The 84,977-nt window shown below is 69.5% G+C and carries 79 protein-coding genes, 2 pseudogenes and 2 riboswitches (1 of these 83 only partly in view); of the genes and pseudogenes, 54 read left to right on the forward strand and 27 right to left on the reverse strand.

Going from position 1 to position 84,977, the window contains the following annotated elements; all coding sequences use genetic code 11:
* Positions 1–475, reverse strand: partial view of a cytochrome P450 gene (locus AU194_RS28120; RefSeq protein WP_059092535.1) — the 5' end (the start) only. It extends 731 nt beyond the left edge of the window; only the first 475 of its 1,206 coding nucleotides appear in the window; it begins with the start codon at positions 473–475; its stop codon lies beyond the left edge, outside the window.
* Between the two features lie 106 nt (positions 476–581).
* Positions 582–2,606, reverse strand: coding sequence for an MMPL family transporter (locus AU194_RS28125; protein ID WP_059092536.1), 2,025 nt, complete (start codon positions 2,604–2,606; stop codon positions 582–584).
* A gap of 60 nt (positions 2,607–2,666) precedes the next feature.
* On the opposite strand from AU194_RS28125, the gene AU194_RS28130 reads away from it, so the two are divergent.
* Complete coding sequence (locus AU194_RS28130) at positions 2,667–3,140, forward strand: MarR family winged helix-turn-helix transcriptional regulator (RefSeq protein WP_059092537.1); 474 nt, start codon at positions 2,667–2,669, stop codon at positions 3,138–3,140.
* On the opposite strand, the gene AU194_RS28135 is transcribed toward AU194_RS28130, so the two are convergent.
* Positions 3,137–4,738, reverse strand: coding sequence for a Na+/H+ antiporter (locus AU194_RS28135; protein ID WP_059092538.1), 1,602 nt, complete (start codon positions 4,736–4,738; stop codon positions 3,137–3,139). The genes AU194_RS28130 and AU194_RS28135 overlap by 4 nt on opposite strands.
* Positions 4,739–4,783: 45 nt before the next feature.
* On the opposite strand from AU194_RS28135, the gene AU194_RS28140 reads away from it, so the two are divergent.
* The 6 genes from AU194_RS28140 to AU194_RS28165 are packed head-to-tail and all read left to right on the forward strand — an operon-like array spanning position 4,784 to position 8,822.
* Entirely contained in the window at positions 4,784–5,107 is a 324-nt protein-coding gene (locus tag AU194_RS28140) for a UBP-type zinc finger domain-containing protein (RefSeq protein ID WP_059092539.1), read from the forward strand.
* A gap of 22 nt (positions 5,108–5,129) precedes the next feature.
* Positions 5,130–6,359 (forward strand): formate-dependent phosphoribosylglycinamide formyltransferase, encoded by a 1,230-nt coding sequence (gene purT, locus AU194_RS28145; protein ID WP_059092540.1) that lies wholly within the window; start codon positions 5,130–5,132, stop codon positions 6,357–6,359.
* Positions 6,360–6,362: 3 nt separating this feature from the next.
* Positions 6,363–6,800, forward strand: a complete 438-nt coding sequence (locus tag AU194_RS28150; protein ID WP_059092541.1) for a hypothetical protein — start codon at positions 6,363–6,365, stop codon at positions 6,798–6,800.
* A 19-nt stretch (positions 6,801–6,819) separates the two neighbouring features.
* A complete protein-coding gene (locus tag AU194_RS28155; RefSeq protein WP_059092542.1) occupies positions 6,820–7,233 on the forward strand; it encodes a rhodanese-like domain-containing protein in 414 nt (137 codons plus the stop codon).
* Entirely contained in the window at positions 7,230–8,441 is a 1,212-nt protein-coding gene (locus AU194_RS28160) for an O-succinylhomoserine sulfhydrylase (RefSeq protein WP_059092543.1), read from the forward strand. Before AU194_RS28155 ends, AU194_RS28160 begins: the two co-directional genes overlap by 4 nt.
* Positions 8,442–8,822 (forward strand): hypothetical protein, encoded by a 381-nt coding sequence (locus AU194_RS28165; RefSeq protein WP_059092544.1) that lies wholly within the window; start codon positions 8,442–8,444, stop codon positions 8,820–8,822.
* Between the two features lie 147 nt (positions 8,823–8,969).
* On the opposite strand, the gene AU194_RS28170 is transcribed toward AU194_RS28165, so the two are convergent.
* Entirely contained in the window at positions 8,970–9,833 is an 864-nt protein-coding gene (locus AU194_RS28170) for an SDR family oxidoreductase (RefSeq protein WP_059092545.1), read from the reverse strand.
* Between the two features lie 116 nt (positions 9,834–9,949).
* Between AU194_RS28170 and AU194_RS28175 the strand changes: the two genes are divergently transcribed.
* Both AU194_RS28175 and AU194_RS28180 read left to right on the forward strand, forming a co-directional pair.
* Positions 9,950–10,447 (forward strand): GNAT family N-acetyltransferase, encoded by a 498-nt coding sequence (locus tag AU194_RS28175; protein ID WP_059092614.1) that lies wholly within the window; start codon positions 9,950–9,952, stop codon positions 10,445–10,447.
* Positions 10,448–10,457: 10 nt separating this feature from the next.
* Positions 10,458–10,748, forward strand: coding sequence for a hypothetical protein (locus AU194_RS28180; RefSeq protein WP_059092546.1), 291 nt, complete (start codon positions 10,458–10,460; stop codon positions 10,746–10,748).
* On the opposite strand, the gene AU194_RS28185 is transcribed toward AU194_RS28180, so the two are convergent.
* The gene (locus AU194_RS28185) at positions 10,730–11,476 is read right to left on the reverse strand and encodes an MBL fold metallo-hydrolase (protein ID WP_059092547.1); all 747 of its coding nucleotides are present in this window, start codon (positions 11,474–11,476) and stop codon (positions 10,730–10,732) included. The two genes, AU194_RS28180 and AU194_RS28185, sit on opposite strands and share 19 nt — an antisense overlap.
* A gap of 35 nt (positions 11,477–11,511) precedes the next feature.
* Here AU194_RS28185 and fgd point away from each other — a divergent pair, with 35 nt between their 5' ends.
* Positions 11,512–12,522: a glucose-6-phosphate dehydrogenase (coenzyme-F420) gene (gene fgd / locus AU194_RS32775; RefSeq protein WP_059092548.1), complete on the forward strand. Its 1,011-nt coding sequence runs from the start codon at positions 11,512–11,514 to the stop codon at positions 12,520–12,522.
* Positions 12,523–13,480: 958 nt separating this feature from the next.
* Here the strand turns inward: fgd and AU194_RS33110 are convergent.
* The 4 genes and pseudogenes from AU194_RS33110 to AU194_RS28210 all read right to left on the reverse strand — a co-directional run.
* Positions 13,481–14,068, reverse strand: a pseudogene (locus AU194_RS33110) (glycosyltransferase family 39 protein); the annotation flags it as partial.
* A gap of 98 nt (positions 14,069–14,166) precedes the next feature.
* Entirely contained in the window at positions 14,167–16,092 is a 1,926-nt protein-coding gene (locus AU194_RS28200; protein ID WP_059092549.1) for a hypothetical protein, read from the reverse strand.
* Positions 16,093–16,118: 26 nt separating this feature from the next.
* Positions 16,119–17,513, reverse strand: a complete 1,395-nt coding sequence (locus tag AU194_RS28205; RefSeq protein ID WP_059092550.1) for a glycosyltransferase — start codon at positions 17,511–17,513, stop codon at positions 16,119–16,121.
* The gene (locus AU194_RS28210) at positions 17,506–18,885 is read right to left on the reverse strand and encodes a hypothetical protein (RefSeq protein ID WP_231743602.1); all 1,380 of its coding nucleotides are present in this window, start codon (positions 18,883–18,885) and stop codon (positions 17,506–17,508) included. Before AU194_RS28210 ends, AU194_RS28205 begins: the two co-directional genes overlap by 8 nt.
* A 293-nt stretch (positions 18,886–19,178) precedes the next feature.
* Between AU194_RS28210 and pta the strand changes: the two genes are divergently transcribed.
* Both pta and AU194_RS28220 read left to right on the forward strand, forming a co-directional pair.
* Positions 19,179–21,266, forward strand: a complete 2,088-nt coding sequence (pta, locus tag AU194_RS28215; protein ID WP_231743607.1) for a phosphate acetyltransferase — start codon at positions 19,179–19,181, stop codon at positions 21,264–21,266.
* Entirely contained in the window at positions 21,263–22,450 is a 1,188-nt protein-coding gene (locus AU194_RS28220) for an acetate kinase (RefSeq protein ID WP_059092553.1), read from the forward strand. Before pta ends, AU194_RS28220 begins: the two co-directional genes overlap by 4 nt.
* On the opposite strand, the gene AU194_RS28225 is transcribed toward AU194_RS28220, so the two are convergent.
* Positions 22,447–23,532, reverse strand: a complete 1,086-nt coding sequence (locus AU194_RS28225; protein ID WP_059092554.1) for an ROK family transcriptional regulator — start codon at positions 23,530–23,532, stop codon at positions 22,447–22,449. The genes AU194_RS28220 and AU194_RS28225 overlap by 4 nt on opposite strands.
* 84 nt (positions 23,533–23,616) lie before the next feature.
* Between AU194_RS28225 and xylA the strand changes: the two genes are divergently transcribed.
* The 5 genes from xylA (at position 23,617) to AU194_RS28250 (ending at position 29,269) form a co-directional block, all read left to right on the forward strand.
* Entirely contained in the window at positions 23,617–24,840 is a 1,224-nt protein-coding gene (gene xylA, locus AU194_RS28230) for a xylose isomerase (RefSeq protein WP_059092555.1), read from the forward strand.
* A gap of 97 nt (positions 24,841–24,937) precedes the next feature.
* Positions 24,938–26,020 carry a sugar ABC transporter substrate-binding protein gene (locus tag AU194_RS28235; protein ID WP_059092556.1) on the forward strand — a complete coding sequence of 361 codons (1,083 nt, stop codon included), beginning with the start codon at positions 24,938–24,940 and terminating at the stop codon, positions 26,018–26,020.
* A gap of 1 nt (position 26,021) precedes the next feature.
* Positions 26,022–26,798 carry an ATP-binding cassette domain-containing protein gene (locus AU194_RS28240; protein WP_059092557.1) on the forward strand — a complete coding sequence of 259 codons (777 nt, stop codon included), beginning with the start codon at positions 26,022–26,024 and terminating at the stop codon, positions 26,796–26,798.
* 11 nt (positions 26,799–26,809) lie between these two features.
* The gene (locus AU194_RS28245) at positions 26,810–28,075 is read left to right on the forward strand and encodes a sugar ABC transporter permease (protein ID WP_059092615.1); all 1,266 of its coding nucleotides are present in this window, start codon (positions 26,810–26,812) and stop codon (positions 28,073–28,075) included.
* The gene (locus AU194_RS28250) at positions 28,076–29,269 is read left to right on the forward strand and encodes an ROK family protein (RefSeq protein WP_059092558.1); all 1,194 of its coding nucleotides are present in this window, start codon (positions 28,076–28,078) and stop codon (positions 29,267–29,269) included.
* 3 nt (positions 29,270–29,272) lie between these two features.
* Here AU194_RS28250 and AU194_RS28255 read toward each other — a convergent pair whose 3' ends face one another.
* Genes AU194_RS28255 through glnX form a run of 3 tightly spaced genes read right to left on the reverse strand, consistent with a single transcriptional unit; the run spans position 29,273 to position 33,851 of the window.
* A complete protein-coding gene (locus tag AU194_RS28255) occupies positions 29,273–31,567 on the reverse strand; it encodes a serine/threonine-protein kinase PknG (protein ID WP_059092616.1) in 2,295 nt (764 codons plus the stop codon).
* Positions 31,567–32,532, reverse strand: coding sequence for a glutamate ABC transporter substrate-binding protein (locus tag AU194_RS28260; protein ID WP_059092559.1), 966 nt, complete (start codon positions 32,530–32,532; stop codon positions 31,567–31,569). The genes AU194_RS28255 and AU194_RS28260 overlap by 1 nt, the downstream gene beginning before the upstream one ends.
* Complete coding sequence (glnX, locus tag AU194_RS28265) at positions 32,532–33,851, reverse strand: protein kinase G-activating protein GlnX (protein ID WP_059092560.1); 1,320 nt, start codon at positions 33,849–33,851, stop codon at positions 32,532–32,534. Before glnX ends, AU194_RS28260 begins: the two co-directional genes overlap by 1 nt.
* A 133-nt stretch (positions 33,852–33,984) precedes the next feature.
* On the opposite strand from glnX, the gene AU194_RS28270 reads away from it, so the two are divergent.
* On the forward strand, positions 33,985–34,485 hold the full coding sequence (locus AU194_RS28270; RefSeq protein WP_059092561.1) for an NUDIX hydrolase: 501 nt from the start codon (positions 33,985–33,987) through the stop codon (positions 34,483–34,485).
* Here AU194_RS28270 and thiE read toward each other — a convergent pair.
* A complete protein-coding gene (gene thiE / locus AU194_RS28275) occupies positions 34,475–35,143 on the reverse strand; it encodes a thiamine phosphate synthase (RefSeq protein WP_059092562.1) in 669 nt (222 codons plus the stop codon). The two genes, AU194_RS28270 and thiE, sit on opposite strands and share 11 nt — an antisense overlap.
* A gap of 47 nt (positions 35,144–35,190) precedes the next feature.
* A riboswitch (TPP riboswitch) is annotated at positions 35,191–35,302 on the forward strand.
* Here thiE and thiO point away from each other — a divergent pair.
* The 10 genes and pseudogenes from thiO (at position 35,293) to AU194_RS28325 (ending at position 43,671) form a co-directional block, all read left to right on the forward strand.
* Complete coding sequence (thiO, locus tag AU194_RS28280) at positions 35,293–36,300, forward strand: glycine oxidase ThiO (RefSeq protein WP_059092617.1); 1,008 nt, start codon at positions 35,293–35,295, stop codon at positions 36,298–36,300. It overlaps the preceding riboswitch by 10 nt.
* Positions 36,291–36,488 (forward strand): sulfur carrier protein ThiS, encoded by a 198-nt coding sequence (gene thiS, locus AU194_RS28285; RefSeq protein WP_059092563.1) that lies wholly within the window; start codon positions 36,291–36,293, stop codon positions 36,486–36,488. Before thiO ends, thiS begins: the two co-directional genes overlap by 10 nt.
* Positions 36,481–37,239 carry a thiazole synthase gene (locus AU194_RS28290; RefSeq protein WP_059092564.1) on the forward strand — a complete coding sequence of 253 codons (759 nt, stop codon included), beginning with the start codon at positions 36,481–36,483 and terminating at the stop codon, positions 37,237–37,239. The genes thiS and AU194_RS28290 overlap by 8 nt, the downstream gene beginning before the upstream one ends.
* Positions 37,236–37,987 (forward strand): annotated as a pseudogene (locus AU194_RS28295) (SGNH/GDSL hydrolase family protein). Before AU194_RS28290 ends, AU194_RS28295 begins: the two are co-directional and overlap by 4 nt.
* Positions 37,980–38,882, forward strand: a complete 903-nt coding sequence (locus AU194_RS28300; RefSeq protein WP_059092565.1) for an ABC transporter ATP-binding protein — start codon at positions 37,980–37,982, stop codon at positions 38,880–38,882. Before AU194_RS28295 ends, AU194_RS28300 begins: the two are co-directional and overlap by 8 nt.
* Positions 38,883–39,623, forward strand: a complete 741-nt coding sequence (locus AU194_RS28305) for an ABC transporter permease (protein WP_059092566.1) — start codon at positions 38,883–38,885, stop codon at positions 39,621–39,623.
* A gap of 78 nt (positions 39,624–39,701) precedes the next feature.
* On the forward strand, positions 39,702–40,856 hold the full coding sequence (locus AU194_RS28310; RefSeq protein WP_059092567.1) for an acyl-CoA dehydrogenase family protein: 1,155 nt from the start codon (positions 39,702–39,704) through the stop codon (positions 40,854–40,856).
* A 1-nt stretch (position 40,857) separates the two neighbouring features.
* Positions 40,858–42,009, forward strand: coding sequence for a CaiB/BaiF CoA-transferase family protein (locus AU194_RS28315; protein ID WP_157576574.1), 1,152 nt, complete (start codon positions 40,858–40,860; stop codon positions 42,007–42,009).
* Between the two features lies 1 nt (position 42,010).
* A complete protein-coding gene (locus AU194_RS28320; protein WP_059092568.1) occupies positions 42,011–42,853 on the forward strand; it encodes a MaoC family dehydratase N-terminal domain-containing protein in 843 nt (280 codons plus the stop codon).
* A complete protein-coding gene (locus tag AU194_RS28325) occupies positions 42,850–43,671 on the forward strand; it encodes a CoA ester lyase (RefSeq protein WP_059092569.1) in 822 nt (273 codons plus the stop codon). Before AU194_RS28320 ends, AU194_RS28325 begins: the two co-directional genes overlap by 4 nt.
* A 17-nt stretch (positions 43,672–43,688) precedes the next feature.
* On the opposite strand, the gene AU194_RS28330 is transcribed toward AU194_RS28325, so the two are convergent.
* Complete coding sequence (locus AU194_RS28330; RefSeq protein ID WP_059092570.1) at positions 43,689–44,372, reverse strand: GntR family transcriptional regulator; 684 nt, start codon at positions 44,370–44,372, stop codon at positions 43,689–43,691.
* Positions 44,373–44,578: 206 nt separating this feature from the next.
* Here AU194_RS28330 and AU194_RS28335 point away from each other — a divergent pair, with 206 nt between their 5' ends.
* From AU194_RS28335 to AU194_RS28410, 16 genes are all read left to right on the forward strand, one after another.
* Entirely contained in the window at positions 44,579–45,319 is a 741-nt protein-coding gene (locus AU194_RS28335) for a GntR family transcriptional regulator (RefSeq protein WP_059092571.1), read from the forward strand.
* Positions 45,320–45,336: 17 nt separating this feature from the next.
* The gene (locus AU194_RS28340; protein WP_059092572.1) at positions 45,337–46,146 is read left to right on the forward strand and encodes an IclR family transcriptional regulator; all 810 of its coding nucleotides are present in this window, start codon (positions 45,337–45,339) and stop codon (positions 46,144–46,146) included.
* A 314-nt stretch (positions 46,147–46,460) separates the two neighbouring features.
* A complete protein-coding gene (locus AU194_RS28345; RefSeq protein ID WP_197417769.1) occupies positions 46,461–47,441 on the forward strand; it encodes a tripartite tricarboxylate transporter substrate binding protein in 981 nt (326 codons plus the stop codon).
* A gap of 4 nt (positions 47,442–47,445) precedes the next feature.
* A complete protein-coding gene (locus AU194_RS28350; protein WP_197417770.1) occupies positions 47,446–47,919 on the forward strand; it encodes a tripartite tricarboxylate transporter TctB family protein in 474 nt (157 codons plus the stop codon).
* A complete protein-coding gene (locus AU194_RS28355) occupies positions 47,919–49,463 on the forward strand; it encodes a tripartite tricarboxylate transporter permease (protein ID WP_059092575.1) in 1,545 nt (514 codons plus the stop codon). The genes AU194_RS28350 and AU194_RS28355 overlap by 1 nt, the downstream gene beginning before the upstream one ends.
* 23 nt (positions 49,464–49,486) lie before the next feature.
* Positions 49,487–50,239, forward strand: coding sequence for an SDR family NAD(P)-dependent oxidoreductase (locus AU194_RS28360; protein ID WP_059092576.1), 753 nt, complete (start codon positions 49,487–49,489; stop codon positions 50,237–50,239).
* A 53-nt stretch (positions 50,240–50,292) separates the two neighbouring features.
* The gene (locus AU194_RS28365) at positions 50,293–51,672 is read left to right on the forward strand and encodes an MmgE/PrpD family protein (RefSeq protein ID WP_059092577.1); all 1,380 of its coding nucleotides are present in this window, start codon (positions 50,293–50,295) and stop codon (positions 51,670–51,672) included.
* Positions 51,669–52,901, forward strand: coding sequence for an MmgE/PrpD family protein (locus tag AU194_RS28370; protein WP_059092578.1), 1,233 nt, complete (start codon positions 51,669–51,671; stop codon positions 52,899–52,901). The genes AU194_RS28365 and AU194_RS28370 overlap by 4 nt, the downstream gene beginning before the upstream one ends.
* Positions 52,898–54,253 carry an MmgE/PrpD family protein gene (locus AU194_RS28375; RefSeq protein WP_059092579.1) on the forward strand — a complete coding sequence of 452 codons (1,356 nt, stop codon included), beginning with the start codon at positions 52,898–52,900 and terminating at the stop codon, positions 54,251–54,253. Before AU194_RS28370 ends, AU194_RS28375 begins: the two co-directional genes overlap by 4 nt.
* Positions 54,250–55,572: an MmgE/PrpD family protein gene (locus tag AU194_RS28380; RefSeq protein WP_059092580.1), complete on the forward strand. Its 1,323-nt coding sequence runs from the start codon at positions 54,250–54,252 to the stop codon at positions 55,570–55,572. The genes AU194_RS28375 and AU194_RS28380 overlap by 4 nt, the downstream gene beginning before the upstream one ends.
* 8 nt (positions 55,573–55,580) lie before the next feature.
* Complete coding sequence (locus AU194_RS28385; protein WP_059092581.1) at positions 55,581–56,624, forward strand: AbrB family transcriptional regulator; 1,044 nt, start codon at positions 55,581–55,583, stop codon at positions 56,622–56,624.
* Positions 56,625–57,099: 475 nt separating this feature from the next.
* Complete coding sequence (locus tag AU194_RS32040) at positions 57,100–58,158, forward strand: hypothetical protein (RefSeq protein ID WP_059092582.1); 1,059 nt, start codon at positions 57,100–57,102, stop codon at positions 58,156–58,158.
* A gap of 6 nt (positions 58,159–58,164) precedes the next feature.
* A complete protein-coding gene (locus AU194_RS32045) occupies positions 58,165–58,692 on the forward strand; it encodes a hypothetical protein (protein ID WP_059092583.1) in 528 nt (175 codons plus the stop codon).
* Positions 58,689–59,648 carry an HTTM domain-containing protein gene (locus AU194_RS28400; RefSeq protein ID WP_059092584.1) on the forward strand — a complete coding sequence of 320 codons (960 nt, stop codon included), beginning with the start codon at positions 58,689–58,691 and terminating at the stop codon, positions 59,646–59,648. Before AU194_RS32045 ends, AU194_RS28400 begins: the two co-directional genes overlap by 4 nt.
* A gap of 36 nt (positions 59,649–59,684) precedes the next feature.
* On the forward strand, positions 59,685–61,196 hold the full coding sequence (locus tag AU194_RS28405) for a M28 family metallopeptidase (RefSeq protein ID WP_059092585.1): 1,512 nt from the start codon (positions 59,685–59,687) through the stop codon (positions 61,194–61,196).
* Positions 61,196–62,632, forward strand: coding sequence for a M28 family peptidase (locus tag AU194_RS28410; protein WP_059092586.1), 1,437 nt, complete (start codon positions 61,196–61,198; stop codon positions 62,630–62,632). The genes AU194_RS28405 and AU194_RS28410 overlap by 1 nt, the downstream gene beginning before the upstream one ends.
* On the opposite strand, the gene AU194_RS28415 is transcribed toward AU194_RS28410, so the two are convergent.
* From AU194_RS28415 to AU194_RS28425, 3 genes are read right to left on the reverse strand one after another with little or no spacing between them, the layout of a single operon-like run.
* The gene (locus tag AU194_RS28415; RefSeq protein WP_059092587.1) at positions 62,592–63,887 is read right to left on the reverse strand and encodes a uracil-xanthine permease family protein; all 1,296 of its coding nucleotides are present in this window, start codon (positions 63,885–63,887) and stop codon (positions 62,592–62,594) included. The genes AU194_RS28410 and AU194_RS28415 overlap by 41 nt on opposite strands.
* 6 nt (positions 63,888–63,893) lie before the next feature.
* Complete coding sequence (locus AU194_RS28420; RefSeq protein WP_059092588.1) at positions 63,894–65,135, reverse strand: APC family permease; 1,242 nt, start codon at positions 65,133–65,135, stop codon at positions 63,894–63,896.
* A 9-nt stretch (positions 65,136–65,144) separates the two neighbouring features.
* The gene (locus AU194_RS28425) at positions 65,145–65,480 is read right to left on the reverse strand and encodes a hypothetical protein (RefSeq protein WP_059092619.1); all 336 of its coding nucleotides are present in this window, start codon (positions 65,478–65,480) and stop codon (positions 65,145–65,147) included.
* 97 nt (positions 65,481–65,577) lie between these two features.
* Here AU194_RS28425 and AU194_RS28430 point away from each other — a divergent pair, with 97 nt between their 5' ends.
* Complete coding sequence (locus AU194_RS28430; protein WP_231743603.1) at positions 65,578–66,810, forward strand: TetR/AcrR family transcriptional regulator; 1,233 nt, start codon at positions 65,578–65,580, stop codon at positions 66,808–66,810.
* On the opposite strand, the gene AU194_RS28435 is transcribed toward AU194_RS28430, so the two are convergent.
* The 6 genes from AU194_RS28435 to thiC form a co-directional block, all read right to left on the reverse strand.
* Complete coding sequence (locus AU194_RS28435) at positions 66,777–67,043, reverse strand: hypothetical protein (protein WP_059092590.1); 267 nt, start codon at positions 67,041–67,043, stop codon at positions 66,777–66,779. The genes AU194_RS28430 and AU194_RS28435 overlap by 34 nt on opposite strands.
* Positions 67,044–67,054: 11 nt before the next feature.
* On the reverse strand, positions 67,055–68,545 hold the full coding sequence (locus AU194_RS28440; RefSeq protein WP_059092591.1) for an NAD(P)/FAD-dependent oxidoreductase: 1,491 nt from the start codon (positions 68,543–68,545) through the stop codon (positions 67,055–67,057).
* A 45-nt stretch (positions 68,546–68,590) separates the two neighbouring features.
* The gene (locus AU194_RS28445) at positions 68,591–69,178 is read right to left on the reverse strand and encodes a septum formation family protein (protein ID WP_059092592.1); all 588 of its coding nucleotides are present in this window, start codon (positions 69,176–69,178) and stop codon (positions 68,591–68,593) included.
* Positions 69,179–69,196: 18 nt separating this feature from the next.
* Positions 69,197–69,820 carry an alpha/beta family hydrolase gene (locus tag AU194_RS28450; RefSeq protein WP_157576570.1) on the reverse strand — a complete coding sequence of 208 codons (624 nt, stop codon included), beginning with the start codon at positions 69,818–69,820 and terminating at the stop codon, positions 69,197–69,199.
* The gene (thiD, locus tag AU194_RS28455; protein WP_059092594.1) at positions 69,817–70,653 is read right to left on the reverse strand and encodes a bifunctional hydroxymethylpyrimidine kinase/phosphomethylpyrimidine kinase; all 837 of its coding nucleotides are present in this window, start codon (positions 70,651–70,653) and stop codon (positions 69,817–69,819) included. The genes AU194_RS28450 and thiD overlap by 4 nt, the downstream gene beginning before the upstream one ends.
* Positions 70,650–72,242, reverse strand: coding sequence for a phosphomethylpyrimidine synthase ThiC (thiC, locus tag AU194_RS28460; protein WP_059092595.1), 1,593 nt, complete (start codon positions 72,240–72,242; stop codon positions 70,650–70,652). Before thiC ends, thiD begins: the two co-directional genes overlap by 4 nt.
* Positions 72,233–72,341, reverse strand: a riboswitch (TPP riboswitch). (Overlaps the previous gene by 10 nt.)
* A gap of 159 nt (positions 72,342–72,500) precedes the next feature.
* Here thiC and AU194_RS28465 point away from each other — a divergent pair.
* The 3 genes from AU194_RS28465 (at position 72,501) to AU194_RS28475 (ending at position 78,707) form a co-directional block, all read left to right on the forward strand.
* Positions 72,501–74,282 (forward strand): MFS transporter, encoded by a 1,782-nt coding sequence (locus AU194_RS28465; RefSeq protein WP_059092596.1) that lies wholly within the window; start codon positions 72,501–72,503, stop codon positions 74,280–74,282.
* A 157-nt stretch (positions 74,283–74,439) separates the two neighbouring features.
* On the forward strand, positions 74,440–75,855 hold the full coding sequence (gene gjpA / locus AU194_RS28470) for an outer membrane porin GjpA (protein ID WP_157576571.1): 1,416 nt from the start codon (positions 74,440–74,442) through the stop codon (positions 75,853–75,855).
* A 107-nt stretch (positions 75,856–75,962) separates the two neighbouring features.
* Positions 75,963–78,707, forward strand: coding sequence for an AAA family ATPase (locus AU194_RS28475; protein WP_059092598.1), 2,745 nt, complete (start codon positions 75,963–75,965; stop codon positions 78,705–78,707).
* Here AU194_RS28475 and AU194_RS28480 read toward each other — a convergent pair.
* The 3 genes from AU194_RS28480 to AU194_RS28490 are packed head-to-tail and all read right to left on the reverse strand — an operon-like array spanning position 78,691 to position 80,998.
* Positions 78,691–79,500, reverse strand: coding sequence for an exodeoxyribonuclease III (locus AU194_RS28480; RefSeq protein ID WP_059092599.1), 810 nt, complete (start codon positions 79,498–79,500; stop codon positions 78,691–78,693). The genes AU194_RS28475 and AU194_RS28480 overlap by 17 nt on opposite strands.
* 3 nt (positions 79,501–79,503) lie before the next feature.
* A complete protein-coding gene (locus AU194_RS28485) occupies positions 79,504–80,397 on the reverse strand; it encodes a GNAT family N-acetyltransferase (RefSeq protein WP_059092600.1) in 894 nt (297 codons plus the stop codon).
* Positions 80,398–80,404: 7 nt separating this feature from the next.
* Entirely contained in the window at positions 80,405–80,998 is a 594-nt protein-coding gene (locus AU194_RS28490) for a peptide deformylase (protein ID WP_059092601.1), read from the reverse strand.
* Positions 80,999–81,136: 138 nt separating this feature from the next.
* Here AU194_RS28490 and AU194_RS28495 point away from each other — a divergent pair, with 138 nt between their 5' ends.
* From AU194_RS28495 to AU194_RS28520, 6 genes are all read left to right on the forward strand, one after another.
* Positions 81,137–81,445 carry a DUF3263 domain-containing protein gene (locus AU194_RS28495; RefSeq protein WP_011557996.1) on the forward strand — a complete coding sequence of 103 codons (309 nt, stop codon included), beginning with the start codon at positions 81,137–81,139 and terminating at the stop codon, positions 81,443–81,445.
* Positions 81,446–81,473: 28 nt separating this feature from the next.
* Positions 81,474–81,932 carry a LytR C-terminal domain-containing protein gene (locus AU194_RS28500; protein WP_059092602.1) on the forward strand — a complete coding sequence of 153 codons (459 nt, stop codon included), beginning with the start codon at positions 81,474–81,476 and terminating at the stop codon, positions 81,930–81,932.
* A gap of 10 nt (positions 81,933–81,942) precedes the next feature.
* Positions 81,943–82,662 (forward strand): superoxide dismutase family protein, encoded by a 720-nt coding sequence (locus AU194_RS28505; protein WP_059092603.1) that lies wholly within the window; start codon positions 81,943–81,945, stop codon positions 82,660–82,662.
* Positions 82,640–83,770 (forward strand): glutamate--cysteine ligase, encoded by a 1,131-nt coding sequence (locus AU194_RS28510; protein ID WP_059092620.1) that lies wholly within the window; start codon positions 82,640–82,642, stop codon positions 83,768–83,770. Before AU194_RS28505 ends, AU194_RS28510 begins: the two co-directional genes overlap by 23 nt.
* 9 nt (positions 83,771–83,779) lie before the next feature.
* Positions 83,780–84,187 carry a hypothetical protein gene (locus AU194_RS28515; RefSeq protein ID WP_231743604.1) on the forward strand — a complete coding sequence of 136 codons (408 nt, stop codon included), beginning with the start codon at positions 83,780–83,782 and terminating at the stop codon, positions 84,185–84,187.
* An 81-nt stretch (positions 84,188–84,268) separates the two neighbouring features.
* Entirely contained in the window at positions 84,269–84,898 is a 630-nt protein-coding gene (locus AU194_RS28520; RefSeq protein ID WP_231743605.1) for an LON peptidase substrate-binding domain-containing protein, read from the forward strand.
* Positions 84,899–84,977: the final 79 nt, after the last annotated feature.

An 84,977-nucleotide genomic window follows, 5' to 3' on the forward strand; every position in this document is an offset into this window, starting at 1 on the left:
GCAGTTCGCAGATCACCAGCGACGGGATGGGCAGCGCGAACCCGTTGACCAGATCCGTTGGCGGCCCGCTCTTTTCGAGTGCGTCGAGGTGCTCGTCGACGATCGCGACGATGCGGGGTTCGAGCCGGTTGATGCGGCGCAGCGTGAACTCCGAGGTGAGCATCCGCCGCAGCCGCTGGTGTTCGGGCGGATCGTTGGCCAGCAGGTTGCCCGCCTGGGCCCTGGCCTGCTCGGCGTCGGTGATCGGACCGGCCGCGCCGACGAACCCGGGCGGGCGGGTGTTCGAGAACCGTTCGTGGTCGGCGAGTACGGCCTTGACGTCCTCGTGGCGCGTGACCAGGAAGACGTCCATGTCGAACGCGTTCTTGACCATGCGGACACCGGTGGACTCCCGGATCTCGCGCAGCGCGGGGGTCGGGTCGAACCCGTTGCGGCGCATATGCAGAGGGGGGAGGGCGGGGGCCTCGGACGTCATGCCAACCGAACGTACGCCTGTCGGCGCGGCTCGCGCATCGCCGAAACTGCGGTGAGATCGCGAAATCGCGCGCGAACGCGATCTGGCAGCAGTCTCGGCGGAAGATCTACGGCTTCGCGCGCAGCGCAGGCCACCAGATCTTCGGACCGATCAGCGTGAACAGGGCCGGGATGATGACCGTGCGCACCAGGAACGTGTCCAACAGGATGCCGAGGCCGACGATGATGCCCAGCTGGGTGAGCACGATCAGCGGCAGCACGCCGAGCACGCAGAACACCGCGGCCAGCACGATGCCCGCGCTGGTGATGACGGCGCCGGTCGCCGACACCGCGCGCACGATGCCCAGCCGGGTGCCGTACTCCGGTGTCTCCTCACGGGCCCGGGTGACCAGGAAGATCGTGTAGTCCACCCCGAGCGCGACCAGGAACAGGAACGCGAACAGCGGCGTCGTGTCGTCCAGTGCGGGGAAGCCGAACAGGTGCACGCTGGCCCAACCGCCGAGACCCAGCGCCGCCAGCGCGCTGAGCACCGTCACCCCCACCAGGATCAGCGGCGCGAGCGCCGACCGCAGCAGCACGTACAGCACCACCAGGACGACGGCGAGGATGGCCGGGATGACGACCATGCGGTCACGTCCGGCGGCGGTGCTGACGTCACGGGCCTGCGCGTCGGATCCGCCGACCAGCGCCGAGGAGTCCACGGTGCGCACGTTCTCGCGCAGCGCGTCGACGGTCGAGAACGCCTCCTCGGAGGCGGGTTCGGCCGACAGCACCACCGACCACTGCGTCAGCCCGGTCGGCGAGGTGCCCGCCGGGTTCGCCGACACCACACCGTCGGTGTCGGTGATCGCCTTCTGCAGTTCGGCGGTCTTGTCGGAGGCCCCGATGACACGGGTCGGGTCGGTCAGCCCGCTCGGGAAGTGGTCGGCCAGCGTCTCGTACCCGGTCACCGACTCGGCCTGCACCCGGAACTGTTCGGTCTGCGTCAACCCGATCGGGGTGAACAGCAGACCGGTGCACAGCAGCACCAGTGCGCCGATCGTCGGTACCGCCACCCGCACCGGACGACGGGCGACCGAGGCGGCGATGCGGTGCCAGATCCCGCTGTCGGTCAGCGGTGCGGCGCCCTCCTTCGGGATCAGCGGCCAGAACAGCTTCTTGCCGAACAGGCGCAGCAGCGCGGGCAGTACCAGCAGCACGAACACCGCGGCGACCACCAGACCGGACGCGGCCTGCACACCCAGGCTGCGGGTGCTCGGCGCTGAGGCGAACACCAGCGTGAGCAGTGCCAGCACCACGGTGGCGTTGCTGGCCAGGATCGCCGGGCCCGCGGCGCGCACCGCGACGCTCAGCGCCGCCTTGTGGTCGCCATTGCGGGTCAGTTCCTCGCGGTAGCGCGAGATCAGCAGCAGCGCGTAGTTGGTGCCCGCACCGAACACCAGCACGCTGGTGATGCCGGAGGTGGAGCCGTCGGGCGTCATCCCGACCGCCTCGGCGATCGCGCTGCCCACCACGGCGGCCACCCGATCGGCGAACCCGATCACCGCCAGCGGCACCAGGAACAGCACGGGTGAGCGGTAGGTGACGATCAGCAGCAAGGCGACCACGGCGGCCGTCACGGCGAGCAGGGTGAAGTTGGCGCCGGAGAACGAGTTCGCGATGTCGGCGCCGAACGCCGGTCCGCCGGTCACCTCGGCCTTCAGGTCGCCGGGCAGCCCGTCTTTGGCGGAGTCGCGGACCTGTTTGACCGCGTCGTTGAGGTCGAAACCGGACAGGTCGGCGGCCAGCGGGACGGTGGCGATCGCGGCTTTGGCGTCCTCGGAGACCACGACGGGCGGGCCCGCCGGGGTGCTCTGGGCGGCGTCGAGCATGCGCTGGCGGGCGGCCTCGGTGGCCTCGACGTCAGCAGGGGAGAGCGTGGCGCCGTCGGTGCGGGTGACGACGAGGATCGCCGGAGCCTCATCACCGCCAGGGAACTCGCCGCGCAGCGCGTTGACCTGGGCCGATTCGGCGTCGCTGGGGACCGACACCGGTGACTGCGAACTCGACTCGCCGCCACCGAGGACGCCCATCAGGCCCCCGCCGACGAGGACCACCAGCAACGCAACGATCCAGGAGAAACGACCCGACATGCCCTCTCCTATTCCCGATATTTCAGAAACTTAACATCTAGCCGAACTATCCTCGTTCGGATGGCTGACGCCGACCGCGCCGCGCTCGAAGCGCAGATCGCCGCGGACATCCGGGCGCTGTCGGCCGAGTCCGAACACATCGGACGGGTCTTCGCCGCGCAGCATGCACTGACCGCCAACGATTTTCGCGCCCTGCTGCACATCACGGTCGCCGAGACGGCGGGCCGGCCACTCACCGCGGGCGAACTGCGCAGGCAGATGGGCATGTCGGGGGCGGCGATCACCTACCTCGTCGAGCGGATGATCGCCTCCGGACACGTGCGGCGCGAATCCGATCCCGCCGACCGGCGCAAGGTGATCCTGCGGGTCGCCGAGCACGGGATGGGCGTGGCGGGTCAGTTCTTCGCCCCGCTGGCCGAGCACACCTCCAGGGCGATGGCCGAGCTACCCGATGCCGACCTCGCCGTCGCGCATCGGGCCTTCGCCGCGCTGCTCGACGCCATGGCCGCGTTCCGCAACGACCTCGGCGACTAGCGCCGGTTGAGCGTCGCCTCCTCGAGGTCGAGGCCGTAGAGCACCGACCGCAGCACCTCGTCGTCGATGCGTCCGCTGTCGCGTTCGGCGATCAGCGTCGCGCGTTCGGCGGCCAGCATCTCCAGCCGCAGCCGCCGGAACGCCGCGGCCGGGCTCTCGCCGATGTCGTCCTCGTCGCGGCCCAACTGCTCCCACGCAGAATTCCGTCGTCGGGTGTTCCACCCGCGCAGCACCTCCGCCGCGCGCTCGTGCACGTCGTCGAGGCCGCCGCCGTCGCGCTGTTCGGCGAGCACTTGGTCGAGGCGTTCGGCGGCCGCCCTGGCCGCCCGGTCCTGGGCGGCGGCCGCGGCCACCGCATCGGTGTGGGCCTCGTCGCCCTGTACGTGCAGGGTGCGGATCAGCCACGGCAGCGTCAGACCGTGTAGCAGCAGGGTGCCGACCACGACGACGAAGGTGAGGAACAGCAGCTGCGGACGGCCCGGGAACTCCGCACCGGTCAGCGTCGTCGCGGGCACGCCGAACGCCGCCGCCAGCGACACCACACCGCGCATCCCCGCCCACGCCACCACGAACACCTGCGCGGGGCGGGGCCGGGGTTCTCGGTCGCGCAGTCCGGGGGACAGCGCCCGCGGCAGGTAGGCGAACAGGTACACCCACAGGATCCGCACCCCGATGACCGTGGCGAGCACCGCCAGCGACGACACCAACAGCACCATCGCCGAGATCCCGGCGAGCTCCGAGACGATCTGCGGCAGCTGCAGGCCGATCAGCAGGAACGCGAACGACTCCAGCAGCAACTGCACCGCCTTCCACACCGCGTTGTCCTGCAACCGGGTCGCGTAGCTCGCCTGCGTCGAGTGCTGTCCGAGGATCAGCGCCGCGACCACCACCGCGATCACCCCTGAGCCGTGCGCCTCCTCGGCGATCAGGTAGATCCCGAACGGTGCGATGAGACCCAGCGCGCTCTCGACGATCGGGTCCCGCAGCCGCGATCGCACATAGACGATCAACGCGCCGAGCACACCGCCCACCACGACGCCGCCGACCGCGGCCAGAGCGAACGTCGTCAGCCCGCCGGTCCAACTCGCGGTGCCGCCGATCGCGAGGCCAAGCGCCACCTTGTAGGCGGTCAGCGCGGTCGCGTCGTTGAGCAGGCTCTCGCCGCCGAGCAGCGTCATCAGCCGGCGGGGCAGCCCGAGCCTGCGGCCGACGGCGGTCGCGGACACGGCATCCGGCGGCGCGACGATCGCGCCCAGCGTCAGCGCGGCCGCGACGGTGAGCTCGGGCACCGCCCAGTACGCCACGACCCCGACCGCGAACGTCGTCGCCAGCGGCAGCCCGACCGCGAGCATCCCGATCGCGCTGACGTTGCGCCGCAATGCCACGTAGCTGCTCTCCAGCCCGGCCGACCACAGCAGCGGCGGCAGCACCACGTAGAGCACCAGGTCGGGTTCGAGCTGGATGTCGGGCATGCCGGGGATCAGCCCCGCGGCCAGTCCGGCGACCACGAGCAGCAGCGGCGCCGACAGGTCGGCGCGGCGGGCCACGGCGGCCAATAACACCGCGGCGACCAGGACGGCCAGCAGTGAGGCACTCACCTCGGGAGTCCTCCTTCCCTCATCGCATCCGTATCCTCGGTCACCATGCGCAGCAGAGCACGTCGAGCCACCCGGCGGGCGCAGGATCCGGCGGCGCCTGCCACGTGTGAGCACCTGGCCGCATCCGAGGCCCCTAACGTCTTACCGGAGCCGAGAACTCCCGGCCGCTGCGAGGGCTGCGCCGAACTCGGCGAGGAGACGTGGGCGCACCTGCGGGTGTGCCTGGTGTGCGGACACCTCGGATGCTGTGATTCCAGCCCGCACCAGCACGCCACCGAACACTTCCGCCGGACCGGCCACCCCGTCATGCGCTCGGCCGAACCGGGGGAGTCGTGGCGGTGGTGCTACATCGACCACCTCGTGGGTTGACCATCTGGCAGGCTGGCGGACGATGACTGAACCAACCGACCCCGAAGTCGCGGTGACCCCGGCCGGAACCAGGAGCACGGTGCTGCTGCTCGGCGGCGGGGAGTCCAGCCGCGAACTCGCGCTGGCCTTCCAGCGGCTCGGCGCGGTGGTGGTGGCCGTCGACCATTACGCCGACGCGCCCGCGCACGGCGTGGCCGACCGGTCGGACGTGGTGGAGCTGACCGACACCGAGGCCGTCACCGCGCTGATCGAGCGGGAGAAGCCGCGCTACGTCGTCGCGCAGTCCGGTGCGATCGCCGCCGACGCGCTGATCGGGATCGCCGAACGCGACGACGTCGACGTGTTCCCCACCCCGCGCGGCATCCGGCTCGGACAGGACCGCGAAGGGATGCGGCGGCTGGCCTCCGACGAACTCGGGCTGCCGACCGCACCGTTCTGGTTCGCCGGCTCCGCCGAGGAACTGGGCGTCGTGGCCCAGCACGCCGGGTTCCCGCTCGTCGTGAAACCGATCTCCGGCGCCCCCGGCGAGGGACAGTCGGTGCTGCTGCGCGACGAGGACGTCGAACCGGCCTGGCGGCGCGCCGTCGCCGCGGGCCGAATCACCCACAACCGGGTGATGGCCGAGACCGTCGTCGAGGTGGATTTCGAGGTCACGCTGCTGACGGTGCGCAGCACCGGTGCCACCGGCCCCACGCTGACCTTCAGCGAACCGATCGGGCACCGGCCGGGCGACGGTGACGCGCTGGAGTGCTGGCAGCCCCAGCAGATGACGCCCGCCGCGCTGGACGCGGCGAAGTCGATCGCCGCGCGCATCGTGAACTCGTTGGGCGGGCGCGGGGTGTTCGCGGTCGAACTGCTGGTCCGCGGCGACGAGGTGTACTTCTCCGACGTGCGGGCCCGGCCGCAGGACACCGGCCTGGTGACGCTGCGATCGCAGCGGCTGTCCCAGTTCGAACTGCACGCCCGCGCGATCCTCGGCCTCACCGTCGACACGATCATGATCTCCCCCGGTGCGGCCGAGGTCCGGTACGCCGGCGCCGAGACGTCGGTGGCGCAACCGTCGGGTGCCGAGATCGCCGCGGTGATCGCCGAGGCGCTGGCCACCCAGGAGAGCGACGTGCGGTTGTTCGGCCGCCCGGACGAGACCGACGGCAGGCGCAGGCTCGGGGTGGCGCTGGCGACTGCGCCGGATGTGATCATCGCGCGCGACCGGGCGCGCCGGGTCGGCGCGGCGCTGCGCAGGCTGTGGTGACCGGTGGCTGACTCCGACGCCGACCGGCCCACCGCGACGCCGTTCCTGCTGGCGCTCGTCATCATTGTCCTCGTCGTGATCGGTATCTGGCTGGTCAACCTCGTCGAGGGTGACGACCCCACGCCCGAACAGCTCATCGGCCAGGCCGCGGTGGCCCAGAACGACGCGCTGCAACGGGAGAGCTACCCGGATTTCACCGCCTACACCTGCCGAGCCGAACACGGCACAGAGGCCGAAGTGCTTCGGCAGCAACGGGATTCGAAGGTCGAACACGGTGCCAGGTACATCGACGGGGTGAGCGATGTGTCCGTCGACGGCGACCGCGCCACCGCCACGGTCACCTACCACTTCGAGAACACCGAGGACGACAAGTTCGGCGTGCCGACGACCTTCGTCCAGGAGGACGGGGCCTGGAAGGTGTGTTCGACCGCGTCCAGCTAGGTGTGGGACACTCACGGCCGTGAGTTACGCGGGAGACATCACACCGGAGGAGGCCTGGCGGCTGCTCGACGACAACCCCGATGCAGTACTGGTGGACTGTCGTACCGACGCCGAGTGGCGCTTCGTCGGCGTGCCCGATCTGGCCCCGCTGTCCCGCGACGTCGTGTTCATCGAGTGGAACCGCACCGACGGCAGCCACAACGACGGTTTTGTCGAGGAGTTGAAGGCCGCGGGCATCACACCCGGTGAGCGTCCGGTGGCGTTCCTGTGCCGCTCCGGCAACCGGTCGATCGGCGCCGCCGAGGCCGCGACCGCGGCGGGTATCGGCCCCTCCTACAACATCCTCGACGGGTTCGAGGGCCACCTCGACGAGTCGAAGCATCGCGGCGGCAGCGGCTGGAAGGCCGTCGGCCTGCCCTGGAAGCAGTCATGAGCGACGAGATCCCTTCGGTTCGCCGGCCGGCCGAACTGCCCGACGGGGTCAGCCAGGCCACGATCGGGGTGCGCGGGGGTCTGCTGCGCTCGGGGTTCGAGGAGACGGCCGAGGCCATGTACCTCACCTCGGGTTACGTGTACGCCTCGGCCGCCGAGGCGGAGAAGGCGTTCACCGGCGAGATCGACCGGTATGTGTACTCGCGCTACGGCAACCCGACGATCTCGATGTTCGAGGAGCGGCTGCGGCTGATCGAGGGCGCCGAGGCCTGCTTCGCGACGGCGACGGGGATGGCGGCGGTGTTCACCTCGCTGGGCGCGCTGCTCGGCGCCGGGGACCGGTTGGTCGCGGCGCGGTCGCTGTTCGGATCGTGTTTCGTGGTGTGCAACGAGATCCTGCCCCGGTGGGGGGTGGAGACCGTGTTCGTCGACGGCGACGACCTCTCCCAGTGGGAGGAGGCGCTGTCGGTACCCACGCAGGCGGTCTTCTTCGAGACGCCGTCGAATCCGATGCAGTCGCTGGTCGACATCGCCGCGGTCTGCGACATGGCCCACGCCGCGGGCGCAAAGGTGGTGCTGGACAACGTCTTCGCGACCCCGCTGCTGCAGCAAGGGCTGCCGCTCGGCGCGGACGTCGTCGTGTATTCGGGCACCAAGCACATCGACGGTCAGGGCCGTGTGCTCGGCGGGGCAATCCTCGGCTCGAAGGAGTACATCGACGGTCCGGTGCAAAAGCTGATGCGCCACACCGGCCCGGCGCTCAGCGCGTTCAACGCGTGGACGCTGCTCAAGGGGCTGGAGACGATGGCGGTGCGCGTCGACTACTCGAACCGGTCGGCCCAACGGATCGCGGAGTTCCTCGAGGAGCAGTCGTCGGTGAGATGGGTGAAATACCCGTTCCTGCAGTCACATCCGCAGCACGACCTGGCCAAGCGGCAGATGCGCGGCGGCGGCACGGTGGTGACGTTCGAACTGTCCGGCGGTAAGGAGCGGGCGTTCGAGGTGCTGGACAAGCTGCAGGTCATCGACATCTCCAACAACCTCGGCGACGCCAAGTCGCTGATCACCCACCCCGCGACCACGACGCACCGCGCGATGGGGCCGGAGGGGCGGGCGGCGATCGGCCTGGGCGACGGCGTGGTGCGGATCTCCGTCGGGCTCGAGGGCACCGACGACCTGATCGCCGACCTCGACCGGGCGTTGAGCTGAGTGTCGCGCAAATCCGAGGCCAAGAAGGCGCGCAGGCGAAAGCGGTTGGCCGCGCGCGGACCGCGCTGGGCGCCGGGGGCCGAAGACGACGGTCTGCTCGTCGACGACGTGATCACGTCCCGCGGTTGGGAGTTCGACGTCGACAACTCGAACGACGAGATGGTGACGTGGTACTTCCCGCCGTCGCTGTTCGACACCGACGACGAGACCGTCGAGACGGTGACGCGGATCTGGCTGACTGAGGATGAACAGTGGCACGTCATCCTGGTCGGGGCGGCTCCCGACGGGGTCGACTACATGTTCTCCGCGGAGTCGCTGCTGGAGAATCTCGAGGCGGTCGAGGCCTACCGCGCGGGGGATGCGACGCCCCATTTCGCGTAGCGCGACCGAAGCTACGCAGGCCCGTTCTCGCACTTTTGCTGCGCCACTTCAGGCTCGCGAGGGGCCATACGGGGTTGCCCGCGCCGAACGTGCGCCCACTGCGAAAATCAGCCCCGTTTTTCGCAGTGAGTGCACGTTCGACGAGCCCTACTCCTTCGTGTCGCCCTCGACCACGCCCAGCGCCGCCCGCGCGCGGTCCTCGTAGCTCTTGCGCTCGGCGGCGTCGAATTCGAGGAACACCGTGTCCAGTCCGAGCTTGCCGTTCAGCCAGCGCCGGCCCCGCGGACCGAGCAACTGGGCGGCCTGCGCGGTGAACCGCAGAGCCGGCGGCACCGACACGTGTGTCTTCGGCTTGTACAGCGTCTTGACCACCGCCGCCGCGATCTCCTCCGGTTCCACCGGCTTGATCGCCCCGGATTCCTTGGTCCCCGAGATCAGCTCGGTCTTGGTGAACGGCGGCATCACCACCGATACGTGCACACCGTGCGGGGCGACCTCGTCGGCCAGCGCCGCCGACAGCCCGACCACACCGAACTTGGCGCCGACGTAGACCACCTGGCCCGGGACCGGGATCAGCCCGGACAGCGAAGCGATGTTGATGATGTGCCCGCGCCGACGGGCGATCATGTCCGGCAGTGCCAGCTGGCAGCCGGTGATCACGCCGTAGAGGTTCACCTCGATCGACGACCGGATCGCCTGTTCGGACTGGTCGAGGAACGGTCCGATCGGCATCACGCCCGCGTTGTTGATCAGCACGTCGATGTGCCCGCCGCCGTCGGTGCGGGCCTTGTCGAGGAACGTGGCGAACGACTCTCGGTCGGTGACGTCGAGCGGATACCCCGAGACCGGCCCCAGCTTGGTCAGCTGGGCGACCGCCGACTCCTGCAGCGCCACGTCGCGGTCGCCGATCACGACGCGGGCGCCCCGTGCCAGTAGTGCCTTGGCGGTGGCGTAACCGATCCCGCGGGCGGCGCCGGTGATCGCGATCGTCTTGCCGCTGATGTTGTCCATGCCGCGAACTTTACAGGTGTCAAGTTTTGATCGGAAGAGCATTCGTCCGCCTCGAACAGTGGGCCAAGGAATGCACTGCGGCGTGCGACGTGTTCAGTGGGGTGATGAGCGTGCCGATGACTGACGACGTGCGGTTCGTGACCGTGACGCAAACCGATCCGCGGGCCGAACCGCTGTTGGCTGAACTCGCGGTCGAATACGCCGACCGGTACGACGGGCGCGCCGAGGCGGTCCTGGCGTGGTTGCGTCGCTATCCGGCCGAGGAGTTCGCCGGGCCGGACGGCGCCATGCTGATCGGCCTGCTCGGCGAGACTCCCGTCACCGGTGGCGCGTTCCGCCGTTTCGATGCCGAAACCGCTGAGCTGAAACGCATCTGGACCGACAGCGGACACCGGCGCCGCGGCTACGCCCGCGCGCTGCTGACCGCGTTGGAGACCGAGATCGCCGCGCGCGGCTACGGCCGGATCTACCTGACGACGGGCGACCGCCAACCCGAAGCCGAAGCCCTCTACCTCGCGACCGGCTACCGCCGGCTACCCGAACCCCTGCCCGCCGAAGGCGAGGTCTATCCCGTCGCCTTCGTCAAGCACCTGCGGGAGCACCTCGGTTTGTAAGCTGGCGCAAATGTCACAGGCGACCGTGGGGTGGCTGATCCTGCTGACCGCGGGCGTCATCGCCGCGGCCGGGGTGTCGCTGCGGGGGTTCGTCGGCCGCCGCGCCGACCGGCATCCGCTCGGCCGGCTCACCCGCCGGTTCCGGGAGACGAAGCTCGCCAGGCGAGTGTTCGGGCCTGTGCACCGCGATGCGCTCGACCCCGACGAACTCGATCAGGTGATCCTGATGCCCACCCTCGTCGTCGCGTGCGGGCTGTGCCTGACCGCGGTGTTCCTGCTCGGCTACCGCGTCCTGAGCTGACGGGCCGCCGCCAGCGCGGCATCGCGGATCGGTCCGCGCCACAACGGTCCGTGCCCCGGCAACAGGGTCTCGGCGTCGACGAGCGCGAGCGCGTCCAGGGTCTGCACACAGCGGGCCTGATCGTGGTTGAACACCTCCGGCAGCAGCTGCGGGCGGGTGTCGGCGAGCAGCGGGTGACCGGTCACCAGTGCGTCGCCGCCGACCAGGACGCCGTCGACCAGATACGAGCAGTGCCCGCCGGTGTGGCCGGGGCTCGGGATCGCCCGCGGGGTACCCGGCAGCGTCGCGGCGACTTCGTCGGTGAGCGCCGCGGCAGTCGGGATTCCGCCGCGCGTCAGACCGCCCTTGCGGCTGATCGTCACCGTCCACTTCAGCCACCGCGGCTGCCACACGTGTTTCGCGACCTCGACCGGGGACACCTGCTCGAGGTACTCCCGACGGGCGTGCCCGACCTCGTCGGCGTGGGCGTAGACGGGGATGCCGTGGTGGGCGGCGAACCAGATCGCCGAACCGAAGTGGTCGACGTGCGCGTGGGTCAACAGGATCGCCCGCACATCACCCAGCCCGAAACCCAAGCGGCGCAACGAATCCACCACATCGTCGCGGTGGCCGGGGAACCCGGTGTCGATCAGCACGACCCCACGGTCGTCGGCCACCACCGTCCAGTTCACCAGGTCGGTCTGGGCGAGGTGGACACGGTCGGTGACGGCCGTCAGCGCTGCTGGCATGCCGCGAGTGTAGGCAGAGGAGTAGAAACGAGATCGTGGCTGAACTCAAACTCGGATACAAGGCGTCGGCGGAGCAGTTCGCGCCGCGGGAACTGGTGGAGCTCGCGGTGGCGGCCGAAGAGCACGGGATGGACAGTGCGACGGTCAGTGACCACTTCCAGCCGTGGCGTCATGAGGGCGGGCATGCGCCGTTCTCGCTGGCGTGGATGACCGCGGTGGGGGAGCGCACCAAACGCCTGCAGTTGGGGACCTCGGTGCTGACGCCGACGTTCCGGTACAACCCGGCGGTGATCGCGCAGGCGTTCGCGACGATGGCGTGTCTGTACCCGAACCGGATCTTCCTCGGGGTGGGGACCGGTGAGGCGCTCAACGAGATCGCCACCGGCTACGAGGGCGACTGGCCGGATTTCAAGGAACGCTTCGCCCGGTTGCGCGAATCGGTGCGGCTGATGCGGGAGCTGTGGCTCGGCGACCGGGTGGATTTCGAGGGCGAGTACTACCGCACCAAGGGGGCGTCGATCTACGACGTGCCCGAAGGCGGGGTGCCGGTGTACGTCGCCGCGGGTGGGCCGGTGGTGGCCAAGTACGCCGGCCGCGCCGGGGACGGCTTCATCTGCACCTCGGGTAAGGGTGAGGAGCTCTACAAGGACAAGCTGCTGCCGGCGGTGGCCGAAGGCGCCGACGCGGCGGGCAAGAACGTCGACGACGTCGACAAGATGATCGAGATCAAGATCTCCTACGACACCGATCCCGAACTGGCGCTGGAGAACACGCGGTTCTGGGCGCCGCTGTCGCTGACCGCCGAGCAGAAGCACAGCATCGACGATCCGATCGAGATGGAGAAGGCCGCCGACGAGCTGCCGATCGAGCAGGTCGCCAAGCGCTGGATCGTGGCATCGGATCCTGACGAGGCGGTGGAGAAGGTCAAGGATTACGTGGGCTGGGGGTTGAACCACCTGGTGTTCCACGCTCCGGGGCACGACCAGCGGCGCTTCCTCGAACTGTTCCAGCGCGACCTGGAGCCTCGGCTGCGGAAACTGGGCTGACGCGGTCGGTGCGGCGCGCCGGCGGTTCGGTCACCCGGTACACCCGGAACCGTTCGTCGCCGGTCGCGCCGTACACCGAATGCACCAGCGTGCCCAGCCCCGCCCCGTTGGCCCACAGGTCGGGGTAGCGCACGTTGAGCGCATCGGCGTTGCTGATGCCGGGGTTGCTCGCGACGATGTACTGCACGCCGAAGTCGCGCGGCCGGTTGAGCGTCGCGGTGAAGTCGTAGTCGCTGGTGATGACGAACTGCTTGGGCCGCTCCGACCCCAGCCACACCCCCCAGGTGTTGAAGGTGTCCATCAGCACCGCACCCTCGGGCAGCTGTTTGCGGTCGAAGTAGCCGGCCAGCGCCCGGTCGTTCACCATCAGCCGCCGGTACCACTGTTCCGAGGGCGGGTACCGCTGCGGATCGGCCAGCGATTTGAGCCCGAACTGCAACTGCTGGTTGCCGATTCGCTCATCGGACATCGCGTACAACGTGACCGGGATGCCGATCGCCAGCGATGCGCACAGCAGGGCGGCGCCCGCCCGGCCTGCCATCGCGTCGGCGGCGGGTGCGGGTGTGCGCGGCGGCCGCGGCTGCCACAGCGCCAGCGCGATGCAGACCACCAGGGGGATCGCCAGCAGATAGAACCGGAACCAGCCGAACGTGGTCGACGAGAACTGCCCCCACGCGGCGAAGGCCAGCACCGGTCCGAAGACCGCGACCGGGACCAGCGCGGTGGCGTTGCGCCGCAGCACCGCGACCGCGACCGCACCGGCCGCCGCGATCAATGCGAAGGGCTGCATCCCGAGCAGGCGCGCCGCGATCACCACCCAGTCGTCCGACGCCGCACCGGCCAGCGGGCTGGCGCGGTTCATGGCGGCGGCGACCTGACTGTCGTTGCCGTACTGCGACGACAGCGTGGCGAACAGCTCACCGGTGACCACCCAGCCGGTCAGAGCCCAGATGCAGAACGCCGACACCAACGGGAACATCACGATGAGCACCGCGAGGATCACCGAGTTCACCCGCTGCGATCGCGGCGCGCGGTGCAAGGCCACCACCGCCACCAGCAGCGCCGCCCCGCAGGCGGCCGGAACCGCCTCGTAGCGCGACAGATACCCGACGCCCAGCGCGATACCGGCCCACGCCAGATCCCCGACGCGGCGCGTGTACACCCACTGCATGAGGTGGCGCGCGCACCAGACGAGCGCGAATGTCTCGGCGGCCTCGCTCATCCCCGATGCGCCGTAGGTGACGATCATCGGGTGCAGGGCGAAGCACGCGACGGCCAGCCACCGACACCCCGCGCCGACCCCCCGGTCGAGGGCGATGCGGCGCACCATCACCGCGGCGCCCGCCATGAACAGCGCGCTCTGCACCACCCCGGCCAGCCCGTGGGTCTTGAGCACCGGCCACCAGTCGCTCAGCGTGAGAACCGGGATCTCGACGAGACTGGGCAGCGGATTCCACACGAACCCGATCGCCGACAGGTGCGGCTGCCTGCTCATCAGCACGTAGCCGGCGTTGGCCACCCGGCTCGGCGAGTCGGGGTCGAACATGTTGTACCGCAACACCAGAGCCGCACCGACGGTGAAGTACAGCACGCTCAGGGCGGCGAACAGTGCGACGCCCCAGCTGCGCCGCGGTGCGGTCGTGGTCACCGGGCCCGGCGGCGGCGTCGCACCAGCACGATGGCCACGGCGGCGATGGCCACGGCCACCCCGATGGCCGAGGACAGCACGGCCCACCACTTCCACTGGTTGCCCGGGTACTCGTTGACCAGCGCACCGCCCTCGCGGACGGTCAGGTTCACGGTCTGCTGGGCCGCACCGGTGGCGACGAGGTCACCGGTCAACGAGGCCCACCGGTTCGGCAGACCGCGGATGTGGTCGAAGGTGTTGTCCACCAACGCCCAGTCGCCGGTTCCGGTGACCGCCAGCACGGTGCGGTTGTTGTGGGTGAACACTTGCACCGCACCCAGCGGGCCGCGCAGATCCACCTCGGTGAGCGGAGATCCGTTGATCGAGTAGGTGTTCGGGGCGTCGGGCAGCAGCGCCGGTGTCATCCCCGCATCGAGGAGTTCCTTACCGCCGCCGACGACCAGCAGGCCGGTGCCCGAGGCCGCCGCGACGTCGAACGAGGTCAGGCGCGGCCGCAGGGTCTCGGTCGTCTGCTGGCCCATGAGGTTGATCGCCTGTGCGGCGAAGCGCAGGTGGCCGGGGGTGTCGATGGCCACGTCGAAGTCGGGGGTGAACGCCACCGGCAGCACCGGGAACCCGCCGCGGTTGCGGGAGCCGGGGGTGACGGTGACCGTCGACTGCGGGTCGAGGGCGAAGGTCATCCGGTCGTTCAGCGGTGCGCATTCGTGGCTGGGCACGTAGCGCAGTTCCAGCGCCATCCCGATGTTGGAGGTGACCGACTCCGCGGGGATGTCGCCGGTGAGGTCGAGGACCCCGGACTCGTCGAGCCTGCGGGTGGCCAGCACGGTGGACCCGGAGCGGATCAGGACCGAGGCCTCACCGCCGACGACGGGGGTGTAGCGGGCCTTGAGGTGCACCGAGGCGTTGGTGATCGGGCCCACCGCGAACTTCGCGACGTCGAATCCGGCGTAGAGCGTGCTGGTGCCGAGGACCGACGCCTCACCGGTCATGCCGAGCTGCGCGAAGGTCTTGATGTCGGTGGCTTCGGTGCGGTTCGGTTCGACGAACCGCGTGGTCGCCGAATTCGACTGCGCCAGCGTGTATCTGCGGTCGGCGAACAGGTCGACCTGGCGTACCAGGTCGTCGCCCGATCCGCGGATCGCCAGCACCGCGCCCGGGGTGCCGGGCTTCTCGACCGTCATCGCGGCCGGTCCGCCCTCGTCGATCTCGATGACCCGGCGGCCCGCGGCGGCCGGCGACAGCGGCGCCTCGGAGGTGTCGACGTCGATGCGCACCGGCATCGGCCGGTACAGGTCGGTCAGTTCGGCGACGAGGGTCAGCGCGGCCTGCTGTTCGGCCGGTGACGGTTTCGCGCCGACGCGGATCACGATCTTGTCCAGGTAGCCGGGCAGGAAGTCGGCCACGGTCCTGGGGTTCGGCGTCGGACCGGAGAACGAGTTGCCGAGCTGGGTCAGCGACAGCGACGGCGGCTGGCTGCAGCTGTCGCCGACGGGTCCGCGGTCGCGCAGCACGAAACGCAGTGTGGCACTGCCGTCGACGACCTGCGCAGCGGAGATGTTGACGGTGAACGGTCTGCTCTCGGCCTCGCGCGGGACGGGGAACGAGCCGAGGATGGTGTCGCGGCCGTCCAGCACCTCCACGCGGCCGTCGGCCACGTTGACCACCGCGCCGGCCTGACCGGTCAGGGTCGTGGGCCGCACACCGTCGGGGACCGGGATCGACACGTCGAACGGCTGGTTCTCGCCGAGCAGGTCCAGCCGTTCGGACACCCCGAGCTGTTCCCAGCGGATCTGCCCGGGGGCGCCGTTGCCCGCGACGACTTTGTTGGCCGGATCCGCCTGCGCGGCGGGAAGGAGCGTCATCGGCAGCGTGAGGCCGACAGCGGTCAGTCCTACTGCGAATGCGCGGGTGAGAGTTGGCATCGGATTCCTTCCCAATGGGGACGAGGTCATGCGGACGGGGACAGACCGTGAACGGTCTTCTCCCAGAACGAGGGACGGGCGACGAGTTGGTAGATGGCCTTGACGGCGGCAACGGACTGCAGCATCCAGTACAGCGGCGCCAACAACGCCGCCCACCACAGCTGCGGTTTACCGAGCGCGGCGGTGACGATGAGCCCGGCGAACACGGACAGCGGCGCGCAGATCAGCAGGAGCACCAGGCACACGTAGTAGGTGAGCGGCGGGAACAGCACGGCGATCGCGGCGGGTCTGCCCAGCACCCAGACGAACATGGCGAACCAGAAGATCACGTTGAGCGCGCTCGTCAGAGGCACACCGCCGGTCATGTTGATCAACCGCAGGAAGGCTTTGGTGCCCAGCTCTTTCCGCAGCTTCGCCGGGGTGCGCAGGTGCACCAGCATGGTCTGCAGATAGCCCTTGTACCAGCGGGAGCGCTGCCGAATCCAGTTCACCACATCCGAATTGGCTTCTTCGAGGGTGATCGAATCGAGGATGAGGGTGCGGTAGCCGTGGCGGGCCAGGCGCACACCGAGGTCGGCGTCCTCGGTGACGTTGAACTCGTCCCAGCCGCCGATCTCGCGCCAGACCCGCACCGGCATGTGGTTGGAGGTCCCGCCGAGCGGCACCACGCAGCGTGCGTTCTCCACGGCGGGCAGGACGACGCCGAACCACTGGTCGTATTCGAGGGAGAAGAAGCGGGTGAGGAGGTTCTGGCTCTCGTTGAAGTAGCCCAATCGGGCCTGCAGACAACCGATCCCGTCGGGCACCCGGCGGAACGCGGCGACGGCGCGCCGCAGCTGCAGCGGATCGGGGATGTCCTCGGCGTCGTAGATCGTCAGGTACTCGCCGCGCAGATCGGGCAGAGACATCCCGTAGTTGCACGCCTTCGGCTTGGTCTTGGGAAAGCTGTGCGGCACGATCACGATCCGCACCGACTTCAGGTCCGCGCCGAGCAGCGCCTCCTGGGTGGCGATGTCGTCTTCCTCGACGAGCAGCAGGATCTCGAGTTTGTCGGCGGGGTAGTCGAGTCGGCCGACCCCGTTGATCAGGTTCGTCACGATCGTCGGTTCGTCGTAGACGGGTAGCAGCACCGTGTAGACCGGCAGTTCGTGGTCCGGGATGGCCGTGGCCTCGTCGGCGTCGACGGACACCAGGCTCGACATCCGAAGTCCCCTGAACAGCAGGTAGTTACGGTCGATCGTGGACACCAGATAGGTGAACGCGATCAGACCGGTGGCGATCGGGGCGACGATGGCCGGCCACACCCAGACCGTGGCCGCGACCACGGCGACCGCCGCGGCGGCGACAGTCAGCGCTCGCGGACCGAGCAGTCCGCGCGCCGACAGGTGCGCCGGCAGCAGGGTGGGCGTGGTGTCAGGCATCGGCGGCGGCGACCTCGGCGGCCAGGGCGACGGCGTCCTGCAGCACCACGTCGTCGACGTCGCCGAGCTCATCCGGCTGCTGCCGGGCCACCCACAGGGCCGGACGCAGTGACACGTCGAGCAGCTTCACCGGCGCGGGCACGGGCAGTCGACCGTCGGTGGGCGACTGGTTCGCCAGGACCGTGACCCGCTGGAAGACATCGCCGGACTGCCACTCCCAGGCGATCGCCAACCACTCCCCGGTGTTGCCGACCCTGGCGGCATCGGCGTTGGTGTGGGCGATACGCGCACCGGCGGGCAGTCCCCAATCCCCCGGAGCCGGCAGGAAATTGACCGGGGTGGCGGCCGGGTACCAGGTCAGGTCGCCGATCGCGGTGAGCGGGGCGCGCGCGGAGGTGGTGATGACGTCGACGGCGAGCGCCGGGAGGCCGTCCACCGCGGCGGGACGGTACCGCACGAAGGTGGCGTCGGGTCCGGCGTAGCGGGTGATGAAGTCGTACGACGCCGCCGCCGTCAGCCCGGCCTTCTCCGTCCAGTCCGTCTCGACCGTGGGCAGCGGCGCGGGCAGGACGGTCGAGGGGTTCAGCACCGCGAGGACGGCGCCGAGGGCCGCGAGCGTGGCGACGGACCGCGCCGAGACCGGGTGCGGGGCGGACCATGCCGGCGTACCGGCCGGGGCGGCGGTGCGCCGGTTGACGATCGTGACCGCCACCGGGAGCGCGGCCCCGACCACCAGCGCGGTCGCCATCAGCGGCAGCTGCGGTGCCGCGATGAGCGCGACGACCGCCGCCACGGCGAGGCACCCCGCCGCCGCGGTCGTCCGCCGGACCATGGGCACGGCCGGGCAGGCGAGGAACACCGCGAGGGCTCCGGCCCACACGGCGGGCATGACGGCCGCGGTGTCCGACCCGCCGAGGACCGCGGTGGTGAGGATCGACGGCAGCGGGCTGACGAAGTAGACCGCGAAGATCCACAGCGGCCACATCCGCGCCACGTGCCGGACCCCGAACAGCACCGCCAGCAGGGCGGCGAACCAGACGACCGCGCCGAAGTCCTGCAGATGCCACAGCGTCGACAGCGTGGGCAGGCGGCTGCTGAGAAGTTCGAAGCCGGCCAGTGCGGGTGCGGCCACCATCGCCGCGATGATCCAGTTCGATTCGGTGTCGCCGACACCACGCGGCGGGGTGCGGTGGCTCGCCGCGATCAGCACCACCAGGGCGGGCAGGACCACGAGGACGGGGGTGCGGCCACCGGCGACAGCGTCGGCGAGGGTGGCCGCATAGGAATGGCCGTAGGCGACGGCGGTGAGCGCGATCGCGATGACGAGCCGAACATCGAACCACGCGAACCGCGGTCGCGGCCCGACCGACACGCGTGAAATTGCCGTTAGGAACTCTAATGGCTTCGCATCAACAGTGATAGTAACGCCAGGCGGCGATGGCATCGTGAGCGACGTTGCCGCGGGTTGCGGTGCCAATTCTGCAGAAGTCCCAGTTCCCACTGCGTTCCTGACTCGGTAGTAAGTTATTGACGCGACCGTTCATGACGTGTCTGTGCGAAAGTAGCAAAGAAGTTTCACATAACCAAACCTGCAAGATCAGTGTCGTGTCAGTCGCAACGAACACCCTGCTGGCCGCATTGCCGCTGATACGGCAGGCTGGGAGGGTGCCCGACGAGACCGACTCGCGCGTTACCGCCATCTACGTCGCATCGCCGGAAGGCGACACGGGGAAATCGACCATCGCGCTCGGCCTGCTCGACCGCCTGACCGCCACCGCCGCCCGGGTGGGCGTGTTCCGGCCCATCACCCGCCAGGGGCCCGCGCGGGACTACATCCTCGAACTCCTGCTCGCCCAGGCCACCGCCGGTCTGCCCTACGAGGACTGCGTCGGCGTCACCTACCACGATCTGCATGACGACCCGGACTCCGCGCTCGCCGACATCGTCGACCGGTTCCATCACGTGGCCGACCAGTGCGATGTCGTGCTCGTCGTCGGCAGTGACTACACCGACGTGACCAGCCCGAGCGAGCTGTCGATGAACGCCCGCATCGCCGCCAACCTGGGCGCGCCGGTCGTGCTCGCGGTGAAGGCCCGCGGCCGCACCCCCGAAGAGGTGGCCCAGGTGGTCGAGGTGTGCCTCGACGAGATCGCCGGCCAGCACGCGCACACCGCCGCGGTGGTGGCCAACCGCTGCGATCCGGACCGGCTCGAAGAGGTCCGCGAGGCACTGCAGCGCGACGGCACCCCCCAGGTCTACGTCCTGCCCGAGGAACCGCTGCTGGTCGCCCCGTCGGTCGCCGAACTGTGCGAGGCCGTCGACGGCACGCTGGTCAGCGGTGACGAATCGCTGCTCGACCGCGAGGCGATGGCCGTCCTGGTGGCCGGGATGACCGCCGAGCACGTCCTCGAGCGGCTCAGCGAAGGGGTCACGGTCGTCACCCCGGGCGACCGCTCGGATGTGGTGCTCGCCATGGTGAGCGCACACGCCGCCGAGGGTTTTCCCTCACTGTCGAGCATCATCCTCAACGGCGGGCTGGAACTGCATCCGTCGATCTCCGCACTGGTCGCCGGGTTGGGGTTGAAGCTGCCGATCGTCGCCACCGACTACGGCACGTTCGAGACCGCGAGCCGGGTGGCCTCGGCCAGGGGCCGGGTGACCGCGGCGTCGACCCGCAAGATCGACACCGCACTGTCGCTCATGGAGAACCACGTCGACACCGCGGATCTGCTCAGCCGGCTGGCGATCCCGATCCCGGACGTCACCACGCCGCAGATGTTCACCTACCAGCTGCTCGACCAAGCGCGGTCGGACCGCAAACGCATCGTGCTGCCCGAAGGCGACGACGACCGCATCCTGCGGGCGGCGGGCCGGCTACTGCAGCGCGGCGTCGCCGACCTCACGATCCTGGGAGAGGAGGCGCCGGTGCGGGCCCGCGCCGCCGAACTCGGCGTCGATCTCACCGCCGCCGACGTCCTCGACCCGCGCACGAGCGAGCTGTGCGACCGGTTCGCCGAGCAGTACGCCGAACTGCGCAAGCACAAGGGCGTCACCGTCGAGCAGGCCCGCGAGATCATCCACGACGTCTCGTATTTCGGCACCATGCTGGTGCACAACGACATGGTCGACGGCATGGTCTCCGGGGCGGCGCACACCACCGCCCACACCGTGCGCCCGGCGTTCGAGATCATCAAGACGATGCCCGACGTTTCTACGGTGTCGAGCATCTTCCTCATGTGCTTGGCCGACCGGGTCCTCGCCTACGGGGACTGCGCGATCGTGCCCGATCCGACCGCCGACCAGCTGGCCGACATCGCGATCTCGTCGGCGCGCACCGCATCGCAGTTCGGCATCGATCCGCGGGTGGCCATGCTGTCCTACTCGACGGGGACCTCGGGTACCGGTGCCGAGGTCGAAAAGGTCCGTGAGGCAACGGAACTGGTTCACAAGCGGGAACCCGATCTGTTGGTGGAGGGACCGATCCAGTACGACGCGGCCGTGGAACCGTCGGTCGCCAAGACCAAGATGCCCGATTCGCCCGTCGCGGGCCGCGCCACCGTGCTGATCTTCCCGGACCTCAACACCGGCAACAACACCTACAAGGCCGTGCAGCGCAGCGCCGGGGCGATCGCGATCGGGCCGGTGCTGCAGGGGCTCAACAAACCGGTCAACGACCTGTCGCGGGGTGCGCTGGTCGAGGACATCGTCAACACCGTCGCGATCACCGCGATCCAGGCCCAGGAGCAACGATGAGCCGCACCGTCCTGGTTCTGAACTCGGGCTCGTCGTCGCTGAAATTTCAACTCATCGACCCGGATTCGGGCCTGTCCCTGGCCGACGGGATCGTCGAGCGCATCGGGGAGGACTCCTCGTCGGCGACCCTGGTCTGCGGGGAACACGAAGTGACCCACGGCGATCCGATCGCCGACCACGAAACCGCGCTGCGCACCGCGTATCACATGTTCGACGAGGCCGGCGCCGAGCTGAGCAGTGTCGGACTCGTCGCGGTCGGGCACCGGGTGGTGCACGGCGGGCCGGACTTCTACCGGCCCACGGTCATCGACGACGCCCTGGTCGACAAGTTGGAGGCGCTGGCCGCACTCGCACCGCTGCACAATCCGCCTGCCGTACTGGGGATCCGCGAAGCCCGCACGGCGTTCGCGGATCTGCCGCACGTCGCGGTCTTCGACACCGCGTTCTTCCATGACTTGCCCGCTGCCGCAGCGACATACGCGATCGATCGTGACGTCGCCGAGAAGTGGCACATCCGCCGGTACGGCTTCCACGGCACCTCGCACCAGTACGTCAGCGAGCAGGCCGCGCTGTTCCTCGACGCCCCGCTGGCCTCGCTGAGCCAGATCGTGCTGCACCTGGGCAACGGCGCGTCGGCGTCGGCGATCGTGGGTGGCCGGCCGATCGAAACCTCGATGGGGTTGACCCCGATGGAGGGTCTGGTCATGGGCACCCGCTCCGGCGACCTCGATCCGGGTATACCGCTCTACCTCTGGCGCACAGCCGAAATGAGCGTCGAGGACATCGAGACGATGCTCAACAAGCGGGCCGGGGTGCGCGGGCTCGGCGGGGAGATCGACTTCCGGGTGCTGCACGAGCGGATGGACAGCGGCGACGAGGCCGCGCAGCTCGCCTACGACGTCTACATCCACCGGTTGCGCAAGTACATCGGCGCCTACCTCGCGCTGTTGGGCGGCGCCGACGTCATCACGTTCACCGCGGGCGTCGGGGAGAACGATGCCGAGGTGCGCCGGGATGCGTTGTCGGGTCTGGGCCGGCTGGGGATCGAACTCGACGAACACCTCAATGCGAGCCCGTCGCGGGCGGCGCGGCGCATCTCGACCGACACGTCGCCGACCACGGTGCTGGTCGTCCCGACCAACGAGGAGCTCGCGATCGCCCGCGCCTGCGTGGAGGTCGTCTAGCGGCAGCCGGCCGGGTCGGCCAGCAGCGGTCCGAACGCCAACTCGGCGGCGCCGATCATCAGCGTCTCAGAACCCAGGCTGGCCGGTACGATACGCACCAATTCCCGTGCGGCGCCCAGTGATTGGCGGGCGACGGCGGCGCGCAGTGCTTCGGCGGCGTGGTCGGAGAAGGTGCGCAGGAACCCGCCGAGCACGACCAGCCGCGGGTTGAGCAGGTTGATCGCACCACCCAGCGCGATGCCGAGGTATCGGGCCTGCTGCTCGAGTTCGGCGAGATCGTCGGTCGGGACGACCTCGGTCTCGAGGCAGCCGACCGCGCCGCAGTGACACGCGCGCGTCCCCCCGACGTACGTGTGGCCGAGTTCTCCGGCGTAGCCCTCGGCGCCCTCCAGCAGACGGCCGGCGACCACGAATGCACCGCCGATACCGCTGGCGCCGCCGTTGACGTAGACCATGTGATCGGCATCCGGGTGCCCGCCGAAGATGTGCTCGGCGACCGCGCCGACGTTCGCGTCGTTGGCCGCGTACACCGGTAGTCCCGTCGCCGCCCTGAGCGGTTCGCCGATCTGTTCGTCGTGCCAATCCAGGTGCGGGGCCAGGCGAACCGTCGACTCGGGCGCGTGCACCACACCGGGCACCGCGACACCGATCGCGCTGAGCGCACTGTCCGCGGGCAGTCGGCCCCGCAGCGTGTCGACGGCGCGCGCGGTGAGACGCACGGTGTCGGCGACGGTCGGAATCGCCGTCGTCGGCACCCGCTCGACGCCGAGGACCGCGCCGCCCAACGCCACCGCCGCCACCGTGATCGCATCGACCTCCGGATTCACCGCGACCGCCACCACCCGGTCTCGGGGCCGCACAAGCGTGCTCGGTCGCCCGACCTGATTGGTGCACTCGGGCTGGGTCTCCTCGACCAGACCGGCGTCGACCAACTCCTCGACCAGGGCCTTCACCGTGGAGCGGGACAGCCCGGTACGCCGTGTGAGCTCCGCGCGCGTGGCGGTGCGGTTGCGGTGGACGAGCCGCAGCACGGCGGACAGGTTGCGGCGCCGAACGTCATCGGTGGTGGTGCCAACTCTCATCGCACATCCCTTGACAGTGACTCAGCACACATCTTATGTTCGGCAACAGAACAAATCCATGGCTTCGGGCCAGAAGGAGATGCCATGTCCGTCCTCGATTCCGCGCTCGCGGACCGCCCCGATCTCATCCCGGAACGGTCCCACAGGTTCTCCTTCGGTCTGTGGACGGTGGGGTGGACGGCGAGTGATCCGTTCGGCAGTCCGACCCGCTCGCCCCTCGACGTGGTCGAGGCGGTGATGCGGCTCGCCGATCTGGGCGCCTACGGCCTGACCTTCCACGACGACGACCTGTTCCCGTTCGGCGCCCCCGACGCCGACCGCAGGCGCCAGATCGATCGGCTCACCGCCGCGCTCGCGGCCACCGGGATGGTGGTGCCGATGGTGACCACCAACCTGTTCAGCCATCCGGTGTTCAAAGACGGCGGGTTCACCAGCAACGACCGCGCGGTGCGGCGGTTCGCGCTGCGCAAGACGCTGCGCAATCTCGACCTGGCCGCCGAACTCGGCGCCGAGACGTTCGTGCTGTGGGGTGGGCGCGAAGGCGGCGAGTACGACAGCGCCAAGGATGTGCGGGCGGCGCTCGAGCGCTACCGCGAGGCCATGGACCTGTTGTGCGAGTACGTGATCGATCAGCGCTACGCGATGCGATTCGCGATCGAGCCCAAACCCAACGAACCCCGGGGCGACATCCTGCTGCCCACTGTCGGGCACGCGCTCGCGTTCATCGACACCCTCGCCCACCCGGACCTCGTCGGCGTCAATCCGGAGACCGGACACGAGCAGATGGCGGGGCTGAATTTCCTGCACGGCATCGGCCAGGCGCTCTACAGCGGCAAGCTGTTCCACATCGACCTCAACGGTCAGCGCGGCATCAAGTTCGACCAGGATCTCGTCTTCGGACACGGCGACCTGGTCAACGCGTTCTCGTTGGTGGACCTGCTCGAGCATGGCGGTGTCGACGGCGGACCCTCCTACACCGGCCCCCGCCACTTCGACTACAAGCCCAGCCGGACCGAGGACGGCGCGGGCGTGTGGGCGTCGGCGACGGCCAACATGCGGATGTACCTGCTGCTCAAGGAGCGGGCCGCGGCGTTCCGTGCCGACCCCGAGGTGGCTGAGGCACGCGCCGCCGCGCGCGTCGACGAGTTGCGGCAGCCGACACTGGACCGCGGTGAGACCTACCGCGACTTGCTCGCCGACCGTTCGTCCTACGAGGACTTCGACCCCGATTCCTATTTCGACGGAAAGGGTTTCGGTTTCGTGCGGCTCCACCAGCTGGCGATCGAGCACCTGATCGGCGCCCGGTGATCTTGGTGCCGACAAACCCTGGACGTGACACACGTCACGCTATATGTTGTCCGAAACAACAAACCTACGGTGCCACGTCGTCCCGAAAGGCGGACTCATGAACAGACTCAACGGCCTGCTGTGCGCAGTCGTCCTCGGTGGGGGCCTCGCCTTGAGCGGGTGCAGCAGCGACAGCGGCGGGGGCGGCGACGCGTCAGGGGAGGGTCAGGCGGGCAAGATCGGCGTCATCCTCCCCGACACGAAATCCTCGGTGCGCTGGGAGAGCAAGGACCGGCCCGCGCTGGAGAACGCGTTCAAAGAGGCCGGCGTGGACTACACCATCCAGAACGCCGAGGGGTCGGCGGACACCATGGCGACCATCGCCGACAGCATGATCGCCGACGGTGTCACGGTGCTCGCGATCGTCAACCTCGACTCCGACAGCGGCGCCTCGATCCAGCAGAAGGCGGCCGCCCAGGGCGTCAAGACCATCGACTACGACCGGCTCACCCTCGGCGGGTCGGCCGACGTCTACATCTCGTTCGACAACACCGAGGTCGGCAGGCTGCAGGGTGAGGGGCTCGCCAAGTGTCTCGGCGGCCGCGAGGCGAATGTGGTGTTCCTCAACGGATCTCCCACCGACAACAACGCCACCCTGTTCTCCACCGGGGCCCATTCGGTGATCGACAAGACACCCGGCATCCGGGTGGTCGGTGAACAGGCGGTGCCGGACTGGGACAACGACAAGGCCGTCACGATCTTCGAGCAGATGTACACCGCCGCCGACGGCGCCGTGGACGGTGTCTACGCCGCCAACGACGGTCTCGCGGGTTCGGTGATCTCGATCCTGCAGAAGAACCAGCGCGCCGGGCAGGTCCCCGTCACCGGTCAGGACGCGACCGTCGAAGGGCTGCAGAACATCCTGGCCGGCACGCAGTGCATGAGCGTGTACAAGTCCGCCACCGAGGAGGCAGGCGCCCTCGCCGACGCGGCCATCGCGCTGGCCACCGGCAAGCCGGTGGAGACCACCGCGACCTCGCGGGACGACACCGGCAACCGGGACGTGCCGTCGGTGCTGCTGCAGCCGCAGTCGATCACCAAAAACAACGTCAGCGTGGTGTTCGACGACGGCGGACAGTCCAAGAACGAGGTGTGCGCCGGACAGTTCGCCGCCATGTGCACCGAGGCCGGAATCGGCTGACATGCCCGATCCGATCCTCGAATTACGGGGTGTCAACAAGAGTTTCGGTGTGGTGCACGTCCTGCACGACGTCGACTTCGCGGTGTATCCCGGCGAGGTCACCGCACTCGTCGGTGACAACGGCGCGGGGAAGTCGACCCTGGTCAAGGCGATCGCAGGCATCCACCCGATCGACACCGGCACGTACGTGTTCGACGGTGCGCCGGTGACGGTGCACGGGCCCAACGACGTCGCCGCGCTCGGAGTCGAGGTGGTCTACCAGGACCTCGCGCTGTGCGACAACCTCGACATCGTCTCGAACATGTTCCTGGGCAGGGAGATCCGGCGCCGCGGAACGCTCGACGAGGCCACCATGGAAACCCTCGCCCGGGAGGCACTGGCGTCGCTTTCGGTGCGCACGGTCAAATCGGTGCGCCAACCGGTCTCCAGCCTGTCCGGCGGGCAGCGCCAGACCGTCGCGATCGCGAAGTCGGTGCTGTGGAAGTCCAAGGTGGTGCTCCTCGACGAGCCGACCGCCGCACTCGGCGTCGCGCAGACCCGTCAGGTGCTCGACCTGGTCCGCCGGCTGGCCGATCAGGGTGTCGGCGTCGTCCTCATCTCCCACAACCTGGCCGACGTGTTCGAAGTCGCCGACCGCGTGTGCGCGCTCTACCTCGGCCGCGTCGCCGCGGAGGTGAAGGCCTCGGAGGTCACCCGCAGCCAGGTCGTCGAACTGATCACCACCGGCAGGTCGGGCGCGCTGGGGCTGGCGCCCGCTGAAGCCGCCCAGTCGCTGTGAAGGACCACCACATGACCACGCTCAACCGGCAGCTCGCCGATGCGGACTTCGCCGCCGACCTGCGCTCCGAGGAGACGTTCCCCGACGCGGTGCGCGCCTACCTGGCGCGGGTGCGCGGCGGCGACATGGGTTCGCTGCCGGCGGTCCTCGGCCTCATCGTGCTGTTCGTGGTGTTCGCCGTCGCCAACGAACGGTTCCTGTCGGCGCTGAACCTCGCCAACCTGGTGACCCAGGCGGGTTCGATCTGCGTGCTCGCGATGGGTCTGGTCTTCGTCCTGCTGCTCGGCGACATCGACCTGTCCGCCGGTGTCGCGGGCGGGGTCTCGGCCTGTGCGATGGCGCTGACCGTCGTGCAGTTGAGCTGGCCGTGGTGGGCCGCGATCCTGGCCGGCGTGGTGTGCGGCGCACTGATCGGACTGGCGATCGGCGTCCTGCGGGCCCGGCTCGGCATCCCGTCGTTCGTCGTCACGCTCGCGTTCTTCCTCGGGCTGCAGGGCGTGACGCTGAAGCTGATCGGCGAGGGCGGATCCGTCCGTGTCGACGATCCCGTGATCCGCGGCATCACCATCCACAACCTGTCGGTGAGTGCGAGCTGGATCTTCGCGGCGGTCGTGGTCGTCGGCTTCGGCGCGCTCGAGGCCTACCGGCACCGCGCCAAGGTCTCCGCCGGGCTGCATCACGCGCCGTCCGGGGTGGTGATCGCGCGCATCGCCGCCGTCGCGGTGGTCACGCTCGGGGTCACCTACGTGCTGTGCCTCAACCGCAGCGTCAACGCCAACGTCGAGATCCGCGGTGTGCCCTATGTGTTGCCGATCGTCGGGGTCCTGCTCATCGTGCTGACCGTGGTGCTGGGCCGCACCTCCTACGGCAGGCATGTCTACGCCGTCGGCGGTAACCCGGAGGCGGCGCGCCGTGCGGGTATCGACGTGAACAGGATCCGGATGTCGGTGTTCGTGGTCGGCTCCTCGCTCGCCGCGCTGAGCGGCATCATCGCCGCTTCGTACGCCGGCAAGGTGTCGGCGTCGTCGGGTGCGGGCAACACGCTGCTCTACGCGGTCGGCGCCGCGGTCATCGGCGGTACCAGTCTGTTCGGCGGGAAGGGGCGGGCCATCGACGCGGTGATCGGCGGTGTCGTGATCGCCACCATCGCCAACGGGCTCGGGCTGCTCAACCAGTCGTCCTACATCAACTTCCTGGTGACCGGCGGGGTGCTGCTGCTGGCGGCCAGCGTCGACGCGATCTCGCGGCGGCGCCGATCGGCGACAGGCCTGTCCTGAGTGCGCAATCAGGAGTACGTGCGACGGCACAACCTCACCACGCTGCTGCGCCATCTGCACCTGGCCGGACGCCTCTCCCGTGCGTCGTTGACGACGTCGATGGGCGTGAACCGCAGTACGGTCGCCGATCTGGTGCGCCAGGTCGAACTGCTCGGCTTGGCGGAGCAGCGGGTGCCCGACACCCGCGACGGGGGTGGTGCGGGGCGGCCTTCGGTGGAGGTCATCGCCACCGAACGGGCCTGTGTGCTCGCGGTGGACGTGCGGGTCTCCGGGTTGGAGGTCGCACGCGTCGGACTCGGCGGTGTCGTGCTCGCCGCGGCGGCCGCACCCGCCCCATCCAGCCATGACCCGCACGACACGGTCGCCACGATCGTCGGGCTGACGCGTCGGGTGGTGCGCGACGCACCCGACGACTCGATCCTCGTCGGCATCGGGGTCAGCGTCCCCGGAATCGTCGCGCGGGACTGCGGAATCGTCCGGCTCGCACCGAATCTGGACTGGCATGACGTACCGCTGGGCCGACTGCTCGGCGATGCGCTCGGCGCCGACACCCCTCCCGTGCTCGGCAACGAGGCCGACCACGGGGCGCTGGCCGAACACCTGCGCGGGGTGGGCCGCGGCATCGACGACATCGTCTATCTGTCGGGTGAAGTGGGCGTGGGTGCAGGCGTGATCACCGGCGGGCGGCCGGTCACCGGGATGTCCGGATTCGCCGGCGAGGTCGGTCACCTGCCGTTCGGTGACGGCAGGCGTCCCTGCCACTGCGGCGCCGTGGGATGCTGGGAGACCGAGATCGGTGCGGCGGCCATGGCCGATGCGGTCGGCTGCCCGCAGGAGCGGCTCGCCGACCTCGGCGCGTATCTGGACGGATTGCCGTCGGCACCAACGGAATTGGCGGCCGTCGGCCGACGGCTCGGGCGGGGACTGGCCGGACTGGTCAACCTGCTCAACCCCCAGCTCATCGTCCTGGGCGGCTACCTGCGGCCGCTGTACCGCTGGGTGGAAGGCGACGTTCAGGCCGAGATGGGTGCGCGGGCACTGCGCATCCCCGGGATCGTGCCGCCGATCGTGATGCCGGGGCTGGGGGACCGGTCGGTGCTCATCGGCGCGGCCGAGGTGGCGTTCCGCGCACTGCTCGACGATCCGGTCGGCTGCCTCGATGCCGCCACGCCCACCGCGCGGGTCTGCTGCTGAGCGTCAGAACGTGCTCATCGGGCGCACGCTGTTGGCCAGATCGATCAGCGCGTACCGGTGGGACTGGGTGGGCGCGACCCGGGCCAGCGCCCGCAGCGACGCCTCCACCCCGAGTTGCAGACCGTGTTCGGTGAACGGGAATCCGAGGATGTGGTTGGTGCTGGCGGAGTTGTCCACCAACCAGTCCATCGCGGTGCCCAGTACCAGCGCGCGGATCTGCAGCACCCGCGGTTCGGTGTCGGGCAGCGCCTCCACTCGCCGGGCGGCGTCGCGGATCTGCTGTTCGGTGATCTCGCCCGACGACCGCCCCGACAGCAGCGTCACCGCACTGGTCAACCGGGCGGTGGTGAAATGCCGTGAGGTGCCGGGTACTTCGTCGAGGGTGCGCACCGCGCCGTCACGGTCGCCCCCGGCCGACTGGGCGCGAGCCAACCCGAACCCGGCCGAGATGATGCCGTGGTCGGTGCCCCACACGGTCTCGTAGAACCTGCGCGACGGCGCCTGGTCGACGACGGAACCGGCGAGTTCGGCGGTGGCGGCCAGGGCGAGCTTCGGCGCCAGCTCGCCGGGCAGCGTGTCGAGCACCTCGGCGAAATGCTTTGTCGCCGCGTCGTAGTCGGCCGACAGCAGCGCAGCCACCGCGCGGAACCACACCAGCCGCCACCGCCAGCCGACGCGGGCGGCGAGATCGTCGAGTTTGCGGGTGGCCTTGGCGACGTCGCCGAGGTCGAGCAGCGCGCGCGCCTCCATCAGCGGCAGCTCCACCGACTCCGACAGGTCGATGCCCTCGGAGTCCAGTGCACCGTGGCGCGCCGCCCGCAACTGGTCGAGCGTCTGCACCGGCTGGCTCAACACGCTCGCCGACAGCACCGCCGCGCCCACGTCGGTTGGATCCACCAGCGGCACCGGCAGCGCGCGGACGATCTCCTGGGCGGTCAGCTTCTCCGAGTGCACCTGACCGTCGACGTAGACGTCGGTGTGGGCGACCAGCAGATCGATGCCGAACGTCGAGCGGGTCGGCGAGAACACCGTCGACAGGCCGGGTCTCGGGATGCCGGTGTCCTGGGCCACCACCTCGCGCAGGACCCCGAGCAGCTGCGACGACATCTCCTCGGCGCTGGCGAACCGGCGTCGGGGGTCCGGGTCGATCGCGCGGCGCAACAGCCGGGCGAACGAGTCGTACTGCGTCAGCACCGGATCGTCCTCCGGCAGCCCGTCGACGTACCGGCCCTTGCGGGTGCGCAGCTCCAGCGTCAACGCCGCCAGCGTCCGCCCCACGGTGTAGATGTCGCTCTGCACGGTGGGACCCGTCCGCACGATCTCCGGTGCCTGATAACCCGGTGTGCCGTACAGGTATCCGAACGAGTTGATCGTCGACACCGCGCCCAGGTCGATCAGCTTGACCTGATCCTCGGTCAGCATGATGTTCTCGGGTTTGAGGTCGTTGTAGGTCAACCCGAGCGAATGCAGATAGCCCAGCGCGGGCAGGATCTCCAGCATGTAGCCGATGGCCTGGGCGACCGGAAGGCGATGTCCTTTGGCCGGTTTCAGTGATGTCCCGCCGACGTACTCCATCACGATGTAGCCGACAGGGTTACCGGTCTTGTCCGCGTGCTCGACGAAGTTGTAGATCTTGACGATGCCGGGGTGGGTCACCTCGGCCAGGAACTGCCGCTCGGCCATCGCGATCGCCTGCGCCTCGGCGTCCCCCGAGTGCACCAGACCCTTGAGCACCACCGGACGCTCGTTGACGTTGTGGTCGAATGCCAGGTACACCCAGCCGAGGCCGCCGTGGGCGATGCAACCCTTGATCTCGTACTGGTCAGCGACCATGTCGCCCGGATTGAGTTGCGGCAGAAACGAATACTGGCTCCCGCAGTGCGGGCACCATCCCTCGGACAGGGCTTTGCCGTCCGACGAGGACCGCCCGACCGGGCGCCCGCAGTTCCAGCAGAAGCGCTTGTGCTCCGCCACCACCGGATTGGTCATCAACGCTTCGAGCGGATCCTTGGCCGGCACCCGCGGAATCTCCACGAGACCGCCGCCGAGCCGCCGGACCGGGGACAGCGTCCGGATCTGCGTCGTCGCGTGTTCCTGCGGTTCGGTGTCCCCGGTGTGTACCGAGATGCTGTCGGAGTCGTCGAAGTTGGGCCGCCACACCGCCTGGGTGGCCATCGGCCGCATGGTCGACGCCGAGTCGTAGTCGAGGTCGTCGAGGCTCGCCGGCTGCGTGCCGGGATCCTCGTCGGTCTGGGCGTCGGTGTCGACATCATGATCGACGTCGTGGTCGTGGGTCATCAGTCCACGTACCTCGCCGCCGGGGGCGCGGGCGCCGGGCCGAGCACGGTCAACCACTTGCGGTACAACGCATACCAGGTGCCGTCGTTGCGGATGCGCGCCAATGTGCCGTTGACGAACCGCACCAGCCCGGTGTTGTCCAGGTTCACCCCGATGCCGTAGGGCTCCTGGTTCATGCTCGGGCCCACGATGTGCAGATACGGATCCTGGGCCACCAGACCGGCCAGGATCGCGTCGTCGGTGCTGACCGCGTCGACCTGGCGCTGCTGCAACGCCACGAGGCAGTCGGCCCAGGTGACCGTCGAGACGATGAGCGGCGGCGGACTGATCTGCTGCACGCGCCGCAGCGAGGTCGTGCCCTTCACCACGCAGACCCGCCGCCCCGACAGATCGGCCGCTCGCACGATCGCCGAATCCCGCGGCGCGAGGATGCGCTGGTTGGCGTTGAGGTAGACCGTCGAGAACCCGACCTGCTTCTTGCGTTCGCAGGTGATGGTCATGGTCTTCACGACGACGTCGACCTGGTTGTTCTGCAGCGCGGTGATCCGGTCCGCCGACGACAGGATGCGGTAGTCGACCTGTGCCGGGCTGCCGAAGATGTCGCGGGCGATCTCACCGGCGATGTCGACGTCGAAACCGGTGATGTCCCCGGTGATCGGATCGCGGAACGAGAACAGGTTGCTGCCGATGTCCAAGCCGACGATGAGCCTGCCGCGCTCCTTGATGTAGGCCACCGCGGAATCGGCCTCGGCGCGGGTGGGGAAGGGGCGCAGGCTCGCCCGGCGGTCGCAGTCGTCGTTGTTCGGCATCGGTAACCGTGCGGGCTCGGGCGGCAACTCCTCCATGCCCGCGGGGGTGGGCGGCGCCAACGTCACCCCGGGCGTCGGCACCACCGACGCCGCCTGCGCACACCCGGCCAGCACCACCATCGTGGTGAGCAGCGCGAGTACCCTGCGAACGCTCATCACCTGTACTCACTCAGCCTCGGCCACAGCCCCAGCGCCACCGCCACCGCCGCGATGACACTGAGCCCGGCGGCGCCCGCCGTCGCCCCGGACAGCACCCGGCGGGCGTTGAGGATGTCGTTGCGCAACTGGCTGCGGCTCTGTTCGATCGCTTTGCTCAACGCGTCGTTGAGTTTGTCGAACGCGGGGGTGGAGTCGTCCTCCCCCGTGCCCAGCGCCACCTGCGTGGCCGCCTGGTAGTTGCCGACCGCGATGTAGGCGTTGATGCGGTCGTCGGCGGCGCGCCAGCGGGCCAGCAGATCCTCGGCGGCCACCAGATCGGTGCTGTCGATCGCGTCGTCGCGGGTGAGGTAGTCGGCCAGCTTCTTCTGCATCCCGTCGATGCGCTGGTAGTACGACTGTTTGCGGACCTCTTCGTCGCCGCGGCGGATCAGCGCCAGCGTCTCGTCGGCGCGGGCCTGCTGCGCGGTGATCGCCAGCGTCGTGATGGTCTTGAGCGATTCGGCGCCCGCACCCTTGGCGCTGCGGCTGTCGGCGGTCGAGATGGCCAGTGCGGTCCCCACCCACAGCACCATGATCAGCACCGCCAGGCCGCCCGCGACGAAGCCGATGTTCACCCGCCGCCGCGTCCGCCGGGCCAGCCACCGGTTGGCGAAGAGACCGAACAGCAGCGTCGCGAGCACCACGAGGATGACCGGTGCGGGGATGCGCGTCGAGGCCGTGGTCTCCTTGTCGACCTGCGCCGAGGTCTGCTCGTAGAGCCGTTCGGCGTCGGGCAGGATCTTCGTCTGCATCAGCGACGAGGCCTCCGACAGGTACGACGAGCCGACCGGATTACCCGCCCGGTTGTTCGTGCGCGCCGTTTCCACCAGTCCGGTGTACACCGCCAACTCGGCGTTGATCCGCCCGAGCAACCGCACCAGCTCCTCGTCGGTGAGCCCGCTCGAGGCCCGCGTCAACGCGACCGCGGCGTCGGTGATCGCCTGCTCATAGCGTTGCCGCACGTCGCGCGGTTCGGTGCCGGCGATGAACGCGGTGGCGGCCGCGGCGTCGGCGACCGACAGCCTGCTGTACAATTCGCCCGCGGCGAACGACAGCGGTTCGGTGTGGTTGAGGACGGTGGTCAGCGCCTGCTGGCGGTCGTTGATCGTCGTCGACGTCGCGAAGGCGCTGGCGATCGCGAGCGCGGACAGCACGATGCCGATGGTGAGGATGCGGCCGGGGGTCGTCCAGAGGAACCACCAGCGGGGGTGCGCCGGAGTGGTCGGCGACCGGGACGCCAGCGGCTCGGTCGAGGGGTGCGCCAACTCCACAGTCACCTGCGCGCGGTCCTCATCTCTTGCGGCAACGTTCCGACCGTCCGACTCTATAAAAGAATCCTAAGAGGTTCTGTCACGGCTCGCGCCCGATCGGGCGGAGCCGTCGAGGTTGGTGCGGCCCTATCCTGTACGGGTGCGTGGCGACGGTGACGGCTGGGTGTTCTCCGATGGCGGCGGCCGCTTCTGGGGTCGGCACGGGGCCGCGGGCCTGTTGCTGCGCGCACCGCGGTCCGACGGTTCGGCCGCGGTGCTGCTGCAGCACCGGGCGCCGTGGAGCCATCAGGGCGGGACGTGGGGTCTGCCCGGCGGGGCGCGCGACAGCCACGAGACCCCCGAACAGGCCGCGGTGCGGGAGGCCCACGAGGAGGCCGGGCTCTCGGCCGATCAACTCACCGTGCGCACCACCGTGGTGACCGCCGAGGTCGCCGGGTCGGGCGGCGCGGCGTGGACCTACACCACCGTGATCGCCGACGCGCCCGCGTTGCTGGAGACCGTGCCCAACCGGGAGAGCGCCGAACTGCGCTGGGTACCCGAGGAGGACGTCGACTCGTTGCCGCTGCACCCGGGGTTCGCGGCCAGCTGGGCGCGGCTGCGGACGGTCACCGCGTCCATCCCGCTCCTGGTCAGCGAGTAGCGAGCGCGGCTTTGAGCCGCTCGGCGGCGGCCTTCGGATCGTCGGCCGCGGTGATCGCGCGCACCACGACGATGCGGCGCGCACCCGCCTCGAGCACCTCGGGCAGCCGCTGTTCGTCGATGCCGCCGATCGCGAACCACGGTTTCGTGGTGTGCCGCGCCGCCGCCTCCCGGACCAGATCCAGCCCGGCCGCGGCCCGTCCCGGTTTCGTCGGCGTGGTCCAGCACGGGCCGACACAGAAGTAGTCGACCTCCTCGGCGACGGCGGCCGCCAGCTGCGTGCCGTCGTGGGTGGACCGCCCGATCACCGGACGCGGCCCGACGATGCGGCGCGCCACCGTCAGCGGTAGATCGTCCTGTCCGAGGTGCAGGATGTCGGCGCCCGCGGCAAGCGCGATGTCGGCGCGGTCGTTGACCGCCAGCAGCGCACCGTGGCGCCGTGCGGCGTCGGCGAGCACCTCCAGCGCGGCCAGTTCCTGGCGCGCCTCCAGCGGGCCGAACCGTTGCTCACCGGGTGACCCCTTGTCGCGCAGCTGGATCAGGTCGACCCCGCCCGCCAGTGCCGCATCGGCGAATTCGGCCAGGTCACCGCGCTCGCGGCGGGCGTCGGTGCACAGGTACAGGGACGCCTGCTGGAGGCGGTCGCGGGGATCGGGCACACGGCGACGGTAGCGCCTTGGTTGGGGTAGGGGGTGCCGGTAGGGTGGGTGGCCGACACGGGAGTCCCGGGAGCGGGGCTGAGAGTGGGCACGCGTCCGGCCCTTACCGTCGAACCTGATCCGGGTCATGCCGGCGAAGGGAGGTGCACATGAATTCGGACCTGGCCGTCATCGGCGGCGGTGTCATCGGACTGTCGGTCGCGCGCCGTGCCGCGCTGGCCGGGTGGTCGGTGCGTGTGCACCGCAGCCCCGAGAAGGGGGCGTCCTGGGTGGCCGGCGGGATGCTCGCCCCGCACAGCGAGGGGTGGCCCGGCGAGCACGAACTGCTGCGCATCGGCATGGATTCGCTGCGGCTGTGGCACGACGGATTCCTCGACGGGCTGCCCGCCGACGTGGTGACCGCCCGCGAGTCGCTGGTGGTGGCGGTCGACCGCGCCGACGCCGCTGACCTGCGCACCGTCGGCGAATGGCTGGCCGCCCAGGGGCACCCGGTCACCCTGACCACCGCCGCGCGCGACGTCGAACCCCTTCTGGCCCAAGGCATCCGGCACGGGTTCGTCGCCGACACCGAACTTGCCGTGGACAACCGCGCCCTCGTCGACGCGCTGGAGGCGCACTGTGTGCGCCTCGGGGTGCGGTGGGCGCCGCCGGTGACCGCGCTCGACGAGGTCGACGACGCCGACGTGCGGGTCATCGCCAACGGGATCGACGCGCCGGCGCTGTGGCCCGGCCTGCCCATCCGCCCCGTCAAGGGTGAGGTGCTGCGGTTGCGCTGGCGCCGCGGCTGTCTGCCCGTCCCTCGCCGGGTGATCCGCGCTCGCGTGCACGGCAGGCAGGTCTACCTGGTGCCGCGCGCCGACGGTGTCGTCGTCGGCGCCACCCAGTACGAACACGGCCGCGACACCGCGCCCACGGTGTCCGGGGTGCGGGATTTGCTCGACGACGCCTGCACGATCCTGCCCGCGCTGGGCGAGTACGAGTTCGCCGAGTGCGCGGCCGGTCTGCGGCCGATGACACCCGACGGACTGCCGTTGGTCGAAGGGCTCGACGAGCGCACACTGGTGGCCGCGGGGCACGGCCGCAACGGTTTTCTGCTCGCGCCGTGGACCGCCGAGCGGGTGGCCGCCGAACTATCGGGAGTCAAGACATGTACGTGACGGTCAACAACGAAGAGGTCCGCCTCGACGAACCGACCACCGTGGCACAACTCGTCGAACGAATGGGATTCCCGGAGAAGGGGATCGCCGTCGCGGTGGACTGGTCGGTGCTGCCGCGGGGCGAGTGGGAGACCCCGCTGCGCGACGGCGCGCGCGTCGAGGTGGTGACGGCGGTGCAGGGTGGCTGACTCCAAACTCACCATCGCCGGGCGTGAGTTCGGATCCCGCCTGATCCTCGGCACCGGCGGGGCGGCGAACCTCACGGTCCTCGAGCAGGCCCTGACCGCATCGGGCACCGATCTGACCACGGTCGCGATCCGCCGCGTCGACGCTGAAACCGGAACGGGGGTGGTGGAACTGCTGCACCGGCTCGGGATCAGCGCGCTGCCGAACACCGCGGGCTGCCGCGGGGCCGCCGAGGCCGTGCTCACCGCGCAGCTCGGCCGCGAGGCGCTCGGCACCGACTGGGTCAAACTCGAGGTGATCGCCGACGACCGGACATTGCTGCCCGATGCCGTCGAATTGATCCGCGCCGCAGAACAACTCGTCGACGACGGATTCACTGTGCTGCCCTACACCAACGACGATCCGGTGCTGGCGCGGCGGCTCGAGGACATCGGCTGCGCGGCGGTGATGCCGCTGGGTTCCCCGATCGGCACCGGGCTGGGGATCGCGAACCCGCACCACATCGAGATGATCGTCGACGCCGCGAACGTGCCGGTGATCCTCGACGCCGGTATCGGCACCGCCAGCGACGCCGCGCTCGCCATGGAATTGGGTTGCGACGCCGTCCTTCTCGCCAGCGCGGTGACCCGGGCGGCCGATCCGCCCGCGATGGCCGCCGCGATGGCCGCCGCGGTCACGGCGGGACACCTCGCCCGTCACGCCGGCCGGATCCCGAAGCGGTTCTGGGCCAACGCCTCGAGTCCGGCGCTGTGACGCGCTATGTGGCGCTGGGCTCCTCGATGGCGGCGGGACCGGGTATCCGGCCGTCGGCCGGCGGTGCGCCGTCGCGAGCGGGCCGATCGCCCGCAACTATCCGCACCTGGTGGCCGAACGGGTTGGGCTGGATCTGACCGACGTCACGTACTCCGGCGCGACCACCGCCAACGTCCTCGACGAACCGCAGCACGGCACGCCGCCGCAGATCGAGGCGCTCGACGGCACCGAGACCCTGGTGACGGTGACGATCGGCGGCAACGACGTCGGCTACGTGCCGATGCTGATGGCCGCCGGGCTGCCGCGGTTCGTCCGCCTGCTGCCCCCACTGCGCGACCTGTTCGACCGCACCGCCCGCGACCGGGCGCTGGTGGCTGTGGAGGAATCGCTGCGCCGGGTCGGCCGGGAGGTGCGCGCGCGGTCGCCGCGGGCGCGGGTGCTGTTCGTCGACTATCTGACGCTGCTGCCGCCGTCCGGTACGGCGGCGGCGCCGTTGAGGGACGTCGACGTGGCGCTGGGGCGGCGCATCGCCGACACACTCGAGCGGCTGACCGGTGCGGCGGCCGCCGACACCGGGTGCGAGTGGGTGCGTGCGGCGGAGGCCAGCCGCGCCCACCACGCCTGGTCCGCCGAGCCGTGGACGACGAAACCGGGGCTGCCGTGGCCGGGCCGCCCGGCGCCGCTGCACCCGAACGCCGCGGGAATGCGCGCGGTGGCCGATCTGGTGGTCGAGGCGCTCGATGATTGAGTTGGCCGGTCTGACAAAGACATTCGGCCGGGTCCGAGCCGTCGACGAGTTGACGTGCACGGTCGAGCCCGGCGTCGTGACCGGGTTCCTCGGCCCCAACGGGGCCGGCAAGTCCACGACGATGCGGATGATCCTCGGACTGGACCGGCCGAGCTCCGGCCGTGCCGCGGTGCTGGGTAAGCCGTACCGCGAGCACCGGTACCCGTTGCGCACCGTGGGCGCACTGCTCGACGCCCGCGGCGTCCACCCCAGCCGCACCGCGCGTGCGCATCTGCGGTGGATCGCCGCGAGCAACAGGCTGCCCGCCGCACGGGTCGACGAGGTGCTCGGGATGGTCGGGCTCGCCGACGTCGCGGACAAACCCGCGGGGGCGTTCTCGCTGGGGATGAGTCAGCGGCTCGGGATTGCGGCCGCACTGCTCGGCGACCCGCAGGTGCTGATGTTCGACGAACCGGTCAACGGGCTCGACCCCGAGGGCATCCGGTGGATCCGCACGCTGATGCGGGACCTGGCCGCCGAGGGACGCACGGTGTTCGTGTCGAGCCACCTGCTCGCGGAGATGGCGCAGACCGCCGACCGGCTGCTGGTGATCGGCCGCGGCCGATTGCTCGCCGCGACCACGGTCGCCGATTTCGTCGCGCGCGCCGGACTGGACACCGTGCGGGTGCGCACCCCGGACCCCGAGCGGTTACGGACCGCGTTGAGCGCTGCCGGACTGCAGGCGACGACCGAGGACGCCGCCCTGCTGATACCCGGGGCGTCGACAGAACAGGTGGGGGAGCTCGCGGCCGGCCACGGGATCACCCTGCACGAGTTGAGCATTCAGCGCGCATCGCTGGAGGAGGCGTACATGGCACTCACCGACGACGCCGTCGACTTCCGGACGGAACGGTAGATGCTGCGCGCCGAGCAGATCAAACTCCGCACCACCCGCGCCCCGCTGTGGACGGTGCCCGCCGTCCTGGTGCTGAGCCTGGGGCTGGCGGTGGTCCAGGCGTCGGTCGGCAGCGCGACCACTCCGCTGGCGCCGGAACGCATCGCGATCGGGGTCGCCACGTTCGGGGTTCCGGTCCTGATGGTGCTCGCGGCGCTGACCGTCACCGGCGAATACCGCACCGGGCTCATCCGCACCACGTTCCTGGCCATGCCGGTGCGCACCCGGGTGCTCGGCGCCAAAGCCGTTGTGACAGCGGTTTTCTCCGGTGTCTGCGCGGCGGTGATGGTGGTGGCGGCGGTGCTGGCCGTCCGTGCGGTCGGCACCCCGGACCAGGTCGCGGAGTTGTCGTTCACCGGGTTCGGGGTGTGGCGGACCGTCGGCGCGATCGCGCTGTATGCCGCGCTCGGGGCCGTCCTCGCCGTCGCCCTCGGGGTCCTCGTGCGACACTCCGCCGGGGTCGTCGCGATCCTGCTGCTGCTGCCGTTCGTCGTCGAACCCCTGCTCGGCGCGATCCCGAAGGTCGGCGCACGCGTCGGGCCACTGCTGCCCTTCGCCAACGTCAACACCTTCACCGAGGTGCCGTGGGTGCAGACCTTCGAGATGTGGTGGGGTCCGCGCGGGGCACTGCTGTACTTCACGGGCCTGGTCGCGGTGGTCTTCGCCGTCGCCGCGGTCGACATCAACCGCCGCGATCCCTGACCCCCGCCGCGCCGGGGTGGTTGCATCCGCACCAGGCTTCTCCATAGAATATTTTCTATTGAGATCGGAGGTGGCGGCATGGTGCTGTCGGCGGAAGAGAAGGCGCTCGTCGAGACGGTTCGCGAATTCGTCGAGAAGCAGGTCAAGCCCGTGGTGCGCGACCTGGAACATGCGAACACCTATCCCGAGGAACTCATCGAGATGATGAAGGAGATCGGGATCTTCGGGTTGGCCATCCCCGAGCCGTACGGGTTCGGGCAGGTGTCGATGCCGTGCTACGTCGCGGTGACCGAGGAACTCGCCCGGGGCTGGATGAGCCTGGCCGGCGCGATGGGCGGCCATACCGTGGTGTCGAAGCTGATCATGATGTTCGGCACCGACGAGCAGAAGCAACGCTATCTGCCGCGGATGGCGACCGGGGAACTGCGCACCACGATGGCGCTGACCGAACCCGGTGGCGGCTCCGATCTGCAGGCGATGCGCACGGTGGCCCGCCGCGACGGCGACGAGTACGTGATCAACGGCAGCAAGACCTGGATCACCAATGCCCGCCGCGCCGGATTGGTGGCGCTGCTGTGCAAGACCGACCCCGACGCCCAACCCGCGCACAAGGGCGTCTCGATCCTGTTGGTGGAGAAGGTGCCCGGCTTCACGGTCTCGAAGGATCTGCCCAAGCTCGGCTACAAGGGTGTGGAGAGCTGTGAGCTGAACTTCTCCGACTGCCGGGTACCCGCGGACGCGCTGCTGGGTGCGGCCGAGGGCAGCGGCTTCGCTCAGATGATGAAGGGGCTGGAGGTGGGGCGGCTGCAGGTGGCGGCGCGCGCCACCGGGGTGGCGCGGGCGGCGTTCGAGGACGCGCTGCGCTACGCCCAGGAGCGGGAGAGCTTCGGCAAGCCCATCTGGCAGCACCAGTCGGTGGGCAACATGCTCGCCGACATGGGCACCAAGCTGTCGGCGGCGCGGGCGCTGTTACACAGTGCCGCAGAGAAGTTCGACTCCGGCGCCCGTTGCGACATGGAGGCCGGGATGGCGAAGCTGTTCGCCTCCGAGGTCGGGATGGAGATCGCGTTGGATGCGGTGCGGGTACACGGCGGGTACGGATACTCCACCGAGTACGACGTCGAACGGTACTTCCGGGACGCCCCGCTGATGATCGTCGGTGAGGGCACCAACGAGATCCAGCGCGGTGTGATCGCCAAACAGCTGGTCAAGCGGGGTGGTCTGGATCAGTGACATGCTGCCGCTGAGCGGGGTCACGGTGCTGTCGCTCGAGCACGCCGTGGCCGCACCGTTTGCGACCCGACAGCTCGCCGACCTGGGCGCGCGGGTGATCAAGGTGGAACGGCCGGGGTCCGGGGATTTCGCCCGCCAGTACGACGATTCGGTCAACGGGGAGTCGAGCTACTTCGTCTGGCTCAACCGGTCCAAGGAATCCATCGCGATCGACGTGAAATCCGAAGGCGGACACCAAATCCTGCACGAGTTGGCCGAACGCGCCGACGTCATCGTGCAGAACCTGGGCCCGGGTGCGGCCGCCCGGCTCGGGTTGTCGGCCGAGGAGATCCGCGCGCGGGATCCGCGCAAGATCGTGGTCTCGGTGACGGGGTGGGGCGCCTCGGGTCCGTGGGCCGACCGCAAGGCCTACGATTTGCTGGTGCAGTGCGAGACCGGTCTGGTGTCGTTGACCGGAACCCCCGACGAGGTCGCCAAGGTCGGGGTGTCGATCGCCGACATCGCCGCAGGCATGTACGCCTTCAGCGGCACGCTGGCCGCGCTGTACCGCCGCGAAGCCACCGGCGAGGGCGCCACCATCGAGGTGTCGCTGTTCGAGGCGTTGGCCGAATGGGTCGGTCAGCCCGCGCATTTCACCGCGGGGGCGGGGCGCCAGCCGGGCCGGTTCGGCGCCCAGCACGCGACGATCGCGCCGTACGGACCCTACGAGGCCGCCGACGGGCACACCGTGCTGATCGCCATCCAGAACGAACCGGAGTGGGTTCGGTTCTGCAGCACCGTGTTGCAGCGTCCCGAGGTGGCCGATGATCCGCGGTTCGCCTCGAACACGTCGCGCGTGGCGCACCGGGCGGACGTCAATGCCGTCGTCACCGAGGTGTTCGCGCAGACATCGACCGGGGAGCTGGAGTCCCGACTGGCCGCCGCCCGCATCGCCTTCGCCGGGGTCAACACCGTCAGCGAGTTCCTCGACCACCCGGTCCTGGCTGCGCGGGACCGTTGGCGCACGGTCGAGACCGCCAAAGGTCCTGTGCGCGCGCTGCTTCCGCCGATCGACCTGGGCGCCGAGCCGCGGATGGATCCGGTGCCCGGACTCGGTGACCACACCGCCGCGATACTGGCCGAACTCGGCCTCGATCCGGAATCGAGGGACTGACGTGCTCTGCGTCGACGACTGGCGACCGCAGCCGCTGAGCAGTACCGAGGTGCTCGGCACGCGTCGCGCCGCCGAGCTCGCGGCCACCCTGGATCTCGACATGACGTTTCAGGCCGGCGACGAGCTGCCGGTGATGTGGCACTGGGTCTACTTCACCGAATGGCCGGCGACCGCCGAGCTCGGCACCGACGGGCATCCGCGCAACGGCCACTTCCTCCCGCCGATTCCTGACCGACGCAGGATGTTCGCCGGTGGCAGGCTGACGGTGCACGCCCCGCTGGTGCTCGGACGCGAGGCCACCCGGCGCGCCGAGGTGCTCTCCACGGCCGTCAAGCACGGCAAGACCGGTGAACTGCTGTTCGTCACGGTGCGTCACGAATTCAGCCAGGACGGTCGGCTGGCGATGACCGAGGAACACGACCTCGTGTACCGCAGCGACAGCGGGTCGAGCACACCGTTCACCACGGTGAGCGAACCGTTGGCCGACCGCTCCACCCCGTGGGCCCACGAACCCGCCACCCATCCCGCGCTGTTGTTCCGGTTCAGCGCGCTGACCGCCAACGCGCACCGCATCCACTACGACGCCGAGTACACCAGCCGGGTCGAGGGCTTCCCGGCGCTGGTGGTGCACGGTCCGCTGCTGGCGCTGTACATGTCCGAACTGGCCCGCACCAACAGCCCACGACCACTGCGAGACTTCAGTTTCCGGTTGGCCAGACCGGTGTTCGTCGGCGACGCGATCCGCGCTCAGGGGACCCCCGCAGCCGACGGGGCCACCGCCGAACTCGCGGTGGTCTCCGGTGCCGGGACCGTGCACGCCAGCGCACGGGCGGAGTTCGCGTGAGCGCCCGCGACGAGACCGAGGCGATCAGATCGGCCCGGTCGCTGCTGTTCGTACCGGGTGACCGCCCCGATCGCTTCGACAAAGCCGTGGCCGCCGGCCCGGATGTCGTCGTCCTCGATCTCGAGGATGCGGTGGCCGGTCACGACAAGGCGGCCGCACGGGACCACCTGGCGCGGTGGTTCGCCGCCGGGAATTCCGCGATGGTCCGGATCAACGCGGCCGACACCCCTTGGCACGCAGACGATCTCGAGTTGATCCGCGAACACCGCCCGCCGGTCATGCTGGCCAAGGCGGAGTCCGCTGAGCAGATCGACCGCGTCGGCTCCGTCGTGCCGGTGGTTCCGCTCGTCGAGACGGCGGCCGCGTTCGCGGCGTTGGCGCAACTGTGCGGGGCCACCGGCGTGGTCCGGATGGCGTTCGGCAGCATCGATTTCGCCAACCAGATCGGGGTCGATCCCGACGATCGCGACGCGCTGCTGCTGCACCGTTCGATGCTGGTGCTGGCTTCGGCCGCCGCGGGGCTGCCCGCACCGATCGACGGGGTCACCACGGCCTTCCGCGAAACCGGTTCGGTGACCGCCGATTTCGAGTATTCCCGGCGACTGGGGATGGGCGCCAAGCTGTGCATCCACCCGGCGCAGATCGCCGCGGTGCACACCGCGGCGGCGCCCACGGACGCCGACGTGGAATGGGCGCGCGAGGTCATCCGATCGTTCGACCTGTCCAACGGGTCGGCGGCCGCCGTCAACGGTCAGATGATCGACGTCCCGGTGGTCGAACGGGCCCGCCGCATCCTGCGGACCGCCTCAGCGGGCTGAGCCGGCGTGCGGTGCGCTCAGCCGAGCGTGCCGCTGGCGGCCAGGTGTTCGGCCAACAGGGCGCCCGCCCGCTGGACGTGTTCGGCCATCGCGGCCCTGGCGCCCTCGGCGTCCCCGGCGCGCAGGCGCTCGATGATCGCGCGGTGATCCTGCGCCGAGGCCTCCGGCCACCCCTCCACGGCGGAGAAGAACTTGCGCGGCGCGTAGGGCAGTGTCGCCTTGATCAGCCAGCGGATCTTGCGCGAGCCGGCCAGCCGGTAAATGGTCTCGTGGAACCGGTGGTTGAGCCGTTCCACCGCGTCGTAATCCTTCTCGGCGGCCGCGCGCTCGAGGTCCTGCTGGATGCGCTCGAGTTCGTCGACGGTCTGCGGGCTCATCAGGCGGGCGGCGCGGGCGGTCAGCTCCCCGCCGAGCAGTGCCTGTGCGGTGTAGACGTCCTGGATGTCCTCGCTGGACAGCGCCGTCACCGAGAACCCGCGGCGGGGTTCGATCGTGAGGAAGCCCTCGTTCTGGAGCAGGAGCAACCCCTCGCGGGCCGGTGTCGCGCTGATCCCCAGCTCGTCGGCCACGGTCTCGGGCCGGATGAACTCCCCGGCGCTCAACTGGCCGGACACGATGAGCTCGCGGACGTGGGCGGCGGCCAGGTCGCTGAGCCGAAGTGGCGCGGCGCGTTTCCGGTCGGCGGCGCCCGTCGGTTTCACGGAAATGAATATAGTCTGTTGTCGCGTCGGATCCGCGGGCTCCGCGGTCTCGAATGTACGTACAAATTCAGGCCCCCGGCCCGATACCGGAACCGGATCTCAGCTGGACACTGCGCTCCGAGCGCCATGCCCGTACATTGACATTTGTCTACCGTGATGTGTACATATCGGCAATCGTTCGACGCGCAGGGGAGGTCAGCCGTCCGATGACCGCAGACCCGGACACCCGCCCGGCCTATCAGCGCATCGCGGAATCGCTGCGCCAGTCGGTGCTGCGTTCCCGCGACGCCGATCTGCGGTTGCCGACGGAGGCCGAACTGGCCGAACAGCACGGCGTGAGCCGCCAGACCGTGCGTCGCGCCTACCAGGAACTCGTCTCGGACGGTCTGGTGACGCGCACCCCGGGCCGCGGGACCTTCGTGGCGCGGGGTGGTTCCCAGTACCTTCGCCGGTTCGGCACGGTCGAGGATCTGATGAGCCTGTCGGTGGACACCGAGATGGAGGTGCTTTCACCGCTGGCGCGCCGGGTGGAGATCGAGGCCGCGGGCCGCCTCGGCTTGTCCAGCGACGTCATCGCGACGGTGTCGTTCCGCCGTCTTCACCTCGGTGTGCCGTTCTGCGTCACCGACGTCTACCTGCCCCCGGAGGTCGGCGCGCTGGTCGCCGACGCCCCGGAAGTGCAGCAGGGCGCGCGGGGTACGGGCACGATCATCGGGTTGATCGATCCGCTGTTGCACGAGCCGATCGGCGGGGCCGACCAGACCATCACGGTGGCCACCGCCGACGCGCGGGTCGCCGCGGCGACCGGCCGCGAACCCGGTGAGGCGATGCTGCGCATCGACCGGATCTACCGCACGATGGCCGGGCAGGCCGTGGAGTTGGCGGTGTCACGGTTCGTCACCTCCCTCTACAGTTACAGGTCCAGCCTGCGCCGCGCGCGCAGTTGATCCCGAGGAAGCTCCATATGCCGCCTGCCGACGACGGCACCGACGACTCGACGTTCGCCCCCCACAGCGGAATCGCCGCCGTGGACCGCGCTGTCGCCGTCCTCGACGTCTTCACCAGGGGGCGAATGCGTCTGGGTGCCAGCGACATCGCCCGGGCGACCGGCCTGAGCACCAGCACCGCACACCGGGTCCTGGCGTCGTTGTGCGCGCACGGGCTGGTCACCAAGGTCGGCCCCAACTACGCGCTCGGTCCGCGCATCCTGCAGCTGGCGGCCGCCGCGCACGACACCGGCAACCTCGCCGCGGTCGCGCGTCCGGTGATGACGCGGCTGCGCGACGCCACCGGGGAAACGGTTGGGCTGCATGTGAACAAGGACGGCAGCCGGTTCGTGATCGACCAGGTGGAGAGCACACAACCGTTGCGCCGCACCTACACCGAGTGGGGACAACCGATCCCGCTGCACCAGGGCGCCCCGAGCCGGGTGCTGCTGGCCTTCGCCGACGACCAGACGATCGCCCGCGTGCTCGCGGGTCCGTTCGAGGGGATCACCGCCAACACCGTCGTCGACAGGGACCAGCTCGCCGAGCAGATCGAATCGATCCGGCGCAGCGGTTACACGTTCTCCTTCGAGGAGCGCGTGGCGGGCATCCGCTCCATCGCGGTGCCGCTGCGCGACTACACCGGGGCGGTGGTCGCGGCGATGAGCGTGACGGGACCCGCGATCCGGGTCACCGAGGACTGGATGCACCGGACGCTGCCGACGATCCTGCAGGCCGCCGCCGACATCTCCGCAGGACTCGGGTTCTCGCCGACCCGTTTCGGGTGACCCACCCTGCCCGCTTGCCCCACCCGTGATGTTTGACACAGGTGACATGCCGGCCCTAGGCTTCCCGCTGTACGGAAGATCTTCCCGCTAGGCGGGAAAAAAGGCGGCAGTGGTGACGCTCTGCTGGTTCGGCGGCCGTGAATGGCCGCACGATTGTCGTGACCCTCGGCTGCACAAAACCCCTGGTGAGACGCAGAAACAAGACGGAAATTCACAGCCCCCGCCACTTGACTTTCAAATGTACGGCCATAAGGTGGGTTTGACCCAGATCACAAAAGATGGGAAAACGCATGAAACGTCACACCACACGCACGATGTTGGTCGGTACCACCGCGGTCGCCTTGGCGCTTTCTGGCTGCGCATCGGATTCTGAGGGCTCCGACTTCAGCGGCACGAAGCTGCGCTGGGTCGTCTCCAGCGCGCCGGGCGGCGGGTTCGACACCACCACAAGGCAATTGGAGCCGTTCTTCACCGAGGCGCTGGGCACCACGGCGACCGTGGAGAACATGGAGGGTGGGGGCTACGCGATCGGCGCGCAGACCATGCTCACCAACGGGGCCGACTGCACCAGCATCGTCACCCACGGTGTGCCGCACCTGATGTTCTCCTACATGACCCAGGACGTCGACTACGACCTCGCCAGCTTCGCGCCGGTCGGCGGGATCAGCATCGAGCCCGGGGTGATCCGCGTGCGCAAAGACTCCCAGTGGCCAGACATCAAGGCGTTCGTCGACGACGCCAAGGCTCGGCCCGGCGCCATCAAGATCAGTGTCTCGGATCTGCAGAGCAACAACTACATCGCGCTGCTCCAGATGGAGCGCGACCTCGGCATCGACCTCAACATCATCGGGTACGACGGCGGTGGCCCGTCGCGTACCGCGCTGGTCAGCGGCGAGGTGGACGCCACGCACGCCGGCGTCTTCAACAGCCTCTCGATCGCCGACGACACCCGGGTGCTCGCGGTGAGCCAGCCCGAGAACAAGTGGCCCGAGGTGACCGACAACGCCCCGCCGATCAACGATGCGCTGGGCGTCGACCTTCCGGCCAACGCCTCCAACTATGTGGTGTTCGCCTCCGCGGAGTGCCGGGACAAGAACCCCGAGCGGTACCAGGCGCTCGTCGACGCATTGAAGACGTCGGTCGAGAACGAGGAATACCTCGCCACCCTGAGCAAGCTGGGCGAGGAGTCCAAGGTGGCCTACCTGAGCCCGGACGAGCTCGAAGAGCTCGCCACCCAGTCGCAGTCCGAGATCGAGCAGCTCCTCCAGGCGAATCCCAATGCATTCGCTGGCTGATCCCGTGACCACTGGCGAACACGACACCGGGCGGGCGGGCGCACGGCTGGCGCTCGTCGCCGCGCCGGGCGGAATCGCCCTTGTCGCAGGCATTCTCGCGTTGATGATGTCGGTGGACCTCAATCCCGCGGACAAGGGGTACCCGCGGGTGCTCGCGATCCTGCTGATCGTCGCCGGGATCTGGAACCTCGCGGTGGACATGCGAAACCGCGCCGATGACGAACCCGACGCCGAATACGGCCGGTTGAAGACCTGGCGTGTGGTCGCGTTCGTCGCCCTCGTCGCGGTCTGCATCTGGCTGGTCAAGCCGATCGGCTTCTACCCGGCCGCCGGTCTGCTGACGCTGGGCGGGCTGTGGATCATGGGTTGCCGCAAACCGCTTGTGCTGATCGGTTATCCGCTGGTCCTGGTGGGGCTCGGGTATGTCCTGTTCTCCCTCGTCATCGGCGTGCCCCTACCCCTTGCCAGAGGTTTCTGATGCTCGACCACATCACTTCGGGTCTCGACCTGCTGCTGCAGCCGGCGCCGCTGATGTGGCTGGTGGTCGGCGTGTCCGTGGGCTTCGTCGTCGGTGTGCTGCCGGGTCTGAGCACCTCCAACACCGCCGCCCTGCTGCTGCCGTTCGCGATCACGCTGCCGTTGGAGAATTCGCTGGTGCTCATCGTGAGCATCTACGCCGGCGCCCAGTTCGGCGGCGCCGTCCCGGCGATCCTGTTCAACGTGCCGGGCGAGGCCGGATCTGCGGTCACCGCGCTCGACGGTTACCCGCTCGCGAAGCGGGGACAGGCCGGGCTGGCGATCGGCATCGCGCGGATGGCCTCGGTGCTCGGCGGGGTGATCAGTGGTTTCGTCGTGCTGTTCCTGCTGCAACCGCTGGGGGCGCTGTCGCTGAAATTCGGCGCCAGGGAGATGTTCGCGATCATCGTCCTCGGCCTGGTGGTGGCGTCGTCGCTGATGGGCGGGTCCGCCCGCAAGGGCCTGCTGGTCGGCCTGCTGGGCTTGTTGCTCGCCGTCGTCGGCGTCAGCCCCGGCACCGCCGAGACCCGCTTCACCTTCGGCGAGATCCAGCTCTACGACGGGATCCCGTTCCTGGCCGCGCTCATCGGGGTCTTCGCGATCAGCGAGATGCTGATGCTCGTCGGCTCCACGCTGATGCAGAAGCGTCAGAAGGAGCAGGAGATGCGGCCGGGCGGGTTGCGCAAGGAGACCCGCGACGCGATCGACGGTGTCAAGGCCACCCTGAAGGAGCCGGGCGCGGTGGCGCGTTCGAGCGGCATCGGCATCATCCTCGGCATCATCCCGGGGCTGGGCGCCGCGGTCGCGAACTTCATCAGCTACTCGTTCGAGAAGCGCCGGTCCAAGACGCCCGAGGAGTTCGGCAAGGGCAGCCACAAGGGCATCATCGCCTCGGAGGCCTGTGACAACGCGGTCGCGAGTTCGAGCCTCATTCCGACCTTCACCCTGGGCATCCCGGGCAGCGCGACCATGGCCGTGGTGCTGGCCGCGTTCTACCTGCAGGGGATCCAGCCCGGACCGCGCGTGCTGCAGAGCAACAGCGCCGAGGTGTACGCGGTGGCGCTGGCGCTGATCGCGGCGAGCGTGCTGATCCTCCCACTGGGCGTGCTGCTGGCCGGCCCGCTGGCCTCGGTGACCAAGGTGCCGTTGTCGTTCCTGGTGCCCACGGTGTTGTTCATGTCGATGGTCGGCGTCTACGCGATCCGCAACTCGATCTTCGACGTGGGGCTCGCCCTGTTCTTCGGTGTGATCGGACTTCTGTTGCGGCTCAACGGTTATCCGGTGATCCCGCTGATCCTCGGCATCATCCTGGGGCCGTTGGCGGAGGAGTACCTGCTGCGCAGCATGCAGTTGGCCGACGGACCCGGCTACTTCTTCGGATCGGTCGTGGTCAACATCCTGTGGGCGCTGCTGGTCGGTGCGCTGGCGTTCCTGGCCTTCTCGGGGGTGCGGCAACGCCGCAAGGACCGCCTGGCCGCCGCCGAACCCGTCGACCAACACAGCTGACCACAAGCTAGAAAGGAGCCCCTGTGCGGGCCGCAATCGTGACCGGCGCCAGTCGCAACATCGGTCTGGCGATCGGACGACGACTCCTGGCCGACGGGTGGAGAGTCTGCCTGACCGGCCGGGACGCCGACAGTCTCGCCGCCGCCGCGGGCGAGTTGGGCGCATCCGGCGCCACGGACTCGGTGCGGTGGTTCGCCGGCGACATCGGGAACGAAGCCGACGTCCAGGCGCTGGTGGACGACGTCGAAAAGCACTGGGGCGCAGTTGATGCCGTGATCAACAACGCCGGTATCCGGGCGCACGGCCCGATCGAGTCGATGACGCTGGACAACTGGGACGCGGTGTTGACGACCGTGCTCACCGGCGCGTTCCTGACCACCAGGGCGGTGCTGCCCGGTATGCGCGACCGCCGGTGGGGGCGCATCGTCAACATCGCCGGGATGTCGGGGCAGTCCGGTGCGGCCGGACGGACACCGGTGATCGCCGCCAAGGCGGGGTTGATCGGACTGACCAAGGCGTGCGCGCACGAGGCGGGTGGCAGCGGAGTCACCGTCAACGCCGTCTCACCCGGCCACATCGACACCGAACGTCGACCGGGTCTGGGTGACGCCGCGACCGCGGCCCAGCACTACCAGCACCTGAGCGACGCCGGCAATCCGGTGGGACGGATCGGCTCCGTCGACGACGTCGCGGGTGCGGTGTCATACCTCTGCGGCGACGACGCGGGATACGTGACAGGACAAGTGCTCTCGGTGAACGGCGGCGCCTACATGTGACACAGGCCCCCACCACCAGAGCACGGAATCGACGACAGCAGGAAGGACCGAACATGGTTGCCGAGATCAGCGCCCAGACCCGCCGCCTGGCGGAGTACCTGAGTGCCGCCCCGGACCGGCCACTACCCGCGGAGGTGACCCACAAGACCAAGCACCATGTGATCGACACGATCGCCGCGATGGTCTCCGGGGCCCAATTGCCGCCCGGGATACGGGGACTCGCCTACGTTCGGGACGGTGCCGAGGGACCCAGCGCGCTCATCGGGGGTGGGCGCACCAGTCCGGTCGAGGCGGCCCTGGCCAACGGGATGTCGGCCCACGCCGACGAGACCGACGACTCGCACGCGCGCTCCATCAGCCACCCCGGATGCGCGGTGGTCCCGGCGGCGCTGGCGATCGGCGACCTCCGCCGCAGCAGCGGTGAACAGGTTCTGCGCGCGGTGGCGGCCGGCTACGACGTCGGCACCCGGGTGGTGCTCAGCCTCGGAAAGCCGGTCCTGAACACCGAATCCAGCGGCCGCAGCACCCACGCCTACTGCGGGCTGTTCGGCGCGGCCGCCGCGGCGAGCACCGTGTACGGGTTCAGCGAGGAACAGGCCCGGCACGCGTTGTCCTATGCGGCGCAGAGCGCCTCGGGGGTGACCAGTTGGGTGCGCGACCCCAACCACGTGGAGAAGGCCTTCGTCTTCGCGGGTATGCCGGCCTCCAACGGTGTGCGGGCGGCGGCGATGGTGGCCTCCGGGTGCGACGGCGTCGACGACGTGTTCAGCGGCGTCCCGAACTTCCTGGACGCGCTCTCGGCCGACGTCCGGCGCGACGAACTGTCCGACGGCCTCGGTGACCGCTACGAGATCATGCACACCAACATCAAGAAGTTCGCCGTCGGGTCACCGGCGCAGGCGGCGGTGCAGGCGATGCTCGAACTCGTCGAGGCCGAACCGATCGACCCCGCCGAGGTGGCCGACATCCGAATCGTGTTGCCGCACGACCTGTGTCGGGTCGTGGACAACCGCGCGATGCCCGACATCTGCTGTCAATACCTGGTGGCGGGCACGCTCGTGGACCGGGCGTTCACGTTCGCGATGGCCCACGACGACGACCGGATGACCGACCCGGTGATCACCGCGTTGCGCGACCGCACCGACCTGGTCGCGGATCCGGACAAGGCCGGGGTCCGCACCGCCGACGTGACGGTCACCTTCGCCGACGGCCGCACCCGGCACCGCTATGTCGGCGCCGTGCGCGGCACGGTGGACGATCCGATGACCGACGACGAGGTGACGGCCAAGGCGGTCGATCTGATGGAGCCGGTGCTGGGCGAGGCTGCCACCGCGCAGCTGATGGACCGGTTGTGGTCACTGGAGAGTTGCCCGGACATCACCACCGTCACCGGCATGCTCACCGCAGACGTGCTGGCGGAGGCGCGGGCATGACACTCGAGATGGAGACCGGGGTGCGCACCACCGCCGAATCGCTGGCGCGCTGGGCGGTGGACGCCGTCCCGACGCCCGCCGACGTGGAGCTCGCGCAGATCGCGTTGATCGACACGGTGGCGGTCGCGATGGCCGGCGCCGACCATCCGCTGACCCGGCTGGTGGCCGGATTGTCCCCGGCCGCACGGTGGTCCGCGCAGGCGCACGTCCTCGACTACGACGATCTGCATCTGCCGTCGACGACCCACATCAGCACCGTGTGCGTCCCGGCCGCCGCTGCGGTCGGTGGCGACGCGCGGGCATATCTGGCGGGTGCGGGCGTGATGGCCCGGCTCGGCGCCGCACTGGGGTGGGATCACTATTCGCGCGGCTGGCACGCGACGTCGACCACCGCGCCGATGGCCGCGGCCACCGTCGCCGCCGTCGCCATGGGCCTCGACGCCGAACGCACCGCCACGGCCATCGCACTGGCGGTGTCCAGTGCCGGCGGCGTGCAACGCGCCTTCGGCAGCGATGGCAAGGCCATTCAAGTCGGGCTGGCGGTGGACGCCGGGATCCGTGCGGCGCGGCTCGCGGCCGCCGGTGCGAGCGCCGATCTGCGCGCCGTCGACGCGTGGCTGGACCTGGTGTCCGTCCCGCCCTACGACCTCGCCCTCGACGCGGCGGAGATGGTGCCCGGCGGGCTCGCGGTCAAGGTCTACCCGTGCTGCTACGCACTGCAGCGGCCCATCGCCTGCGCCGCCGAGATCGCCCGCGACCTCGACCCGGCCGGCGTCGACCGGATCGAGATCTGGCTCACCGAATCCGCGGTGCAGCCGCTGGTTCACCACCGGCCGACGTCCGGGCTGGAAGCCAAGTTCTGCCTGGAACATGCGCTGGCCGTGGGCGTGGTCGACGGGTTCGCCGGCTTCGACAGCTTCTCCGACGCGTCCGTGCACCGGCCGGAGGTGGCGCGGTTGACCCGTGCGGTCACCGTCCACCTGGCGCCCGGCGGCAATGGCCTGCTCGAAGACGTCGTGCGGGTCGCGCTGGTGACCACCGACGGCACCACCCACACCGGTGAGATCGACATCCCGCCCGGCGCCCCGGGCCGCCCCGTCACCCGGGATCAGTTGGCGCAGAAGGTGCGCGACTGTGTGGGGGACCGCACCGACACCGTGCTGTCGGCGGGTTGGGACGACATCGCTGCCCTGTTCGAGGGCACCACAACGCAGAAGGATGCTTCATGATCGACCTGACCGAACTTGCAGGACAGGCTCTTTCCGTCGCCGGCAAGGTCGAGGGCGCGGTCCGCGACGAGGCCGTACGCAGCCTGCTCAACGTGGTGGGCACCACGATCGGAGCGGCGACCACCGCCGAGACCGACATCGTGGCGGCGGGTATGCGGCGCTCCGGTGCGCCCGGCGAGGTCCCGGTGCCCGGACGTGCCGACACCTTCGACGCACCGTCGGCGGCGCTGATCACAGGCTTCGCCGCGCATCTCGACGATTTCGACGACACCCACCTGGCGACGGTCGTTCACCCGGGCGCCGCGACGCTGGGCGCCGCGCTCGGCGCCAGCTGGCTGCGGGACCGCAGCGGCGACGAACTCCTGCGCGCCTTCGCCGTCGGGATCGAGTTGCAACTGCGGGCCGCGGTGGCCATGTCGCCGTCGCACTACGACGCCGGCTGGCACATCACCGGCACGGTCGGGCCGCTGGGCGCGGCGACGGCCGCGGCCATGCTGAGGGGGCTCGACGCCGAGACGACCGGCCGCGCACTCGGTATCGCGTCCAGCATGACGATCGGCCACCGCGAGGGTTTCGGCACCATGAACAAACCCCTGCATCCGGGGAAGGCCGCGGCCAACGGTCTGGTCGCCGCGACGGTGGCCGCCCACGGGCTGACCGCGTCGCGTTCGGCGCTCGACGGCCCGCGCGGCTACTTCCGGGTGCTGGCACCGGAATTGGATGTCGACAAGCTGCTCGACGGCTGGGGTGACCGCTGGGAGCTGCTGGACAACACCTACAAGCCGTACCCCTGCGGTATCGTCAGCCATCCCGCCATCGAGGCGGCCGAGGCGCTGCACGAGGCGGTGGGGGATCGCGAGGTGGTCCAGGTCGACGTGCGGTGCCACCCGCTGGTCGTCGAACTGACCGGCAATCCCGACCCCGCCGACGGTCTGGCCGCGCGCTTCTCCACGGTGCACGGCGTGGCGTGCGGGGTGCTCGACGGCCCGGTCGACCTGTCCTCCTACGACGACGCCCACGTGCGGTCGGCGCCGGTCATCGCGATGCGGGCCAAGGTCAGGCTGCTACCGGATCCCGAAATCGCCCGCGCGGCAGCGTATCTCACCGCGACCCTGGCCGACGGCAGCACCGAGACGCGCGCGGTGGAGAACGCCCGCGGCAGCCTCGAGATGCCGCTGACCGACGATCAACTCGACCGTAAGGTCCTCGCCCTGGTGGAGCGGACCCTGCCAGGGCGGGAGAAGGAGATCGTCGACACGGCGCGTTCCGTGGCCGACGCCCCCACTGCTCGCGGCTGGTTCTCCGCCCTGGCCGACACTGCCACACCTCAGGAAGGCACCTCCCTCGCATGAGCACCGACATCACTGCTCGCATCAGTTCCTTTGTCGCCGAATTGAATTGGTCCGATGTCCCGGAATCGGCACGGGTCGCCACCCGCCGCACCGCGGCCAACGTGATCGGACTGTCGGTGGGTGCCGCGCATGCCCCCGCCGCCGATGCGGTACTGGCCGCCGCCGCCGACCTCGGCCAACGCGGTGACGCATCGGTCCTCGGTCGTGGTGAGCGGCTCACCGCCCCCTGGGCGGCACTGGTCAACGGGCTGACCGCGCACGTCGAGGACTTCGACGACACCTATCTGTCCTGCGTCCTGCACCCGGGCGCGCCCATCGTGCCCGCGGCGCTGGCCGCCGCCGAAGTCGTGGGTGCCGACGGTGCCACGGTCATGGCCGCGGTGGTGGCCGGTGTCGAGGTGGCCTCGCGGCTCGGTGACTGTCTGTGGCCGTCGCTGTTCGACCGGGGCTGGCACGTCACGTCGACCGTCGGCGCCGTCGGCGCGGCGTGTGCGGCCGCCCGCGTCCTCGGCCTGGACGCCGCCCGCACCGCGGCGGCCGTCGCGATCGCGGCGACCCAGGCGGCCGGGCACACCGAGCAGCTCGGTTCGATGACCAAGTCCTTCCAGGTGGGCCGCGCCGCGGCGACCGGAGTCGAGGCCGCGATGCTGGCCGAGCAGGGGTTCACCGGACCGGTCGAACCGTTGGCCGGCCGTCGCGGGATGGCGGCGCTCATGGCGGCGGACGCGGACTGGACCCCGCTGGAGAGCCTGGGCACGAGTTGGGCGGTGGAACGCAACGCGCTCAAACCGTACAGCTGCGGCATCGTCAGCCACCCCGTCATCGACGCGGGCAATCGCCTTCGCCAGCAGGGTGTTTCGGCCGACCAGCTCGAATCAGTGACGCTGCAGGTGCATCCCAGGGTGCTCGACGTCATGGGCGTGACCGACCCCACCGACGGGCTGTCGAGCAAGTTCTCGGTGTACCACTGCTTCGCGGTCGGGTTGGTCCGCGGCGCCGGGGGTCCTGCGGAGTTCAGTGACGACTGCGCGGTCGATCCGCAGATCCGCCAGGTGCGTGCGCGGGTGACGGTGGACGTCGACCCGCACATGCCCGCCGACGCCTGCCGGCTGACCGCGAACCTGTCCGATGGCACGCAGCTCGAGGTCACCGTCGAGCATGCCAGCGGCAGTGTCGAGTCCCCGATGACCGAGGCGCAGTTGCGGGACAAGGTCCTCTCACTCGCCCAGCGCATCGACGATCCGCGACGTCTGTGGGACGTGGCCCGGCGACTGGATGAGATCGCCAGTCCGGCAGACTTGTTCGCAGTAGCGGAGTAGCGCACCCGGTGGCTTCCGCGGTAGGCCGCTGGTTGCTCCTGGCCGCTGCGGTGGCCGCGGTCTCACTGGGTTTCGTCCTGATCGCCCTGCCCACGCCGCTGCTGTTCGGCGGTTTGGTCGGGGCGTTGGGGTACGCGCTGGCTCGGCCCGCGGCGCCGCTGGCGCTCCCGGGCTCCTGGTTCAAGGCTGGGCAGGCCGTGGTGGGCGCGATCGTGGGTTCCGCCGTCGACTGGGGCACTCTGGCCGGGCTGGGCGCCCGGTGGCTGATCGTCCTCGGAATCTCCTGTTTCGCACTGCTTGTCAGTGTGGTCGTCGGCAGCCTGCTCACTCGCCGAGGCGCCACCCCGGCGACGGCGGCGTTCTCGTCCATTGCCGGAGGAGCCATCGGTCTGACGGCCATGGCCGATGACCTCGGCGCGGATTCGCGGGTGATCGCGGCGCTGCAGTACCTGCGGCTGCTGATCGTGTTGCTGACGATGCCGGTGGTGGTGACGTCGGTGTTCGGCGCCTCGGATCAGGGGGGTGCGTTGTCGCTCGTCGGCGGGGACTGGCGGGTCGACGTGCCGTTCGTGGCGCTCGCGATCGGGGGCGGGGTCGTGCTGGGCAAGCTCCTGCGCCTGCCGTCGCCGGCGCTGTTGGGTCCGCTCCTGGTCGCCGCGCCGCTGACGCTGGTGCCGTACTTCGACGGGGCGCAGGTCCCGGCGGTCATCGCGGGCCTGGGCTATCTGGCGATCGGCGTGCAGGTCGGGTTGAAGTTCACCGTCGGCAGCCTCCGATCGATCGGTCGCATGGTGCCCACCGCCATGCTGACGATCGTGGTGACACTCGCGGCCTGCGCGGGGCTGGGCTGGATCCTGACGCTCACCACCGACGCGACGCCACTGGACGCGTACCTGGCCACCACGCCCGGCGGAATCTACGCGGTCATGGGCACCGCTGCATCGACCGGTTCGGACGTCACGTTCGTCGCGGCCGCGCAGATTCTGCGCATGCTGATCGTGCTGGCCCTCGCACCGTTCGTCGCCGCGTACTTCCGCGGCCGAACGGCATGACGACTGTGTAGCAAACTACTGGCCTGCGTATAACCAGGGTTACGACGAAAAGGCTCAAACGACTGCGAGTCGTCGCGATTGTGTGCTAATTCCATTGCTAGCACTGTCCTCTCGTGGCGCTATTCAGCTAAGCAGGGTGCTTAGTGGCTGTTGACGGTGTTCACGGCGGCGCTCCGGTTTCCGAAGGCGGTGGCCTGTGTTTTTGCCGCGTTTCTCTTTTGTCGGTGCTCGCCGCAGATAACACTTTGAAAAATCAAGGTAACAGCGGATCGAAGTGTATGCGCAGGCAATTTCGTAGCGAATATTGACAACGCTGAAAATGCGGCCCTAGATTGACCCACCATCAGGCGACAGCGCCGGCCGGCACCGCAAGAAGGGTTCGGATATGGGTAAGCACTCGCTGCAGCGGACGAAGGATCTTCCCTCGTCACCCGCCTCGGAATCACCTGGTGCGCCGTCCCCGCTCCGGCGGACGATGACCGCCCTGTGTGCCGGTGGGCTCGCGCTGTCGGTAACGGCGTATTACCAGGCGCCCCAGGTGCCGGCCATCGAACTGCTGTCCGTCGAGGACGCCGACGGGGCCGCCGCGGGTGACCCCGGTGACGGCGGTTCGGCAGGCTCGGGGGAGTCGGACGATTCGGACGGGTCGGCGAAAGGCGATGAACCCGAGACCAAAACACGGGTGGGGACCAAGGGGCTGCTGGATCTCGGCGGCGGTGGCGGACTGGACCTCGGCAACCTCGATCTCAGTGATCTGGTCGACGGCGTCCTCGACACCGTGGACGACACGGTCGACGGTGTCGCCGACACCCTGGACACGGCGGTCGACGGCCTCGACGAGACGCTCGATGTCACCGACGCGCTGGATCTGACCGACCTCACCGACGCCGTCGACACGGCGGTCGACGGTGTGGACGACACGGTGGATTCGGTTCTGGATGCGGCGGATTCGACCCTCGACATCAGCGATTCCGCCTCGGATGCCGATGGTGTGAGCGATGTGCTGGACAGTGCCGTGGACGGGGTGCTGGACACGGTCGATGGGGTGGCGGACAGTCTGGATCTGACCGATGTGGTGGATTCCACCGATGTGCTGGACGCCGTCGATGTGGCCGTCGATGGGGTGGCGGACACAGTCGATGCGACGGTGGATTCGGTCGATTCCGATGGTGTGAGCGATGTGCTGGACAGTGCCGTGGATGGGGTGCTGGACACGGTCGATGGGGTGGCCGACAGTCTGGATCTGACCGATGTGGTGGATTCCACGGACGTGGTCGATGCCGTCGATGTCGCCGTCGACGGCGTGCTCGACAACCTCGACCTCACCGACGGTTCCGATGCCACCGATGGCGTCGACGCCACGGATTCGATCGACAAGCCCAAGCCCAAGCCGAACCCCATCGCCCGCTTCTTCACCTTCCTGTCGGACCTCTTCTGGCGGACCGTGCACTTCTTCGCCGATCTCATCTCCGACTTCGTCGACCTGCTGTTCGGCGGAGGACCCAAGGGCCGCGACGGTTGGTGGGAGCTGTAACCCGCCATGCGTGAGCGGGCCGCCGACGTGGCGATCAGCACCCTGGTCACGCTCCTCGTCTCCATTGCCGTCGTCGGATCCCTGCCCGACTCGGCCATCAAGGACACCGCCGCGCCGCTGCTCGAACCCTTCACGCGCGCAACGGGGCTCGATCAAAGCTGGGGGGTGTTCTCGCCGAATCCGCCGCGCAAGCTCACCGAAGTCGAGGTGCATGTGATCATGAGCGACGGCGAGGACCGCGTCTGGCGCCTCGACGCCGACCGTTCGCTGCCGGGCTACCGCTGGCGCAAGCTCAAGGAAGAGGTCATCAGGCACAAGGCGCTGCGGCCCGGACTCGCCCGGTATGTCGTCCGCGAGGTGACCGCACCCGGCGAACGCGCGGTCCGCGTCCTCATGGTGGTGCAGTCCCAGACGCTGCCCCTGCCCGGTGAGGGTGAGCCGAAGACGGTCCGCAAGCTGCTGTTCGACCAGAAGGTCAGATCCGCCACCCCCGCCGCACCGGCGGGCTCACCCCAACCTGTGGCGACGCGGTGACCGGCGACGCGGTACGGCTCTGGCGCCGGTTCTGGTTCAGCGAGGACTCGGCGTATCCACTGGGCTTCATCCGGATCGCCTTCGGGCTGTTGATGATCGTGTGGACGCTGTCGCTCTACCCCGGACTGTACGACCGCTTCGGACCCGCCGGCGTGGTCCCGAAGGCACCCGACGCGGACTTCACCTGGAGCGTCTTCCGGCTCTTCCCCTCCGACTCCGCCGTCCTTGTGGGGTGGGTGGTGCTGCTGGTGGCTTCGATCGCGCTGACCCTCGGCTGGCGGAGCCGGCTGGCGGCGGTGCTGGTCTTCGTCATGATCGTGTCGTTCGAACGGCGGAATCCGTTCGTGATGAACGCCGGCGACGTGCTGCTGCGCGTCGAGGCGCTGTTCATCGCTCTGTCCGCCTCGGGTGCGGCGCTGTCGCTCGATCAGCGCAGGCGCACCGGCTCCTTCTGGTCGGCCGAACGCCGGCGGGTCTGGCCGATCCGGCTCATGCAGATCCAGGTGTCCGTCATCTACCTGTCGACCGTCGTCGCGAAACTGCACGGGGAGACCTGGCAAGCCGGAACCGCCGTGGCGTACTCGCTGCGGCAGAACGACTTACTGTTCTTCAGCATCCCGCGCTGGCTCACCGACAGCCTGCTCATCTCCAACGTGATGAGTTGGTCGACGCTGCTCATCGAACTGGCCATCGGACTGCTCGTGTGGAATCGCCGCGCCCGTCCGTGGGTACTGGCGGCCGGCGTGGTCCTGCACCTGTGCATCTTCGTCAGCATGTCGATCGGTCTGTTCAGCCTCGCCATGTTCGTGCTGTATTTGGCGTTCCTGCCCAGCGACCGCGCCGAGACGATCGCGCACCGGATCGCCGCGCTGACGACGCGACGCGGGCACTCGGGCCGGCACGCGAAGCGCCGAGCCGACGATCTGACCCGCAGCCTGTCGCCGAGCGGAAGCTGAGCCTCGTACACAGTTACACCGGCTAACGTGGGTGCAATGGTGCGCGAGATGCTCGTGGTGTTGTCGGCGGCTGCCCTCACGGCGGGCCTGGCCGGCTGCGGCGACGGCGGCGAGCGGGAGGGGACCCCGACCACCGCCCCGTCGACGCAGGAGACCTCACCGGCCGCGGTCGACTACGGCAACGCGCTGCGCAAGAAGGTCACCGTCGACGCGATGATGGGCCACCTCGAGGATCTGCAGAAGATCGCCGACGCCCACGACGGCAACCGTGCCCTCGGCACACCGGGATACGACGCCAGCGTCGACTACGTGGTGAAGACGCTGCGGGACAAGGGGTTCGACGTCGAAACCCCCGAGTTCGAGGTGCGCCTACCGTTCGCGGAGAAACCCCAGCTGTCCGTCGACGGGCGGGCTGTGGAGGCGAAACCGCTGGAGTACACGATCGGCACCGCCCCGCAGGGCGTCACCGGCCCGCTGGTCGCCGCCCGTGTCGAGGACTCACCCGGCTGCACCGCCTCGGACTACGACGGTCTTCCCGTCCAGGGTGCGGTGGTGCTGGTCGACCGCGGCGAATGCCCGTTCGGCGTCAAGGAGGCCGTCGCCGCCGAACGCGGCGCGGTCGCGCTCGTCGTCGCCAACAACGTCGACGGCGAAGTGGTCAACGGCACCCTGGGTGAAGACGCCGACGCCAAGATTCCCGCCGTCAGCGTCACCAAGGCCATCGGTGGGGAACTTCGCGCCGCACCGGGGCCGACCACCCTGAAGCTCGACGCCGGGGTGCGCACCGAACGCACGAGAAACGTCATCGCCCAGACCAAGACCGGATCCACCTCCGACGTGGTGATGGTCGGCGCGCATCTCGACAGCGTGCCCGAGGGGCCGGGCATCAACGACAACGGATCCGGCGTCGCGGCGATTCTCGAGACGGCGCTGCAACTCGGCCCGGAACCCGACATCCGCAACGCCGTGCGGTTCGGCTTCTGGGGCGCCGAGGAGGAGGGGTTGCTCGGCTCGCTGGACTACACCGAATCCCTCGACGAGGACCAACTCAAGGACATCGCGCTCTACCTCAACTTCGACATGCTGGGCTCCCCGAACCCCGGCTACTTCACCTACGACGGCGACCAGTCCGCACCGCCCAACCCCGAGGCGGGCACCCCCCGCGTGCCGGAGGGGTCGGCGGGTATCGAACGCACCCTCGCCCAGTACCTCGACGAGGCGGGAAAACCCGCCGAGGACACCAGCTTCGACGGCCGCTCCGACTACGACGGGTTCACCCTCGCGGGCATCCCCGCCGGCGGCCTGTTCTCGGGTGCGGAGGAGAAGAAGACCCAGGAACAGGCCGAGGAGTGGGGCGGCGCGGCCGACGAACCGTTCGACCCGAATTACCACAAGAAGGACGACAACCTGTCCAACATCGACCGCACCGCGATGGAGATCAACGGCGGCGGCGTCGCGTACTCCGTGGGCCTGTACGCCCAGGATCAACGGGGCCGCAACGGGATCCCGATCCGCGACGATCGCACCCGCCACCCCGCCGGCGACTGATGCGGATCCGCTGGGGAGCCACCGCGCTGGTGGCGGTGCTACTGACCGCCTGTTCCACACCCTCGCCCGCGCCCGTCGATCTGGCCGAGGATCTGGCGGGCAGGATCGGCATCGACGCGCTCTACGCACACCTCGAGGCGCTGCAGGACATCGCCGACCGCACCGACGGCAACCGCGCCCAGGACACCCCCGGATTCGATGAGAGCGTCGACTACGTTGCGAACGCGCTGCGCGACAACGGCTTCGAGGTGCAGACCCCGGAATTCGAACGCTACGGCGGAACGCGCGGCGGGGCGACCCGGCTGACCGTCAACGGTCGCGGCCATCCGGTGGAGAAGGCCTCGCTGCTGGTGGACACCGGCCCCAAAGGCATTGACGCCGTCACGCTGCGCCCCACCACACCGGCGGGCTGCACCGCACGCGACTACGGGAACGTCGACGTCCGCGGTGCGATCGCCGTGGTCGACGACAAGGGTTGTTCGGTGGTGGCCAAACAGAACACCGCGAAGGCCAAAGGTGCGGTCGGGCTCCTGGTCGTCAGCGGCAGCGCCGGTCAGGGCAGTCCGCCCTCGCTCTTCAGCTCCGGGTACTACCGTGAGCTGACCATGCCCGTCGGGATCATCTCTCCGGAGGTCAGTGCCGCGCTGCGCCGCACCACAGCGCCGGTGACGTTACGCCTCGACGGTCAACCGGTGATGGTGAAATCCCGTAACGTGCTGGCGCAGACCAGAACCGGCGACACCCGCAACGTCGTGATGGCCGGCGCGCACCTCGACAGCGTCGGTGGCGGCCCCGGGATCAACGACAACGGCACCGGCGTCGCCGCGGTTCTCGAAACCGCATTGCAGCTGGGGCATTCCCCGCAGGTCGCCAACGCCGTGCGGTTCGCGTTCTGGGGTTCGGAGGAGATCGGGCTGGAAGGCTCGCGGGCCTACCTGCGGGACCTCGGCCCCGGCCAGCTCGACGATATCGCGCTCTACCTCAACTTCGACATGCTCGGCTCGCCCAACGCCGGGTACTTCACCTACGACGGGGACCAATCCGCGGCCACCACACCGACACCGGTGCCCGAGGGGTCGGCGGGCGTCGAGCGGGTGCTGTCCGGCTACCTCAACGAGACCGGTGTGCGGCCGGCCGACATGCCGCTGGGCGATCACACCGACTACTACCCGTTCCTGGCCGCCGGGGTGCCGATCGGCGGTGCGACCACCGGTGCGGCGCAACTCAAGACGGAGGTGCAGGCGCGGTTGTGGGGCGGCCGGGCGGGTACCGCGTTCGACCCGAACTACCACACCCGGCGCGACACCATCGACAACGTCGACCGCAAGGCCCTCGAACTCATGGCACCCGCCGTCGGATTCGCGGTCGGCACCTACGCCCAGTCGACCGACGGCGTCAACGGTGTGCCGCCCCGGGATGCCCGTCACCGCCGGTAGTCACCTTCTTGTCGGTGCGCCACCCCAGCAGCCGCATCCCGTGGTACACCAGCAGCGCCGCGATCGACCCGAGCGCGATCCCGGTGAACGTGAGTTCACCCGCCTGCCAGGTGAAGTCGGCGATCCCGATGATCAGCGGCATCGCCGCGGTCATCTGGTTGATGGGCAGCGAGAAGTCGATGTGGTTGGTCAGCCAGATCCGCACGCCGAGGATGCCGACCAGACCGTAGAGCACCACCGTCGCCCCGCCGAGCACACCGGCCGGGGTGGCCGAGATCGCCGCGCCGATCTTGGGACACAGCGACAGCGCGATGGCCACCAGCGCGGCCACCCAGTACGCCGCCGTCGAGTACACCCGGGTGGCGGCCATGACGCCGATGTTCTCCGCGTACGTGGTGGTCGCCGAACCGCCGCCGAAACCGGCGAGCGTGGTCGCGACACCGTCGGCGGCCAGCGCCCGCCCGATCAGCGGGTCCATGTCCGTCTTCGTCATCTGCCCGACCGATTTCACGTGCCCGATGTTCTCGGCGATCAGCGCGACCACCGCGGGCAGGAACATCGGCAGCACCGACAGCGAGAACGAGGGCGCCTGGAAGTCGGGCAGGCCCAGCCAGGGCGCCGCCGCGATCGCCGCGGTGTCCACATCGCCCATCGCGAGCGCGAGCAGATAGCCGATCACCACCGCCAGGAAGATCGCCAACCGGCCGATCATGCCGCGGAAGACTGCCAGCGTCGCGACCAGCAGCACCAGCGTGACGGTGGCGACCACCGGACCCGCCTCGTAGTTCGTCTTCGCGGCCGGGGCCAGGTTGAATCCGATCAGCGCGACGATCGCGCCGGTCACCACCGGCGGCAGCGCGGCGTCGAGCCACCGGGTACCCACGAGGTGGACGACCCCGCCGATGACGATCAGCACCAACCCCAGCGCGACGATCCCGCCGAGTGCGCTTCCGGTGCCCTGCGCCGCGACCGCCGCGGTCACGGGCGCGATCACCGAGAAGCTCGAGCCGAGGTAGCTGGGCAGCCGGTTGCCGGTGATGAGCAGGAACGCGATGGTGCCCACCCCGGAGAACAGCAGGGTGGTGGCGGGCGGGAAACCGGTCAGCACCGGCACCAGGAACGTGGCCCCGAACATCGCCACCACGTGCTGGGCGCCGAGCCCGATGGTGCGCGGCCAGCTCAGCCGTTCGTGCGGGGCGACGACGAGGTCGGCGTCGGTGCGGGTCTCGACGGGTTTCCAGCTCAGCGCGGCCACGGTTGACTATCTTGCCCGGTGGCCGGGCGCCCGCGCGCGGCGTACCGCATAGGCCGCCGCGCCCACCGCCAGCACCGCAACCCCGGACACCACCGACGTCCACGGCAGCGCGCACGCCAGCACCAGGCAGCCGACGAGGCCCACGGCGGGCACCACCCGGTGGCCGAGCGTCCACGCCGAGGCGTTGGCGACGGCGTAGTAGACCAGCACGGCGAACGACGAGAACCCGATCGCCGCCCGCAGATCCAGCGTCGCGGCCAACACGGCGACGACCGCGCCGACCGCGAGCTCGGCGCGGTGCGGGGTGCCGAATCGGGTGTGCACCGCGGCCAGCCCGGGCGGCAGGTGCCGGTCGCGCGCCATCGCCAGTGTGGTGCGCGAGACCCCGAGGATCAGCGCGAGCAGCGAGCCCAGCGCGGCCACCGCGGCCCCGACGCTGACCAGCGGCACCCACCCTCCGAACCCGGCGGCCCGCACCGCATCGGCCAGCGGCGCCGACGAGGCCGCCAGCGCTGCGCCGCCCAGCTGCGCGAGCACCGCGACCGCCACGACCGCGTACACGATCAGCGTGATCCCGAGCGCCAGCGGGATGGCGCGGGCGATGGTCCGAGCGGGATCGCGCACCTCCTCGCCGAGCGTGGCGATGCGGGCATAACCGGCGAACGCGAAGAACAGCAGCCCGGCCGCCTGCAGCACGCCGCCCGCGGTGACACCGGCCCCGACGGCCAGCCGTCCGGGATCCCCCGATCCGGCCACCAGCACGACGACCGCGGCGAGCACGCCCAGCACGACCGCCACGATCACGCGGGTCAGCAACGCCGACTTGCGGATGCCGACGTAGTTGACCGCCGTGAGCACCACCACCGCGGCGACCGCGACCGCCCGCGCACCGCCCGGCCACACGTAGACGCCGACGGTCAGCGCCATCGCCGCGCACGATGCGGTCTTCCCCGCGACGAAACCCCAGCCCGCCAGGTAGCCCCAGAACTCGCCGAGCCGCTCCCGGCCGTAGACGTAGGTGCCGCCGGACTGCGGATAGCGCGCGGCGAGGCGCGCCGAGGAGGTGGCGTTGCAGTACGCGACGACCGCGGCGACGGCCAACCCGATGAGCAGACCGCTGCCCGTCGCGGCGGCCGCGGGGGCCAGTGCGGTGAAGATGCCGGCGCCGATCATCGCGCCGAGCCCGATGACGACAGCGTCGGCCGGTCCGAGACGCCGCGGCAGCGCCGGACCGCCGGAGGGGTTCACACCGTGATGTTAAGAAGTCTCGCGGTCGCCGGCCAACGCATCGTCCCGGTGCGACACCGTCGCGGTCAGCAGCACCGCGACCAGCGCGACGACCCCGGCGACGAGCAGGGGGATGGTCCACAGTCGACGGGTCAACAGCGCGGTCTGGCAGGAGTCGACGAAGGCGCTGTCGTCGGCGCCCGCGTTCTCCGCCTGTGTGAGGTTGGCGATGAATCCGTTGCCGCAGTTGATCTGCCAACCCCACTGGTCGTAGCTGTCGATGAAGACCGGCCAGCGCAGCGCGAACAGCCCGATCGCGATCAGGATGGCGCCGCCGATGGCGATGTACCAGCCTCGTGCGTGCATGTGACCCCCCGTCGACGTCTGCACTATGTTAACGCCCATTCTCAGTCCGCGTCGACATCGGACATATGCGCGGACGGGCAGCGATAGTGTGTTCGGCATGGCGCCCACCCCCGGCCACGGTGACGGTGTCCGGCGTCGTCCCAAGGACCGCAAGGTCCAGATCGCCAGAGCGTCGGCCGAGGCGTTCAGCCTGCTCGGCTACCACGGGGTCAGCATGGACGCGATCGCCTCGCGGGTCGGCATCTCCGCGGCCGCGCTGTACCGGCACTACACCGGCAAGTACGAACTGTTCCGCGATGCGGTGCTGGCCCTCGGACAGCACCTGGTCGACGCCACCGCCTTCGCCGACGACGCCCCTGCCGACGACCCGCGGGAGCTGCTGGGGCGCCTGGCCACCGCGCTCTGCGACACCGCGCTGGCCAACCGGGAGTCCGGCGGGCTGTACCGCTGGGAGGCGCGATATCTGCGCGGCGACGACCAGGCGACCCTCGATTCGCAGGTGCGCACCGTGCACCGGCGGGTGCAGAAACCGCTGCGCGTGCTGCGCCCGGAGCTGGATTCGCGGCAGCGGTGGACGCTGTCGACGGCGATGATCAGCGTGCTCGGCAGCGTGGTGGACCACCGCGCCAAGTTGCCCGCCGGTCAGATCCGTCCGCTGCTCGCCGAACTCGTCCTGGCGCTGGTGCCCGCGGAATTCCCGACGCTGCCCGACCTCCCGGAGGCACCAGGCGCCACCGCGCCGGCGCACCGCTCGAAATACGAAGCGTTGCTGACCGAATCGCTGCGGCTGTTCAACGAGAAGGGCTACCGCGACACGTCGATGGAGGACATCGCCGCCGCGGTCGGCATGCCCGCCTCCGGCATCTACAAGTACTTCTCCGGCAAGAGCGACATTCTCGCAAGCGCGTTCCGCCGGTCGGCCGACCGCTGGTCGGCGGAGATGTCGGCGATCCTCGACAGCACCGCGGACCGCGAGGAGGCGTTGGCCAAGCTGATCGACGGGCACGTCGCGCGCTGTTTCGCCGAGCCCGAACTCGACTACGTCTACTACACCGAGCGGCTCAACATGTCATCGGCCGATCAGCAGATCCTGCGTAACCTGCAGCGGTCGACGGTTGAGGGCTGGGCCGACCTGGTGGTGGCGCTGCGCCCGGAATGGAGTGTGGGACAGGCACGTTTCGCCGTCTACGCCGCCCAGGCCGTCACCACCGACCTGGGTCGGTTGGTGCACTACCGCAACTCGCCCTACGCGAGGGCGCTCGTCGCGGGGATGATGGATCTGACGCTGCTCGGCCGCTACCGCGCGCGAACGGTGTTGCCCGCCAAGTAGGCCCCGTAGCCGAGCAGACCGGCGAGCCCGAGCTTGCGGGTCTTGCGGCCGGCGAGCGCGAGCCCGATCACCGTCTCCAGCCCGCCGTTGGTGTAGATGTGGCGGCGGGTGTTCTGCGGGAACGCGGGCACGGTGATCGGTTCGAAGAGCTGGGGCCGGGCGAAGTGCGCCAGTCCGGTGGCCGCGATGGCCAGACCGGTCAGCTTGGCGGCGCGCTTGTTCTGTTGCGGCACAACGGGTCCTCTCACGCTATCTGGTAATCACTGAGCGGGAACTCGGACGCCTCTTTGATGGCGTCGCGGGTGGACATCGGGCGCAGCAGCGAGGGTTCGCCGCTGGGATTGAAATAGTACGACCGCGACGAGGCGCAGTTGCCGAGCGTCCACAGCGAGCTGCCGAGCAGTCTGGTCATCCGCTCGAGGTAGGCGGCATTGGCCTCCTCGGTCACCTCGAACGTGGTGGCGCCGCGGCGGTGCACCTCGCCGAACAGCCGGTCCATCAGCCGCATCTGGTATTCCATGGTGTTGAAGAAGTTCAACCCGAGGAACGCGTACGGGCTGGCCAGGCTCAGGTAGTTCGGGAAGTAGGGCATCGACACACCCTGGTAGGCCTGGAAACGCGTGTCGCGCCACCACTTTCCGAGGTTGCGGCCGCCCCGGCCGATGATCTCGATGGCCGGGAAGTTCGCCTCCCACAGGTCGAATCCGGTCGCGAGCACCAGGGTGTCGCTGACGGTCTTGGTGCCGTCGCCGTTGACCACACCGTCGGCCTCGACCCGGGCGATCCCGTCGGTCTGCAGGTGCACGTGCGGTTTGGTGAACGTGCGGAAGTAGCTGTTGGAGAACGTCGGTCGCTTGCAGCCGATGTCGTAGTCCGGGGTGAGCCTGCGCCGCAGTTCCTTGTCGCGGATCGAGATGAACTGGTGGATCTTGCAGAAGTCCATCGCCGACATGTTGAGGCGACGGAACAGCGGCACCTTGTAGTGCACGACCCCGATGTTGATCATCGCCTCGTAGATCGTGTCGGTGATCAGGCGGAGGACGCGCTGCAGCAACGGGATCCGGGCGAAGAGGCGTTTCGTCCGCTCCGAGAACCGGATGTCGATCTTGGGTGACACCCAGATCGGGGTGCGCTGGTAGACGGTCAGATCGCGCGCGGTCTTGGCCAGTTCGGGGATCAACTGCACGGCGGTGGCGCCGGTGCCGATGATCGCGATCCGGTGGCCGGACGGGTCGAACGAGTCGTCCCAGTCGGTGGTGTGGATGACCTTGCCCGCGAATTCGGTGATACCCGGGATGTCGGGCATGCGCGGTTGCGACAGGAATCCGGTGGCGGTGATCAGGTAGCGCGCGGTCAGCGTCTCGCCGTCGGCGAGCGTCACCCGCCACACCTTCGCGTCCTCGTCCCAGCGGGCGCCCTCGACGGCGGTGTTGAACCGGATGTGGCGTCGCACGTCGTACTTGTCGGCGACGTCGTCGGCGTACTGCTTGATCTCCGTCCCGGTGGAGAACAGCCGCGACCACTTGGGGTTCGGCTCGAAGAAGTAGCTGTAGGTGGTGGTGGGGACGTCGACGGCCAGGCCGGGGTAGTGGTTGACGTACCACGTGCCGCCCAGATCGTCCTCGCGCTCGAGGATGACGAAGTTCGCGTAGCCCAGTCGCTTGAGCTGGATCGCGGCACCGATTCCGGCGAATCCGGCGCCCACGATGACCGCGTCGTACTGCTCCGAAGTCATGAGTAGACGGTACCCCAGGTACCGGGGGTCTCGACCTCGGCGAGGTCAGCTCTTGAGTGAACCTGTCCGGGGTGGGTCGAGTGTTGCGACGCAGGTCACGGCGCGGTCGCCGTCGGACCAGGTCTCCTCGGTCGGGAACAGGACGTAGAGCTGGACGGTGTCGTCGGTCATCGCGTCGGGGGCGTAGCTCGCCAGCTCCGGGGTGCACCGGTTGGCGAATTCGGTGACCGCTTTCTGGCCTGGGAAGTCGCCGTCGGGCATCGTCAGCACCGCGAACACCTCACCGCGGTGGGGCTCGTCGCAGCCGACGGTCTTGACCGTCCGCACCCGGTTGCCGTCGGGGATCTCCGACAGGCAGTCGCCGAGCTTCACCGCGGTCGCGCTCACCCCGTCACCCCGCACCACCAGCGCCACGAACAACACCACCGCGATGATCGCGATCACGACGGTGAGCGCCACGATGCCCAGGATCAGCCACAGCCTGCTCTTCTTCGGCGGGGGCGGCGGCGCCTGCGGCATCTCCGCGTACGGCTGCGGCGGGGGCGGCGGGTAGTACGGCTGACCGTAGGGCTGCTGACCGTAGGCGGGATCTCCGTACGGGGGTTGGCCGTACGGGCCCGGCGGCGTGGTCATGGCACGACCATAGCCCGGTCAGGGCAGCAGGCGCAGCGCCGCGTCGACCGCGAGCGCCGGGACGTCGAGCGTCTTGGACGCCAGATCGTGGCGCGCGCCGGTGATCTCGACGAGTTCCGTCGGACCGCTGACCAGTGCCGCCGCCGCGGCGAGTTCGTCGATACCGCCGAATGGGTCGGCGGTGCCGTGGGTGAACACCGTCGGCACGCCGATCCGCGGTAGGTGTTCGGTGCGTGCGCGTTCGGGCTTGCCGGGTGGGTGCAGCGGATAGGAGAACAACGTCAGCGCGTCCACGGCGAGCCCGTCGGCGACGGCCATCGAGGTCATGCGACCGCCGTAGGAGTGTCCGCCTGCCAGCACCGGCCCGTCGGCCAGACCGCGCGCCGTCGCGACCGCCTCGGCCACCCCGGCCTGGTCGGTGGCCGCTGAACCCGACGGTGGCCCCTTGGGCCTGCGACGCCGGTAGGGCAGGTTGTAGCGGATCGCCAGCCAGCCGCGGGCGGCCCACTCGTCGCAGATCCGGACCAGCAGCGGGGACTCCCGGTTGCCGCCGGCCCCGTGGGTCAGCACGACCGCGCCCGCCGGGGAGCCCTGCGGATGATGGAGCACCCCGGCGATGTCCGCCAGCTCCTGACGGCTCACGTCCCGAGACGCCACAGCACCGACACCGGACCGTGCCCACCGCCGAGCGGATACGCCCAGCGCAGCGATTCGGTCACCCACGCCTTGCCGAACGCCACCGCCTCGGGCACCGAGTAGCCGTGCCCGAGTGCACACGCCGTTGCCGCGCCCAAAGTGTCCCCGGCGCCGTGGTCGTGCGGGGTGTCCACCCGAGGGGCGTCGAACTCGTGGAAGTTCTCGCCGTCGAACAGCAGGTCCGGGCTCTGCGCCGACGATCGCAGATGGCCGCCTTTGACCAGCGCCCACTGCGGGCCGAGCGCGTGCAACGCCTTGGCCGCATCGCGCTGGGTCTGTGCGTCGACGACGTCGATACCGACGAGCAGGCGGACCTCGTCGAGATTGGGCGTCACCAGCGTCGCGAGCGGGAACAACTCTTTGCGCAGCGTGTCCAGTGCGCTCGGGTGCAGCAGCGGGTCACCGTGCATGGAGGCGCACACCGGGTCGACCACCAGGGGTGTGGCGCCGGCGAGCCCGAGATCGCGCCAGGTGCCCGCGATGGTGTCGATGATCGCCGACGACGCCAGCATGCCGGTCTTGGCCGCCTGGATTCCGATGTCGGTGACGACGGCGTCGATCTGGCCGGCCACGACGTCGACGGGAATCTCATGGAAAGCGCGCACGCCCAACGAGTTCTGCACCGTCACCGCGGTGACGGTCACCGCGCTGTGCACACCGAGCAGTGCGAAGGTGCGCATATCGGCCTGGATGCCCGCGCCACCGCCGGAATCGGAACCGGCGATGGTCATCACGCGGACCGGCGTCTGGCCGGGCGGACTGAGCGGCAGGAAGTTCACGAGCTCAAGGGTAGATACACGCGGTTGCCGTGCTCGGCGAACTCCCGGGACTTGTCCGCCATCGCGTCGCGGATGTCCTGGGTGATGCGCATCGAACAGAACTTCGGCCCGCACATCGAGCAGAAGTGCGCGGTCTTCGCCGGCTCGGCGGGCAGCGTCTTGTCGTGGAACTCCCGCGCGGTGTCGGGGTCGAGTGACAGCGCGAACTGGTCGTGCCAGCGAAACTCGAAGCGCGCCTTCGATAGTGCATCGTCGCGCTGCTGGGCCAGCGGATGGCCCTTGGCCAGATTGGCGGCGTGCGCGGCGATCTTGTAGGCGATCACCCCGTCCTTGACATCCTTGCGGTCGGGCAGCCCGAGGTGCTCCTTGGGGGTCACGTAGCAGAGCATCGCCGTACCGGCCTGCGCGATGATCGACGCGCCGATCGCCGAGGTGATGTGGTCGTAGGCCGGCGCGATGTCGGTGGTCAGCGGGCCGAGGGTGTAGAACGGCGCCTCCTGGCACAGCTCCTCTTCGAGTCGCACGTTCTCCACGATCTTGTGCATCGGCACGTGCCCTGGGCCTTCGATCATCACCTGCACGCCATGGGCTTTGGCGATCGTGGTCAGCTCGCCGAGGGTGCGCAGCTCGGCGAACTGCGCCTCGTCGTTGGCGTCGGCGATCGAGCCCGGTCGCAACCCGTCGCCGAGGGAGAACGTGACGTCGTAGCGGGCCAGGATCTCGCACAGCTCGACGAAGTGGGTGTAGAGGAACGACTCGCTGTGATGAGCCAGCATCCAGGCCGCCATGATCGACCCGCCGCGGCTGACGATGCCGGTGACGCGCTGCACGGTGAGCGGGATGTAGCGCAGCAGCACCCCGGCGTGCACAGTCATGTAATCCACGCCCTGCTCGCACTGTTCGATCACCGTGTCGCGGTAGACCTCCCAGGTCAACGAGGCCGGGTCACCGTTGACCTTCTCGAGCGCCTGGTAGATCGGCACGGTGCCCACCGGGACCGGCGAATTGCGCAGCAGCCACTCCCGGGTGAGGTGGATGTCCTTGCCGGTAGACAGGTCCATGATCGTGTCTGCGCCCCACCGGGTGGCCCACACCATCTTGTCGACCTCCTCGGCGATCGACGACCGCACCGCCGAATTGCCGATGTTGGCATTGACTTTCACCCCGAACGCCTTGCCGATGATCATCGGCTCGCTCTCGGGATGGTTGTGGTTGGCCGGGATCACCGCCCGGCCGCGTGCCACCTCGTCGCGGACCAGCTCGGCTGGCACGCCCTCGCGCGCGGCGATGAAGGCCATCTCGGCGGTGATCTCTCCCGCGCGGGCGCGCTGCAGCTGCGTGCCGCGATCGCGGACGACTCCCGGCCGCGCGGGTAGACCCGCGCGCAGGTCGATCGCCGCGTCGGCGTCGGTGTACGGCCCCGACGTGTCGTAAAGGTCGAGATGTTCACCGTTGGTCAGGTGCACGCGACGGAACGGGACGCGCATGCCGTCCACGTCGCGATAGACCTTGGTGCTTCCGGTGATCGGCCCAGTGGTGACGGTGGCGTCCACACCGGCGGCGTCGGACAACGACAGAACTTCACTCATCAGATCTCCCTACGCCGGCATTACCCGGTCAGGTTCGTACGGTCGACAGCCCCAGCTGTCCTCTCAGCACGCTCGGTGCGCGCTCCCGCGTATCGGTCGCTGGGTGTATCCCAGCGCTGATCAACCTAGCGCAGCCGGCTGGCCCCGGCCAGACGTCGCGCCTGCGCGTTTAGTCGCGATGTTTTATATAGCTAACATATGTGTATTACCGATTGCGCAGCGTCGCGCCGCGCTCGCTCCGATACGAAATGAATCCCGATGACGACTGAACTCGGACCGACTGCGGCACCGGTCGTGGCCGACCAGCAGGTCGCGGTGACAGAGACTTCCCGCCGCCGCATCCAGATGGATCACGACCACCCGTTCTACAAGTGGGTCGTGCTGTCCAACACCACGCTCGGCACCCTGCTGGCCACGATCAACGCCTCCATCGTGCTGATCTCGCTGCCCGCGATCTTCCGGGGCATCGGGCTCAACCCGCTGGCGCCGGGCAACGTGAGTTATCTGCTTTGGATGCTCATGGGCTATCTCGTGGTGACCGCGGTGCTGGTGGTCCCGTTCGGCCGGCTCGGCGACATGCTCGGCCGCGTCCGCATCTACAACCTCGGCTTCGCGGTGTTCACCGTGGCCGCCGTCGCGCTGTCCTTCGATCCGTTCCACCTCGGCGGCGGCGCCGTCTCGCTGATCGCCTGGCGGGTGCTGCAGGGTGTCGGCGGGGCCATGCTGATGGCCTCTTCGTCGGCGATCCTCACCGACGCCTTCCCCGCCAATCAGCGCGGGATGGCGCTGGGCGTCAACATGGTGGCCGCCGTCGCGGGGTCGTTCCTCGGTCTGGTGATCGGCGGATTCCTGTCGGAGTGGAACTGGAAGGCGATCTTCTGGGTCGGTGTGCCGATCGGCATCCTCGGCACCGTCTGGAGCTACCGTTCGCTGCGCGAGCTCGGCGTGCGCACCCCGGGCCGGATCGACTGGGCGGGCACGCTGACGTTCGGAATCGGGCTGACGGTGCTGCTCATCGGCATCACCTACGGCATCCAGCCCTACGGCGCCTCCACCACCGGGTGGACAAGCCCATATGTACTGGGCGCCATCGGGTCCGGGGTGCTGCTGCTGGTGGCGTTCTGCGTCATCGAACTGCGTGTCGCCCAGCCGATGGTGAACATCCGCCTGTTCCGGTCGGCGTCGTTCGGGATGGGCAACCTCGCGCGTTTGATGTCGTCGGTCGGCCGCGGCGGGCTGCAGTTCATGTTGATCATCTGGCTGCAGGGCATCTGGCTACCACTGCACGGCTTCAGCTTCGAGTCCACGCCGCTGTGGGCGGGCATCTACATGCTGCCGATGACCGCTGGGTTCCTCATCGCCGGACCGCTCGCCGGATCGCTGTCCGACCGGTTCGGGGCCCGGCCGTTCACCGTCGGCGGCATGCTGCTGATGGCCGCGACGTTCGTCGCTCTCGTGTTGATCCCGGTGAATTTCGACTACTGGGTGTTCGCGCTGCTGGTTTTCCTCAACGGCCTCGGCGGCGGCATCTTCACCGCGCCCAACACCGCGGCGATCATGTCCAGCGTCCCGGCCGCCGAACGCGGCGCCGCCTCCGGGGTCCGGGCGACGTTCTTCAACGCCGGCTCGTCGCTGTCGATCGGCATCTTCTTCTCGCTGATGATCGTCGGGCTGGCCAACTCTCTGCCCGGTGCGATGAGCAGCGGTCTGCAGGCCCAGGGCGTCGCGGCCCCGATCGCCGATGACGTGGCCAACCTGCCGCCGGTCGGCAGCCTGTTCGCGGCGTTCCTCGGTTACAACCCGATCGCCGAACTGTTAGAGCCCTATCACGCCCTGCAGCAGCCCGGCGTCAACGTCGAGGTGCTCACCGGGAAGACGTTCTTTCCGGAGCTGATCACCGGACCATTCCACAGCGGGCTGGTGGTGGTGTTCGTCGCAGCCGCGGTGATGATGTTGATCGGCGCGGCGGCCTCGTTGTTCAACGCGGGACGCTATGCCGACACGCCTGGCGCCGCGGAACAGGTCAGCCGCTCAGCCTGATTGGTCGAACGACGAACACGTCGTTTTCCCACTATGTGGGACATTTTACAAATGTGCATTTTTTGTTCGTTGAAACTGCACCGACCTACTTAGCGGTAATTTACTCTCCGGTAGGTTCCGCGGGATCGCCCGATCCCGCCCCTACGAAGGAGTGTCCATGCAGGTTGCAGCGCGTCCTCGGCGGTCTACTCTCGGCGTCAGCCTGGCCGCAGCCGGCGTCGTCGCCATCAGTCCGCTGACGGTTTCCACACCCGTCGTGTCCCCGCCGGCGATCGCGTCGGCCGCGGTGAGCCTGGCTGCCGAGTACAACCCGTTGGAGCCGTGGATCGACGCGTTCCGGACGGCATCGGCGGGCGCCGAGCAGATCGGCGACGTCTTCATGGAGGCCCCGGCGGTACTGCTGCAGCAGATCCTGGCCAATCAGGCGGGCTACCTCGAGGAGCTGCTGCGGGATCCGGGCAGCATCGGTGCCGTATTCGACCAGATTGTCTCCAACATCGACGCCGCGTTCCTCGCCACCACCCTGGTCGGGTTCGACCACAACACCGACGGCATGCTCGCCGCGCAATCGCTCGACGGGTGGCACGAGATCCTGCGCCAGTCGATCCCGAAACTCCTGCCCGCAGGCACTCCCGCCCAGACGACCGACCTGGTCACCGAGGTGCTCAACGTCCTGTCCTCACCGCTCAGCGGCGTTGCGATGGGTTTCGCCGGACCATTCATCAGCCCGGCCGTGGCGTTGGTGAACAGCCTGCACAGCGTGGTCACGTCGCTGGTCGCGGGCGACTTCACGGCTGCGGTGCAGCACGTCATCGACATCCCCGCCAATATCGTCGACGGGGCACTCAACGGCGCGAACCTGAACCTGGACGGCCTGGTGCCGCTGCTCAACCGGTCAGGACTGCTGTCGCCCGGCACCACCCTGCACAACCTGAACATCCAGTTCGGCGGACTGTTCAGTCCGGGCGTCACCGGACTGGCCGACGAAGGTATCGGCGGGTCGATCTTCAACGCCGTGGGCTTGACCACCACCACAGACATGATGGGGTTCCCGCTGACGCTGCCGGTCGACGGTAGGGCGATCGGCCCGCTGTCGGCCCTGGTCTCCCTCAGCCAGATCGTCGCCAAGGCCATCGGCTGGGGCGGTACCGGCAACCCGCTGGCCACGTCGTCCGAACCGCAGAGGTCGGCGCCCGCAGGCGAACCCGAGACCGGGCTGCTGACCTCCTCCACCTCCGAGGACGACGATGTGACGGATGAGGTCGGCGGTGACGAGGACTCGGTCGTCACGCAGACGGTGTCCTCGAAGAAGACCGACGCCGACGCCTCATCCGAGGACGTGACTGACGACGTGACTGACGACGTGACCGACACGGCCGACGAAGACCTCCCCGGCGTGGAGGACGTGGAGGCCGACGACACCGTCGCCGATGAGACCGAGTCGGACGCGGCCGACGACACCGACGGCGCGGAATCGGACACCGCCGACGAGTCCGCCGAGGAGTCCACCAAGGAGTCGCCCAAGGACGACAGTGGCGCCGACGGCGGCGCCACGGGCGACTCGACGGAGTAGCGCCGAGCAGGCGGTGGGTCCCCGCGGTGCGGGGCCCACCGTCTTCACATCCAGCAACGATGGCCGTCTGGCCCGCAGCATCGCTGATCTGCTGCCAAGATGGCGGAGTGCCCCTCCAGCTCATCAGCCGCGATGCGGAGCTGAGCGCCGTCGACGCCCTGCTGGCCGCGGTGCCCGACGGCACCGCTGTGCTGATGCTCGAGGGTGACGCGGGGATCGGCAAGAGCACCGTGTGGCGCGCCGGGGTGGCCCGCGCCCGCGCCCGCGGTTTCCAGGTCTTGACGGCCCATCCTGTGGCGAGCGAATCGGCGGCGGCGTATTCGTCGCTGGCCGAACTGCTCGTCGACGTCGACCCCGTCGAGCTGGATCGGCTACCCACGCTGCAGCGGCTGGCCATCGACCGGGTGCTGTCCAGCGGTGAGGACGGCGACCCCGGCACCGATCAGCGCGCGGTGGGCGCCGCGCTGCGATCCGTGCTCGAGCATCTCGCAGAGTACGGTCCCGTCCTCGTCGCGGTCGACGACCTGCACCTGCTCGACGGGACCTCGGCGGTGGTGCTGGCGGCGGTGGCGCGACGGGTCAGCGGCCCGATCGGCTTCCTGGCCACTGTGCGCTCCGGCGACGGTGACCGCCCCCAGCTGGAACCGTCGCGTCCGGACCGGCTGTACCGGGCGCAGGTGCACCCGATGAGCGTCGGGGCGTTGCACGCCATGATCAACCACGAACTGGGACGTTCGCTGACCCGGCCGAGAATGGCCTGGGTGCACGAGGTTTCGGCAGGCAACCCGTTCTACGCGCTGGAACTGGCGCGCGCGCTGGACCGCGACACCGGTGGCGCCGCGACACTGCCCACCACGCTCGCCGAATTGGTGCGCACCCGCATCGCCGGACTGTCGGACCAGACCCGTGAAGCGCTGCTGACCGTGGCGTGTCTGGCCGACCCCACCATCGACGCGGTCGCCCGGGCGAACGGGAACGGCGTCGACTGGGCGGTCGCCGCACTGGAGGAGGCCGAACGGCACGGCATCGTCGAGATCGACGGGTACCGGGTGAACTTCTCGCATCCGCTGCTGGCGCGCGGGGTGTACGCCGAAGCGTCCGTGGAGGATCGCCGCTCCATGCACCGCAGGCTGGCCGACGTCGTCGACAGCCTCGAGTCCAGGGCGCGGCACCGCGCGATGGCCGGCGACGGCGCACCCGACGAGCAGACGGTCAAGGCGCTCGACGAGGCCGCCGACCTGGCCCGCATGCGCGGGGCTCCCGCGGCGGCGGCCGAACTACTCGACATGGCCCGCGCCTGCGGCGGTGACACCCCCGAACGCACCCTGCGCGCCGCGGTATGCCACTTCGAGGGCGGCTATCCGGCACGCACACGGGAACTATTGGAGCACAACATCTCTCGACTTGATCCCGGTGAGATGCGGGCCAGGGCACTACATCTGCTCGGCCTGGTGCGGTTGTGGGAGAACAGCTCCGCGGAAGCCGTGACGCTGCTCGAGCGAGCCGTCGCGGAGCCGGGGGTGAGCCCCGACCGGCGGGTGCAGATGCTCGTGGTGCTCGCGTTCATCGTGTTCAACGCCGGACGCGTCGAGCGTGCCATGGAGTGCGTCGAAGAGGCGGTGGCGCAGGCCGATTCGCTCGGCCGGCCCGATCTGCGGAGCCAGGCGCGGCCGATGCGGGCGGTGCTGCGGTTCCTGCTCGGCCACGGCCTCGACGAGTCTGAACTCGCCGGGGCATCCGATTTCGACGAACCCGAGGACATGCCGCTGGCGACGCGGCCCAGGACGTTGCACGCGCTGCTGATGCTGTGGACCGATCGCCTCGACGAGGCAGCCGACCGGCTCGGCGGAATCGCCCAGCGTTGCAGCGAACGCGGCGACGAGAGCGAATGGTCCTTCCTCGACTTCCAGTTCGGCCAGGTCCACCTGTGGCGGGGCGACTTTGCCGCCGCCGAGCGGGTGGCCGAGGACAGCGTGGAGCGGGCGTTGCGGTCCCACGGCGATCTGCCCCTGTTCATCGCGCTGATCGTGCGGGTCATGGTCAGCGCGCACCTGGGACGGGAGGACCAGACCCGGCGGTTCGCCGCGCAGGCGTTCGCGGTCGGGCAGCGATGTGAACTGAGTCGGCTCGGCGTGTGGTTGACCACCAGCCTCGGGTTCCTCGAGGTGTCGCTCGGCGACCACAAGACCGCCGCCGAGGTGTTGAGCCCATCGGTCGACCGGTGGTCGACGATGACGCCGTCGACCGAGATCGTCACCGCCGCTTTCCTTCCCGATGCGGTCGAGGCGTACATCGGGGTGGGGCGGCTCGACGAGGCACAACGGCTCGTCGACACCCTGGAGGGCAACGGCCGCCGCCTCGACCGGCCGTGGATGCTCGCGGTCGGTGCGCGCTGCCGCGCACTGCTGCTCGCCGCCAAGGGTGACCTCCCGGGGGCGGTCGCCGCCGGCGACCGCGCACTGGCCGAACACCGCAGGCTGTCGATGCCACTGGAACTGGCCCGCACCCAGCTCGTCGTCGGCCGGTTGCAGCACCGGCGGCGCCAGTACGACGCGGCCACCGCCATCGTCTCGGCGGCACTGGCCACGTTCGACCGTATCGGCGCTCAGCTGTGGGCACGGCAGGCGCGCGCCGAACTCGAGGCGCTGGCAGGGCGGCAGAATGCGGCCGGGCTGACGGAATCCGAACGCCGCTTCGCCGAGCCCGCCGCACAGGGAATGACCAACCGCGAGATCGCCGCCGCGCTGTTCGTCAGCGAGAAGACGGTGGAGGCGAATCTGTCGCGCGTCTACCGCAGGCTGGGGATCCGGTCCCGCGGTGAACTGGCCCGACTGCTCAACGCGGGTCGCTGAGCTCCACCAGTACGGGTGCGTGGTCGCTGGCGCCCTTGCCTTTTCGTTCCTCGCGGACGATCTCGGCGTGGGTGACCCGGTCGGCGAACGCCGGTGAGCCGAGGATGAAGTCGATGCGCATGCCGCGCCGCTTCTGGAACGCCAGACGCGTGTAGTCCCAGTAGGTGTAGACGCCGGGGCCGGGCGTGAAAGGTCGCACCACATCGGCGTACCCGGCGTCGACGATCGCGCTGAACGCCTCGCGTTCGGGCGGGGTCACGTGGGTGCTGTCCTGGTAGGCCTCCACACTCCACACGTCGTCGTCGGTCGGGGCGATGTTCCAGTCGCCGACCATCGCGATGGGCAGCGCCGGCTCCTCGGTCAACCATCGCTGTGACGTATCACGAAGGGCGGCAAGCCATTCGAGCTTATATGCGTAGTGCGGCGAGCCGACGAAGCGGCCGTTGGGGACGTAGAGGCTCCACACCCGCACTCCCGCACAGGTCGCGCCGAGCGCCCGCGCCTCCGCAGCGGCCTCCACGTCGGGTTTGTCACTCCAGGTCGGTTGACCGTCGAACCCGACCGCGACGTCGTCGATGCCCACCCGCGAGGCGATCGCCACCCCGTTCCACTGGCTGAACCCGCAGTGCACGACGTCGTAGCCGAGCGCGGCGAACGGCATGGTGGGGAACTGCTCGGCGTTGCACTTGGTCTCCTGCATCGCCAGTACGTCGACGTCGGCGCGTTCCAGCCAGTCGGTGACCCGGTCCACCCGGGCGCGTATGGAGTTGACGTTCCAGGTGGCCAGCCGCATGCGCTACAGCTTAGAAGCGTCGACGTAGCGCTCCCGGTGCTGTGCGGTGAACCCCATCGACTCGTAGAGCGCGATCGCGCCGTCGTTGTCGGAGAGCACCTGCACGTATGCGTGGCTCGCGCCGCTGCGCGCGCCCCAGGTCAGCAGGTCCGCGCACAGGGTGCGGGCGTGGCCTTGGCGGCGGCGGTCCTCGGCGACCCGCACGGCCGACAGGCCGACCCAGCGGGTGCCGTCGTGCGCTGTGGTGACCGCAGCCCGACCGACCGCGGCGTCCTCGATGCGGCCGAACGCCACCTGTCCGTCGACCACCGCGGTGAGCACCCCGAGGGGGACGTCGCGTTGATAGACGGTCAGCCACTGCTGATCGGGTTCGGACGCGATCGTGGTCTGCGGCGCGGCGTCGTCATCGGTGACCGCGCGCACCATCACGATGCTCTCCAGATGGGCGTCGGTGATGTCCAGCCGCACCAGACGGTCGGGCACCGCCAGCCACGGGGTGAGGCCGCGGCCGGCGTACCAGTCGCGGATCACCGGGATGGTCGCCGCACTCACGGTGATGTCCAGCGGCACAGCGGAGTTGCCGCGGTGGGTGTGGCCCTCGGAGGCGCGCAGCAGCCAGCCGTCGACCCATTCCCGGTGCAGACCGGGCCAGGCCATCGCGGCGGCGTACTCGACCGCGCGGATCTGCGAGGCCTTGACCGGGACGTCGGTGAGCACCCGGACGGTGACCACATCGGCGGGTGAGATCTCCACGGTGTCACCGGCTTTGGTGCGGACCCGGATCACCGGCTCACGGTCGACGACATGTCCGACGACGTCGTTGAGCGGCGGCACGGAACCGGCGGGCAGCCGGTAACGCAGGCTCACCCGGGTGCCGGGCCGGGGCAGATCGGTCACGGACGGATCAGTGCCCGAACGGGTCGGGATCCCGGCCCGGGGTCCAGCTCAGGCCGGGGACCCCCCAGCCGTTGTGTTTGACGGCGCGTTTGGCGGCGCGGGCGTGCCTGCCGACCAGCCGATCGAGGTAGAGGAAGCCGTCGAGGTGTCCGGTCTCGTGCTGCAGCATCCGCGCGAACAATCCGGTGCCCTCGATGGTGATCTCGTTGCCGTCGGCGTCCAGACCCGTCACCCGCGCCCAGTCGGCACGACCGGTCGGGAACTGCTCACCGGGCACCGACAGGCAACCCTCGTCGTCATCGTCGGGATCCGGCATGGTCTCGGGGACATCCGACGTCTCGAGGACGGGGTTGACCACCACGCCGCGGCGGCGGCCCGCGCGGCCACGGGAATCGGGGCAGTCGTAGACGAACACCCGCTTGGAGACGCCGATCTGGTTGGCGGCCAGGCCGACCCCGTTGGCGGCGTCCATGGTCTCGTAGAGATCGCGGATCAGATCGGCCAGATCGGCGGGCAGGGATCCGTCCTCGCCGACGGGGATCGGGGTGGTTTCGGTGCGCAGGACGGGATCTCCCACGATGCGAATCGGTACTACGGCCACATCGGAGAGCTTAGGGCGCGGCGGTTATGTGAGCCGACTCGCCCGCAGCGGTGCCGCCTCAACTCTCGCTGCCGTGATTGAATGAGCGCCGAACCACATCGGTGTCATTTTCGAGTGTCGGAGGGTCCGAGGAGCAATATGGACGGCGCCATGGCGCAGACTGAGCAATCCGGTGACGACTCTGATCTGCCTGCAGGACTGACCAGGCGCGAATTCGACATTTTGGCGTTCGAACGCCAGTGGTGGAAGTACGCGGGGAGTAAAGAGGACGCCATCAAGGAGCTGTTCTCGATGTCGGCGACCCGCTACTACCAGGTGCTCAACGCCCTCGTCGACCGTCCCGAGGCGCTCGCGGCGGATCCGATGCTGGTGAAACGCCTGCGCCGGTTGCGGGCCAGCAGGCAGAAGGCGCGCGCGGCGCGCCGCCTGGGCTTCGAGGTCACCTGAACCCACCCGCTGGATACAGTGGGGCGTGATGAACCAGCGAGAATCCTCCGGCCTGCCTCTGCGCGCCATCGTCATGGTGCTGCTCTTCCTCGGCATCGTGTTCCTTCTGGTGGGATTCCAGGCGCTGCGGTCGGACGACGATCCGGCCGAGACGACGGTGGCCACCACCACGACCGCGACACCGTCGCCGGAACCGTCCGCCGAGGCCGCCCCCGAGCGTCCCGACGTGCGGGTCTTCAACATCTCCGACGTCGCGGGTGCCGCCGAAGGGGTGGCGACGCGGCTGCGTGACGACGGCTGGAACGTCACCGAGACCGGCAATCTCGTGATGGAAGGCGTCCCGGCGACGACCGTGTACTTCGGTGAGACACCGGGTGAGCAGGAGGCCGCCGAGGCGGTGGGCCGGCTGCTCGAGGCGCCGGTCGAACCGCGGGTGCCGCCGATCACCGAACAACCACCGGGCGTCGTCGTGGCGGTCACCGGTTAGGCTCTTGACCATGCTCAAGCCCGGTCTCAAATCCGCAGCCGTCGCCGCCATGTTCGCCGTTCCCGCGCTCGCGCTGAGCGCCTGCAGTCCCAATGAGCCGGTGTCCAGCGAGCCCGGCACCACACCCTCGGTGTGGACCGGTTCGCCGTCACCCTCGGCGGCGCCCGAAGAAGGGCACGGAGGCGGCGGCGGTGCCCAGGGCGAGGGCGGGGAGAAGTTGACCGCTGAGCTCAAGAGCCCCGACGGCACCACCGTGGCGAACGCGGAATTCGACTTCAGCGGCGGCTACGCCACCGTGACCGTGCAGACGGTCGCGTCCGGTCAGCTCGCGCCCGGGTTCCACGGCATGCACGTCCATCAGGTCGGCAAGTGTGAGCCGAATTCGGTGGCGCCGGGCGGCGGTGCGCCGGGCAACTTCAACTCCGCGGGCGGACACTTCCAGGCCGAGGGCAACACCGGGCATCCGGCCAGCGGCGACCTCACCTCGCTGCAGGTGCGCGAGGACGGGTCGGCGATGGTGGTGACCACCACCGACGCGTTCACCGCCGAGGATCTGACCTCCGGTGAGGGCACCGCGATCATCATCCACGAGAAGGCCGACAACTTCGCGAACATCCCGCCGGAGAAGTACAACCAGGTCAACGGCGCTCCGGGACCGGATCAGGCGACCATGGCCACCGGTGACGCCGGTGGGCGGGTGGCGTGCGGTGTTATCGGTCCCGCCCAGTAGTCGCATCGACTTCGCCGGGTCGCCCCGGCCCACCCTCGGCGTGGAGTGGGAGTTCGCTCTCGTCGACGCCGACACCCGCGATCTGAGCAACGAGGCCGCCGGCGTCATCGCCGAGATCGGCGAGACCCCGCACGTACACAAGGAGTTGCTGCGCAACACCGTCGAGGTCGTCACCGGGATCTGCGAGAACACCGGTGAGGCGATGACGGATCTGCACGACACGCTGCAGACCGTGCGGCGGATTGTGCGCAGCCGCAACATGGAGTTGTTCTGCGCGGGGACGCACCCGTTCGCGGACTGGTCGACCCAGCAGCTGACCGATGCGCCGCGCTACGCGGAGTTGATCAAGCGGACCCAGTGGTGGGGCAGGCAGATGCTCATCTGGGGTGTGCACGTCCACGTCGGGATCTCCTCGGCGCACAAGGTGATGCCGATCATCTCGTCGCTGCTCAACCACTACCCGCACCTGCTGGCGCTGTCGGCGTCCTCGCCGTACTGGGACGGCTCCGACACCGGATACGCCAGCAACCGGGCGATGATGTTCCAGCAGCTGCCGACCGCGGGGCTGCCGTTCCAGTTCCAGTCGTGGCCGGAGTTCGAACGGTTCGTCCACGACCAGAAGAAGACCGGGATCATCGACCACATGAACGAGATCCGGTGGGACATCAGGCCGTCACCGCATCTGGGGACCGTGGAGATCCGGGTCTTCGACGGGGTGTCCAATCTCGCCGAACTCGGATCGCTGGTCGCGCTGACCCACTGTCTGGTGGTGGATCTCGACCGCAGGCTCGACGCGGGCGAGGAGCTGCCGGTGATGCCGCCGTGGCATGTGCAGGAGAACAAGTGGCGCGCAGCGCGTTACGGGCTCGACGCCGAGATCATCCTCGACGCGGACAGCAACGAGCGGCTGGTGACCGAGGACCTCGACGATCTGCTGACCCGGCTCGAACCGGTGGCCCGCTCACTGGACTGCGCCGACGAACTCGCCGGGGTCGCCGACATCTACCGCGACGGGGCCAGTTATCAGCGGCAGCGCCGGGTGGCCGAGGAGCACGACGGTGATCTGCGCTCGGTCGTGGACGCGCTGGTCGCCGAACTCGAGCTATAGGCTGGGTCGATGACGGTGCGGCGGTGGCTGGTGGTGGCCGGGACGGTCGCCGCTTTGACCGCCGGCTGCAGCGAGGTCACCAGGGGAACACCGGTGGCCGGCCCCGATGCGACCGCCAGGACCACCCCGCCCACGACGAGCCCGTCGCCGACGACCCGGGCGCGGGTGCCCGATCCGACGACGCGGGCGCCGCGACCGCCGGGGTCGCCGCCGGCAGCGCTGGCCGACACCACCTGCGGCGAGTACGTCGCCATGGACCCCGCGACGCAGCGGGAGGTGATCGAGGCGATCGGCGCGGAGAACTCGCTGGTGGCGATGAACCCGGAACTGTGGATCACGCTGGCCAGCGCGGTGTGCACGTTCGCCGCGCCCGCGACGCCCGTCAAGGATGCCGTCGTCGGAGGCGGATTCCGCTGAGATCGTGTGCGGCGGCGCACCTTCCACTACCCGTGACCGGTACGCATTGACCAGCCTTTTGGGCCGGGTCATATTGGGGTTGTGACTGTCACGCCGATGTTCCCGCTCGAGGTGGCGATGCTGCCCGGCGAGCAGCTGCCCCTCCGGATCTTCGAACCCCGTTACGTCGCGCTGGTGGGGGACTGTCTGGAGATGCCCGACCCGGCGTTCGGGGTGGTGCTGATCGAGGCGGGGCGGGAGGTCGGCGGGGGCGATCGGCGCAGCAGCGTCGGCGCGCTGGCCCGGGTCGTCGACCACGCCAACCTGGGGGTGGGCCGGTTCCGGCTCAATTGCGTCATGGGGGAACGGATTCGGATCACAGAGTGGCTGGACGACGCCCCGTATCCGCGGGCCGACGTCGAGGTGTGGCCCGATGAACCGGGGCCGCCGGTGGAACCGGCGGCGGTGTTCGACGTCGAGGACCGCATCGTCGCCCTGTATGAGCGGATCGCGGCGGCGCGAGGAACGGACTTCGGTGGGCGTTCGGCGGTGCTCGGGCCGGAGCAGTCGGACATCGCCAAGCGGTTGTACGGATTGGCTGCTCGGGTGCCGATGGGGCAGGCCGACAAATACGCCGTGCTGGCCGCGCCGTCGGTGTCGGCGCGATTGCACGCGCTGAGTGAGGCCGTCGACACGGTGACGGCGATGGTGGAGTTCCAGCTCTCCGAATGACCTGCCGCTAGAAGGGCGGGGGTCGGTTGCGTTCGGCGACGAAGTCGTCGTTGAGTTTGCGTTGTTCGTCGATGTAGCG

Source organism: Mycobacterium sp. GA-2829 (assembly GCF_001499965.1).
Taxonomy (GTDB): domain Bacteria; phylum Actinomycetota; class Actinomycetes; order Mycobacteriales; family Mycobacteriaceae; genus Mycobacterium.

What these genes read in the sequence shown, in the direction of transcription:
- AU194_RS28125 (WP_059092536.1), bottom strand. Translation starts at nt 2,606, where the DNA reads ATGTCGGGTCGTTTCTCCTGGATCGTTGCGTTGCTGGTGGTCCTCGTC.
- AU194_RS28130 (WP_059092537.1), top strand. Translation starts at nt 2,667, where the DNA reads ATGGCTGACGCCGACCGCGCCGCGCTCGAAGCGCAGATCGCCGCGGAC.
- AU194_RS28140 (WP_059092539.1), top strand. Translation starts at nt 4,784, where the DNA reads ATGCGCAGCAGAGCACGTCGAGCCACCCGGCGGGCGCAGGATCCGGCG.
- purT (WP_059092540.1), top strand. Translation starts at nt 5,130, where the DNA reads ATGACTGAACCAACCGACCCCGAAGTCGCGGTGACCCCGGCCGGAACC.
- AU194_RS28160 (WP_059092543.1), top strand. Translation starts at nt 7,230, where the DNA reads ATGAGCGACGAGATCCCTTCGGTTCGCCGGCCGGCCGAACTGCCCGAC.
- AU194_RS28170 (WP_059092545.1), bottom strand. Translation starts at nt 9,833, where the DNA reads ATGGACAACATCAGCGGCAAGACGATCGCGATCACCGGCGCCGCCCGC.
- AU194_RS28175 (WP_059092614.1), top strand. Translation starts at nt 9,950, where the DNA reads ATGACTGACGACGTGCGGTTCGTGACCGTGACGCAAACCGATCCGCGG.
- AU194_RS28180 (WP_059092546.1), top strand. Translation starts at nt 10,458, where the DNA reads ATGTCACAGGCGACCGTGGGGTGGCTGATCCTGCTGACCGCGGGCGTC.
- AU194_RS28185 (WP_059092547.1), bottom strand. Translation starts at nt 11,476, where the DNA reads ATGCCAGCAGCGCTGACGGCCGTCACCGACCGTGTCCACCTCGCCCAG.
- AU194_RS28200 (WP_059092549.1), bottom strand. Translation starts at nt 16,092, where the DNA reads ATGCCAACTCTCACCCGCGCATTCGCAGTAGGACTGACCGCTGTCGGC.
- AU194_RS28205 (WP_059092550.1), bottom strand. Translation starts at nt 17,513, where the DNA reads ATGCCTGACACCACGCCCACCCTGCTGCCGGCGCACCTGTCGGCGCGC.
- AU194_RS28220 (WP_059092553.1), top strand. Translation starts at nt 21,263, where the DNA reads ATGAGCCGCACCGTCCTGGTTCTGAACTCGGGCTCGTCGTCGCTGAAA.
- AU194_RS28225 (WP_059092554.1), bottom strand. Translation starts at nt 23,532, where the DNA reads ATGAGAGTTGGCACCACCACCGATGACGTTCGGCGCCGCAACCTGTCC.
- xylA (WP_059092555.1), top strand. Translation starts at nt 23,617, where the DNA reads ATGTCCGTCCTCGATTCCGCGCTCGCGGACCGCCCCGATCTCATCCCG.
- AU194_RS28235 (WP_059092556.1), top strand. Translation starts at nt 24,938, where the DNA reads ATGAACAGACTCAACGGCCTGCTGTGCGCAGTCGTCCTCGGTGGGGGC.
- AU194_RS28240 (WP_059092557.1), top strand. Translation starts at nt 26,022, where the DNA reads ATGCCCGATCCGATCCTCGAATTACGGGGTGTCAACAAGAGTTTCGGT.
- AU194_RS28245 (WP_059092615.1), top strand. Translation starts at nt 26,810, where the DNA reads ATGACCACGCTCAACCGGCAGCTCGCCGATGCGGACTTCGCCGCCGAC.
- AU194_RS28255 (WP_059092616.1), bottom strand. Translation starts at nt 31,567, where the DNA reads ATGACCCACGACCACGACGTCGATCATGATGTCGACACCGACGCCCAG.
- AU194_RS28260 (WP_059092559.1), bottom strand. Translation starts at nt 32,532, where the DNA reads ATGAGCGTTCGCAGGGTACTCGCGCTGCTCACCACGATGGTGGTGCTG.
- thiO (WP_059092617.1), top strand. Translation starts at nt 35,293, where the DNA reads ATGAATTCGGACCTGGCCGTCATCGGCGGCGGTGTCATCGGACTGTCG.
- thiS (WP_059092563.1), top strand. Translation starts at nt 36,291, where the DNA reads ATGTACGTGACGGTCAACAACGAAGAGGTCCGCCTCGACGAACCGACC.
- AU194_RS28300 (WP_059092565.1), top strand. Translation starts at nt 37,980, where the DNA reads ATGATTGAGTTGGCCGGTCTGACAAAGACATTCGGCCGGGTCCGAGCC.
- AU194_RS28305 (WP_059092566.1), top strand. Translation starts at nt 38,883, where the DNA reads ATGCTGCGCGCCGAGCAGATCAAACTCCGCACCACCCGCGCCCCGCTG.
- AU194_RS28310 (WP_059092567.1), top strand. Translation starts at nt 39,702, where the DNA reads ATGGTGCTGTCGGCGGAAGAGAAGGCGCTCGTCGAGACGGTTCGCGAA.
- AU194_RS28315 (WP_157576574.1), top strand. Translation starts at nt 40,858, where the DNA reads ATGCTGCCGCTGAGCGGGGTCACGGTGCTGTCGCTCGAGCACGCCGTG.
- AU194_RS28335 (WP_059092571.1), top strand. Translation starts at nt 44,579, where the DNA reads ATGACCGCAGACCCGGACACCCGCCCGGCCTATCAGCGCATCGCGGAA.
- AU194_RS28340 (WP_059092572.1), top strand. Translation starts at nt 45,337, where the DNA reads ATGCCGCCTGCCGACGACGGCACCGACGACTCGACGTTCGCCCCCCAC.
- AU194_RS28345 (WP_197417769.1), top strand. Translation starts at nt 46,461, where the DNA reads ATGTTGGTCGGTACCACCGCGGTCGCCTTGGCGCTTTCTGGCTGCGCA.
- AU194_RS28355 (WP_059092575.1), top strand. Translation starts at nt 47,919, where the DNA reads ATGCTCGACCACATCACTTCGGGTCTCGACCTGCTGCTGCAGCCGGCG.
- AU194_RS28365 (WP_059092577.1), top strand. Translation starts at nt 50,293, where the DNA reads ATGGTTGCCGAGATCAGCGCCCAGACCCGCCGCCTGGCGGAGTACCTG.
- AU194_RS28370 (WP_059092578.1), top strand. Translation starts at nt 51,669, where the DNA reads ATGACACTCGAGATGGAGACCGGGGTGCGCACCACCGCCGAATCGCTG.
- AU194_RS28375 (WP_059092579.1), top strand. Translation starts at nt 52,898, where the DNA reads ATGATCGACCTGACCGAACTTGCAGGACAGGCTCTTTCCGTCGCCGGC.
- AU194_RS28380 (WP_059092580.1), top strand. Translation starts at nt 54,250, where the DNA reads ATGAGCACCGACATCACTGCTCGCATCAGTTCCTTTGTCGCCGAATTG.
- AU194_RS32040 (WP_059092582.1), top strand. Translation starts at nt 57,100, where the DNA reads ATGACCGCCCTGTGTGCCGGTGGGCTCGCGCTGTCGGTAACGGCGTAT.
- AU194_RS32045 (WP_059092583.1), top strand. Translation starts at nt 58,165, where the DNA reads ATGCGTGAGCGGGCCGCCGACGTGGCGATCAGCACCCTGGTCACGCTC.
- AU194_RS28405 (WP_059092585.1), top strand. Translation starts at nt 59,685, where the DNA reads ATGGTGCGCGAGATGCTCGTGGTGTTGTCGGCGGCTGCCCTCACGGCG.
- AU194_RS28410 (WP_059092586.1), top strand. Translation starts at nt 61,196, where the DNA reads ATGCGGATCCGCTGGGGAGCCACCGCGCTGGTGGCGGTGCTACTGACC.
- AU194_RS28425 (WP_059092619.1), bottom strand. Translation starts at nt 65,480, where the DNA reads ATGCACGCACGAGGCTGGTACATCGCCATCGGCGGCGCCATCCTGATC.
- AU194_RS28430 (WP_231743603.1), top strand. Translation starts at nt 65,578, where the DNA reads ATGGCGCCCACCCCCGGCCACGGTGACGGTGTCCGGCGTCGTCCCAAG.
- AU194_RS28440 (WP_059092591.1), bottom strand. Translation starts at nt 68,545, where the DNA reads ATGACTTCGGAGCAGTACGACGCGGTCATCGTGGGCGCCGGATTCGCC.
- AU194_RS28445 (WP_059092592.1), bottom strand. Translation starts at nt 69,178, where the DNA reads ATGACCACGCCGCCGGGCCCGTACGGCCAACCCCCGTACGGAGATCCC.
- thiC (WP_059092595.1), bottom strand. Translation starts at nt 72,242, where the DNA reads ATGAGTGAAGTTCTGTCGTTGTCCGACGCCGCCGGTGTGGACGCCACC.
- AU194_RS28465 (WP_059092596.1), top strand. Translation starts at nt 72,501, where the DNA reads ATGACGACTGAACTCGGACCGACTGCGGCACCGGTCGTGGCCGACCAG.
- gjpA (WP_157576571.1), top strand. Translation starts at nt 74,440, where the DNA reads ATGCAGGTTGCAGCGCGTCCTCGGCGGTCTACTCTCGGCGTCAGCCTG.
- AU194_RS28480 (WP_059092599.1), bottom strand. Translation starts at nt 79,500, where the DNA reads ATGCGGCTGGCCACCTGGAACGTCAACTCCATACGCGCCCGGGTGGAC.
- AU194_RS28495 (WP_011557996.1), top strand. Translation starts at nt 81,137, where the DNA reads ATGGACGGCGCCATGGCGCAGACTGAGCAATCCGGTGACGACTCTGAT.
- AU194_RS28500 (WP_059092602.1), top strand. Translation starts at nt 81,474, where the DNA reads ATGAACCAGCGAGAATCCTCCGGCCTGCCTCTGCGCGCCATCGTCATG.
- AU194_RS28505 (WP_059092603.1), top strand. Translation starts at nt 81,943, where the DNA reads ATGCTCAAGCCCGGTCTCAAATCCGCAGCCGTCGCCGCCATGTTCGCC.
- AU194_RS28515 (WP_231743604.1), top strand. Translation starts at nt 83,780, where the DNA reads ATGACGGTGCGGCGGTGGCTGGTGGTGGCCGGGACGGTCGCCGCTTTG.